102 protein-coding genes, 1 tRNA gene, 2 pseudogenes and 1 riboswitch (1 of these 106 only partly in view) are annotated in these 114533 nt (G+C 58.7%); of the genes and pseudogenes, 51 read left to right on the top strand and 54 right to left on the bottom strand.

Features of this window, described 5'->3' with window-relative positions; translation table 11 throughout:
* The 3 genes from K0F75_RS12735 to K0F75_RS12725 form a co-directional block, all read right to left on the bottom strand.
* Nucleotides 1–921: the 5' end (the start) of a bifunctional diguanylate cyclase/phosphodiesterase gene (locus K0F75_RS12735; RefSeq protein ID WP_219062218.1), read on the bottom strand. 1131 nt of this gene lie to the left of the window's left edge; 921 of the gene's 2052 nt are visible here — the first part of the coding sequence; its start codon is at nucleotides 919–921; its stop codon lies beyond the left edge, outside the window.
* 309 nt (nucleotides 922–1230) lie between these two features.
* The gene (gene sodB, locus K0F75_RS12730) at nucleotides 1231–1827 is read right to left on the bottom strand and encodes a superoxide dismutase [Fe] (RefSeq protein ID WP_219062217.1); all 597 of its coding nucleotides are present in this window, start codon (nucleotides 1825–1827) and stop codon (nucleotides 1231–1233) included.
* Nucleotides 1828–2104: 277 nt separating this feature from the next.
* A complete protein-coding gene (locus tag K0F75_RS12725) occupies nucleotides 2105–2707 on the bottom strand; it encodes a LysE/ArgO family amino acid transporter (protein ID WP_219062216.1) in 603 nt (200 codons plus the stop codon).
* A gap of 156 nt (nucleotides 2708–2863) precedes the next feature.
* Here K0F75_RS12725 and K0F75_RS12720 point away from each other — a divergent pair, with 156 nt between their 5' ends.
* The 4 genes from K0F75_RS12720 (at nucleotide 2864) to K0F75_RS12705 (ending at nucleotide 6810) form a co-directional block, all read left to right on the top strand.
* A complete protein-coding gene (locus K0F75_RS12720; RefSeq protein WP_219062215.1) occupies nucleotides 2864–3763 on the top strand; it encodes a LysR family transcriptional regulator ArgP in 900 nt (299 codons plus the stop codon).
* Nucleotides 3764–3828: 65 nt separating this feature from the next.
* Entirely contained in the window at nucleotides 3829–4821 is a 993-nt protein-coding gene (locus tag K0F75_RS12715) for an NAD(P)-dependent oxidoreductase (RefSeq protein ID WP_219062214.1), read from the top strand.
* 80 nt (nucleotides 4822–4901) lie between these two features.
* Nucleotides 4902–5756 carry an ATPase gene (locus tag K0F75_RS12710; RefSeq protein ID WP_219062213.1) on the top strand — a complete coding sequence of 285 codons (855 nt, stop codon included), beginning with the start codon at nucleotides 4902–4904 and terminating at the stop codon, nucleotides 5754–5756.
* A gap of 325 nt (nucleotides 5757–6081) precedes the next feature.
* On the top strand, nucleotides 6082–6810 hold the full coding sequence (locus K0F75_RS12705) for a hypothetical protein (RefSeq protein ID WP_219062212.1): 729 nt from the start codon (nucleotides 6082–6084) through the stop codon (nucleotides 6808–6810).
* A 127-nt stretch (nucleotides 6811–6937) separates the two neighbouring features.
* Here K0F75_RS12705 and K0F75_RS12700 read toward each other — a convergent pair whose 3' ends face one another.
* Genes K0F75_RS12700 through K0F75_RS12690 form a run of 3 tightly spaced genes read right to left on the bottom strand, consistent with a single transcriptional unit; the run spans nucleotide 6938 to nucleotide 9505 of the window.
* Nucleotides 6938–7987, bottom strand: a complete 1050-nt coding sequence (locus tag K0F75_RS12700) for an alkene reductase (RefSeq protein WP_219062211.1) — start codon at nucleotides 7985–7987, stop codon at nucleotides 6938–6940.
* Nucleotides 7988–8007: 20 nt separating this feature from the next.
* Nucleotides 8008–9174 (bottom strand): MFS transporter, encoded by a 1167-nt coding sequence (locus tag K0F75_RS12695; protein ID WP_219062210.1) that lies wholly within the window; start codon nucleotides 9172–9174, stop codon nucleotides 8008–8010.
* Nucleotides 9175–9202: 28 nt separating this feature from the next.
* Complete coding sequence (locus K0F75_RS12690) at nucleotides 9203–9505, bottom strand: helix-turn-helix transcriptional regulator (protein ID WP_219062209.1); 303 nt, start codon at nucleotides 9503–9505, stop codon at nucleotides 9203–9205.
* Nucleotides 9506–9666: 161 nt separating this feature from the next.
* On the opposite strand from K0F75_RS12690, the gene K0F75_RS12685 reads away from it, so the two are divergent.
* Nucleotides 9667–10260: an ACP phosphodiesterase gene (locus K0F75_RS12685; RefSeq protein ID WP_219062208.1), complete on the top strand. Its 594-nt coding sequence runs from the start codon at nucleotides 9667–9669 to the stop codon at nucleotides 10258–10260.
* Here the strand turns inward: K0F75_RS12685 and K0F75_RS12680 are convergent.
* Together K0F75_RS12680 and olsB are read right to left on the bottom strand one after the other, a co-directional pair.
* Nucleotides 10224–11009, bottom strand: coding sequence for a lysophospholipid acyltransferase family protein (locus K0F75_RS12680; protein WP_219062207.1), 786 nt, complete (start codon nucleotides 11007–11009; stop codon nucleotides 10224–10226). The genes K0F75_RS12685 and K0F75_RS12680 overlap by 37 nt on opposite strands.
* Nucleotides 11009–11764: an L-ornithine N(alpha)-acyltransferase gene (gene olsB / locus K0F75_RS12675; RefSeq protein WP_219062206.1), complete on the bottom strand. Its 756-nt coding sequence runs from the start codon at nucleotides 11762–11764 to the stop codon at nucleotides 11009–11011. The genes K0F75_RS12680 and olsB overlap by 1 nt, the downstream gene beginning before the upstream one ends.
* Nucleotides 11765–11983: 219 nt before the next feature.
* Here olsB and K0F75_RS12670 point away from each other — a divergent pair, with 219 nt between their 5' ends.
* The 6 genes from K0F75_RS12670 to K0F75_RS12645 all read left to right on the top strand — a co-directional run bounded on the left by K0F75_RS12670 (nucleotide 11984) and on the right by K0F75_RS12645 (nucleotide 16288).
* The gene (locus K0F75_RS12670) at nucleotides 11984–13105 is read left to right on the top strand and encodes a serine hydrolase (RefSeq protein WP_219062205.1); all 1122 of its coding nucleotides are present in this window, start codon (nucleotides 11984–11986) and stop codon (nucleotides 13103–13105) included.
* Complete coding sequence (locus tag K0F75_RS12665; RefSeq protein ID WP_219062204.1) at nucleotides 13102–13431, top strand: amidase; 330 nt, start codon at nucleotides 13102–13104, stop codon at nucleotides 13429–13431. The genes K0F75_RS12670 and K0F75_RS12665 overlap by 4 nt, the downstream gene beginning before the upstream one ends.
* A 94-nt stretch (nucleotides 13432–13525) precedes the next feature.
* Complete coding sequence (locus K0F75_RS12660; protein ID WP_219062203.1) at nucleotides 13526–14119, top strand: YceI family protein; 594 nt, start codon at nucleotides 13526–13528, stop codon at nucleotides 14117–14119.
* Between the two features lies 1 nt (nucleotide 14120).
* Nucleotides 14121–15278, top strand: a complete 1158-nt coding sequence (locus K0F75_RS12655; RefSeq protein ID WP_219062202.1) for a phosphatidylserine/phosphatidylglycerophosphate/cardiolipin synthase family protein — start codon at nucleotides 14121–14123, stop codon at nucleotides 15276–15278.
* A gap of 113 nt (nucleotides 15279–15391) precedes the next feature.
* On the top strand, nucleotides 15392–15973 hold the full coding sequence (locus K0F75_RS12650) for a DJ-1/PfpI family protein (protein ID WP_219062201.1): 582 nt from the start codon (nucleotides 15392–15394) through the stop codon (nucleotides 15971–15973).
* Between the two features lie 9 nt (nucleotides 15974–15982).
* Nucleotides 15983–16288, top strand: coding sequence for a ribbon-helix-helix domain-containing protein (locus K0F75_RS12645; RefSeq protein ID WP_219062200.1), 306 nt, complete (start codon nucleotides 15983–15985; stop codon nucleotides 16286–16288).
* A 70-nt stretch (nucleotides 16289–16358) separates the two neighbouring features.
* Here the strand turns inward: K0F75_RS12645 and K0F75_RS12640 are convergent, their stop codons facing one another.
* A complete protein-coding gene (locus K0F75_RS12640) occupies nucleotides 16359–17882 on the bottom strand; it encodes a fumarate hydratase (RefSeq protein WP_219062199.1) in 1524 nt (507 codons plus the stop codon).
* 484 nt (nucleotides 17883–18366) lie between these two features.
* On the opposite strand from K0F75_RS12640, the gene K0F75_RS12635 reads away from it, so the two are divergent.
* Entirely contained in the window at nucleotides 18367–19473 is a 1107-nt protein-coding gene (locus tag K0F75_RS12635; protein ID WP_219062353.1) for a diguanylate cyclase, read from the top strand.
* The gene (locus K0F75_RS12630; RefSeq protein WP_219062198.1) at nucleotides 19466–20404 is read left to right on the top strand and encodes an iron-sulfur-binding ferredoxin reductase; all 939 of its coding nucleotides are present in this window, start codon (nucleotides 19466–19468) and stop codon (nucleotides 20402–20404) included. The genes K0F75_RS12635 and K0F75_RS12630 overlap by 8 nt, the downstream gene beginning before the upstream one ends.
* A 134-nt stretch (nucleotides 20405–20538) precedes the next feature.
* Here the strand turns inward: K0F75_RS12630 and pyk are convergent, their stop codons facing one another.
* Nucleotides 20539–21990 (bottom strand): pyruvate kinase, encoded by a 1452-nt coding sequence (pyk, locus tag K0F75_RS12625; protein WP_219062197.1) that lies wholly within the window; start codon nucleotides 21988–21990, stop codon nucleotides 20539–20541.
* Nucleotides 21991–22147: 157 nt separating this feature from the next.
* Between pyk and K0F75_RS12620 the strand changes: the two genes are divergently transcribed.
* Together K0F75_RS12620 and K0F75_RS12615 are read left to right on the top strand one after the other, a co-directional pair.
* Nucleotides 22148–22522: a tol-pal system YbgF family protein gene (locus tag K0F75_RS12620; protein WP_219062196.1), complete on the top strand. Its 375-nt coding sequence runs from the start codon at nucleotides 22148–22150 to the stop codon at nucleotides 22520–22522.
* Between the two features lie 305 nt (nucleotides 22523–22827).
* On the top strand, nucleotides 22828–23187 hold the full coding sequence (locus tag K0F75_RS12615) for a PilZ domain-containing protein (RefSeq protein WP_219062195.1): 360 nt from the start codon (nucleotides 22828–22830) through the stop codon (nucleotides 23185–23187).
* Nucleotides 23188–23232: 45 nt separating this feature from the next.
* Here K0F75_RS12615 and K0F75_RS12610 read toward each other — a convergent pair whose 3' ends face one another.
* The 6 genes from K0F75_RS12610 to K0F75_RS12585 are packed head-to-tail and all read right to left on the bottom strand — an operon-like array spanning nucleotide 23233 to nucleotide 30063.
* Complete coding sequence (locus K0F75_RS12610) at nucleotides 23233–24576, bottom strand: DUF58 domain-containing protein (protein ID WP_219062194.1); 1344 nt, start codon at nucleotides 24574–24576, stop codon at nucleotides 23233–23235.
* The gene (locus K0F75_RS12605; RefSeq protein WP_219062352.1) at nucleotides 24573–25583 is read right to left on the bottom strand and encodes a MoxR family ATPase; all 1011 of its coding nucleotides are present in this window, start codon (nucleotides 25581–25583) and stop codon (nucleotides 24573–24575) included. The genes K0F75_RS12610 and K0F75_RS12605 overlap by 4 nt, the downstream gene beginning before the upstream one ends.
* A gap of 11 nt (nucleotides 25584–25594) precedes the next feature.
* A complete protein-coding gene (locus K0F75_RS12600) occupies nucleotides 25595–26788 on the bottom strand; it encodes a DUF4350 domain-containing protein (RefSeq protein ID WP_219062193.1) in 1194 nt (397 codons plus the stop codon).
* Complete coding sequence (locus tag K0F75_RS12595) at nucleotides 26785–28374, bottom strand: DUF4129 domain-containing protein (RefSeq protein ID WP_219062192.1); 1590 nt, start codon at nucleotides 28372–28374, stop codon at nucleotides 26785–26787. Before K0F75_RS12595 ends, K0F75_RS12600 begins: the two co-directional genes overlap by 4 nt.
* Complete coding sequence (locus K0F75_RS12590; RefSeq protein ID WP_219062191.1) at nucleotides 28361–29341, bottom strand: stage II sporulation protein M; 981 nt, start codon at nucleotides 29339–29341, stop codon at nucleotides 28361–28363. The genes K0F75_RS12595 and K0F75_RS12590 overlap by 14 nt, the downstream gene beginning before the upstream one ends.
* A complete protein-coding gene (locus K0F75_RS12585; RefSeq protein ID WP_219062190.1) occupies nucleotides 29338–30063 on the bottom strand; it encodes an RDD family protein in 726 nt (241 codons plus the stop codon). Before K0F75_RS12585 ends, K0F75_RS12590 begins: the two co-directional genes overlap by 4 nt.
* Before the next feature lie 191 nt (nucleotides 30064–30254).
* Here K0F75_RS12585 and sbcB point away from each other — a divergent pair, with 191 nt between their 5' ends.
* The gene (sbcB, locus tag K0F75_RS12580; protein WP_219062189.1) at nucleotides 30255–31685 is read left to right on the top strand and encodes an exodeoxyribonuclease I; all 1431 of its coding nucleotides are present in this window, start codon (nucleotides 30255–30257) and stop codon (nucleotides 31683–31685) included.
* A gap of 124 nt (nucleotides 31686–31809) precedes the next feature.
* On the opposite strand, the gene mvaT is transcribed toward sbcB, so the two are convergent.
* Complete coding sequence (gene mvaT / locus K0F75_RS12575; RefSeq protein ID WP_219062188.1) at nucleotides 31810–32187, bottom strand: histone-like nucleoid-structuring protein MvaT; 378 nt, start codon at nucleotides 32185–32187, stop codon at nucleotides 31810–31812.
* A gap of 362 nt (nucleotides 32188–32549) precedes the next feature.
* Here mvaT and purU point away from each other — a divergent pair, with 362 nt between their 5' ends.
* Nucleotides 32550–33401 carry a formyltetrahydrofolate deformylase gene (purU, locus tag K0F75_RS12570; RefSeq protein WP_219062187.1) on the top strand — a complete coding sequence of 284 codons (852 nt, stop codon included), beginning with the start codon at nucleotides 32550–32552 and terminating at the stop codon, nucleotides 33399–33401.
* Between the two features lie 102 nt (nucleotides 33402–33503).
* The gene (locus K0F75_RS12565) at nucleotides 33504–33686 is read left to right on the top strand and encodes a hypothetical protein (protein ID WP_219062186.1); all 183 of its coding nucleotides are present in this window, start codon (nucleotides 33504–33506) and stop codon (nucleotides 33684–33686) included.
* Here K0F75_RS12565 and K0F75_RS12560 read toward each other — a convergent pair whose 3' ends face one another.
* The 3 genes from K0F75_RS12560 to K0F75_RS12550 are packed head-to-tail and all read right to left on the bottom strand — an operon-like array spanning nucleotide 33687 to nucleotide 36554.
* Nucleotides 33687–34682: a lysylphosphatidylglycerol synthase transmembrane domain-containing protein gene (locus tag K0F75_RS12560; protein WP_219062185.1), complete on the bottom strand. Its 996-nt coding sequence runs from the start codon at nucleotides 34680–34682 to the stop codon at nucleotides 33687–33689.
* Entirely contained in the window at nucleotides 34679–35449 is a 771-nt protein-coding gene (locus K0F75_RS12555) for a DUF2334 domain-containing protein (protein ID WP_219062184.1), read from the bottom strand. The genes K0F75_RS12560 and K0F75_RS12555 overlap by 4 nt, the downstream gene beginning before the upstream one ends.
* Nucleotides 35442–36554 (bottom strand): glycosyltransferase family 1 protein, encoded by a 1113-nt coding sequence (locus K0F75_RS12550; RefSeq protein WP_219062183.1) that lies wholly within the window; start codon nucleotides 36552–36554, stop codon nucleotides 35442–35444. Before K0F75_RS12550 ends, K0F75_RS12555 begins: the two co-directional genes overlap by 8 nt.
* Before the next feature lie 161 nt (nucleotides 36555–36715).
* Here K0F75_RS12550 and K0F75_RS12545 point away from each other — a divergent pair, with 161 nt between their 5' ends.
* On the top strand, nucleotides 36716–38206 hold the full coding sequence (locus tag K0F75_RS12545; RefSeq protein ID WP_219062182.1) for a helicase HerA-like domain-containing protein: 1491 nt from the start codon (nucleotides 36716–36718) through the stop codon (nucleotides 38204–38206).
* Between the two features lie 52 nt (nucleotides 38207–38258).
* Here the strand turns inward: K0F75_RS12545 and K0F75_RS12540 are convergent, their stop codons facing one another.
* A complete protein-coding gene (locus tag K0F75_RS12540; protein ID WP_219062181.1) occupies nucleotides 38259–39731 on the bottom strand; it encodes an inorganic phosphate transporter in 1473 nt (490 codons plus the stop codon).
* A gap of 239 nt (nucleotides 39732–39970) precedes the next feature.
* Nucleotides 39971–40168 carry a hypothetical protein gene (locus K0F75_RS12535; protein ID WP_219062180.1) on the bottom strand — a complete coding sequence of 66 codons (198 nt, stop codon included), beginning with the start codon at nucleotides 40166–40168 and terminating at the stop codon, nucleotides 39971–39973.
* Between the two features lie 901 nt (nucleotides 40169–41069).
* On the opposite strand from K0F75_RS12535, the gene pcaR reads away from it, so the two are divergent.
* The 6 genes from pcaR to pcaD all read left to right on the top strand — a co-directional run bounded on the left by pcaR (nucleotide 41070) and on the right by pcaD (nucleotide 47267).
* The gene (pcaR, locus tag K0F75_RS12530) at nucleotides 41070–41912 is read left to right on the top strand and encodes a pca regulon transcriptional regulator PcaR (protein ID WP_219062179.1); all 843 of its coding nucleotides are present in this window, start codon (nucleotides 41070–41072) and stop codon (nucleotides 41910–41912) included.
* Between the two features lie 199 nt (nucleotides 41913–42111).
* Nucleotides 42112–42969, top strand: coding sequence for a CoA transferase subunit A (locus tag K0F75_RS12525; protein WP_219062178.1), 858 nt, complete (start codon nucleotides 42112–42114; stop codon nucleotides 42967–42969).
* Complete coding sequence (locus K0F75_RS12520; protein ID WP_219062177.1) at nucleotides 42970–43749, top strand: CoA-transferase subunit beta; 780 nt, start codon at nucleotides 42970–42972, stop codon at nucleotides 43747–43749.
* Nucleotides 43746–44951: a 3-oxoadipyl-CoA thiolase gene (gene pcaF, locus K0F75_RS12515; RefSeq protein WP_219062176.1), complete on the top strand. Its 1206-nt coding sequence runs from the start codon at nucleotides 43746–43748 to the stop codon at nucleotides 44949–44951. Before K0F75_RS12520 ends, pcaF begins: the two co-directional genes overlap by 4 nt.
* A 138-nt stretch (nucleotides 44952–45089) precedes the next feature.
* Entirely contained in the window at nucleotides 45090–46403 is a 1314-nt protein-coding gene (locus K0F75_RS12510) for an MFS family transporter (protein WP_219062175.1), read from the top strand.
* A 75-nt stretch (nucleotides 46404–46478) separates the two neighbouring features.
* Nucleotides 46479–47267, top strand: a complete 789-nt coding sequence (pcaD, locus tag K0F75_RS12505) for a 3-oxoadipate enol-lactonase (RefSeq protein WP_219062174.1) — start codon at nucleotides 46479–46481, stop codon at nucleotides 47265–47267.
* A 76-nt stretch (nucleotides 47268–47343) separates the two neighbouring features.
* Here the strand turns inward: pcaD and adeC are convergent, their stop codons facing one another.
* Genes adeC through K0F75_RS12490 form a run of 3 tightly spaced genes read right to left on the bottom strand, consistent with a single transcriptional unit; the run spans nucleotide 47344 to nucleotide 53105 of the window.
* Nucleotides 47344–48804, bottom strand: a complete 1461-nt coding sequence (gene adeC / locus K0F75_RS12500) for an AdeC/AdeK/OprM family multidrug efflux complex outer membrane factor (protein WP_219062173.1) — start codon at nucleotides 48802–48804, stop codon at nucleotides 47344–47346.
* A complete protein-coding gene (locus tag K0F75_RS12495; protein WP_219062172.1) occupies nucleotides 48801–51941 on the bottom strand; it encodes an efflux RND transporter permease subunit in 3141 nt (1046 codons plus the stop codon). The genes adeC and K0F75_RS12495 overlap by 4 nt, the downstream gene beginning before the upstream one ends.
* Before the next feature lie 3 nt (nucleotides 51942–51944).
* Nucleotides 51945–53105 carry an efflux RND transporter periplasmic adaptor subunit gene (locus K0F75_RS12490; protein WP_219062171.1) on the bottom strand — a complete coding sequence of 387 codons (1161 nt, stop codon included), beginning with the start codon at nucleotides 53103–53105 and terminating at the stop codon, nucleotides 51945–51947.
* A 250-nt stretch (nucleotides 53106–53355) separates the two neighbouring features.
* Between K0F75_RS12490 and K0F75_RS12485 the strand changes: the two genes are divergently transcribed.
* From K0F75_RS12485 to K0F75_RS12465, 5 genes are all read left to right on the top strand, one after another.
* Nucleotides 53356–53988, top strand: a complete 633-nt coding sequence (locus K0F75_RS12485) for a TetR family transcriptional regulator (RefSeq protein ID WP_219062170.1) — start codon at nucleotides 53356–53358, stop codon at nucleotides 53986–53988.
* Nucleotides 53989–54319: 331 nt separating this feature from the next.
* Nucleotides 54320–55450, top strand: coding sequence for a DUF3396 domain-containing protein (locus K0F75_RS12480; protein ID WP_219062169.1), 1131 nt, complete (start codon nucleotides 54320–54322; stop codon nucleotides 55448–55450).
* Nucleotides 55451–55565: 115 nt separating this feature from the next.
* Nucleotides 55566–56264, top strand: coding sequence for a CoA transferase subunit A (locus tag K0F75_RS12475; protein WP_219062168.1), 699 nt, complete (start codon nucleotides 55566–55568; stop codon nucleotides 56262–56264).
* Nucleotides 56265–56266: 2 nt separating this feature from the next.
* Entirely contained in the window at nucleotides 56267–56899 is a 633-nt protein-coding gene (locus tag K0F75_RS12470; protein ID WP_219062167.1) for a CoA transferase subunit B, read from the top strand.
* A 132-nt stretch (nucleotides 56900–57031) separates the two neighbouring features.
* Nucleotides 57032–57880 (top strand): cache domain-containing protein, encoded by an 849-nt coding sequence (locus K0F75_RS12465; RefSeq protein WP_219062166.1) that lies wholly within the window; start codon nucleotides 57032–57034, stop codon nucleotides 57878–57880.
* A 59-nt stretch (nucleotides 57881–57939) separates the two neighbouring features.
* On the opposite strand, the gene K0F75_RS12460 is transcribed toward K0F75_RS12465, so the two are convergent.
* Both K0F75_RS12460 and K0F75_RS12455 read right to left on the bottom strand, forming a co-directional pair.
* Nucleotides 57940–59448 (bottom strand): MDR family MFS transporter, encoded by a 1509-nt coding sequence (locus tag K0F75_RS12460; RefSeq protein WP_219062165.1) that lies wholly within the window; start codon nucleotides 59446–59448, stop codon nucleotides 57940–57942.
* 129 nt (nucleotides 59449–59577) lie between these two features.
* Nucleotides 59578–60483, bottom strand: coding sequence for a LysR family transcriptional regulator (locus K0F75_RS12455; RefSeq protein WP_219062164.1), 906 nt, complete (start codon nucleotides 60481–60483; stop codon nucleotides 59578–59580).
* Nucleotides 60484–60585: 102 nt separating this feature from the next.
* Between K0F75_RS12455 and K0F75_RS12450 the strand changes: the two genes are divergently transcribed.
* A complete protein-coding gene (locus tag K0F75_RS12450) occupies nucleotides 60586–61200 on the top strand; it encodes an NAD(P)-dependent oxidoreductase (protein ID WP_219062163.1) in 615 nt (204 codons plus the stop codon).
* Between the two features lie 7 nt (nucleotides 61201–61207).
* Here the strand turns inward: K0F75_RS12450 and K0F75_RS12445 are convergent, their stop codons facing one another.
* Entirely contained in the window at nucleotides 61208–62098 is an 891-nt protein-coding gene (locus tag K0F75_RS12445) for a LysR substrate-binding domain-containing protein (RefSeq protein WP_219062162.1), read from the bottom strand.
* Nucleotides 62099–62258: 160 nt separating this feature from the next.
* Between K0F75_RS12445 and K0F75_RS12440 the strand changes: the two genes are divergently transcribed.
* The 6 genes from K0F75_RS12440 (at nucleotide 62259) to K0F75_RS12415 (ending at nucleotide 69618) form a co-directional block, all read left to right on the top strand.
* Nucleotides 62259–63899, top strand: coding sequence for a 5-guanidino-2-oxopentanoate decarboxylase (locus K0F75_RS12440; RefSeq protein WP_219062161.1), 1641 nt, complete (start codon nucleotides 62259–62261; stop codon nucleotides 63897–63899).
* Nucleotides 63893–65362 carry an aldehyde dehydrogenase family protein gene (locus K0F75_RS12435; RefSeq protein ID WP_219062160.1) on the top strand — a complete coding sequence of 490 codons (1470 nt, stop codon included), beginning with the start codon at nucleotides 63893–63895 and terminating at the stop codon, nucleotides 65360–65362. Before K0F75_RS12440 ends, K0F75_RS12435 begins: the two co-directional genes overlap by 7 nt.
* A gap of 223 nt (nucleotides 65363–65585) precedes the next feature.
* Nucleotides 65586–66689, top strand: a complete 1104-nt coding sequence (locus tag K0F75_RS12430; RefSeq protein WP_219062159.1) for an ABC transporter substrate-binding protein — start codon at nucleotides 65586–65588, stop codon at nucleotides 66687–66689.
* A 91-nt stretch (nucleotides 66690–66780) separates the two neighbouring features.
* Nucleotides 66781–67689 (top strand): ABC transporter permease, encoded by a 909-nt coding sequence (locus tag K0F75_RS12425; protein WP_219062158.1) that lies wholly within the window; start codon nucleotides 66781–66783, stop codon nucleotides 67687–67689.
* Nucleotides 67686–68543, top strand: coding sequence for an ABC transporter permease (locus K0F75_RS12420; RefSeq protein ID WP_219062157.1), 858 nt, complete (start codon nucleotides 67686–67688; stop codon nucleotides 68541–68543). The genes K0F75_RS12425 and K0F75_RS12420 overlap by 4 nt, the downstream gene beginning before the upstream one ends.
* Nucleotides 68544–68562: 19 nt before the next feature.
* Nucleotides 68563–69618, top strand: a complete 1056-nt coding sequence (locus tag K0F75_RS12415) for an ABC transporter ATP-binding protein (protein WP_219062156.1) — start codon at nucleotides 68563–68565, stop codon at nucleotides 69616–69618.
* 28 nt (nucleotides 69619–69646) lie between these two features.
* Here K0F75_RS12415 and K0F75_RS12410 read toward each other — a convergent pair whose 3' ends face one another.
* Nucleotides 69647–70576 carry an AraC family transcriptional regulator gene (locus K0F75_RS12410; protein WP_219062155.1) on the bottom strand — a complete coding sequence of 310 codons (930 nt, stop codon included), beginning with the start codon at nucleotides 70574–70576 and terminating at the stop codon, nucleotides 69647–69649.
* A gap of 347 nt (nucleotides 70577–70923) precedes the next feature.
* Here K0F75_RS12410 and K0F75_RS12405 point away from each other — a divergent pair, with 347 nt between their 5' ends.
* Complete coding sequence (locus tag K0F75_RS12405) at nucleotides 70924–71295, top strand: putative quinol monooxygenase (RefSeq protein ID WP_219062154.1); 372 nt, start codon at nucleotides 70924–70926, stop codon at nucleotides 71293–71295.
* Nucleotides 71296–71332: 37 nt separating this feature from the next.
* Nucleotides 71333–71563, top strand: coding sequence for a hypothetical protein (locus K0F75_RS12400; protein ID WP_219062153.1), 231 nt, complete (start codon nucleotides 71333–71335; stop codon nucleotides 71561–71563).
* 6 nt (nucleotides 71564–71569) lie between these two features.
* On the opposite strand, the gene K0F75_RS12395 is transcribed toward K0F75_RS12400, so the two are convergent.
* Both K0F75_RS12395 and K0F75_RS26055 read right to left on the bottom strand, forming a co-directional pair.
* On the bottom strand, nucleotides 71570–72193 hold the full coding sequence (locus K0F75_RS12395) for a flavin reductase family protein (protein WP_219062152.1): 624 nt from the start codon (nucleotides 72191–72193) through the stop codon (nucleotides 71570–71572).
* 144 nt (nucleotides 72194–72337) lie between these two features.
* A pseudogene (locus K0F75_RS26055) lies at nucleotides 72338–72565 on the bottom strand (hypothetical protein); the annotation flags it as partial.
* 368 nt (nucleotides 72566–72933) lie between these two features.
* Between K0F75_RS26055 and K0F75_RS12385 the strand changes: the two are divergent.
* Entirely contained in the window at nucleotides 72934–73689 is a 756-nt protein-coding gene (locus K0F75_RS12385; protein WP_219062150.1) for a hypothetical protein, read from the top strand.
* A gap of 121 nt (nucleotides 73690–73810) precedes the next feature.
* Here K0F75_RS12385 and K0F75_RS12380 read toward each other — a convergent pair whose 3' ends face one another.
* From K0F75_RS12380 to bglX, 4 genes are all read right to left on the bottom strand, one after another.
* Complete coding sequence (locus tag K0F75_RS12380) at nucleotides 73811–75133, bottom strand: MFS transporter (RefSeq protein WP_219062149.1); 1323 nt, start codon at nucleotides 75131–75133, stop codon at nucleotides 73811–73813.
* 178 nt (nucleotides 75134–75311) lie between these two features.
* Nucleotides 75312–76649: a sigma-54 dependent transcriptional regulator gene (locus tag K0F75_RS12375; RefSeq protein WP_219062148.1), complete on the bottom strand. Its 1338-nt coding sequence runs from the start codon at nucleotides 76647–76649 to the stop codon at nucleotides 75312–75314.
* Nucleotides 76650–76654: 5 nt separating this feature from the next.
* On the bottom strand, nucleotides 76655–78433 hold the full coding sequence (locus K0F75_RS12370; RefSeq protein WP_219062147.1) for an ATP-binding protein: 1779 nt from the start codon (nucleotides 78431–78433) through the stop codon (nucleotides 76655–76657).
* Nucleotides 78434–78612: 179 nt separating this feature from the next.
* Nucleotides 78613–80901, bottom strand: coding sequence for a beta-glucosidase BglX (gene bglX / locus K0F75_RS12365; RefSeq protein ID WP_219062146.1), 2289 nt, complete (start codon nucleotides 80899–80901; stop codon nucleotides 78613–78615).
* A gap of 273 nt (nucleotides 80902–81174) precedes the next feature.
* Between bglX and K0F75_RS12360 the strand changes: the two genes are divergently transcribed.
* From K0F75_RS12360 to K0F75_RS12345, 4 genes are all read left to right on the top strand, one after another.
* Complete coding sequence (locus K0F75_RS12360; protein WP_219062145.1) at nucleotides 81175–81783, top strand: LemA family protein; 609 nt, start codon at nucleotides 81175–81177, stop codon at nucleotides 81781–81783.
* Nucleotides 81783–82502, top strand: coding sequence for a YgcG family protein (locus tag K0F75_RS12355; RefSeq protein ID WP_219062144.1), 720 nt, complete (start codon nucleotides 81783–81785; stop codon nucleotides 82500–82502). The genes K0F75_RS12360 and K0F75_RS12355 overlap by 1 nt, the downstream gene beginning before the upstream one ends.
* A gap of 26 nt (nucleotides 82503–82528) precedes the next feature.
* A complete protein-coding gene (locus tag K0F75_RS12350; RefSeq protein ID WP_219062143.1) occupies nucleotides 82529–83146 on the top strand; it encodes a TPM domain-containing protein in 618 nt (205 codons plus the stop codon).
* Nucleotides 83147–83270: 124 nt separating this feature from the next.
* Nucleotides 83271–84488, top strand: coding sequence for an SAM-dependent methyltransferase (locus K0F75_RS12345; RefSeq protein ID WP_219062142.1), 1218 nt, complete (start codon nucleotides 83271–83273; stop codon nucleotides 84486–84488).
* Here the strand turns inward: K0F75_RS12345 and K0F75_RS12340 are convergent, their stop codons facing one another.
* Together K0F75_RS12340 and K0F75_RS12335 are read right to left on the bottom strand one after the other, a co-directional pair.
* Nucleotides 84489–85385 (bottom strand): DMT family transporter, encoded by an 897-nt coding sequence (locus K0F75_RS12340; RefSeq protein WP_219062141.1) that lies wholly within the window; start codon nucleotides 85383–85385, stop codon nucleotides 84489–84491. It abuts the gene before it with no gap.
* A gap of 133 nt (nucleotides 85386–85518) precedes the next feature.
* Complete coding sequence (locus K0F75_RS12335; RefSeq protein ID WP_219062140.1) at nucleotides 85519–86565, bottom strand: DUF4917 family protein; 1047 nt, start codon at nucleotides 86563–86565, stop codon at nucleotides 85519–85521.
* A 182-nt stretch (nucleotides 86566–86747) separates the two neighbouring features.
* Here K0F75_RS12335 and yiaY point away from each other — a divergent pair, with 182 nt between their 5' ends.
* On the top strand, nucleotides 86748–87896 hold the full coding sequence (gene yiaY / locus K0F75_RS12330; protein WP_219062139.1) for an L-threonine dehydrogenase: 1149 nt from the start codon (nucleotides 86748–86750) through the stop codon (nucleotides 87894–87896).
* Nucleotides 87897–87915: 19 nt separating this feature from the next.
* The gene (locus K0F75_RS12325) at nucleotides 87916–88245 is read left to right on the top strand and encodes a DUF2025 family protein (protein WP_219062138.1); all 330 of its coding nucleotides are present in this window, start codon (nucleotides 87916–87918) and stop codon (nucleotides 88243–88245) included.
* Between the two features lie 83 nt (nucleotides 88246–88328).
* Here the strand turns inward: K0F75_RS12325 and K0F75_RS12320 are convergent, their stop codons facing one another.
* The gene (locus K0F75_RS12320) at nucleotides 88329–89003 is read right to left on the bottom strand and encodes a TIGR02466 family protein (RefSeq protein ID WP_219062137.1); all 675 of its coding nucleotides are present in this window, start codon (nucleotides 89001–89003) and stop codon (nucleotides 88329–88331) included.
* Nucleotides 89004–89307: 304 nt separating this feature from the next.
* On the opposite strand from K0F75_RS12320, the pseudogene K0F75_RS26260 reads away from it, so the two are divergent.
* Nucleotides 89308–90651: pseudogene (locus tag K0F75_RS26260) on the top strand (HAMP domain-containing protein); the annotation flags it as partial.
* A gap of 102 nt (nucleotides 90652–90753) precedes the next feature.
* A complete protein-coding gene (locus K0F75_RS26255) occupies nucleotides 90754–91509 on the top strand; it encodes a methyl-accepting chemotaxis protein (RefSeq protein ID WP_374028646.1) in 756 nt (251 codons plus the stop codon).
* 191 nt (nucleotides 91510–91700) lie between these two features.
* Here K0F75_RS26255 and K0F75_RS12310 read toward each other — a convergent pair.
* The 13 genes from K0F75_RS12310 to K0F75_RS12250 form a co-directional block, all read right to left on the bottom strand.
* Nucleotides 91701–91774, bottom strand: a tRNA-Gly gene (locus K0F75_RS12310).
* 198 nt (nucleotides 91775–91972) lie between these two features.
* Complete coding sequence (locus K0F75_RS12305) at nucleotides 91973–92857, bottom strand: alpha/beta fold hydrolase (RefSeq protein ID WP_219062135.1); 885 nt, start codon at nucleotides 92855–92857, stop codon at nucleotides 91973–91975.
* A 308-nt stretch (nucleotides 92858–93165) separates the two neighbouring features.
* Nucleotides 93166–93858, bottom strand: coding sequence for a pseudouridine synthase (locus K0F75_RS12300; RefSeq protein ID WP_219062134.1), 693 nt, complete (start codon nucleotides 93856–93858; stop codon nucleotides 93166–93168).
* A gap of 44 nt (nucleotides 93859–93902) precedes the next feature.
* Entirely contained in the window at nucleotides 93903–94142 is a 240-nt protein-coding gene (locus tag K0F75_RS12295; protein ID WP_374028643.1) for a cysteine-rich CWC family protein, read from the bottom strand.
* Nucleotides 94143–94149: 7 nt separating this feature from the next.
* A complete protein-coding gene (locus K0F75_RS12290) occupies nucleotides 94150–95637 on the bottom strand; it encodes a sensor domain-containing diguanylate cyclase (protein WP_219062133.1) in 1488 nt (495 codons plus the stop codon).
* Between the two features lie 80 nt (nucleotides 95638–95717).
* Nucleotides 95718–99083 carry a dermonecrotic toxin domain-containing protein gene (locus tag K0F75_RS12285; protein ID WP_219062132.1) on the bottom strand — a complete coding sequence of 1122 codons (3366 nt, stop codon included), beginning with the start codon at nucleotides 99081–99083 and terminating at the stop codon, nucleotides 95718–95720.
* Nucleotides 99084–99252: 169 nt separating this feature from the next.
* Nucleotides 99253–101064, bottom strand: coding sequence for an allophanate hydrolase (gene atzF, locus K0F75_RS12280; protein ID WP_219062131.1), 1812 nt, complete (start codon nucleotides 101062–101064; stop codon nucleotides 99253–99255).
* A 30-nt stretch (nucleotides 101065–101094) separates the two neighbouring features.
* A complete protein-coding gene (gene uca, locus K0F75_RS12275; protein ID WP_219062130.1) occupies nucleotides 101095–104712 on the bottom strand; it encodes an urea carboxylase in 3618 nt (1205 codons plus the stop codon).
* 286 nt (nucleotides 104713–104998) lie between these two features.
* A complete protein-coding gene (locus K0F75_RS12270) occupies nucleotides 104999–105628 on the bottom strand; it encodes an urea amidolyase associated protein UAAP2 (RefSeq protein WP_219062129.1) in 630 nt (209 codons plus the stop codon).
* Between the two features lie 11 nt (nucleotides 105629–105639).
* Entirely contained in the window at nucleotides 105640–106365 is a 726-nt protein-coding gene (locus K0F75_RS12265) for an urea amidolyase associated protein UAAP1 (RefSeq protein WP_219062128.1), read from the bottom strand.
* A 24-nt stretch (nucleotides 106366–106389) separates the two neighbouring features.
* Entirely contained in the window at nucleotides 106390–107154 is a 765-nt protein-coding gene (locus K0F75_RS12260) for an ABC transporter ATP-binding protein (RefSeq protein ID WP_219062127.1), read from the bottom strand.
* Nucleotides 107151–107966, bottom strand: coding sequence for an ABC transporter permease (locus K0F75_RS12255; RefSeq protein WP_219062126.1), 816 nt, complete (start codon nucleotides 107964–107966; stop codon nucleotides 107151–107153). The genes K0F75_RS12260 and K0F75_RS12255 overlap by 4 nt, the downstream gene beginning before the upstream one ends.
* A 27-nt stretch (nucleotides 107967–107993) precedes the next feature.
* The gene (locus tag K0F75_RS12250; RefSeq protein ID WP_374028641.1) at nucleotides 107994–109073 is read right to left on the bottom strand and encodes a putative urea ABC transporter substrate-binding protein; all 1080 of its coding nucleotides are present in this window, start codon (nucleotides 109071–109073) and stop codon (nucleotides 107994–107996) included.
* Between the two features lie 62 nt (nucleotides 109074–109135).
* A riboswitch (guanidine-I (ykkC/yxkD leader) is annotated at nucleotides 109136–109237 on the bottom strand.
* Nucleotides 109238–109865: 628 nt separating this feature from the next.
* Here K0F75_RS12250 and K0F75_RS26250 point away from each other — a divergent pair.
* Nucleotides 109866–110039, top strand: coding sequence for a hypothetical protein (locus K0F75_RS26250; RefSeq protein WP_219062125.1), 174 nt, complete (start codon nucleotides 109866–109868; stop codon nucleotides 110037–110039).
* Here the strand turns inward: K0F75_RS26250 and K0F75_RS12240 are convergent.
* The gene (locus K0F75_RS12240) at nucleotides 110028–111140 is read right to left on the bottom strand and encodes an enoyl-CoA hydratase/isomerase family protein (protein ID WP_219062124.1); all 1113 of its coding nucleotides are present in this window, start codon (nucleotides 111138–111140) and stop codon (nucleotides 110028–110030) included. The genes K0F75_RS26250 and K0F75_RS12240 overlap by 12 nt on opposite strands.
* Before the next feature lie 188 nt (nucleotides 111141–111328).
* Between K0F75_RS12240 and ung the strand changes: the two genes are divergently transcribed.
* Nucleotides 111329–112021, top strand: coding sequence for a uracil-DNA glycosylase (ung, locus tag K0F75_RS12235; RefSeq protein ID WP_219062123.1), 693 nt, complete (start codon nucleotides 111329–111331; stop codon nucleotides 112019–112021).
* A 197-nt stretch (nucleotides 112022–112218) separates the two neighbouring features.
* Here ung and K0F75_RS12230 read toward each other — a convergent pair whose 3' ends face one another.
* Together K0F75_RS12230 and K0F75_RS12225 are read right to left on the bottom strand one after the other, a co-directional pair.
* Entirely contained in the window at nucleotides 112219–113112 is an 894-nt protein-coding gene (locus K0F75_RS12230) for a DMT family transporter (protein WP_219062122.1), read from the bottom strand.
* Nucleotides 113113–113124: 12 nt separating this feature from the next.
* On the bottom strand, nucleotides 113125–113997 hold the full coding sequence (locus tag K0F75_RS12225; protein WP_219062121.1) for an aspartyl/asparaginyl beta-hydroxylase domain-containing protein: 873 nt from the start codon (nucleotides 113995–113997) through the stop codon (nucleotides 113125–113127).
* Nucleotides 113998–114099: 102 nt separating this feature from the next.
* Between K0F75_RS12225 and K0F75_RS12220 the strand changes: the two genes are divergently transcribed.
* On the top strand, nucleotides 114100–114533 hold a 434-nt coding region (locus tag K0F75_RS12220; RefSeq protein ID WP_219062120.1), incomplete at its 3' end, for a LysR family transcriptional regulator.

Raw genomic sequence — 114533 nt, 5'->3', positions numbered from 1 at the left:
CAGTTGGTCGCCAGTCTGGTAGCTGAACTGTTCGTTGATGCCTTTAAAGTCATCAAGCCCCACACACAGCACCGCAACCCGGCGTTGCAGGCGGCCGGCATCGACCAGAATCTTGTCCAGTTGTTGTTGAAATTGCTGGCGGTTGGGCAGGCCGGTGAGGAAGTCGTACTGGGACATGCGCAGCAGGCTGTTCTCGGCTTCGTGGCGCAGATGCGTGTTGCGTTCAATCGAGGCCAGCAACTGGTTGGCGGTGGTGACCCAGATGCCCAATTCGTTTTTTTCATGGCCCTTGAGCAGCGGCAGTTGATGCTCGCTGGGGCGGTCGGGGTTGATACTGGTCAGGTGTTCAATGATTTTCGACAGCGGTTTGGTCAGCAGCCAGTGATAGACCAGGTACAGCACCAGGCCCATGGCCAAGGCTCGCAGCACGCCGGAAATGAAGATGATCACTGAGCTGACGATAAAACTTTCGCCATAGGTGGCGGTGTCGAGGGTAATGCGCAGGTCGCCGTAATACTCACTGTACGGGCCGTGACCGACCAGTTGAGTGTTGAAGCTGCGCTCCTGTCCGAGGATCAGGTCGGTCAGCCAGCGGGTGGGCGTCTGTTTCAGTTCACGGGATTTTTCCGCGAGCATGGCTTCGTTCGGATGCCCGATGGACGCCATGCGCACGGCATTGTCCTGAAACAGGCCTTCGATGACCTGCATGCCCATCTCCCGGTCCAGGCTGTAGACCGCCTGGGTCGAAGGGTCGCGGAACATATCGAGGATGCGTCCGGCATCACTGGCGACGGCTTGTCGGGTCTTGTAGGCGTCGAAGACGATCTGCGCACAACTCAAGACCACCCCTACGATCAGCGCCGAGAGCAGCACCACGCGCAGCAGCTTTACCGACAAGCTGTTTTTGAGTTCCAGCTTCAAATGGTTATTCCTTAATCCGTGCTGGGAGCGTGTGACCGTGTGCGAGTATTGGTAAACACAAGCGGCTCGTCAAAGGGGCAATCGCATCTGGAGGTCAGTTGCGTGTACCTGCCGTTAACGCTGTTCTAGAGACCGAGGTAAGGCTCTCTCTATTTATGTCGGTCGAATACACGTGGAACTTGAGCGCTGACCTGTAAAGCTGTCAAGAAACTGATATTAGTCTGCTATTGCACGGTGACAATACAGAAAAGAGCGAAGCACAGACGAAAAAAAACCCGGCAATGCCGGGTTTTTTGTCTGGATCAGCGCTTAGGCTTTGAAGGTTTTGCCTTCAAATTGCTCAGCGACGAACTTCCAGTTAACCAGATTCCAGAACGCTTCTACGTACTTCGGCCGCACGTTGCGGTAGTCGATGTAGTAAGCGTGTTCCCACACATCGCAGGTCAGCAGCGGGGTTTCGCCGCTGGTCAGCGGGTTGCCGGCGCCGATGGTGCTGGCCAGAGCCAGGGAACCGTCAGCCTTTTTCACCAGCCAGCCCCAGCCGGAACCGAAGGTGCCGATGGAGGTTTTGCTGAACTCTTCTTTGAACTTGGCGAAGGAGCCGAACGCAGCGTTGATCGCGTCAGCCAGAGCACCGGTAGGTTCGCCGCCAGCATTTGGCGCCATGCAGTTCCAGTAGAACGTGTGGTTCCAGACCTGAGCGGCGTTGTTGAAGATACCGCCCGAAGAAGTCTTGATGATCTCTTCCAGGGTTTTGCCTTCGAACTCGGTGCCTGGCACCAGGTTGTTCAGGTTCACGACGTAGGTGTTGTGGTGCTTGTCGTGGTGGTATTCCAGGGTTTCACGGGAAATGTGCGGCTGCAGGGCATCGTGTGCGTAGGGCAGCGCTGGCAATTCAAAAGCCATGGTTAATCTCCTAATCAGGTCAGTTGCGGTGAGCGCAAGGCCGATCACGGGCGGCCAGACATAAACATGCGTCGGGGAGTTTGTACTCTTTGCGACGCAGGGGCTGGATCATAGCACCCGGCCTGCGCCATAACCACGCAACAACTGTGTGGAATAGAGGTTCCAGAGCCTTGTCGTAAACCTGATGATAAATATTGATCAGCCAACGAGACCTGATAACAACCGCAGATGGGGGGCTGCCCCACGGGTTTTATGCGTTGCCCCGAACACTCCGGACTCAGCTCGCTCGAATCAATTGCGCCGCCACACTGAACATCATCACCGCCACCAGCAGATCCAGCATGCGCCAGGTCGCTGGCCGCGCCAGCCACGGGGAGAGCCACGCCGCACCCACGGCCAGCGTGGTGAACCACAACAATGAGGCACTGGCGGCACCGACCACATAAGCGCCGGGCACACTTTGCTGCGCGCCAAGCGAACCTATCAACAGCACGGTGTCCAGATACACGTGGGGGTTGAGCAGCGTTACCGCCAAAGCACTGAGCAGCACGGCACGCCGTGAGCGCAGCCCGGGTTTTTCATTGAGTTGCAGGCTTTGCCGGGAGCATGCGCGACGCAGCGCCAGGCTGCCGTACCACAGCAGAAATCCCGCCCCGCCCCAGCGGGCAATCGACAATAACAGTGGGTTTTGAGCCAGCACATTCGCCAGCCCGAAAACCCCGGCGGCCACCAGCAGGGCATCACATACGACGCACAATGCCGCCACGGGCAGGTGATGTTCGCGGCGCAGGCTTTGTGCGAGGACGAATGCGTTTTGCGTGCCGATCGCCATAATCAGTCCTGCGGCCACCAACAGGCCATTGAGATAGCTTTGCCACATATCCGTCATTCCTCTTTAAAGCTACTCATGTTTGCGCGGCCATCAGCGTCAAAAATGGAGGCGTAATTGCTTGATTCATGCAGTTTGTGTGGCGAGTGTGGGGTGCTTGGCTGTATAAGAAAAACCAATAATGCTCATCACTCATTAGAGAAAATGATGTTCGACTACAAATTGCTCTCTGCTTTGGCGGCCGTCGTCGAGCAGGCAGGTTTCGAGCGTGGTGCTCAGGTCTTGGGCCTGTCCCAATCAGCGGTATCGCAGCGGATCAAATTGCTCGAGGCGCGGGTCGGTCAACCCGTGTTGATCCGTGCCACCCCGCCGAGCCCGACAGAGATTGGCCGACGCTTGCTCAACCATGTGCAGCAGGTGCGCCTGCTTGAACGTGATCTGCAAAGCCAGGTGCCGGCGCTGGACGAAGAAGGCATGCCCGAACGCCTGCGTATTGCGCTTAACGCCGACAGCCTGGCGACATGGTGGGCAGCCGCAGTCGGCGATTTTTGCGCCGAGCAGCATCTATTGCTGGACTTGGTGGTCGAAGACCAGGACGTGGGCCTCAAGCGGATGCGTGCCGGTGAAGTGGCCGCCTGTGTGTGCGGCACCGAGCGGCCGGTGGCTGGCGCGCGCAGCGTGCTGCTGGGCGCCATGCGCTATCGTGCAGTGGCGAGTCCCGGCTTTATCGCCCGGCACTTTCCGCAGGGCGTGACCGCCGTGCAACTGGCGCGCTCACCCGCGCTGGTGTTTGGTCCCGATGACTTTCTTCAGCACCGCTACCTGGCATCGCTGGGCGTGGAGGGGGGCTTCGAGCATCATTTGTGTCCGTCGTCCGAAGGGTTTCTGCGCATGGCCGAGGCAGGGCTCGGTTGGGGGCTGGTGCCGCAGGAGCAGATGCGCGATCAGATGCAACGCGGCCTGCTGGTGGAACTGCTGGCTGATCATCCCATCGATGTCCCGTTGTATTGGCATCATTGGCGCAATGGTGGTCAGTTGCTGACGCAGTTGACGGAGCACCTGACCCACCGGGCAGGCCAATGGCTAGTGCCGCTTAACATTCCGTGAGCGTCACCTGCTTCGAGCCATGCAATAAACAACACGTCATGAACACACAGTTAACGGAGCGGTAAATGAAGATTCTGGTCACCGGCGCAAGCGGCTTCATCGGCGGACGCTTTGCGCGTTTCGCGTTAGAGCAGGGCTTTACCGTGCGGGTCAACGGCCGTCGTGCCGAGGGCGTCGAGCATCTGGTGCGCCGTGGTGCGGAATTCATCCAGGGTGATTTGTCCGATCCCGAACTGGTACAGCGGTTATGCCATGACGTCGAAGCAGTGGTGCATTGCGCCGGAACCGTGGGGGTTTGGGGTCGTCGTCAGGACTTTCAGCAAGGCAACGTGCAAGTGACGGAAAACATCGTCGAAGGCTGCCTCAAGCAGCAGGTGCGGCGGTTGGTGCATCTGTCCTCACCGTCGATTTACTTCGACGGTCATTCGCATCTGGGAATCAAGGAAGAACAGGTGCCCAAGCGCTTCATCAATCACTACGCGGCGACCAAATACCTGGCAGAGCAAAAGGTCTTCGGTGCCGAGGAGTTCGGGTTGGAAGTCATCGCCCTGCGCCCGCGCTTTGTCACGGGCGCAGGCGATAACAGCATCTTTCCGCGGCTGTTGAACATGCAGCGCAAAAAGCGCCTGTCGATTGTCGGCAATGGCCTGAACAAAGTCGACTTCACTAGCATCCAGAACCTTAATGACGCACTGCTCAGCAGTCTGCTGGCGGCCGGCTCCGCCTTGGGCAAGGCCTACAACATCAGCAACGGCACGCCGGTTCCACTGTGGGACGTGGTGAACTATGTGATGCGTCAGATGGAACTGCCGCAAGTCACCCGCTACCGTTCCTATGCGCTGGCTTACAGCGCCGCCGCCTTGAACGAAGGCGCTTGCTTGTTGTGGCCCGGGCGCCCTGAGCCGACGTTGTCGCGGTTGGGTGTGCAGATGATGAGCAAGGATTTCACGTTGGACATCAGCCGGGCTCAGCATTATCTGGACTATCAGCCACGGGTCAGCCTGTGGACGGCACTGGACGAGTTTTGTGGCTGGTGGAAAGCGCAACAGTCGATTTGACGCAGGACCTCTTGGCCGGCGAGGCGAGTGGTTATACTGCAATCCTTTTCAGTCTTCAGCAGCTTCCAAAAGGTTTAACCATGCGTAACGACCCGCACGATGACTTCCATGATGTGCCGAACCTCAGTGCCAAAGACGACGATGACGATTTCGCACCGACTGCCGGTGCTCGTGATCGCACGACGGTGTATTCGCGCAGCACGCCAGTGGTGAAGGTCAAACGCGCCAATACCGGGCCTATCTGGGCATTGGTCGGTGCATTGTTCATTGCCTTCGCAGGGCTGGCCTGGTGGAGTTTTCAGCAGGTTTCGTTGATGGAGCAGCAACTGGTTGCGACTCAGGAAAGCTTTGCGCGCATCAGCGAGGAAGCGGCAGGGCGGTTACAGGACATCTCCGGGAAAGTGGTGGCGACCCAGTCGGTCGCCAGCAACGGCAGTGAAGCGTTGAAACTGCAAATTCAGAAGCTGGAAAGCAAACTGAACGATCAGGACAAACAGCAAGAGGGCGTCGTCGGCCAACAAAGTGGCTTGGGCAAGCGCCTGGAACAGATGTCTGCGCAGACTGCCCAGTTGCAGACCGCCAATACTCAGCTACAAGAGCAAGTGAAAAGCCTGGGCACCGAACTGGCGGCATTGAAAGGTGCACAGCCTGACATGAAGGCCACGCAGTCTATTCAAGCTCAGCTTGATGCTCAGATGAAAAGCCTGAACGCTGATGTGGCAGCGCTGAAAAAGCAGGGTAATCCAAGTGTGGCCCTCGACCGTCTCGAGCAAGAGGTATTGGTGCTCAAAAGCGAGCAGGACAATCGTCCGGCTGCAGCGGCTCAAGGTGGCAGTACCGCTGAGTTTGATGCGTTCCGTGGGCAAGTCACGCGCAACATCAGCACCTTGCAGAGCCAGATTCAGAATCTGCAACAGCAGATTAACGCCCGTTAGTCAGCAGTGAACACATAAAGGCGCGCGCACGCATCGGTGTATCGATAAAACCGGTGCGTAGCGTGGCCCGAAGTATTTACAGTGATTGGAATCAGGTCTGTTGCGTGTGGGGCTTTTCTGTTTATTGCGGTTTCTTGATAATGAGGGGCGGAGGGGCTTGTCTTTTGTTAGTTGTTTTGTAAGGTGTCGTTAGCGGCTGAGTTGCTCTTGGTCGGGGCGGGTTATAAAAAAGGTTTTATTCCCGTTAAATAAACACTTTTGCGATAACTAATTAATACCGGGTCATGCACGGTGTGCGTGCTCAGGTATAAGGACGATATTATGAATGGACCTGTTGATTCGAATAGCCCGGCTGTCGAAAACTATTTTAATGACGCCTGAGGCGTTGGTCATGCCCGTTGCAGGGCCGCCAAAAGTCCCGAAGATTAAGCCTCCTGCCAGAAAAGATACTTCCGAGGGCAAAACGTCGACTTCCAAAGATAAGCCGAAGGGCCCGCCAGCCGGGCCATCGGTCTTCCCGGACAAGCCAAAAGGCCCACCCGCCAGGCCACCGATGGTCTCGGACAAGCCAAAAGCCCCGCCGACCAAGCCTCAAGTTGATCAGGCGGGCTTGCCCACCCGAGAGCTTCCGGAAAAGCCGGCGCCTCGCAGCACTCTGGAAAGCGTCAGTACGGCCTTTGATATAGCCGCCAACGCGTTTTCGATCGCGTCCTCCATCAAAGACCTGTCCACCGGCCAACCCGCCCCCATCGCTAAGCTGGCCGACGGAACCGTGGTCAACAACGAAACGTCGACGGTTACACTTACCGATGGGAAAGTCATCGATGACGCTAAAAAGACCGTGACTCATCCAGACGGAAGCAAACAATACGCAGATGGAACGACCGAATATCCGGATGGGTCAATCAAAGACCCCGCCGGTGATATCAAATACCCGGATGGAAGGTGGTATTACTCGGCAGACAAAGTGATGCGTCATGTCGACGGCACTTTTGAATATGATGATGGCACTGTCATAGACGCAGACGGTAAACCCGTCGGCAAGCGTGCGTAGGAAGCGCAGGAATAAAATTTTACTGTGCAGGCACTGTTTGTAACGGGCGCTAGTTGTTTATCTAGTTCGTTAGACAAAAAAGCCCCGGCTCTCAGAGTCGGGGATTTTTTAGTTTAACGTGAACGTCTTACATGCGCGGGTAATCGATATAACCAACCGGACCCTTGCTGTAGAAAGTTTCTGGATGTGCGGGGTTCAGCGGTGCATCGTGTTGCAGGCGCTCCGGCAGATCCGGGTTGGCGATGAAGGGCACGCCGAACGCAATTGCATCGGCTTTGCCACTGGCCAGCCAGGCGTTGGCGCTGTCTTTGGTGAAGCGTTCGTTGGCGATGTACTGGCCGCCGAAGGCTTTTTTCAGTTGTGGGCCAAGGCTGTCGCCGGCTTCTTTTTCACGGGAGCAGATAAACGCAATCCCGCGCTTGCCCAGTTCACGGGCTACGTAGGTGAAGGTTTCGGACAGGTTCTCGTCGCCCATGTCATGGGAGTCGGCGCGTGGCGCCAGGTGCACGCCGACACGGCCCGCGCCCCAGACTTCGATGACCGCATCGGTCACTTCCAGCATCAGGCGTGCACGATTTTCCAGCGAGCCGCCGTATTCGTCGGTGCGGTGGTTGGTGCTGCTTTGCAGGAACTGGTCGAGCAGATAGCCGTTGGCACCGTGGACTTCGACACCGTCGAAACCGGCGGCCTTGGCGTTCTCTGCGCCCATGCGGTAAGCATCGACGATCTCGGCGATTTCAGCGGTTTCCAGGGCGCGTGGCACCGGGTAGTCGGACCGTGGACGAACCAGGCTGACGTGGCCCGCAGGGGCAATCGCGCTCGGAGCGACCGGCGTTTCGCCGTTGAGGTACGACGGATGGGAAATCCGGCCAACGTGCCACAGTTGCAGAACGATACGGCCGCCCGCAGCGTGCACGGCTTTGGTGATGTTGCTCCAGCCCCGTACCTGGTCGTTGGACCAAATGCCGGGCGTGTCAGGGTAGCCGACGCCCATTGGCGTGACCGAGGTCGCTTCGCTGATGATCAGGCCCGCCGAGGCGCGCTGAACGTAGTACTCAGCCATCAGTGCATTGGGGACGCGACCTTCATCGGCGCGGCAGCGGGTCAGCGGCGCCATGATGATGCGGTTCGGCAATTTCAGATCGCCCAGTGTGATCGGGTCAAAAATAGTGGTCATGGTGTAGAACCCTCTAAGGATCAGTTGGTAGCGGGTGCCAGGTCGGGGTTAACGCTCTGACGAAAAGTAATCAGGGTCACCAGCAGTGCGAGCACCGCCAGCGCTGCAGCGGCCACAGGCACGCTGGTCAAGCCGAAGCCGTGTGCGATCACGCTCCCACCCACCCAGGCGCCCAGGGCGTTGCCGACGTTAAAGGCGCCAATGTTCAGGGTCGAAATCAGGTTGGGCGCGGCCTTGCCGAAGGTCATCACGTTCACTTGCAGGGCGGGCACGGCGGCGAAGCTTGCGGTGGCCCAGAGGAACAGGGTTATTTCAGCTGGAATCAACGCGGTGCTGGTCCAGGTCAGTACGGTAGAGACCACCGCCATGACGGTGAACACGCCGATCAGGGTCAGCGACATGTTGCGGTCGGCCAGCTTGCCGCCAATCACATTGCCCAAGGTCAAACCCAGGCCGATCAGCAGCAGGGTCCAGGTCACACCGCTGGGTGATACCCCGGTGACGTCGCCGAGCAACGGAGCGATGTAGGTGAACAGGGTGAACACGGACGCGGCGAACAACACGGTCATGCTCAGTGATAGCCAGATTCCGGCGCCTGTGAGGGCGGCCAGTTCGGCACGCATGTCGAGTTTTTCCTCGTCATGTTTGGCCGGCAGGAAGCGCATCAAACCGATCAACGAGACCACACCGAGCACCGTCACCGCCCAGAAGGTCGAGCGCCAGCCAGCCAACTGACCCAGCGCGGTGCCCAGTGGCACACCCAACACGTTGGCCAGGGTCAAACCGGTGAACATCAAGGCGACGGCCGAAGCGCGGCGATTGGGCGCGACCAGGTTGGCGGCAACGACCGAGCCGATACCAAAAAATGCACCGTGACACAGGGCGGTGACGATCCGGGCGAACATCAGCACGTTGTAGTCGCTGGCGAGGGCGCAGAGCAGGTTGCCAATGATGAAAATCACCATTAGCGAAACCAGCGCGGCCTTACGCGGCAGCTTGGCGGTGACCAGGGCCATGAACGGCGCGCCGATGGCCACGCCCAGGGCGTAACCGGTCACCAGCCAGCCAGCGCCAGGGATCGAGACACCGAGGTCAGCCGCGACATCGGGCAACAGGCCCATGATCACGAATTCCGTGGTGCCAATAGCGAAGGCGCTCAAGGCCAGCATCAGTAGCGAAAGAGGCACGAAGCGTCTCCTGAAAAGTGGGAAGAAATCAGAGCTGCTTGTTCATTTCTTGCAGGAACGCCTGGATGTCGTCTTCGTTGCGTTTGAAAAAGTGCCATTGACCGACCTTCTTGTTGGTGATCAGACCGGCACGTTGCAGGACCGCCAAGTGCGCAGAAACGGTGGACTGGGAGAGGCCGGCACGTTGGTCGATCTGTCCGGCGCAAACGCCGTTGTCCAGCGAGTGATCCTGATTGGGAAAGCAGGCGTGAGGGTCTTTGAGCCACGCGAGTATTTCGCGGCGAACAGGGTGGGCGAGCGCTTTTATTATTTCGTCGAGGTCGATAGGCATGTCGTTCTCAAATCCGTGTATAGCGGTATATCGCGATGTGGCGAACTTTATATCTATATTTCGCGATATACAAATATGAAGGGGTGCTAAGCATCGCATAAAACGCTATATCGGGTTATATCGATATAGGCCTCGGTGCGGAATAGGCGTACGCTGAGCTCATGAATTATCTCGCACACCTCCACTTGGGCGGTCAGCGCTCGGCGCAATTGCTCGGCAGTCTGTACGGCGATTTCGTCAAAGGACCGCTGCCGGGGCGTTTTACCCCCGAACTCGAAGCGGCGATTCAACTGCATCGCCGCATTGACTCGTTCACCGATACGCACCCGCTGATCAAGCAATCCATCGCCCGCTTCCCGCTGGAGCGACGGCGTTTTGCTGGCATTGTGCTGGATGTGTTTTTCGATCATTGCCTGGCGCGGGACTGGGCGGTGTATGCCGAACAACCGCTGGATGCATTCACCTCCAGGGTTTATCGGGTGCTGGCCGCCGAACCGGCGTTACCGGAGCGTCTGGCCTTGATCGCGCCGCGCATGGCGGCTCAGGATTGGCTGGGTTCTTATCGGGAGTTCGAGGTGCTGGAGCAGGTGCTGAGCGGGATTTCCCGACGCTTGTCGCGACCGCAGGGATTGGCCGGCGCCATGCATGAATTGCAGGCGCTGTATCAGCCATTGAGTGCGGATTTCGCGACGTTCTACCCGCTGTTGCAGGATTTTGCTCAGGCGGCTTTGGCCGAGCGCAATTCCCTTGGTTGAGCGACCTCGCCAAACAGGGCCAGGTGCACGGCTTGCTGAGCCTGAAACGCCAGAGATGCGCGTTCCTGATGTTGGCTGGCAATCGGCGGGAGCAACTGGATATGCACATCGCCCTGCTCGTTGGCGAACAAGCGGCGCAGGTGTGAAAGCAGGTCGTCGTCGCCGATGAACGGCGCGATAGGGTCAGGCTTGCCGTCACGCAGATAACGAATGGCAACTGGTTGCAACGGCACGCCGGCATCGATTGCGCTGGACAGCAGGCGACCGTGGAAGGTACGCAGGCTGCGGCCGTCGGTGGTGGTGCCCTCGGGGAAAATCATCAGCGCATCATTTTCTTGCAAGTGCCGGGTCATTTGCCGCTGGATCAATCGGCTATCGCCCGAACCGCGACGAATAAACAAGGTGCCCGCTTTCAACGCCAGCCAACCGGCTACCGGCCAGGTCCGCACTTCAGCTTTGGACAGAAAGGACAGAGGGGCGAGCATTCCCAGTAAAGGGATATCGGTCCACGACACATGATTGCTGACCCACAGCATCGGCTCACGCGGCAGCTCGCCGCTGACGGTCACGCGAAAGGGCAGGGCGCCACTCAGGTGGGTCATGAACCAACTGGCCCAGCGTTGCCGACGCGCCATGGAGTTGCCGATGCGCAAGCGTTCAAGCACACCGAACGCGCCGGCAATCGTCAAGCCCAGCGCAATGACCCACAGCACCCGTGCGACACGGGCATAGCCGCGTACCCGGCTCATCACACGGCCGCCTTGAAGTGGCGGGCGTAACGGGGGCACAGCTCGTCGCGTTTGAGCAGAATGAAAACGTCGGCCACCTGGAAGTCTTCATCCCAGCACGGCTCGCCGCAGATCTTCGCCCCTAGCCGCATGTAGGCCTTGAGCAGTGGCGGCATTTCACAGATGACGTTGTTGGGCAGGTCAAAGACCGGCAGCGGATTTTTCGGCTCGGCGCGCAGGTGTTCGGTACTCAGATAGCGTTCGCGCAAGCGTTGCATGATCGCGTGAGCCTGGATGCCGCCGTCTTGCATCGGAATGCTGGCGCAGCCCATCAGGTAGCTGTAGCCGCCTTCATTGAGGATTTCCGCCAGCTCACTCCACAACACCGCGATGGTGCCGCCGTTGCGGTACGCCGGATCGACGCAGGTACGCCCCAGCTCCAGGATCGGGCCTTGCAGATGGCCGAGGCCGTGCAGGCTGAATTCCTCTTCGCTGTAAAAACGTCCCAGGGTGTTGGCGGCTTTATGGTCGAGCAAACGGGTAGTCGCCACCAGACGGCCCGTGGTGAGGTCGCGTACGCCGATGTGCGAGCAGTGCACATCGTAGTCATCCCTATCCAGGCCAAGTTCGGCGCCTTTGAGCTTGGCGTTGAACTCGCCACTGAACACGCTGAAGCGTAAAGACTGGGCTTCATGCAGTGCCTGTGCGCCAATCAGGCGTTCGGCCTGAAGGCGGCGTTCGGCACCTGTGTCACGACTGCGGGCGATCTGGGTCATGGGTCGTCTCCGTAAGCCAGCCATGGGTTTGCGGCCGGTCGACTGTGTGGTACGGAGTTAGGCTAGGGAGAGCCGATGTCACCACCATTAAGCTTTGGTGATGCTTGTATGACAGGGCTGCCAGAGGGTCATCGCTGCCTGGCAGATTGCCGTCACGGACCTCTCTGGTTTGTGACGAATCGCTGCTAGGGTTATAGAGACTTCGCAAGAGATCACGCCATGAATCTTCGGCTTTTTTCGCGTCTGTGCCAGGCCGTGGTGTTTGGCCTCTGCGCCCATTCGGCGTTGGCGCAAAACTGGCCTGGCGAACAATGGTCAAGCGCACCGGCGGTACAGAGCCCCGCAGTGCGAGCGTTCGAGGATTACGCTTTCCCTGCACGTGATGACACCACCCGCAAAGGCATTCGCACCGATGCGCTGTTGGTGATCCGCGACGGGCAACTGGTTTACGAGCGCTATGCGGCCGCGACCACGGCCAATACGGCGCATTTGACCTGGTCAGTCAGCAAAAGCGTGATGGCCAGCGTACTCGGTGTCGCGTTTGGTGAAGGGCGTTTTCAGCTGGGCGATTCTGTGAGCACATTCTATCCACCGTTCAAGGCCCATCCGGACATCCGTGTGCAGGATTTACTGCATTGGGCTTCGGGTCTGGACTGGCAGGAAGACTACGAGTACGCGCCGCTCAATTCGTCAGTGGTGGCGATGCTTTATACCCGAGGGCACGGCGACATGGCCCGGTTCACCGCCGGGCATGGCGTGGCCAGCGCGCCGGGAGCTGTCTACCGTTATTCCAGCGGTGACAGCAACGTATTGTCTGCAGCCTTGAAAGGCATGGTCGGTGACAAGGCCTACCTAGACTACCCCTGGACCGCGCTGTTCGAGCCGCTGGGCATTCGCAGCGCGGTGTGGGAAACCGATGGCAGCGGTATCTTCGTCGGCTCGTCTTATGTCTACATGAGCGCGCGGGATCTGGCGCGCATCGGCCTGCTGATGCAGCGCGGCGGTCGCTGGCAGGATAAGCAGTTACTGCCCAAGGCCTGGATCGACTTCAGCCTGACGCCATTCGCTCACAATCAGTCTGTGTCAGAAAATGAAGTGCCGGGCGGACAGTGGTGGTTGAATCGCCTGCCCGATGGCGCGTCCAGCACCTCAATAAGGCCTTGGCCCGATGCCCCTCCGGATGCCTTCGCCGCGCTCGGGCATTGGGGGCAGGCCTTGTATGTAGTGCCCAGCGCCAATCTGGTGATCGTGCGTTACGCCGATGACCGTGATGAGCGTTACAACGACGATCAACTGCTCAAGCGGGCACTGGCTGCTTTTGCCGGGGAGGGTGGCCAGTGAACAGTCACCGCTGGTTTATCCTGCGCCGGCCGTTCAGCAGCCTGCTGTTGCTGGTGGCCCTGATGATCACCGTGCTGGCTTGGCAGAACCGCGTTGCATTGTGGGTTTTCCCCAGCATCATCAGCGCCTATACGGCCAAGGAATATTGTTCGTGCCGATACGTGATGGACAACCCGGCTGACTATTGCACGGCCTACGTGAAGCAATACTTGCCCAGCAGCCTGCTCGATGACGTTGCGCATAAGCGCGTGACCGCCGGCGGCATGGGCCGTAGCAGCAGCGCGGCGTGGCAGAGCCCGCGTCAGGGTTGTCAGTTGGACCCATGACTGGCTGAGGCGTTGCCCGCCGTCGCTTTCACAGCATTTGCCAGCTCCCTGACAGCCGGTTAAGGTTGGCGCCAAATGCGCACCTGGAGCTTGCATGCACACGATGACCCGCCTGGCCCTCCTTGGCGTGCAGGCCCTGCTCGGGGTCCTGGCCTTGCCGGCCCACGCCAGTTGGTATCTGGATAACGAGTCATCGCGACTGTCGTTTATTTCCACAAAAAATGCTGACACGTCGGAAGTGCACCGCTTCCTCACCTTGCACGGTAAGGTCGACTTGAAAGGCATGGCCGAACTTCAGGTCGAACTCGACTCCGTCAGCAGTGGTATTCCCCTGCGCGACGAACGCATGCGTGATCAGCTGTTTGAGGTTAAACAGTTTCCTTCGGCGCAGATTGCCGCGCAGCTCGACTTGCAGCCGATCAACGACCTGGCGCCCGGTGCTCAACTGGAACTGCGCCTGCCGCTGACCGTCACCCTGCACGGCGCCTCCCACCGCTACAGTGCCGAACTGCTCGCCACCCGGCTCGATGATCGACGTTTCCAAGTGGTCACCCTGGAGCCGTTAGTGGTGCATGCCGAGGATTTCGATCTGGTGCCTGGCCTGAGCGCGTTGCGTAAGGTCGCCGGGTTGTCTGCAATCAGCTTGTCGGTACCGGTGGGTGCGGTGCTGATTTTCACGGCGCGCTGACATGAGCCGAGCGATCTTTGCCTGGCGCAGCAGCAATAAATTCAGTTTGCTGGTCGACGGTCCGGCGTTTTTCCCGCGCATGATCGAGGCTATCGAACAGGCGCAACATCAGGTTGAACTGGAACTTTATCTGGTCGAAGCCGGGGCCTGTGCCAATGCGGTGGTTCAAGCACTGGTCCATGCGGCGTCACGCGGGGTTGCTGTGCGCTGCCTGTTCGACGACTACGGCGCCCAGGCATTCACCCTGGACCTGCGCAATCGCTTGATCGAAGCCGGTGTTGTGCTGCGCTTTTACAATCCGGTGCATTGGCGCCGTGGTTTTCATAACCTCTACCGCGATCACCGCAAGTTGCTGTTGGTGGACAAGCGTCTGGCGGTGGTGGGGGGGACGGGCGTGACCGATGAATTCTGGTTGCCGGAGCAGAACACCTGCCTATGGCATGAAGTGATGGTGGAAATCACGGGGCCGATGGTTGCTGACTGGCAAGCGCTGTTCGACCGACAATTTCACGCTAATCATCGCCCGTTCGCATGGCGGCCGACGCTTCGCTTCGGGTTGCCGCACTTGCCCACGGTGCCGGCCGCCAGTCAGGGGTTGGGCCGCGTGGCTTACGCCGACGCCCGCCAGCACCGCGACATTCTGCAATCGCTGGTGCGTGCGATAAATAGTGGCAAGCGCCGAATCTGGCTGGCAACCCCGTATTTTCTGCCGACCTGGAAAGTCCGTCGATCCCTGCGTAGAGCAGCTATGCGGGGTGTCGATGTGCGCCTGCTGCTGACCGGTCCGCGTACCGATCATCCGTCGGTGCGTTATGCAGGCCATCGCTATTACCCGCGATTGCTCAAGGCGGGCGTGCAGATATTTGAATACCAGCCGTGCTTCTTGCATTTGAAGATGGTCTTGATCGACGACTGGGTCAGTATCGGTTCGTGCAACTTCGATCACTGGAACCTGCGCTTCAACCTGGAAGCCAATCTCGAAGCCCTCGACCCCGACCTGACACTCGCAGTCGCTGCCAGTTTCGAACACGACTTTGCGCTCAGCTCACAGGTCAGTCTCGAAGCCTGGGAGGCTCGGCCATTCTGGCGGCGGGTCAAGCAGCGTGTCTGGGGCTGGATTGACCGTCTGGTCGTCAATGTCCTCGACCGACGTGACTGAGCCTTCCCGCAGCTTTTCATCGTCGTAGTAGTTGCCTATTACCTGCATCGTCCCTATCGGCCGTAGCTTGACTACGCTTATTGCCCAAGCCCCACATCCAAGGAGAGCTTCAAATGGCCGCTAAAAAAATTCTCATGCTGGTTGGCGATTACGTCGAAGACTACGAAGTGATGGTGCCGTTCCAGGCGCTGCAGATGGTCGGGCATACCGTCCACGCGGTCTGTCCGGGCAAAACCAATGGCCAATCCGTGCGTACGGCGATTCACGATTTTGAAGGCGATCAAACCTACAGCGAAAAACCCGGGCACAACTTTGCCCTCAACTTCGATTTTGACCAGGTCAAGGTTGAGGACTACGACGCGCTGCTGGTGCCAGGTGGTCGTGCGCCGGAGTACCTGCGTTTGAACGAAACCGTGCTGGAGTGGGTACGGGCGTTCGACAAGGCCGATAAACCCATCGCGGCGGTCTGTCATGGCGCGCAACTGCTCGCCGCAGCGGGTATCCTCGAAGGCCGCCAATGCAGTGCGTATCCTGCGTGCGCGCCAGAGGTGCGTCTGGCAGGTGGCGAGTTCATCGACATCGCGGTTACCGCTGCGCACACCGAAGGTAATCTGGTCACCGCGCCAGCCTGGCCTGCGCATCCGAGCTGGTTGAATGGCTTCCTGAAACTGCTCGGAACCGAAATCATTCTGTAAGGAGGGCGTATGTGCGAGCTGTATGTCAAAGCTGATCCGATTCTCTACGAGTCGCGCTCACGGTCGTTGCGCATTTGCGGCGTGGTGACGACGCTACGCCTGGAAAATCAGTTCTGGGACATCCTCGCCGAGATCGCTCAGCTCGATGGCATGACCACCAATCAACTGATTGGCAAGCTGTATGAAGAGGTCATGGACTATCGCGGTGAGGTGGTCAATTTTGCCTCGTTCCTGCGAGTCAGTTGCACGCGGTATTTGAGTCAGCGCCGCGTGGTGGCGCCTGAGTTGAGCGTGGTGCGCTCCGCCGCCAAGTAATGCGCAAGGCATAAAAAAACCCACCATACGGTGGGTTTTTTATGCGATTGGCGTATTTGATGCGCCGCTTTTACTGAACTTCTACCGCCAGACTTTCACTGATTTTCTTCTGCCAGATAGCTGGCCCAGTGATGTGTACCGATTCGCCTTTGCTATCAACTGCAACGGTGACCGGCATGTCTTTGACGTCGAACTCGTAGATCGCTTCCATGCCCATTTCGGGGAAGGCCACGACACGGGATTTCTTGATCGCCTGGGCAACCAGATAAGCCGCGCCGCCGACAGCCATCAAATACACGGCTTTGTAGTCCTTGATCGCTTCGATGGCAGTCGGGCCACGTTCGGATTTACCGATCATGCCCAGCAGGCCGGTCTGGTCGAGGATCTGGCGGGTGAATTTATCCATCCGCGTTGCGGTCGTCGGGCCAGCAGGGCCAACCACTTCGTCGCGCACCGGGTCGACCGGGCCAACGTAGTAGATGAAGCGACCCTTGAGGTCGAAAGGCAGGGTTTCACCTTTGTTCAGCATCTCGACCATGCGTTTGTGCGCGGCGTCGCGACCGGTAAGCATCTTGCCGCTGAGCAGGATGGTTTCGCCGGTTTTCCAGCTCAGCACGTCTTCCGGTTTCAGGGTGTCGAGGTTGACGCGGCGCGCGGACGGGCCAGCTTCCCAGACGATTTCCGGGTAGGCGTCCAGCGGTGGCGCTTCCAGCGAGGCCGGGCCACTGCCATCGAGCACGAAGTGCGCGTGACGGGTTGCCGCACAGTTAGGAATCATGCACACCGGCAACGAAGCCGCGTGGGTCGGGTAGTCCATGATCTTCACGTCGAGCACGGTGGTCAGACCGCCAAGGCCCTGAGCACCGATGCCCAGTTGGTTGACCTTCTCGAACAGCTCCAGACGGATCTCTTCGATACGGTTGGACGGGCCACGCAGTTTCAGCTCGTGAATGTCGATGGACTCCATCAGCACTTGCTTGGCCATCACTGCAGCTTTCTCGGCGGTGCCGCCGATACCAATGCCGAGCATGCCAGGCGGGCACCAGCCAGCGCCCATGGTCGGTACGGTTTTCAGCACCCAGTCGACGATCGAATCGGACGGGTTGAGCATCGCCATCTTCGATTTGTTTTCCGAGCCGCCGCCTTTGGCCGCCACGTCCACTTCCACGGTGTTACCCGGGACGATGGAGTAGTGGATGACTGCCGGGGTGTTGTCCTTGGTGTTTTTACGAGCGCCAGCCGGGTCGGCCAGGATCGAAGCCCGCAGGACGTTTTCCGGCAGGTTGTAAGCGCGACGCACGCCTTCGTTGATCATGTCGTCCAGGCTCATGGTGGCACCGTCCCAGCGCACGTCCATGCCCACACGAACGAATACGGTCACGATGCCGGTGTCCTGGCAGATCGGCCGATGGCCGGTCGCGCACATGCGCGAGTTGATCAGGATCTGGGCGATGGCGTCACGGGCCGCAGGCGACTCTTCGCGAAGGTAGGCCTCATGCATGGCCTGAATAAAGTCTACGGGGTGGTAGTAAGAAATGAACTGTAAGGCGTCGGCGACGCTCTGTATCAGGTCGTCTTGCTTGATCACGGTCATGTGGCACGCTCCTCTGCTAGGACGGGAACATTCGATTAGCTGTTTCCAACAGTACCGCCGTGCTCTGCTGAAAAACATCTTTAAGTAAGCGCGCCGACTCACAACGCCGACGCAAAAAAGGCGCCGCAGTATAGCGTGGGGTTGGCCCGGGCACATCCGCTTGCGTGCAAACGAAGGTCGGGCAAAGGGTGGGCACTGTTTTTGCGTGGTTAGAAAAACGTTGCCGTAATGGGGGACGAGAATTGAATAGTCATTTTTGAGTAGTCGCACTAAAGTAGCAAATGGCCTCTATGCTGGGCCTTGTCCGTTCGACGGTTTTAATAGTCCGAATTCTTGATTCATGCGCTGCAAGGCGTCGCAGGCCGGCAGGGGTAGCGGCAGCGAACACCGGGTGTCCAGGCAGAACGCTGACTAATGGAATTAGCCACATAGGCCGTTTGTGCCAGTTCGGGAAGGAGTCCCTTTGAGCACGGTGAGTCAACGAGTGACCCCTAAAGCCATACAGCATTTGTTGCTGAAACGATTTGCTTTGGCTGCCAGCACGTATGCGCTGGTGCTGGCACTCGTCTGGGTGGCGATTTTTACTGACTATTACCAGGCTCCCCTGCGCACGGCGGTCATTGGCAGCTGTCTGGTGGTGCTTTGCCAGTTGCTGTTGCTGGGGATGTTCCTCGGCGGCTTCAACCTGCGTTTCAAAGACCCGAGCCTGACCGAGCTTCAAGTGTTGTTGGCGCTGGGGTGGCAAACGTACCTGCTGGCCCATCTCGATAGCGCCCGGGGCACGTTCCTGGTCATGTATGTGCTGATCATGCTGTTTGGGCTGTTTCATCTGACGCCCAGGGTGTTTGTGCGCTGCGTGGCGTTCGTGTTCTTGTGCTTCGCCGGATTGAATCTGTGGGAAGCCTTCCAGTTGAAACTGGCAGATCCAGGCTTGGCCGCTTTACAAGTCTTCGCATTGTTCATCGTATTGCTTTGGCTGTGTCTGTACGCTCGCTATGTCCAGGCCTCACGGCAGCGCATGCGTCAACGCCGCTTTGCGCTTCAGGCGCATCAGGACACCTTGCGCGGAATGATGCGTCAGCTTGAAGATCTGGTGGCGACTGACGAACTGACCGGCTTATATAATCGTCGACACTTTCTGCGCATGGCGTCCCGGGAACTGGGAACCATGGACAACAGTTATTCTCACGGTTTGGCGCTGATCGACCTGGATCACTTCAAACGCATCAACGATGTCCACGGCCATGCCGCCGGTGATCAGGTATTGCAGGCTTTCGCCGCTGTTGCCACTGCCTGTCTGCGCGTGGGTGACGTATTGGCTCGCTACGGCGGGGAGGAATTCGTGCTGTTGTTACCGCATTGCACCGCTGCACACCTGACCGGTTGTTGCGAGCGGCTGCGCGAAGCGTTTACCCATGTCGAGCTGGTCGGCCTGGACGTGACTGAATTGAGCCTGTCAGTGGGGATGACCTTGCTGGAAGTGGGCGACGATCTTGACGAAGCCTTGCAGCGTGCCGATCAGGCGCTGTACCGCGCCAAGCGCGGCGGGCGAAATCGTTGCGCCGCAGCGTGGGAAAACGCCGATGCCTGACATCCGTGTCGGTGACCGGCAATGGCCGGTCGCGGCAGCGAGCAATCTGCTCGATGCCCTGAATAATGCCGGGATCGCCGTGCCCTACAGCTGTCGGGCGGGCAGTTGCCATGCCTGTCTGGTTCGTTGCCTGCAAGGCGAACCCGCAGATGCTCAGCCAGAGGCGCTGGACGCCGACAAGCGTCAGCAGGGCTGGCGACTGGCCTGTCAGTGTCGGGTCGTCGAAGACCTGACCGTGGAAATCTTCGACCCCAGCCGCGATGGCTTGCCGGCCAAGGTTGCCAGTTGCGACTGGCTAAGCCCGACGGTATTGCGTTTGCGCCTGACACCCGAGCGTCCATTTCGCTACCGCGCCGGGCAACATCTGGTGTTGTGGACCGCCAACGGCATCGCTCGCCCGTACTCGCTGGCGAGCTTGCCGGAAGAAGATCGCTTCCTTGAATTTCATCTTGATTGCCGTCACCCCGGCGCCTTCAGCGATGCTGCACGACAGTTGAAAGCGGGCGACCCGATGCGCCTGGGCGAACTGCGCGGTGGCGCTCTGCACTATGATCCGGACTGGTCCAGTCGCCCGCTATTGCTCCTGGCGGCTGGCACGGGTCTTGGTCCGCTGTGGGGCGTGTTGCGCGAGGCGCTGCGTCAGGAACATCAGGCGACCATTCGCGTGATCCATGTGGCCCACGACGCCAGCGAGCATTACTTATCCACAGCCCTGGCTGAGCGGGCGGCGGCTTATCCACACCTGCAGATCCAATTACTCACCGCCGCCGAGCTCCCGGCCGCGTTGGCGGAACTGCGGCTTGTTTCCCGACAGACCATCGCCTTGCTTTGCGGGCACCCTGCCAGTGTCGAGATTTTCGCCAAGCGCCTCTATCTTGCGGGCTTGCCGCGCAGTCAACTGTTGGCCGATGTGTTTCTCAGTCGCGGTTGAGCGCTGATCTCCCGATACAACGCGCCAAGCCACTCTCGAAGATGCCCGTTCAGACACCGGATATATTCAAGGCGCAAAAAAGGCCCCGCAGTTCGAAATGAACTGCGGGGCCTTTTGATACTGCCTGAATAGCCTTAAACCATTGGATCGCCGACGTGCAGAATCTTCATGCCGTTGGTACCGCCAATGGTGTGATAGCTATCACCCTTGGTCAGGATCACCCAATCGCCTTGCTTGACGAGGCCACGTTTGACCAACTCATCCACTGCCGCCTGGCTGACCTGACCCGGTGGCAGAACCGACGGGTCGAACGGTACGGTATAGACGCCACGGAACATCGCGGCGCGTGCCTGGGTTTCGCGGTGCGGAGAGAACGCGTAGATCGGCACGGAAGAACGAATCCGCGACATGATCAACGGCGTGTAACCACTTTCGGTCAAGGCGATGATCGCCTTCACACCGGGGAAGTGGTTGGCGGTGTACATGGCCGCCAGCGCAATGCTTTCGTCACAACGCTCGAATTTCTTGCCGATGCGGTGGCTGGAGGTTTTGCTGGTCGGGTGCTTTTCAGCGCCGACGCAAATCCGTGCCATGGCCTGGACTGCTTCGATCGGGTACGCGCCCGCAGCACTTTCTGCCGAGAGCATCACTGCGTCGGTGTAGTCGAGCACGGCGTTGGCGATGTCGGACACTTCAGCGCGAGTCGGCATCGGGTTCTGGATCATCGACTCCATCATCTGCGTAGCCACGATCACTGCCTTGTTGTGGCGGCGTGCGTGCAGGATGATTTTTTTCTGGATGCCGACCAGTTCCGCGTCACCGATTTCCACACCCAGGTCGCCACGGGCAACCATGACGGCGTCACTGGCGCGAATCAGCGCATCAAGGGTTTCGTCGTCTGCGACCGCTTCTGCGCGTTCGATCTTCGCCACCAGCCAGGCAGTGCCGCCAGCTTCGTCGCGCAGTTTGCGAGCGTATTCCATGTCGGCGGCATCGCGTGGGAACGAAACGGCCAGATAATCCAGCTCCATTTCTGCTGCCAGCTTGATGTCGACCTTGTCTTTCTCAGTCAGGGCTGGCGCCGTCAGGCCACCGCCGCGACGGTTGATGCCTTTGTGGTCGGACAGCGGACCACCGATCAACACCGTGCAATGCAAGGCATCGGCGGTGGCGGTATCAACGCGCATGACGACACGTCCGTCGTCGAGCAGCAGCTCGTCGCCTACGCCGCAGTCTTTGACCAAATCCGGGTAGTCGATGCCGACGACGTCCTGGGTGCCTTCAGTCAGTGGATGAACGGTAGAGAAGGTGAATTGATCACCGATCTTGAGGTCGATCCGCTTGTTGGCGAATTTGGCGATACGAATTTTCGGGCCTTGCAGGTCACCGAGCAGTGCGACGAAGCGCCCGTGCTTGGCGGCAATCTCGCGGACCAGGCGGGCGCGAGCTTTGTGCTCGTCCGGCGTGCCGTGGGAGAAGTTCAGACGAGCGACGTCCAGGCCTGCCAGGATCAGTTGTTCGAGAACTTCCGGCGAGTTGCTGGCAGGGCCAAGGGTAGCGACGATTTTGGTACGACGAACGGTCATTTACAGACTCCTTTGCTGAGGCGCAGCGAGAGGCTACTACTGTCCAGTCCTGTAGTCATTGTTCCTTTGCACTACCTCGGCCCGTCTTTTCTGGGCAAAAAACACCCTGAAGAAATCCCTGGTCGGGTCGATACATTGCAAAGCACAGGAGAGACTCATGCGAATTTTGATCGTTTTAGCCTTGATGGCCAGTGTCGGCGGCTGCACGCGTTGGTCGATGGACCAGCATTTGAACAGCGCTTACCGCTCGTATGCCGAGGGTAATTGCGACAGCGTGATGCTCGAACTGTCCCAGGTCGAGCGTGAGAGTCGTTCGCGTCGATACATCCAGCCAGAGGTGTCGATGCTGCGTGGGCAGTGCCTGGAGCGCCAAAGCTTGTTCGTCGATGCGGCGCAGACCTACCAGTACATCATTACTCAGTACCCTTCCAGTGAGTATGCGTTTCGAGCGCACGCACGTCTTGATACCCTGCAGCAACTCGGCCACTACCGTCGCGGTGAGCCGGCACAGCCGAGCCCTGCCTCACTTTAATTACACCCGATTGGATGGGCGGTCATATTTGGGAGTGCTCATACGGCTGTGTTGAGCTAGTCTCTGGGTGCAGGGAGTAAAAATACGTAAAAATAGTCGCACACGTGGCCATGGACCGGCGTACATCACGCAAAAAACGCTCTATTCCGAGGCTCTGCTTAAAGGGCTCAGGTTGTGGAAGTGTTTGATGGCGTGCAGGTATCAAGGGAGAATTTGCCTCGGCAGCGATTATCGCCACGCCCCCGCGAACTCGAAAAGCACTAGCGCAACCATGCTTAATGGTTCATTCATAGCGACCGTCAAACATGCTTATCGAACGACGAATCGAACGTCATCAACTGCCTTATTTTTTGCAGGTTTTTAATCGATATACCGATAAACCGCTGGGGTGTCTCGGCAATGTGTCACAAGATGGTTTGATGTTGATCAGCGATCTGCCGATTCTGGTAGGCGCGGATTTTGAGCTGCGTTTGAAGATACCGGATGAAAATGGCGAACAGAGAACCATCGATATCGATGGTCGTTGCCTCTGGTGTCACGAAGACGAAACGCCAAGGAACTACGATTCAGGGTTCATGCTGCAGGCTTCACCCATCGAGTACGCACAGTTGATTCGTGCGTTGCAGCGTTACTTCAGTTTTCATTCTCTGGAAGCCCCGGTCTGAGCACTGGGTCTGTTTGGCGCGGGCACTGCATTCACCTGCCTTGACTCAAAGCGTGCCGGCCTTTTTCCAGCTCAGATAACGGCTGACCAATTGCGCCCCGAGTTCTCCGGGGCGCGCATCCAGTACTGGCACACCGTGGGCGTTCAAACGTTCGTGCAGAGTTGCGCGTGCGTTGAAAAAATCAATGGTGCCGCAGTAGGCGAGGGCGTCCTGCCAGGTTTGCACGGGTGTCTGACGCAGGCTGTCCAGCACTTCCTCACGTAAACTGGCGACCAATACCCGATGCTGGCGGCTCAGCTGTTTGACCGCGCCGAGCAATTGCTCATCGTCTTCATCCCGCAGGTTGGTGACCAGCACCACCAGTGCGCGGCGTTTCTGCCGGGCGAGCAATTGGCGCACGGCGACGCCGTAGTCGGCGGGACGTTGTGTGCTCTTCAAGTCATAGACGCTATTGAGCAGCACATTCAGCTGTCCCGAGCCTTTGACCGGTGCCAGGTAGTGGTCCTTTTCGCCAGCAAAGGTGGTAATCCCCACCGCATCGCCCTGGCGCAGCGCGACGTAACTGAGCAGGAGGCAGGCATTGAGCGCATGGTCGAAGTGCGCCAGATCTCCATCCTGACTGCGCATGCGTCGGCCGCAATCGAGCATGAATACGATCTGCTGATCACGTTCATCCTGATATTCGCGAGCGATGGGTGTGCGTTGGCGTGCGGTAGCTTTCCAGTCGATCTGGCGCAGGCTGTCGCCTTCGCGAAATTCGCGCAGCTGATGAAACTCCAGTCCCAGGCCGCGACGCTGACGCTGGCGCACGCCCAGTTGGCTGATCCAGTTATCCACCGCGATTAGCTGGCCGCCATACACACGAGCAAAGTCGGGGTAAACGCGGGTGGCATCGACCAGCGGCAGATAGCGGCGCGTGGTCCATAAACGCAAGGTGCTGGGCAGGCTGATTTCGCAGCGTTCGAAGCCGAAATGGCCGCGACTCAGCGGGCGCAGACGGTAGCCAAGCTGGCCATGTTCACCGGGGCGCAGGGTGATGTTTTGCGGCAGGTTTTCAACGGTCAGGCCCTCGGGCGCATGATCGAACACGCTCAGTGTCAGCGGCTGGCTGAAATTGTGCTCGACCGTGATGCGCACTTCGCTCCAGCGTCCCAGCGCCAGACTGCCCGGCAGTTGACGTTGCAGGCGCGGCGAGGGTTGGCGCGTGAGCCGCCAGGCATCAAGCAGGCTGAGCAGTATCAGCGCCATCAACAACCCCCAACCTACCGCCGAAAGTTTCGCCGGAAGGTCGATGCCCAACGCGTCCAAAGTGCCAAGGACCACCGCCAGGCCCATCAGTGCGCCGAGCCAGCCGAGCAATAAGCGAGAGGGCTTGAGCGCCTGCTTCATAGACGTGGCGCCGGAACCTGATCGAGCAGTTGTTTGAGCACTTGATCCACCGACAGCCCTTCGATGTCCAGCTCGGGCGAGAGCCTGACCCGATGGCGCAACACTGCAAGCGCGCAGCCTTTGATGTCGTCCGGGATCACGAACTCGCCACCGCGCAACAGGGCCCGTGCCCGTGCCCCGCGAACCAGTGCTATCGACGCCCGTGGCCCTGCACCCAAGGTCAGGCCTGGCCAGCTACGGGTGGCGCGTGCCAGGCGCACGGCGTAATCGAGTACCTGTTCGTCCAGCGGCAACTCACTGGCAATGCGTTGCAGGGCCAGCACGTCCTTGGCTTGCAGGACGGTGCGCAGCGGCTGTACATCGAGCATGTCGGCTTTGGTCGAGCGCGTGACCTGGCGGACCATGCTCAGTTCTTCGGCGGAGTCCGGGTAGTCCATGCGCAACTTGAGCATGAAGCGGTCGAGTTCAGCTTCGGGCAGAGGATAAGTACCTTCCTGCTCGATAGGGTTTTGCGTGGCCAGCACCATGAACGGTTGTGCGATCGGCAGGGCGCGTCCCTCCAGGGTGACCTGTCGTTCCTGCATGGCTTCGAGCAGCGCGGCCTGGGTCTTCGCCGGAGCACGGTTGATTTCATCGGCCAGCAGCAGGTTGGTGAACAGCGGGCCTTTGCGCAGTTTGAACTGTTCGGTCTGGAGGTCGTACACCGCGTGGCCGGTGACATCGCTGGGCATCAGGTCGGGGGTGAACTGAATCCGGGCGAAGTCCCCGGCGAAGCAGCGGGCGAGGGCGCGGACCAGTAACGTTTTACCCAGCCCCGGAACACCCTCGATCAACACGTGGCCGCCAGCGATCAGCGCAGTCAGCACGTCGTCGATCACCGTATTCTGGCCGATCACGACTTTTTGCAGCTCCTGGCGCAGGGTCTGAGCCAGATGGCTGGCACGTTGGCGTTGCTGGGCCTGATTGGCGGGCGCTGCCGTTGTCTCGGCGCTGCTTTGCGGGTCCATCGGGTAGTCGCTCATAGGGCATTCCTGAGAGTTTGCAGGTGGGCAACCTGGCGGGTGAATTCTGCGCTGGACAGTCGCTGAGCGGGGCGTGGGCGCAGGGCCTGACTGACAGCGCTGGTGGGTTGGCGCGTCAGGCGCCCAAGCACCTGCCATTGGTCGGCGACGCCGAGGTGTTCGAAACCGGGATGACGCTGTCGGGCGCGACGCAAGATGTCTTGCTGCAATGCACGCAACAGGGCCTGTTGACCGCTGCGTCTGAGCAGGAAGTCGGCACTGGCGCGCAGGTGTTCGGTCAATTGCCGGCGCGCACGTGAAGCCGGAGCCTGCAGCGGGCCGTGACGCAGGCCGACGTGCCACAGGAGCAAGCCGGTCAGCAATACCAGTGCGGTCAACGCCTCCGGGAAATACCGCAGCAACAGGCTGAACAGGTCAGCGTGCTCGGTTTGCAGCAGCATCGTTACCGAGCTGTCCTGGGTCAGATACCACAGCAGCCAGGCATTGTCGTAGCGGGCGATGGTCTTGTTTTTCCACAGGTCGCTGTCACTCAAAACGGTGATCAAACCATTGCCATAGGCCAGTTGCATCATGTGCGTGGCCAAGCCGCTGTTGGCCCAGGACTGAGCACGGTCCCTAGGGTCGTCGAGGTGGAACTCGGTATCGAAACTGAAATAGGCCGGTTCGTCTTCGTTTTCCAGATACAGCTTGGTCAGGCCGGGGTAGTCCGTCGGTGCCAAGGGGGTAGGCTGTCTGGGCACGATGACTTTTGCCCGGTCCTGTGTTTGCAGGTCCGCGCTGAGGAATTGGTGAATTTGCACCCGGTCCAGCAGCAGGTCGCCGCTGCGGCCTTTCTGTTCATCCCAGAGTTGCTCGGCGACGAACAGTAGATGACCGCCGGATTTGGCCCAGTCCAGCAGTCGCTCGACTTGCCGGGGCGTCATGTTTTCGCGACTGGCGAGGAGCATCAGGGTCTGCGGCTCCTGACGCGCGTCGGGCAAGTTCTGGAGTGCATCGGTGACCTGAACCGGTACCGAGCGTTGGCGCAGGAAGTTTTCGGCGGCCAGGTAGGGGTTGCCGCGCACTTCAGGTGACGGACCTTGATCGATGACCTCGGTATAGCGCTCCAGGTGCGTGTACAGATAACGGCCGGCCAGCCCGAGCGCGACTATCAATAGCAGGCCGATCAGCAGTGCGTTGCGTCGGGTCATCGGGGAGCCCCCGAACCGAACAGTTGTCGCCAGCCGTCACACAGTTCCTGTTGTAGGTGCGCCGGGGGCAGGTGATGGCCATAGGCGAGGTTCTGCCAGTGTTCAGTCAGGCGTTGGCTGTACGCGTGTAATGCCAGCAGTTTGAGCTGCGCAACCTGCTGCAACACCTCGCCCTCGGTGTCGGCATTCTTCAGCGGCAGTTGGTAGTCGGTCAGCAGGCGGCTGAGCAGTGCTCTATACAACAGGCCCAAGGCCTTGCGGGGTTGAGTGGCCCACAGGCGTTCGGCTGTGCCAGCCACGTCATCGGGCAGGCTTTGGGCGTTGACCTGCAAACCGAACAATTGCCGGGGGACGTTGCGTTGAATTTTTTCCGGGCCTTGGCGACGGCTGACGAAGGTACTGATCCAGGCCCGGTATCGCCAGATCAATACGCTGACCAGGATGATCGCCCCGGCCCACAGCAGGACTTCAAACACATGGGCAAGCATGTTGGCGATACGCGCCAGCCAGTTGATCAAGCGCAGCAGCCACTGTGCTGAATCAGCAGGTTTTTCCGCTTTGGTAGCCACTTTGTCTTCGATCAGGCGCCATCCCGTCACAGTCTTGGGGTTCTTGAACGGCGGGAGTGCCAGTTGCGCCTTGATGCTGTCACGCGCGGCGTTGCTGGTCAGTGCTTGATGAGTCAGGCGTGGGCTGTCTGGCCCGGCTGGAGCATGTTCGGGTGATGCAGGATCAAGCGGTGGCAATGGGCAGCTGTAGCGTTGCTCCGCGGCCCAGGCGGACGGGGTGGCCGTTGAAAACACCAGGCCCAGGCCGATCAACATGACATAGGCGCTGCCGATCAGACGTTGGCGCAAACGGCGCAGCACCAGTTCGATATCCCAGGCTTCCAGCGCGGTGCGCCTGTTCAGGTACAAGGTGAAGCCGCTGGCCACATAAACCGGTTCCCAGAAAATCAGGATTAAGGCATAAAAAGCATTGCTCAGGTGTTCGAGCCAGTGCCAGTTGCCTTCGATGTCGAGCAGGCTGTTCCAACTCCAGTTCAGTTCGACCTGTTGCGGGATCAGCAAATAGAAGACGCTCATCAGCCCGAGCCACAAGGTCATTTCCAGTGCGCTGCCGACCGAGGTCAGCCAGCGTGCGGCGCGCAGGTTGTGTTGGCTGAGAATGCCGATGCGCTGCTGGCGTGCCGGGCCGGATAAGTGTTCAAGTTGTTGCACCGGCAGTTTGAAGCTGCGGCTGAGGCTCAATCGGCGCCAGGTCAGGCTGGCCAGTAACTGCGGCTTGAGTGCTTTTGGCCAGGCCTTCAGGGCTTGCTTGAGGCTGGGCGTCGAGCCAAAAATCGCTTGCGAAAGTATCAGTAGCGGCAGGCGCTCAAAGGCCGGTTTGAGCCACCAGAACACCAGGATCGCAATCGTCGGAGAGTTCCAGAACACCAGGCTGAGCAGGGCGAAGATCGGCAGCGTGACGGCGGCCCAACTGCCCATCAACAAGCCGCGATGTTCGCGAGCCAGCAGCACGCCAAGGTCGATGGCTTCCCATGGATTGCGCGGGCGAATCACGACACTGGCGTCAGTCAGGCGCATGGCCACTCCGTCCAGCGAAGATCAGGTACGCCCCGACGAGCCCCCATAGGCAGGCGCCGACCAGGTATTTGGTCAGCGGTTGAAAAGACGTCATCGATGACCAGTAGGCCTCGATAAAGGCCGCGATCAGCAGAAACAGCATCACCCCGCACATCAACCGCACGCTCACTTTTGCCGCCAGCCGCAACGCCTCACTGCGCGGTAGAGGCCCGGGCGCGAGCAAGGCCCAGCCCAGCTTGAGGCCTGCGGCACCGGCGAGGGCAATGGCGCTGAGCTCAAAAGCACCATGGCCGATGACGAATGACCAGAAGGTCTGCCCATAACCGATTCCGCTGAGATGGCCAGCCACCGCGCCGATCATCAGGCCATTGAAGAACAGAAAAAACAGACTGCCCACGCCGAACAGCAATCCGGTGGCGAAGGTCTGAAAGGCGATCCCGATGTTATGCATGATGTAGTAACCGAACATCATCCAGTCTTCGCTGGAGCCCCGCGTCGCTGCTTCGCCGATGCGCCGCGCAGTCGGGTCATACATGCTTTCCATCTCGGTCACCTGCGCGGGGCTGACGACGCTGTAGACCAGGTCCGGAAAGAAATACACCAACAGGCCGATGCCGATCAGGCTGCCGAAAAACAGTAGGCTGGCGACCAGCACGAAACGCCATTGCGTCCTGACCAGTCTCGGAAAGTCGGCGAGGACGAAACTCAACAGATGCGCACCCAGCTGGCTGCGGTGCCGGTACAACTGTTGATGGCCGCGCATCGCCAAGTGTTGCAGCGGGTCGACCAGATGACTGCTGTAGCCGCGCTCTTGCGCCAAGGCTAATTGCTGGCAGATTCGGCGGTAGTCGCTGGCGAATGCCTCGCAGGCCTTGCTCTCGGCTTTACCGTGTTCCAGCGCGTCCAGCAGTTCGGCGAAGCGCTGCCAGTCGGGTTGATGGCGACTTTCAAACAGGGATTGCTTCATGTCGGCCCCAGCAGGCCGCGAGCGATCCCATTGAGGTGCGCGACGGCTTGATCTGCGGGGACTTGCAAGGGCTGCGCAAGAATCGCGGCCAACTCCTGCGTGCGCTCGGCGGACAGGCTGGCCTGCCGCTCAGCGAAGCCCAGCAGCGCGCGCTGTTCATCCAGGGTCAGGGCGAATGGAGCAATCAGCGGCAATGCGTGGGGCAGCGTCGGGCGCACGCTGGGCGGGTCGCAATAGACCACCAGTGTGCCTGCGGCCAGATCGCCCAGACGTTTGAAGGTGGGATGCTGCAGACAGCTCACGGCACCCAGAAAGTAACCGAAGGGCAGCATGTCGACGAAACGCAGCAGGTTGCGGGTCAATGACGCCGACCAGCCAATCGGCGTGCCGTCGTCGTGAACCACGCGCAGGCCCATGATCTGCTTGCCGACAGTGCGCCCTTGATTCAGCACCTCGAACAGGACCATGTACCCCCACGTCCCCAGAAACAGCACCAGCGCGCTCAGGCCCATGCCGAACTTATCGAACAGGCGGAGGAAGATGAATAACCCGCCCATGACCAGCACACGAACCAACAGGTCGAGGGTAAACGCCAGCGTACGTGGCACCAGGCCTGCAGGGCGCAGGATCAGATCGATGCCTTCCGGGGTTTCGATGCGGGCGCGAGTATCCAGTGGCGTGTGCGGCGCAGCACTCCTGGGCAAAGCGGGGGGGAAGGACATTATCGAGTGGTACACGCCTGAAGACAAAGCCCGATGCTAGCCAGCACGGGCCCTCGAAGCAACCAGACTCTCCAAACGGACAGGCGCGAGACGTGTGAGCACGCGTATCCGCCGCGTAGCCGAATCAGCCGATTGGCCATTTATGCTGCGCACCCCCTACACTTTGCCGGTCTTCTGTTCAGGAATAGCCCGTGACCTCCAGCATCTTTTGGTACGACTATGAAACCACTGGCATCAACCCGCGCAATGATCGTGCGCTTCAGGTTGCCGGTATCCGCACGGACGCTGAGCTCAATGAGATCGCGGCGCCGATTAACCTTTACTGTCAGCCGAGCGAGGACATCCTGCCGCACCCGGCAGCGTGCCTGATCACTGGTATCACCCCCGACCGCCTGGCCGAACAGGGGTTGAGTGAAGCCGACTTCATGACCCGGGTGCATGCTGAATTGTCGGCGCCAGGCACCTGTGGCGCAGGCTACAACACGTTGCGCTTCGATGACGAAGTGACCCGTTACAGCCTGTATCGCAATTTCTTCGATCCCTATGCGCGCGAATGGCAGGGCGGTAACAGCCGTTGGGATTTGATCGATGTCGTGCGAACGGCGTATGCGTTGCGCCCTGAAGGGATCGTCTGGCCCGAGGAAGAGGGGCGAGTGACCTTGAAACTTGAGCGTCTGACCGCGGCCAATGGCATCGATCACGGTCAGGCTCATGATGCCTTGTCCGATGTGCGCGCTACGATCGCCTTGGCGCGTTTGATTCGGGAGAAACAGCCGAAACTGTATGACTACTTGTTTCAGCTGCGCAGCAAACAGCGAGTGCAGGATCAGATCCGTTTGATGCAGCCGCTGGTTCACATCTCCGGACGCTTCTCCGCTGCGCGCAGTTACTTGGGCGTGGTATTGCCGCTGGCGTGGCATCCGCACAATCGCAATGCGCTGATTGTCTGTGATTTACACCAGGACCCTGCGCCATTGCTTGAGCAGGACGCCGATACATTGCGTCAGCGCTTATATACCCGGCGAGATGATCTTGCCGACGGTGAATTGCCGGTGCCGCTCAAGCTCTTGCATATAAACCGCTGCCCGGTGGTCGCGCCGCTCAACGTGCTGCGTGCCGAAGATCAGCAGCGTTTGCAATTGGACATGGCCCACTATCAGGCGCGCGCGCAGCAGTTAACAGACGCGCAGGAACTTTGGCAGGATAAAGTGAAAGCCGTTTATGGCCGTGAAAACTTTACGCCCAGTGAAGACCCGGAGCAGCAGTTATATGACGGGTTCCTCGGTGATCGTGATCGACGGTTGTGTGAGCAAGTACGCACTGCCGAGCCGGAACAGTTGGCCAGAGACGAATGGCCTTTTGATGATGAGCGTCTGCCTGAATTATTATTCAGATACCGCGCGAGGAACTTTGCCGAGACCTTGACTGCCGAGGAGCAACAGCGTTGGCATGCCTTTTGTCAGCAGCGCTTATCGCGGGCTGAGAGCGGAGCGCCTAATACATTACAAAGTTTTACAAAATCCCTGGTTGAGTTATCCCTTAGTGCTACACCGGCTCAGCTTAAGGTATTGAGCCAATGGCAGGATTATGCCCAGCAACTGCGCGCGCGCTTCAGCCTCTGAAGGGCCGCCTGGCTGGAGGGAGACATTTTTTGTAATACACGGCGGGCCCTAAACGACAGGTAATAAAAAACGCCAGCAAGCTGGCGTTTTTTATGAGCCGTCATTGCTGACGACCGGTATTCACTTAGCCCAGCAGAGTTGCCCAGCCTTCAACTACGTCACCGCCCCACTTGGCTTTCCACTCTTTCAGAGTCTTGTGGTTGCCGCCTTTGGTTTCAATGACTTCGCCGTTGTGCGGGTTCTTGTACTGCTTGACCTTGCGTGCACGCTTGGTGCCGGTAGTCTTCACGGCGCCGCGTGGAGTCTTGTTAACTTTGGATTCTGGATCAAGCAACGCGATGATGTCGCGCAGCGATTTTTGATATTCGCCCATCAGGGTGCGCAGTTTGCCTTCGAATTCCAGCTCAGTTTGCAGTTTGTCGTCTTGCGACAGACTTTTCAAACGGGCTTGCAGTTCTTTGATGGCTTCTTCCGTGGCACGGTATTCGTTGATCAGGGACATGAAGGGGTACCTTATGTTCAGAGGGTGGCAGGGACACAGTGACGCAATAATAGTCAGACAGTTTGATCAAGTAAACATTAAAGAAAAGTTTTAGGGCAATTATTTATAAAATCGGCCCTGCGCAACAGCGCGACAACATTAGATATTGCACCGTGGGCGCTAAAGGATATCGCCATAATGGCCCTTTTTAATGCAAGGCCTCTATCGGCACTGACGGGACCGCTATCAGGGGAAACGGTGTTGCCTGGGGACGCGATGCCTCAATAGCCACGGCGGTTTCAGGCTCGGCGAGAGGAGTACTGCAGTTTTCCTGCGTAATCGCTAGAATGGCGGCCTTTGCGAAGTTCTGGAGTTTTTCCCTCATGCGCACTTTTCGGCTGGTGATTGCTTGCCCGGACCGCGTCGGCATCGTTGCTAAAGTCAGTAACTTTTTGGCCGCCTATAATGGCTGGATTACCGAGGCGAGCCATCACTCGGACAATCTCAGTGGTTGGTTCTTTATGCGTCACGAGATTCGTGCCGATACAGTCCCTCTGGAACTTGAAGAATTTCGCAAGGCGTTCGCGCCGATTGCCGAAGAGTTCTCCATGGACTGGCGCGTCACGGACTCGGCGCAGAAGAAGCGCGTGGTGTTGATGGCCAGTCGTGAATCGCACTGCCTGGCGGATCTTCTACACCGCTGGCACACCGATGAGCTGGACTGCGAAATTGCCTGCGTGATTTCCAACCATGAAGACCTGCGCAGCATGGTCGAGTGGCACAACATCCCCTATTACCATGTTCCGGTGGACTCAAAGGACAAGGAGCCGGCGTTCGCTGAAGTCTCGCGTCTGGTCAAGCACCATGAGGCGGACGTAGTCGTGCTGGCGCGTTACATGCAGATTCTGCCGCCGCAATTGTGCCGTGAGTATGCGCATCGGGTGATCAACATCCACCACAGCTTCCTGCCGTCGTTCGTGGGGGCCAAGCCGTACCACCAGGCTTCGCTGCGTGGCGTGAAGCTGATTGGCGCGACCTGTCACTACGTGACTGAGGAACTCGACGCGGGTCCGATCATCGAACAGGACGTGGTGCGCGTCAGCCACCGTGACAGCATCGAAAACATGGTGCGCTTCGGTCGCGACGTGGAAAAGATGGTGTTGGCCCGCGGGCTTCGTTACCACCTGGAAGATCGGGTGCTGGTGCATCAGAACAAGACGGTCGTGTTCGACTAGTCTCAAGGACCTGACTGACCGCCATTCGCGAATAAATCCGCGCCCACACAGGTTTACCGTGGGGGTGAATGTATTCGCGAAGGCGTAGCGATGGAGGCGAAGGTGACCGATCCACTCGACAAAGCCACATCAAGCGCACCACCCACGCTTGGCGAGGGCTGCCTGAATCGTTATGACCCGGACGCCCTGAGGCCAGAGGATGGTGCGGACTTCGACGGCGCCGTCGAGCTTTGGCAGCAATTGCAACAGACACCTGAGGCGCCAACGGACACGCCGAAAAAATAATCAGGCGTGTTTGAGGCGCATCAGCTTATTCAGCAACGGTCGTCCGACCAGCAGCAAAAACACCGGCCCACCGGCGATCAAGTAAAAGTAGTACGTCACCGCCCGCCAGATCAGGATCGCCGCAGCGGCCGTGGACTTACCCACGATGGGGGCCAGCAGTGCCGCCGATGTCAGCTCTGCAGCGCCTGCGCCACCCGGCAACAGGCTCAGCTGTCCCGCGCTCAGCGACAGCATTTGAATCAGAAAACTCCAGGCCCACTGGATGTCCACGCCCAAACCGCGCAAGGCCAGATACAGCACGCTGTAACGCAAACCCCAATGCAGGCAGGTCAGCACGAACACCTGCGCCAGCTTTTGCCGAGGCATCTTCAGCGTGTCGACAAACGCATCACGAAAGTGCAGCAGTTTGCGTGCCCAGTGCCGACGAGTCGTGGCGGTGGTGTTGAGGCGTTTGAGCAGGCCCCCGTTGAGTTTGATGATCTGCCGATGATAGCGGGCGAAGCCAATGCCCAGGCACAATCCGCCAAGCATCAGAATCGCACTCAGGCTGAGCATCCACTCCAGCTTCTGACTGAGTTCGTGAAACAGCGCATACAGCAGAATGCCAAGCAGGGCGCACAGGAAGAACAGCAGATCACTGAGTTGGTCAGTGGCGAAGACCGCGCTGCTTTTAGCCGGGCGTACGCCATTGCGCGACAGCACTGTCATCAATGTCAGTGGCCCGCCACTGCCGCCCGGCGTCGCGCAAATCGCGAACTCGGTGGCCATGACCACCCCAAGGCTTTTCAACGGGCTTAACCCGCCCACGCTGTCCCCCAGCAATAGACGCAAGCGCAGTGCGTTCAAGCCCCAGCACGCCACGATCATGCCGAGCATCCCCAGCAACAGGTCCAGGGGGAAACTGCTCAGGCGCAGGAACATCTCACTGCCGCCCAACACAAGCGGAATCAGGAGGGCGGTGAGCAGCCCTGCCAATAACCAGGCGAGTCGTTTCACGCGGCTGACCTCATGGCTGGATGCTGTGCGGCAAGCCAGTGAGCCTTGGTCATGGGCGTGCGGCCGCTCTCGATCAGTCTTTTCAGGATTTGTAGCCAGTAGTGACGGGCATACTCATGGCGCATATCGACCGGGTGTAAGCCCAGTCGAATGGTCGATGCTGCCTTAAACCTGTGTTCGAGGCGGTCGCTGAGGATTTTCGACACGCCGCGACGCCAAGCGCTGCGCGCACTCCAGACAATGCCCGGCGCTTCAATCCGGGTAAAATCCGGCAGCCGATACAGATGCTGAGCATCGCTGGTGTACTGCAGAGGCAGGCTGCGCAAGGCGTCTCGCGTGCCCTCGCTCATCAGCCAGGCAGGGGCAATGAACCCATGGAGCGGCCAGCCCATACGTTGAAATAATTCGATACCTGCGAGCAGGCGGGTCAACGCCTGCTCGCGGTCGAGGGCATAGAACTCAGCTTCCCACGTGAGAATACGCCGCATGAAATAGTCGTGCGGAGTGCGCGGCGGCGGGCCGTCGTCGCAATGGTAGTAGCCATGCAGTGCCAGCTCATCGCCGCAGGCCAGGCGATTTTCCAGCACTCGCTGAAAGTGAGGGTCGGCACTCACCGGATTGCGTTTATGGAAGTCGGGAACCACCAGCAATGTCATGGGGATATTGCCCAGCGCGTCCACCGCCTGGATAAACGGCTGGTAGTCGGCCCAGGTTTCGGGCGCTACATCATGCAGCACCAGCAATACGCTACGTTCGATGTCAGCCATGAGCGAGCACCGGTAAGCGACTGCCCAGGACGGCTTGATAATGTTCGAGCAGGCCCTCGACCACGGTGTCCCAGGCATATCGCTGTTCGACGTAGTGCCGCGCCTGATCGCCTTTTTGCGCGCTGTCGTGGCTGAACAACTCTCGCACGGCGCTGGCCATGGCCAACGGATTGTTCGGCGCGCAGAGCAAGCCGCATGTTTCAGGCACGATTTCAGTAAATGCGCCGGCTGCCACGGCAATTACCGGAATGCCACTGGCCATGGCTTCGAGAATCACCAGACCGAAGGTTTCCTGATCGCCGGCATGCAGCAAGGCGTCGGCACTGGCCAACAAACGGGCGATTTCGCTGGCCGGGCAGAAGTGACCGATGACCGACACATTGTCCGGAACCGCATCGGGCATGTGCGAGCCGACCAGCAACAGGTGATAGTCGGCGCCCAGCCGTTTCATGCAGTCGAGCAGCACGGGCAGGTTTTTTTCACGCGATCCGCGTCCGGCAAAAATCAGCAGGCGGGTGGCTTCGTTGAGGCCTAGCTCGGCTTTAAGGCCCGGATCGCGAAGGGTGGGTGTAAACGTCACCAGGTCCACGCCCAGCGGTTGCACGTGCACATTCTCGACGCCCAACCGGATCAACTTGTCGGCCATGATGGTGCTGGGGGCCAGGACCCGGTCGAAATTGTTATACAACTTGCTGACGTAGGTTTCGACGTTGGTGCCAAGCCAGTTGCCGATACGGTTGCTCACCAGCAGCGGTAAGTCCGAGTGATAGAAGCCAATGACCGGCACATCCAGTTCGCGGCGTGCATCCAGCGCGGCCCACGCCGTCAGGTAAGGATCGCCGACTTCGATCACGTCGGGATGCAGGTCGTGCAGGACATTGCGCCAGGGTGCGAGGCGCAAGGGGAAGCGATAACCGTTGCTGAAGGGCAGGGCCGGAGCCGGCACCTTATAGATCCCGTCTTTGTGGCTCAGGCTGGCGCCGGGGATCAACAGACTGTGACGAACGCCTGGATAACGCCCCAGGCGACGATGTTTGGCATCTAGATAAGTACGCACGCCACCGCTGGCAGGGGCGTAGAACATGGTCATGTCAGCGATATGCACAGTAATAATCCCTCCAGTGTGGGAGCCTTCCTAAGGTTGACCACTGACAAGAATAGATGTTCGGTGCACAAAAGCAGGGCGCTGGACGGCCGCGCCGAACTTAAACTTTCTGCTCTACTTGTATGACGGTTGCCTATCCGGATTTAACCAGGGGTGAATACATGCCTGACTCTCAGCAATTCTTTCTCGGCAGCGATCTGAACGGGCGGCCGATCACCCAGGCCATGCGCCTGACCAATCGTCATGGCTTGGTGGCGGGCGCTACCGGAACGGGGAAAACTGTCACCTTGCAGCGTCTGGCCGAAGCGTTCAGCGAAGCTGGTGTTGCGGTGTTTGCCGCGGACATCAAAGGTGATCTCTGCGGCTTGGGTGCGGCAGGCAACCCTGAGGGCAAAATCGCGGAACGAATCGCCAGCATGCCGTGGCTCAATCATCGGCCACAGGCTTATCCGGTGACCCTATGGGATATCCATGGCCTGACAGGCCATCCGTTGCGCACCACCCTCACTGAAATGGGGCCATTGCTGCTGGGCAGTTTGCTGGAGTTGACCGACAGTCAGCAGTCAGCGCTTTACGCGGCATTCAAGGTGGCCGACCGCGAAGGTCTGTTGTTACTGGATATCAAGGACCTGAAGGCGCTGCTCAATCATTTGAGGGAGCAGCCTGAGCTGTTGGGCGAGGACAGCGCGCTGCTGACGACCGGCTCCAGCCAAGCGTTACTAAGACGCCTGGCGGTGCTGGAACAGCAAGGTGCAGAGGCGTTGTTCGGTGAACCCGCGCTGCAACTCGAGGACATCCTGCACCCGGCCAGCGATGGTCGTGGGCGCATCCATCTGCTGGACGCCAGCCGCTTGGTGCATGAAGCACCCAAGGTGTATGCGACCTTCCTGCTGTGGTTGTTGGCGGAACTGTTTGAACAGCTGCCAGAGCGTGGGGACAGTGATAAACCGCTGCTGGCGTTGTTTTTCGATGAGGCCCATTTGCTCTTCGCCGACACCCCTAAAGCCTTGCAGGAGCGGCTGGAACAAGTGGTCCGTTTGATCCGCTCGAAAGGGGTTGGGGTGTATTTCGTCACTCAGTCGCCCAGCGATTTGCCCGACGATGTGCTGGCTCAATTGGGTTTGCGCATTCAGCACGGGTTGCGCGCGTTTACCACCAAAGAGCAAAAGTCACTGCGCGCCGTGGCTGACGGCTTCAGGCCTAACCCGGATTTCGACACCTTGGCGGTGCTGACCGAACTGGGTATCGGTGAGGCGCTGGTCGGCACCTTGCAAGACAAAGGCACGCCGGCCATGGTTCAGCGTGTGTTGATCGCCCCGCCACAGTCGCGTATCGGGCCATTGAGTGAGGCTGAGCGCGCCAATTTGATCGCGCAATCGCCGTTGGCCGGGCGCTACGATAAACCGATTGATCGTGAGTCTGCGTACGAGATGCTGATGGCGCGCAGGGTCGCGGAGCCAACTGATTCAGACGTGCCTGTCAAAGGCGCAAAGGAAGAATCCAGCTTTGGCGACCAGGCGGGGGCGTTCCTCGGCGGTCTGGCGGGGCAAGCGATGAAAACGGCAATGCGCCAGGCTGCCAATCAGATCGGCCGGCAATTGGTGCGGGGCTTGATGGGGTCGTTGCTGGGCGGGGCGAAGAAACGCCCGTAATTCCTGGCTCAAAAAAAGCGCCCAACAGGGCGCTTGTTTTGAGACTTACTGTTTAAGCCAGTGCTTTTGACGCCAACCAGAACAAACCAGCCGACAGCGCGATGGTCGCAGGCAGGGTCAAGACCCACGCCAGGATAATCGTGCGCACAGTGCCACTCTGCAAACCGCTTTTGTTTGCGACCATGGTCCCGGCGACGCCAGAGGACAGGATATGGGTGGTCGAAACCGGCAGGCTGAAAACGTTAGCCAGGCCGATGGCGCAGGTGGTGGTGATCTGTGCCGACATGCCTTGGGCATAGGTCATGCCTTGCTTGCCGATTTTTTCGCCGATGGTCAGTACCACGCGCTTCCAGCCAATCATGGTGCCCAGGCCCAACGCCAGGGCGACGGCGAGAATGACCCAGAACGGCGCATATTCAGTGGTGGCCGTCAGGTCTTTGCGCAGCTTCTCAAGGTCGGATTTTTCACGAGGCGCCAAGGTGGAAAGCTTGCCGACTTTTCGGGCGGTGTCATCCATGCAGAGCAGGTAGCGACGCACTTCGATGCGGCTTTCAGTCGACAGGGCGTGGTAATCGACGACACCTTTAAGCGTGTTGAGCAGGGCGTTGATGGTCGGCTCGGTTTGCGTCGGGTTGCAACTGAAGCGCTCCGGCAAGTCGCCATCCTTCGATTTGCCCAAGGCCAGGAACTCACTCAGGGTATCGGTATTGCGCTGATAGAACTGGCTCAGGTGCAGGGTTGCATCCCGGGTACGTTCGATCTGGTAGGTGGTGCTGCTCAGGTCGAGAACGAACTGGCTTGGCACGATACCAATCAACACCAGCATGATCAGGCCGATACCTTTCTGACCGTCGTTGGAGCCGTGCACGAAACTCACGGTCATGGCGGAAACCACCAATACCAGACGGTTCCAGAAAGGCGGGTGTTTCTTGTCATCGATCTTGCGGCGCTGCTCCGGCGTCTTGTGCATCTTGGACAGCGGGCGCCACCATTTCAGAATGAGCAGCAACAGACCTGCAACGATGAAGCCTGCCAGCGGCGAAAAGATCAGCGACGCGCCGATGTCGATCGCTTTTTGCCAGTTGACGCCGTCGGCCAGCGGAATACCGGTAATCAATGCGTTGGCGAGTCCGACACCCAGAATAGAGCCGATCAGGGTGTGCGAGCTGGACGCCGGAATCCCGAAATACCAAGTGCCGAGGTTCCAGGTAATCGCCGCCGCGAGCAGCGAGAACACCATGGCCAGGCCATGGCCGGTGTTCACGTTGATCAGCAGTTCGACGGGCAGCAGGTGGACGATGGCGTAGGCCACGCCTACACCGCCCAGCAATACACCGAGAAAATTGAACAAACCGGAAAAGAATACGGCCAGGTTGGGCGGCATGGCTTTGGTGTAAATGACAGTAGCTACCGCGTTAGCGGTGTCATGAAAGCCGTTGATGAACTCGAACGTGAGAACGAAGGCCAGGGCAAGCAGCAAGCTCACAAGTACCCAAGCATCTAGCCCGCTGAATAAATCGATCATGAAAATCTTCTGACCCGGTCGTAAGGGGGCGCGATTATGCCAGAAAACCCTATAAATCGATGCACTTGCTGCTCATCGGTTACATCATTAAACGAAATGGATGGCCACAGCTACCGCCCTCAAGGCTGTCGGGAAGACAGCTCTGCGTTCATCGTTGCCTCAAACCTCAGTAAAAACGGGCTCTGCGCCCATCAAGAAAGGGGCGCACCGCAAACCGCGACTGATTTTAGCCGCAAAGGCTAAGGTTCTTCCTTGAGGTCTTTTTCCATTTTTTGCAGTTCTTGCTTGAAAGCCTGATCGAGAAGGCTGGCTCTTTTGCGCCAAGGCTTACGTTCGGGCTCTGGTTGTGCGGCGTAGGTGGTGACTTCCCCGCCGTATACATCCTTGTAACGTTGTTCCTGGCGCTCAAGTTCCACGCGCAGTTCATCTTTCGTCACAGTGTTACCTAATAAAGTCGAGATTAATTCCGGTGACAGCGCAGAGCGCTGGAAGTGTTTACACCGTCTATGTCCAGTCTGCCGGGCTGTTTAAACAGTCGGACATTCCTTTACACACTACGTGTAAATACCTTCTTGCTGCTCGCGGCTACGGGCACCAGAAAAAACAGCTGTCGTAGCAACAGATATGGATTACAAGCGCGGTGGCTATCAATGGCTCGGCATCTCATCCGCGGACTGTCTGGATCGTGCACTGGGTCAGTGCAGGGTCCATGTGACTGGATCCACGCTTAGCGCGCTGGAGTTTCAATCACTGCGGGGCATTATAGCCAGTCGACCGAAGAACACTATCTCCAAGATGTTCGGTGCCGTCAACTTTATGTGCGTGTTTGTTACGACACGTCTTCCATCGGTACTCTTTTCTGTACGACAGTTCTGAAGTTTAGACGGCGATTGAATACCACTACAACTTCATGCCCGGGCCGCAGACTGTTTCCAATTGAGGATGATCAGTAGGGGCACGGGTATAAACCACGGTTTTCGCGGCTCAGAGCGCAGGGGCAGATTGGGCTCATCAGAAACAATAGCGCAGCGGTTCTTCCGTGGTGCCGGAAGAGGCTGCGTATCGGGTAGCGTTGCGCTCGTGTACGGCGCTGAAAGAAAACGGCCTCGCTTCGTGGGCAAGGCCGTACCGATGGACTTCTCGTGGGTACCTGACCAGTATTTCCAAGAAGCCACTTAAGCGGCGAGTGAAAGGTATAAGGATAAAGGCGACGGGTCAATTGCGATTATCGGTCATTGGTTCGATAATCGCCCGGGACGGGCCCGATGAATTCCTTAGTGAAGCGTTGTGAAGGGCTTTGTATCCGGCCTGAAAAGGCGTCGATAGGCGGTGTTTGGGATGAACGATCAACTGCGCAACTCATTTGCCTCGCTGGCGCCGCCGATTGTGGCGTCACCGGCCAAGCGGATTCAGGCGCTGACCGGCGACCCGGATTTCATGACGTCCCTGGCCAGAGGCCTGGCGGTGATCCATGCCTTTCAGGAACGTAAGCGTCAATTGACCATTGCCCAGATCAGCCACCGCACGGAAATCCCCCGCGCGGCGGTACGCCGTTGCCTGCATACATTGATCAAGCTGGGCTACGCCACCAGTGATGGCCGGACCTACTCGCTGCTGCCCAAAGTGCTGACGTTGGGGCATGCCTATCTGTCATCGACGCCGCTTGCGATCTCGGCCCAGCCTTATCTGGATCGCATGAGCGATCAATTGCATGAGGCCTGCAACATGGCGACCCTCGAAGGCGACGATATTCTGTATATCGCCCGCTCGGCCACGACCCAGCGATTGATCTCGGTGGACCTGTCGGTGGGCGGACGGTTGCCCGCCTATTGCACGTCCATGGGGCGAATACTGCTGGCCGCGCTGGACGATGTTTCGCTCGGTGAATACCTCGATCACGTCGACCTGCAACCTAAAACCAGTCGCACGTTATCAACACCCGAGGACTTGCTGGAATGCCTGCAACAGGTTCGCCAGCAGGGGTGGTGCATCGTTGACCAGGAACTCGAGCAAGGCCTGCGCTCGATTGCCGTCCCTGTCTATGACGCCTCCGGTCAGGTGTTGGCCGCACTCAACGTCAGCACCAGCGCTGGACGCGTGGCCCGCAGTGAACTGGAACAGCGCTTTCTGCCGATCATGCTCGATGCCAGCCGTGATCTGAGTACGCAGCTGTTTACCTGATGCTTTGAATACAGGGCGTCTGTTTGATCCCTTCGCTAAGGGCGACCACTTTAGTAGCCCCCTTTAATTTGTGCGATTAACGAACAGTTAGTCGATTATCGGATTGTTTGCCCCTCCGCTCAGGCATAACCTGATTCGCATTCCAGCGCAGCTCACTTGCGCTATTTATTGATTGTGATGCGAGATCGGGAGCAACTCCATGGCTGAAATTCTTTCTCTGCACGATGCCGTGAAGCAATTCGTCAACGATGGCGACATCGTTGCACTGGAAGGCTTCACCCATCTGATTCCCACTGCTGCGGGCCACGAAATCATTCGCCAGGGTAAAAAAGACCTGACCCTGGTGCGCATGACCCCCGACTTGATCTATGACCAATTGATCGGTGCCGGCTGTGCGAAAAAACTGATTTTCTCGTGGGGCGGCAACCCTGGTGTTGGCTCCTTGCATCGCCTGCGTGACGCGGTCGAGAAACAGTGGCCGCATGCGATGGAAATCGAAGAACACAGCCACGCGGACCTCGCCAACGCCTATGTTGCAGGTGCGTCCGGGCTGCCTTTCGCGGTGCTGCGTGCTTACGCCGGTTCTGATCTGCCCAAGGTCAACCCGATGATCAAAACGGTCACCTGCCCCTTCACCGGTGAAGTGCTGGCGGCGGTCCCGGCTGTGCGCCCTGACATCACGGTGATCCATGCGCAGAAGGCCGACCGTAAAGGCAACGTGCTGCTGTGGGGCATTCTGGGTGTGCAGAAAGAAGCGGCACTGGCGGCCAAACGCTGCATCGTCACGGTTGAAGAGATCGTTGACGACCTCAAGGCCCCGATGAACGCCTGCGTACTGCCGACCTGGGCCCTGAGCGCCGTCTGCCTGGTACCGGGTGGCGCACATCCATCCTATGCCCATGGTTACTACGAGCGTGATAACCGCTTCTATCAAGCCTGGGACGCTATTGCCCGCGACCGTGACAGCTTCACTGCGTGGATTGCCGAATATATTCACGGCACCGCTGATTTCAATGAATTCAAAGCCCGGTTGGCTAGCGTTTCGGAGGCTCAATAAATGACTTACACCACCAATGAAATGATGACAGTCGCGGCAGCCCGTCGTTTGAAGAACGGTTCGGTATGCTTCGTCGGCATCGGTCTGCCTTCCAAGGCCGCTAACCTGGCCCGCCTGACGTCCTCGCCGGATGTGGTGTTGATTTACGAATCCGGCCCGATCGGCGCCAAGCCGAACGTGCTGCCGCTGTCGATTGGCGACGGCGAACTGGCGGAAACCGCCGACACCGTCGTCTCTACCAGTGAGATTTTTCGCTACTGGCTGCAAGGTGGCCGGGTCGACGTAGGTTTTCTGGGCGCCGCTCAGGTTGACCGCTTCGGCAACATCAACACCACCGTGGTGGGCAGCTATGATAATCCGAAGGTCCGCTTGCCAGGGGCCGGCGGTGCGCCGGAGATTGCCGGTTCCGCGAAGCAAGTGTTGATCATCCTCAAGCAATCGGCGCGGGCGTTCGTCAACAAACTCGACTTCATCACGTCCGTCGGTCACGGCGAAGGCGGGGATTCGCGCAAGAGACTGGGCTTGCCCGGTGCTGGTCCTGTGGGGATCATCACCGACCTGTGCATCATGGAGCCTGAGGCAGGCACCCATGAGTTCGTGGTTACGACCCTGCACCCGGGCGTGACTCGCGAGCAAGTCATTGCCGCCACCGGTTGGGAAGTGCGCTTCGCCGAGAATGTCGTGTATTCGGCTGAACCTACTGAAACCGAATTGACTGCTTTGCGTGATCTGGAAGCGCGTACCGCCATCGCTCATGGTCAGGCACCGGGAGAAGCATGATGCGTGACGTTTATATCTGTGATGCGATTCGTACACCGATTGGCCGTTTTGGCGGTGGTCTGTCGACGGTACGTGCCGATGACCTGGCTGCGCTGCCGATCAAGGCGCTGATGGAGCGTAACCCGTCGGTGAACTGGGACGAGGTCGATGAAGTGTTTTTCGGCTGCGCGAATCAGGCCGGTGAAGACAACCGCAACGTGGCGCGCATGGCCGCTTTGTTGGCGGGCCTGCCGCAGAACATCCCCGGGGTGACCCTCAACCGTCTTTGCGCCTCGGGCATGGACGCGGTCGGTACAGCCTTCCGCGCCATCGCCAGCGGCGAGATGGAACTGGCGATTGCTGGCGGTGTTGAATCAATGTCCCGCGCGCCTTTCGTCATGGGCAAGGCTGATGCCGCGTTCTCGCGCAACATGAAACTGGAAGACACCACCATTGGCTGGCGCTTTATCAACCCGTTGATGAAGGCCCAGTACGGCGTCGATGCCATGCCGCAGACCGGCGACAACGTCGCTGATGACTATAAAATTTCGCGTGCTGATCAGGATGCTTTTGCTCTGCGCAGCCAGCAGCGCACGGCGGTGGCTCAGGCCGCAGGCTATTTCGCTGAAGAAATCGTGCCGGTGCGCGTTACGCACAAAAAAGGCGAAACCATTGTCGCGCACGATGAACACCCTCGTGCCGATACCAGCCTGGAAACCCTGAGCAAGCTCAAACCAGTCAACGGAGCGGACAAGACCGTCACCGCCGGCAATGCTTCAGGCGTCAATGATGGCGCGGCAGCCTTGATTCTGGCCTCTGCCGATGCCGTGAAAAAGCATGGTTTGACCGCACGGGCTCGGGTGCTGGGGATGGCCAGCGCGGCAGTCGCTCCGCGCGTCATGGGCATTGGTCCGGTGCCGGCAGTTCGCAAACTGGTCGAGCGTCTTGGCCTGGCCGTGACTGATTTCGATGTGATCGAACTCAACGAAGCCTTCGCCAGTCAGGGCCTGGCTGTGTTGCGTGAACTGGGTCTCGCCGACGATGCGCCGCAGGTCAATCCCAACGGCGGGGCGATTGCGTTGGGTCATCCTTTGGGCATGAGTGGCGCGCGTCTGATCCTGACAGCCTTGCATCAGCTGGAAAAAACCGGTGGCCGGAAAGGGCTGGCGACCATGTGCGTGGGAGTCGGGCAAGGCTTGGCGTTAGCCATCGAAAGAGTCTGATCACAACGTTTTCAAGCATCCAGGAAAGGACCGCCTCCACGACAGGCGGACCCTCTTCTGGATGATTGCGTTTTGAGAGGTCAGTCGATTACAGAATGTGTCTAGAATGGGGTGGTTACCCCTCAGAGTGAACTCCCAATGACAATAACAAGTACCACCGTCTCCGAGCCCGTGCATTACACCGGGGAGGAGCGTCGCAAGCGGATTTTTGCCATCGTCGGTGCCTCTTCGGGCAACTTGGTGGAGTGGTTCGACTTTTACGTCTATGCCTTCTGTGCCATTTATTTTGCGCCGGCCTTTTTCCCTTCCGACGATCCGACCGTGCAATTGCTTAACACGGCGGGCGTGTTCGCCGCCGGATTTCTGATGCGTCCGATCGGTGGCTGGCTGTTTGGCCGGGTGGCCGACAAGCACGGCCGCAAGAACTCCATGATGATCTCGGTGCTGATGATGTGCGGTGGCTCACTGGTCATCGCCTGCCTGCCGACCTACGGCACGATTGGCGCGTGGGCACCGGCCTTGCTATTGGTCGCCAGGCTGTTCCAGGGTTTGTCCGTGGGTGGCGAATACGGCACCACGGCGACTTACATGAGCGAGGTTGCGCTCAAAGGGCAGCGGGGCTTCTTCGCTTCGTTCCAGTACGTGACCCTGATCGGCGGCCAGTTGCTGGCCGTGTTGACGGTGGTCATCCTGCAGCAGTTCCTCAGCACTGAAGAGCTGCGTGCATATGGCTGGCGCATCCCGTTCGTGGTTGGCGCCATCGCTGCGGTAATTTCCCTGTTCCTGCGTCGCTCGCTCAAAGAAACCACGACGGCAGAAACGCGTAAGGACAAAGACGCCGGGAGCATGAGGGCGTTGTTCAGGGATCACAAAACGGCCTTTATCACCGTGCTTGGTTACACCGCCGGTGGTTCGCTGATTTTCTATACGTTTACCACCTATATGCAGAAATACCTGGTGAACACCGGGGGCATGGAAGCCAAGACCGCCAGTTACATCATGACCGGCGCGCTGTTCCTTTATATGTGCATGCAACCACTGTTTGGCATGTTGGCGGACAAGATCGGTCGCCGTAACTCGATGCTCTGGTTCGGCGCGCTGGGCACCCTGTGCACGGTGCCGATTCTGATGACGCTGAAAACCACGACCAATCCGTTCATGGCGTTTCTCCTGATCACCTTGGCGCTGGCGATTGTCAGCTTCTACACCTCGATCAGCGGTCTGGTAAAAGCCGAGATGTTCCCGCCTCAAGTGCGTGCATTAGGTGTCGGCGTGGCCTATGCCGTGGCCAACGCGATCTTTGGTGGCTCGGCTGAATACGTCGCGCTGAACCTGAAGAACATGGGCATGGAGAGCAACTTCTACTGGTACGTGACCGTCATGATGGCGATCGCTTTCCTGTTCAGCCTGCGCCTGCCGAAACAGCCGGCGTATTTGCACCACGATCACTGATCCATCCGCGCGCGTCCGGAAGGGCGCGCGTCATTCAGATTATGCGTTTATGTAACGCGCCCGAAGGAGGCTGCTGTGGGATTTGTACAACTTGCCGATGGTCAACTGCACTATCAACTTGATGGTCCGAAAGATGCGCCGGTACTGGTTTTGTCCAACTCGTTGGGCACCGACCTGCATATGTGGGACACCCAGCTACCGACCTTCGGCAAATATTTCCGTGTCCTGCGCTATGACACCCGCGGGCACGGTCGCTCGCTGGTGACGCCAGGCCCTTACAGTATTGAGCAGTTGGGTCAGGATGTGCTGGCGTTGCTCGACGGACTGAAGATTGAACAGGCGCATTTCTGCGGGTTGTCCATGGGCGGCCTGATTGGCCAATGGCTGGGCATTCATGCCAATGAGCGGCTGCACAAGCTAGTGCTGTGCAACACCGCGGCTAAAATCGGCGGTCCCGAGTCCTGGGATCCGCGAATTGAAACGGTGCTGCGCGATGGTCCGGCGGCCATGGTCGCGTTGCGTGATGCGTCAATCGCCCGCTGGTTCACGCCTGAGTACGCCGCCTCCCACCCGGATCAGGCCACGCGCATTACCGATATGCTCGCGGCAACCTCGCCCGAAGGTTATGCCGCAAACTGCGCCGCCGTGCGCGATGCGGACTTCCGTGAGGATCTGGGTTCGATCAGCGCACCGACACTGATCATTTCCGGTATCCACGACCCGGTGACGCCGCCTGCGGGTGGGCGTTTTATCCACGACCATATCGATGGCGCCGAGTACGAAGAAGTCCACGCGGCGCACCTGTCCAACGTAGAGGCGGGCGAGGTGTTTACCAGTCGGGTGTTGGCGTTTTTGTTGAGCTGAGGCAGGATCGAGGCAACGGGGTATCACACCCCATAAAAAACCCACCAGACGGTGGGTTTTTTATGCGCTGCTGAAACTAGAACAGTCTGGTTTCAGGCACATCGCCGGTCGCAGGTTTGGCCTGTCCGGTCTGTTCGTACCAACCGCCACCCAAGGCTTTGTACAGATTGACCTCGCTGACCAGTTGCGAGAGGCGGTCAGTGATCAATGACTGTTGCGCACTGAACAGCGAGCGCTGGGCGTCGAGGAATGTCAGGTTGCTGTCGATCCCGATCCGGTAACGACGCTCGGCCAGACGGTAGTAGTCCTGGTTGGCGGCAACCAGATCACGCTGGGCCTTGAGCTGGTCGTTGTAGGTCTGGCGCGAGGCCAGCCCGTCGGAGACTTCCTGGAACGCGGTCTGAATGGTCTTTTCGTAATTGGCGACGCCGATGTCTTTCTGGATTTTCGAGTAATCCAGGCTGGCCCGCAGGCTGCCAGCATTGAAAATCGGCAGATTGATTTTCGGCGAGAACAACCAGGTGCCCGAGCCGCCATTGAACAGCCCGGACAGGTCAGGGCTGGCGGTACCGGCATTGGCTGTCAGGGTGATGCTCGGGAAGAACGCGGCGCGCGCTGCGCCGATGTTGGCGTTGGAGGCCTTGAGCTGGTGCTCGGCTTCAAGGATGTCCGGGCGCCGTTGCAGCAAGTCCGACGGCAAGCCCGCCGGCATTTTGCTGAGCAGGTCGGCACTGAGCGGCTGGCTTGCAGGCAGGTTGGCCGGTAGGCCGGTGCCCAGCAGCAGCGTCAGGTTGTTCTGGTCTTGAGCGACCAGCCGTTGGTACTGCGCCAGTTTGACCCGGGCGCCTTCTACCGATGTCCGCGACTGGCTCACGTCCAGCGCCGAAGCCACGCCGACTTCATTGCTGCGCGCGGTGAGCCGGTAGCTTTCTTCGAACGCTTTAAGCGTGTCCTGGGTCAGCTTGAGCTGTTCCTTGTCTGCTTCCCAGACCAGGTAGGCATTGGCGACGCTGGCCACCAGGCTGATCTGCGTGCTGCGGCGAGCTTCCTCGCTGGAGAAGTAAGTCTCCAGCGCTTGCTCGCTGAGGCTGCGTACGCGGCCGAACAGATCCAGCTCATAGGCGCTGATGCCCAGGGTCGCCGAATATTGACTGGTGATGCCCGCTTTGCCACTGGTGGACAGGTCGGCCGGAACGCGTTGGCGGCTGCCGCTGCCATCGGCCGAAACGGCCGGGAACAGGTCAGCGCGCTGGATGCGATATTGCGCACGGTAGGCGTCGATGTTCAGGGCCGCGACACGCAGGTCACGGTTGTTGACCAGCGCGGTCTCGATCAGCTGTTGCAGGGCCGGGTCTTGAAAAAACTGACGCCAGCCTTGTTCGGCAGCGGCGACCGCGGCCGATTCGGTTGGCGAATACGCCGGGCCTTGCGGCCATTGCGCCGGCACCGGCGCTGCTGGCTGATTGTAATCGGGGATCAACGAGCAGCCGCCAAGAATGAACGCGGTGACTGCCAGAGCGATCAGGGACTTGCTCATTGGCCAGCCTCATCGTGTGGAGTTTCTGTCGGTTTTACCTTGCTTTTGAACAGCGAGGATATCGAAACAAAGAACAATGGCACCCAGAAAATCGCCAGGACCGTGGCCGTAATCATACCGCCGATTACCCCGGTACCGATCGAGTGCTGGCTGCCCGAGCCTGCGCCCGTGGAAATCGCCAGCGGGACCACACCGAGGATGAACGCCATAGACGTCATCACGATTGGCCTCAACCGCATGCGGCAGGCTTCAATCGCCGCTTCGGTATAGCTTTTCCCCTGCTCATGCAGTTCCTTGGCGAACTCGACGATCAGAATGGCGTTCTTCGCCGACAGACCAACGGTCACCAACAGGCCTACCTGGAAGAATACGTCGTTGGACAGGCCGCGCATGCTGGTGGCTATCAACGCACCGATAACCCCCAGTGGCACCACCAGCATGACCGAGATAGGAATCGACCAGCTTTCATACAAGGCTGCCAGACAGAGGAACACCACCAGCAGCGACAGGGCGTACAGCGCTGGCGCCTGAGAGCCGGACAGACGTTCTTCATAGGACAGACCGGTCCATGAGTAACCGATACCGGCCGGGAGTTTTTTGATGATGGACTCGACTTCGTCCATGGCCTGCCCGGTGCTATAACCCGGCGCTGGCACCCCCAGTATCTCTTCAGCCGTTACGCCGTTGTAACGCGACAGTTTCGGCGAGCCATACACCCACTGGCCACTGGCAAAGGAGGCGAAGGGCACCATCTCGCCGGTAGCGTTGCGCACATACCACTTCTTCAAGTCTTCAGGTGACATCCGGCTGCCGGCTTCACCCTGAATGTAGACTTTCTTGACCCGACCGCGGTCGATGAAGTCATTGACGTAATTGCCACCCAGAGCAATCGACAGCGTGGTGTTGATGTCCAGCATCGTCACGCCCAAGGCATTGGCGCGTTCGTCATCGATGACCAGTTGGTACTGCGGCTCATCGTTCAGACCGTTGGGGCGCACGCCTGCAAGAATCTTGCTTTGGGCGGCCAGACCGAGGAACTGGTTACGGGCTTCCATCAGCTTGGCATGACCGAGCCCTGCCTGATCTTGCAAGTAAAGGTCGAAACCTGTGGCGTTACCCAGTTCCAGTACCGAGGGTGGAACGACAGCGAATGTCATCGAGTCGCGGAAGCTGAAGAAGTGTGCCTGGGCACGCTTGGCCAACGCGAACACGCTGTTCTCGGCCGTGCGCTCGCCCCAGGGTTTGAGCATGATAAACGCGAGGCCCGAACTTTGGCCGCGACCGGCGAAGTTGAAACCGTTCACGGTGAACACCGACTTGACCCCTGCGCCTTCCTCATCGAGCAGGTAGCTACGCATGTTGTCGAGTACGGTTTGCGTGCGCTCTGAGGATGAGCCCGCGGGTGTCTGCACCTGGGCGAAGATCACGCCCTGGTCTTCTTCTGGCAGGAACGCGCTCGGGATGCTGTTGAACATCCAGACCATCCCGGCAAAGATCAGCGCGTAGGCCAGATAAGCCGGAGTTTTGTGCTTGATCATGTTGCCGACGCCGCGCTCGTAACTCAGTACGCTGCGGTCGAAGGTGCGGTTGAACCAGCCGAAAAAGCCACGCTTGGGTTGGCCGTGTTTTTCGTGGTCGATCGGTTTGAGCAGGGTTGCACACAACGCTGGCGTGAAGATCAGGGCAACCAGCACCGAGAGCGCCATGGCTGAAACGATGGTGATCGAGAACTGTTTGTAGATCACCCCTGTAGAGCCGCCGAAGAACGCCATTGGCAGCAGAACCGCCGACAGTACCAAGGCAATACCGACCAGAGCCCCTTGAATCTGACCCATGGATTTTCGCGTGGCGTCTCTGGGGGACAGTTTTTCTTCGGCCATTACCCGTTCGACGTTCTCCACCACCACAATCGCATCGTCCACCAGCAAGCCGATGGCCAGCACCATGCCGAACATGGTCAGAGTGTTGATGGTGAAGCCCGCCGCCGCGAGGACACCGAACGTACCGAGCAATACCACGGGCACTGTCATCGTGGTGATGATCGTGGCCCGCAAGTTCTGCAGGAACAGGTACATCACCAGGAACACCAGAACGATGGCTTCGACCAGGGTGTGGATTACACCCGAGATCGATTCAGTGACGACTGGCGTGGTGTCATACGGATACACCGCTTTCATGCCAGGCGGAAAGAAAGGTTCCAGTTGGGCAATCGTGGTGCGGATCGCTTTCGCGGTGTCCAGTGCGTTGGCACCTGTGGCCAGCTTAATGGCAAGGCCGGAAGCCGCTTTGCCGTTGAACTGGGCACTGACGCTGTAGTTCTCGCCCCCCAGACCGACGCTGGCGACATCTTTCAGGCGTACCTGGGAGCCATCAAGATTGACCTTGAGCAGGATTTTTTCGAACTGCTCGGCTGTTTGCAGGCGGGTTTTGCCAATGATGGTGGCGTTCAGTTGTTGGCCGGGAAGTGCTGGTAGACCGCCGATCTGACCCGATGAAACCTGAACGTTCTGTGCCGTGATAGCGGCTTTAACGTCCACCGGTGTCAGTTGGAAGTTGTTCAGCTTGGCCGGATCCAGCCAGATACGCATGGCGTACTGGGCACCGAAGACCTGGAAGTCACCGACACCGGAGGTCCGTGAGATAGGGTCTTGCATGTTCGATACGATGTAGTTGGCCAGGTCGTCCTTGGTCATGCTGCCGTCTTCAGACACCAAACCGACGACCATCAGGAAGTTTTTCACCGCCTTGGTTACACGAATACCTTGCTGCTGAACTTCTTGCGGCAGCAGGGGTGTTGCCAGGTTCAGTTTGTTCTGGACCTGAACCTGCGCGATATCAGGGTTGGTGCCCTGATTGAACGTCGCAGTGATGGTCATGCTGCCATCGGAGTTACTTTCAGAACCGACATACCGCAGGTTGTCGATACCGTTGAGTTGTTGTTCGATGACCTGAACCACGGTGTCCTGCACGGTCTGTGCAGACGCGCCTGGGTAGGTCACCTGGATCGCGATGGCGGGCGGTGCAATGGCCGGGTATTGGTTGATCGGCAGTTTGAGGATCGAGAGTGCCCCGACCAACATGATGATCAGGGCAACTACCCAGGCAAAGATTGGACGGTCGATAAAAAATTTCGACATGAATTACTCCCCTTTACTGCTCGCGGCTTTTTCAGTGGCCGGTGCAGGTGCCGGGTTTGCTGCCTTGACGTTGGTCGCTTCGGCGACCTTCACTTCAGCGCCTGGTTTGACGTACTGCAGACCTTCGGTAATGACACGGTCACCCGGGTTCAGGCCGCTTTCGACCAGCCAGTCGTTGCCAACGGTGCGCGAGGCCACAAGGGTGCGCAGTTCGACCTTGTTGTCCTTGTTCACGATCAGCGAGGTCGGCGTGCCTTTCAGGTCGCGTGTGACGCCCTGTTGCGGAACCAGAATCGCGGCTTTGTTCACGCCAGACTGCAGCTGAGCATGCACGAACATGCCTGGCAGCAAGGTGTGAGCCGGGTTCGGGAACTTGGCGCGCAGGGTGACGGAGCCTGTGGTCTGATCGACCGAGACTTCCGAGAACTCCAGCTTGCCTTCGAGCGGATAGGGGCTGTTGTCTTCCAGGGTCAATTTGACCTTGGCCGCGTTTTCTCCGGCTTTTTGCAGTTGACCGCCTTCAAGTTCATGCCGCAGCTTGAGCATGTCGGTCGAAGACTGGACAACGTCGACGTAGATCGGGTCCAGTTGCTGAATCACTGCCATGGCGTTGGTCTGGGCGTTATTGACCAGTGCGCCTTCGGTGACGGCAGAGCGGCCGATACGCCCGGAGATCGGGGCGAGCACTTTGGTATAGCGCAAGTTGATCTGAGCGGTCTGCAGGGCTGCCTGTGCTTCCAGGGCGGAGGCTTGTGCCGTGTCGTATTCCTGGCGGCTCACCGCCTGCTCGTTAACCAACTGCTTATAACGATCAGCCAGCGATTTTGCCGACTGCAGGGTCGCCTTGGCACTGTTGGCCGTCGCTTCGTAAAGCGCCGGGTCGATCTGGTAAAGCTGCTCGCCAGCCTTGACGTCACCGCCTTCAGTGAACAACCGCTTGAGAATGATGCCGTTGACCTGAGGACGCACTTCAGCAATGCGGTACGCCGTGGTACGGCCCGGCAGCTCAGTGGTCAGGGTATAAGCTTGCGTTTGCAGGGTAACGACACCGACCTGAGGAGGGGGCGGCGCTGGCGCAGCCTCTTGCTTTTTATTGCATCCGCTGAGCAGTGTTGCCAGGGCGACGGCAGTGACCAGAACGGTAACAGCTGGCTTGAATTGCATGAAGATCCTCGGCTCAGGAGCTTGAGTTGCTCAAGAAAGTAAAAAGGTGAAAAAAGGGGTGACTAGATAAGTAGCATGCTAAGGAATATACTTACGTTCATGGTTGTTTGTAAATACCCTGTCCTGCGACACTCCAGCACGGCAAGGCATGAAAGTAGGTCCGGGACAAGGCAATACAAAGGCTGCCCGGTGCAGTCGCAGGCCGATTGACGTCATCAGCTTGCGACATTTTGATTGAGGTTTTACTGCCATGGTTCGTCGCACCAAAGAGGAAGCTCAGGAAACCCGAAGCCAGATTCTGGAAGCTGCCGAGAACGCGTTCTATGAGCGGGGGGTGGCCCGTACCACGCTCGCGGACATCGCCAAGCTTGCGGGTGTGACTCGTGGCGCTATTTATTGGCACTTCAGCAATAAGGCGGATCTGGTTCAGGCGATGCTCGACAGCCTGCATGAGCCGCTCGATGAAATGGCCAAAGCCAGCGAAAGTGAAGACGAAATCGACCCGCTGGGTTGCATGCGAAAATTGCTGATTCATTTGTTTCATCAAGTTGCACTGGACCCTAAAACCCGTCGCATCAATGAAATTCTGTTTCACAAATGCGAATTCACCGATGAAATGTGTGACATGCGGCGACAGCGTCAAGCTGCAGCCCTCGACTGCAATGACCGCATCGGGCTGGCCCTGAACAATGCCGTGCGTAAAGGCCAATTGCCTGCCGATCTGAACACCGCACGCGCCTCGATCTGTCTGCATGCCTATATAGATGGCATTCTTGGCCAGTGGTTGCTGATCCCGGACAGCTTTGCGCTCTGTAAAGAGGCCGAGCAACTGGTGGATGCCGTTCTGGACATGCTTCGCTTGAGCCCCGCGTTACGTCATTGAACGGTGCCAAGGCAGCGCTATCCGAACGAATATAACCGGATGGCGCTTGGCCTGTATTTATATCTTCCTGCACCTTGTCTGGACAGTTAGTTTACTAAGTATTTACCTACCTTTTTGCCCGCGTGCGTGGGCATGCAGAACGTCCTGCTGCCCACGGGTCTGCGCTGCCATGTCTCGGAAATGATGAGAAAGTCGCTGTTCTTGTAGGAAATGAGTAGGACACTTCTTGATATGCGTGGCTGATTTCCCAAAGTAATTTCCGCGTATTGCCCCTCTCCAAAAGACCCTCCACTCTCCGCAGTCAGAAAACTTCAGATTGAGAGGACAGGGCATGTCAGAAATTGTCTCTGATGACGTAAGCCCGTTGGATCGGCTCAGGTATCAGGCTGCGAGTCTGGCGATCAACTCTGCTGAAGGCGATCCAGTCGTTCGCCTAGGGCTGATTACCACGCTCTACTTCAGGCACGGCCACACATTGGAAACCAAGCAGCGGATAGACGAATGTTTCGTCTGGTTTCGTCAGCAATTCAAAGCCAGGCTCAAATGGCAGTTCTACAAGCACCTGCGCAAAATGACGCCCAGCAGCTTTGCCGGTTGTCGACGCAAGATTCTCGACAGTTCGCCTGACGAGCAATTTATCTGGTCGATTGGCAGTGGCACGCTGCAAGACACTGCCGAATATCGACTGTTTGTCATGAACACGCCCCAAAGCCACGCCGACATTGATCGCTCCTGTCTGAAAATGGTCTTGCCGTTGTCAATGCTGCTTGAGCCCGATGGCGCTCAACGCTATGAATGCTGGCTTAAATACCTGTGTGATCAGGTGCATGCAGAGCATGGCTATGGCGGTTTGGCGTGCGTGTTTCCTGATGACGGCCATCACTACTTCCCGTTGGAATACCAACTGGCGCAGAAATACACCGGCCTGATGGTCGATCCCTTGCCGCATATAGACAGCTTGCGCTTGCTCGACCACATCAAAGGGGTGAATTGGTACACGATTATTGGTAACCGCTTTGTCGCGCGGTTGGGCGGCAGCGATGCATTGCGCCGACAGCTCAGCCGTTGCAGTAACGTCGTTTTTCATGCCTATAACGATGGCTTGATCATCCGCGCCGGCGCCTTGCCGGAGCTGGGCGGCCAGGGTGAGGCGTCGCCAGCGGCTTACGTTGATGTGAACACGGCGCTCAAATCGATACGGGTTCAGGACACCGGCTGCCTGCACCCTTATCCCGTGCATGGAGGCTTCAGCGAAGCGTCCACCGCGCGGTGGTATGCGCGCTTCGACGAACAGCCCAAGCCTGCGCTTAATGCGGGTGACTCCTGCACGCACACCGGTTACTGGTTCAGCAACGCCACGGCGCGCTCGCGGCGATTGTTTACCGAAGGTGAAATCATGCCGGCTTTCCCGCACTTGAAAGCCGGGCGGGCTCAATGGTTTTGGGTGGAAGGGGCTGAGTAATAGTGCACTTCCCCATCAGCCGTCTACTCTCAGACGACACGGTAAAGCCCTGACCCGAAACCTGCGCTGCTGCCCCGCGATAATCTTGGGCAGGGTGATCTTCGAGGAATAACAATTGAATAAAATCTACTCGACCGCCGAATCAGCCCTGCGCGGCCTCGTCGAAGATGGCATGACCCTGGCGGTTGGCGGCTTTGGCCTGTGTGGTATTCCGGAAGCCTTGATCGCCGCGCTACGAGACAGCGGCAAGCGTGACTTGACCGTCATCAGCAACAACGCTGGCGTTGACGGCTTTGGCTTGGGTCAACTGCTCACCACCCGGCAGATCCGCAAAATGATCTCGTCCTACGTGGGCGAGAACAAAGAGTTCGAGCGTCAGTATCTGGCAGGCGAGCTGGAGCTTGAATTCACCCCTCAAGGAACACTGGCCGAAAAGCTGCGTGCAGGCGGCGCGGGCATTCCGGCGTTTTTCACCAAAACCGGTTACGGCACCCTGGTCGCCGAGGGCAAGGAAACCCGTGAGTTCGATGGCGAGTGGTTCGTGATGGAGCGCTCCCTGCGCGCCGACGTTGCCTTGGTCAAAGCCTGGAAGGCAGACAAGTCCGGCAATCTGGTGTTCAACAAGACCGCGCGCAACTTCAACCCGCTGGCAGCTATGGCCGCGAAAGTCTGTGTGGTCGAAGTCGAAGAAATCGTCGAGCTCGGCGAGCTGGACCCGGATCAGATTCACTTGCCGGGCATTTACGTGCAGCGTCTGGTGCTCAACGCCACGCCGGAAAAACGTATCGAACAACGCACTGTGCGGAGCGCCTGATCATGGCCTGGACTCGTGAAGAAATGGCGCAACGCGCTGCCCAAGAATTGCAGGACGGCTTCTACGTCAACCTCGGTATCGGCTTGCCGACGTTGGTCGCCAACTACATTCCCGAAGGCATGGACGTTTGGCTGCAAAGTGAAAATGGCCTGCTCGGTATCGGCCCGTTTCCGCGTGACAACGAAGTCGACCCTGACCTGATCAATGCGGGTAAACAGACCATCACTACCTTGCCCGGCAGCAGTTTTTTCAACAGCGCCGATTCGTTTGCGATGATCCGGGGCGGCCATATCAACCTGTCGATTCTTGGTGCCATGCAGGTTTCTGAAAAAGGTGACCTGGCTAACTGGATGATCCCCGGCAAGATGGTCAAGGGCATGGGCGGCGCCATGGACCTGGTGGCCGGGGTCAAACGTGTCGTCGTATTGATGGAACACACGGCCAAGGGCGGCGCCCATAAACTGTTGAAGAGCTGCGACCTGCCGTTGACCGGCGTTGGCGTGGTCGACCGGATCATTACCGACCTGGCCGTGCTGGATGTCACCGAGGCCGGTTTGAAACTGGTGGAAATTGCCCCGGGGGTGAGCCTGCAAGCGCTGCAGGATGCCACGGGGTGTCAGGTGATTTCCGATTGAAACATTCGGCGAGGCCGGTCAAGCACGCTCGGCTTAAAAGGTCGGTCCGGCGAACCTTGTCTTTGTGAATAATTCCCTATCCCCACCAGCCGTCTAAGCTATGACGACACTAATAAGATTGGGGAATGCGCAATGAGGGGTTTGCTGAAACAAGCTGTAATGGGCGGGTTGTTATGCCTGTGCTTCAGCCATGCCTGGGCGGCAGCTGAAACGGCCGATGATGGGCAGGCGGCCAAGGCCTTGCTGGTTAAGGCGCTGGCTCGATACCACGATCAGGGCGATAAGGCATTTGCCGAGTTCAGCCGTCAGGGGGAGTTCGTCAAGGGGGAACTCTATGTCTATGTGGTCGATACCAACGGCGTGATGTTGGCCAGTGGCGGACCTTCCGTGGCACTGATCGGGCGTGACGTGTCCGATTTGCTGGGGCCGGATTTGCAAAAAGCCTTCAAGCAAGGCCTGGCGGCACCGCAAACCGAGGGCATCCAGCAGACCGAATACCGCTGGCAGAACTGGAGCGATGGCAAGGTCGAGCGCAAGCACGTGTACTACCAGCGCGTGGGCGACCGGATTCTCGCAGTCGGTTATTACCTGCCACGCGCATCGTCCGAGCAGGCCAAAGCCCTGCTGGACAAAGCCTCCGCTGAACTGGCCAAGGATGAACAGGGCACCCTCAGCGCTATCAACAGCTTGAAAGGCGGGTTCCTTCACGATGATCTCTATGTGTTCGTGGTCGATCTGAATAACCAGCGCTATGCAGCCCACGGCACCAATCTGCGGCTGATCAATACGGACTTCAGCAAGGTCAAAGACCCTGAAGGCAAGCCTGTGGGTGAGCCGATTCTGGCGTTGATCAAAAAACAGGATGAAGGCGAATACGCCTACCGTTGGCGCAACCCGGTGACCAACAAGGTAGAGAACAAGCACGCGTATGTGCGCAAGGTCGGCCACTATCTGGTCGCGGTGGGTTATTACAGCCTATAACCTCATCGACCCCATCGCTTCGTCAGGCCGCCGCGAGTCAGCGACCTGACGAAGCCGTTTCAGACGTCTTTGTCCCCGCGTCCGCGCAGCAGGTTGTCAGGCATCGCCAGTGCGGCGGCCAGACCTAACAGCGAAATCCCCGCGCTGACCATCAGCAAATGCCGGAATGTCAGGAGCAATTCCCCCCGCAAGTGTTGTTGCGCCGGTCCGCTGGCGGCATTCAGGCCGTCCATCAATACGTTGCCCGAACTGCCTTCGGCCCCCATGGAAGTGCCGCTGAGCTGTGCGAGGCCGGACCGTTGCAGCATTGCCAGGAGCAACGCCGACATCAGCGCCACACCGACTGCGCCACCCAGTGAGCGGAACAGGTTGGTGGTGCTGGTGGCGACGCCCATGTCTTGCTGCGCCACCGAATTTTGAGTGCCGACCAGCGACGTGGGGAACTGCAGGCCGCTGGCAAAACCGGTCAGCAGCATGAATACACTGCTGAGCAGCGCTGCTTGCGGCGGGGTGTAGGCCATGCCCAGGATGGCAAGGGGCATCAACAGTGCTCCGATGAGAATCATCGGTTTGTAGCGCCCGGTCATTGAGGTGCGCCGGCCGGCGAAATACGCGCCGATGGGCATGCCGATGGCCAATGGCATCAGGTGCAGGGCTGCGCTGTCGGCACCGCCGCCGGTCACGGTCTGGAAGCGCAGCGGCAGCAGCACGATCAGGGAGATGGCCTGGAAGCTGGTGAAGAACATCGTGCACCAGCACAGCACCGCGTTGCGATTGGCAAACAGGTGCATCGGCAGCAGGGGTTCCTGGGTGCGATGCTCGTACCCGACAAACGTGATCAGGGCCAAGAGCGCGATCCCCAGCAACATGAGTACCTGGCTGTCGCGCCAGTCATGGCCCTGGCCGATTTCGGTAATGCCCAGCAACAGCGCACTCAGGCCGATGATCATCAGCAGCGTGCCGAGGTAGTCGATGATCGGCTTGCGTTGTGGAATAGGCAGCCCGACCAGCCTGCGGTGGGCGATCCACAAGGCACCGATGCCCAGGGGCAGATTGATCAGGAATACCCAGCGCCACGACAGGTATTGGGTCATGAAACCGCCAAGTACCGGCCCGGCCACGCTCGCCAGCGCGTACATGCCGCTGAAGTAACCTTGATAGCGACCACGTTCGCGAGGCGGGATGATGTCGCCAATGATCGCCTGGCTGACCGAAACCATGCCGCCCGCGCCGATGCCCTGAAGGACCCGCGCCAGCACCAGTTGCTCCATGCTTTGGGCCACGCCGCAGAACAATGAGGCCAGGGTGAACATCCCCAGACCAAACAGCATCAGGCGTCGCCGTCCATACAGATCGCCGAGCTTGCCATAAATCGGTACCGCAACAGTCATCGCCACCATATAGGCGGAGATCACCCACGCGAGCAGGTCGAAATCGTTGAATTGTGCAGAGATCGCCGGCATCGAGACCGCAACAATGGTCTGATCCAGTGCGCTGAGAAAGACCGCCATCATCAGCGCGAATAACACGCCTCGGATTGCAGGTTTAGGTTGGTTGAGACTGGTCAAGTAGGGGCTCAACTAGCAGTGACCTCGCCGTAAAAGTCGGCAGGACAGGGTAGGCTAGTCTAGACCGATAGCAGGCTACTCGATAGGGTCATATGCATGCTGGACTGAATAACAAACTGCAACTCAGGATCAGAGGTTTTCATCCCAATCCGGCTCTGCCTTGAACCGGTCGACGAGGAAATACAACAAGCTGCGCAAGGGGGTGGGCATGTGCTTGCGTGAGGCGTACACCGCATACAGGGTCAGGTCCAGGGGCCGTGCCTCGGGTAATAGCCGGATCAGCTCACCGTTGCGCAGAAACGGGCTGGCCAGGTACGACGGCAGCATTGCCACGCCGGCTCCAGCCATGGTTGCACGCATCAGGGCGGTGGCTTCGTTGCCGCTGATGTTGCCGTGTATAGGCACAGCAACCTGCTCGCCATCCTGCTCGAAATGCCACAGGCTTTTACCGAAATAGGAATGTGTCAGGCAATTATGCTCGCTGAGGTCTTCCACTCGCAGTGGCGAGGGATGTTCGCGCAAGTAGCCCGCTGACGCGCAGATCACTGAGCGACAGACCGTCAGGCGCCGCGCAATCAGATTCGGGTCCAGGTCATTGCTGGCTCGAATGGCCAGATCAATGCGCTCGTCGATCAGATTCACCGTGCGGTCCAGGGCCTGCATGTCGATGCTCACGCTGGGGTGCCGTTTAACGAAGTCGCTGACCGCATCGGCCATTTGTGCGTGACCGAAAGACGTGCTGACGCTGATGCGTAAAGCGCCGCGCAGCGTATCGGCCGGAACGCTGACAGCCGCCTGCATATCGGCCGACAGCTCTAATAACTGTCGGCAGCGAGGCAGGGTTTCGTTGCCTGCGGCGGTGAGGCTCAGTTTGCGTGTGGTCCGGTGCATCAGGCGTGCGCCGATCCAGTCTTCCAGCTCGGCCAGGTAGCGTGAAATCACGGGCCTCGACATGTCCAGATGGTCCGCTGCTGCCGACTGGCTGCCCCTGTCCACCACCGTCACAAACACCCGCATTGCGATTAGCCGGTCCATGATTTGCCCGATTTTAGAAACAAACTATGCTCAAGCATCGCATTTTTTGTACTGAGTCGCGCAACTAAGCTCTGTTCAGTCCCTTACCTTCGGAGAATCACCATGAGCAAAATCGCAATTATCGGTGCCACCGGCCGTGCCGGAAGTCAGTTGTTAGAAGAAGCCCTGCGCCGTGGTCACAGCGTGACGGCTATTGCTCGGGACACTTCCTCTCTTGCCGGACGTGCGGGCGTGGTCTGCAAAAATCTGGATGTCAGCGATGCCAAGGCCTATGCCGATGCAGTCGCCGGGCATGACGTGGTGATCAGTGCGACGCATTTTTCCAGCGTGTCGGCCAGCGCCACCATCGAACCGGTGAAGCAGGCTGGGGTTCCCCGTCTGTTGGTGGTCGGCGGGGCAGGCAGTCTGTTCGTCGCGCCGGGTCTGCGGGTGATCGATACGCCAAACTTCCCTGAAGAGTACAAAGCCGAAGCCGGCGCGGGTGTGGCGTTTCTGGAGACGCTAAGTCAGGAAAAGTCGCTGGACTGGACCTTTCTTTCGCCGTCGGCGGAGTTCTTCGAAGGTGAACGCACCGGTGCATTTCGTCTGGGTAAAGACGATTTGCTGGTCAGTGCCGCCGGTAAAAGTTCGATCAGTTTTGCCGACTACGCCATCGCCATGCTCGATGAAGTCGAGCAGCACGCGCACCCGCGCCAGCGCTTTACAGTCGGCTATTGAGCATCAGTTATTGACTGGCGCGCTCGGCCGCCTGGACGAGCAGCCAGTCGATCAGTTCGCGTAACTCGGGCGATGGGTCGGAGCGTTCGGGATACACCAGGTAATACGCGGCACCGGTGCGCACTTTGAGGTCGAAGGGCGCCACCAGCCGTCCGGCGCTGAGGTCCTCACCGATCAAGGCCCAATCGCCGATGGCCACGCCTGTTCCTTGTGATGCGACCGACATGGCGAGGTCAAGTGTGTCGAAATGCTGGCCCTTGGCGATATTGCTGACGGTTGCTCCGGCGACCTTGAGCCAGCTTTCCCAATCACGCTGGTCGCGAGTCGGGTGCAGCAGCATGTGCTGCTCCAGATCGGCCAGGGTCTTGAGCGGTATCGGCCCGGCCAGCAGTTGCTGAGAACAGACCGGGGTCAATTGCTCATCGAACAGATGATGTGCCGCCACCGAATTGGCCGGCGGCGCCCCGTATACCACGGCTGCATCGAACTCTTCGCGGCGGAAATCCACGGCATGCTGCACGGTGGTGGTCAGCTCGACCGGCACATCCGGGCGCTCTTTCTGCCACTGCAACAAACGCGGCAGCAGCCAACGCATCATGCACGTCGGGGCCTTGAGTCGCAGGGTTTCGCGTTTCGCGCCGACGTGTTCGACCGCTTCGTCGATCAGCGAAAACACTTTCTGAATCCGTGGAAACAGCTCGCGCCCTTGGGCGGTCAGGCTCAGCCCGCGCGCCTGGCGCTGGAACAACGTATAGCCCAGATGACTTTCCAGCCCCGAGATCTGCCGGCTCACCGCGCCTTGGGTGATGTGCAGCAGTTCTGCGGCCCGCGTGAAGTTGCAGCACTGGGCTGTAATCAGAAAAGTATGCAGGGCAGGTAAGGGCGGCAGGCGTTTCATCGGGGCTCAGGCATGAATAGAGGACATGCCTAGCATGACATTTTTTGCGTTGTCACAGCTACGGCATGACGGGTCCAATTGGGCCTCATCTGTAGCGTGTCTGGCAGGCCTGAGCGCCGTGACAACGTGCAGTTCCCGAATAAAAGAAAGGCAGACGAACATGGCAACGTGCGGCGAAGTATTGGTCAAATTGCTCGAGGGCTACGGCGTCGAGCAGGTCTTCGGCATCCCGGGTGTGCACACCGTCGAGCTCTATCGCGGGCTTGCAGGTTCGTTGATCAACCATGTCACGCCGCGTCATGAACAAGGCGCCGGCTTCATGGCCGACGGTTATGCCCGCACCAGCGGCAAGCCGGGTGTGTGTTTCATCATCACCGGTCCTGGCATGACCAACATCACCACGGCCATGGGCCAGGCCTACGCTGACTCGATTCCGATGTTGGTGATTTCCAGTGTGCAGTCGCGCAGCCAGTTGGGCGGTGGGCGCGGCAAGTTGCATGAGCTGCCATCGCAGAGCAATCTGGTCGCGGGCGTTGCTGCGTTCTCCCACACGTTGATGTCGGCGTCGGAGTTGCCGGCGGTGCTGGCTCGCGCGTTTGCGTTGTTTCAGGCCGGTCGTCCACGGCCGGTGCACATCGAAATCCCCCTCGATGTACTGGTAGAAAATGCCGATGCGTTGCTCGCCAGCGAACCTGTGAGTGTCAGCCGTGCCGGTGCGGCGCCCGAGGCCATCGCGCAAATGGTCAGTCTGCTGGCGGCGGCCAAACGGCCACTGATTCTGGCCGGTGGCGGCGCCATCGATGCCGCGCCTGCGCTGGCACGGCTTGCTGAGCAGTTGGAAGCCCCGGTAGCGCTGACCATCAATGCCAAGGGCATGCTGCCATCGCGTCACCCGCTGTTGATCGGCTCAACCCAATCGCTGGTGGCGACGCGCGCGCTGGTGGCTGAGGCCGATGTGGTGTTGGCCATCGGCACTGAACTGGCCGAAACCGATTACGACATCACCTTCGCCGGTGGTTTCGAGATCCCGGGTGCGTTGCTGCGCATTGATATCGACCCTGATCAGACCGTACGCAACTATGCACCGCAGGTGGCGCTGGTCTCCGATGCCTGCACGGCCGTGCAAGCCTTGTTGGCCGGGCTTTGCAACAAAGAACTGGCTCCACGCCGAGCGGACTGGGGCCACACGCGCGCCGCTGCGTTGCGCGAAACCCTGGCGACCACCTGGGACGACGCCACTCGCGGGCAGACTGTCTTTTTGCAGACGGTGCTCGACGTGTTACCCGATGCAGTGCTGGTCGGCGACTCGACTCAACCCGTCTACACCGGCAATTTGACCCTGAACCTGGAGCAGCCGCGTCGCTGGTTCAACTCATCGACCGGTTACGGCACCCTCGGTTACGCCTTGCCTGCCGCGATTGGCGCCTGGCTGGGACGCGCTTCCGAGGACAGCGGCCGTGGCGCCGTGGTGTGCCTGATCGGTGATGGTGGTTTGCAATTCACCCTCTCGGAACTGGCCAGCGCCGTGGAAGCGCGTACGCCGATCATCGTCCTGCTCTGGAATAACCAGGGCTACGAGGAAATCAAAAAATACATGGTCAACCGCTCGATTGAACCCGTGGGCGTCGACATTTATACCCCTGACTTTATCGGTGTTGCCAAAGCCCTGGGCTGTGCGGCGGAGCCCGTGTCGGGTGTCGAGGAGCTGAAAGCGGCATTGCGAAAAGCGGGCGACCGCCAAGGCCCGACCTTGATTGAAATCGACCAGACCCTCTGGATGAACGGAATGAAAGCATGCTGAACGCTCAAGCGAACCTGAATCACACCCCCCTTGCAGGCCTCTACATTGACGGCCAATGGTTGTCTGGCAGTGAGCAACTGACGGTGATCAACCCGGCCACCGAAGCGCCGCTGGCGACGGTGGCTGGTGGCGATGCCAAGGACGTCGAATACGCCGTGCAAGCAGCGCGTCAGGCATTCCCGGCCTGGTCAAAGACCTCCGGAGCGGCCCGTGGTGTGCTGTTGCGCAAAATCGTCAGCGGGGTGCAGGAACGACGCGAGCGACTGATTGAGCTGCAATCGCGCAACAACGGTAAGCCGCTGTTTGAGGCCGCAATCGATGTCGATGATGTCATCGCCACATTCGACTATTACGCCAGCCTGGCCGAAGCGCTGGACGGGCAGCAAGACAGCACCGTGACGCTACCCAGCGAAGACTTCGCGGCGCGTCTACGACGTGAACCCTGTGGCGTCGTCGGGTTGATCGTGCCGTGGAACTTCCCGATGGTCACCACTGCCTGGAAGCTGGCCCCCGCCTTGGCTGCTGGCTGTTGCGTGGTATTGAAACCGTCGGAAGTCACGCCGCTGCCGGAGCTCGAACTGGCGGACATCATTGCTCAAAGCGGTCTGCCCGCCGGGGTGTTCAACCTGGTCTGCGGGACCGGGCTGGCAGTCGGTGCGCCACTGGCGGCGCACCCTGACGTAGCGAAAATCTCGTTCACCGGCAGCACTGCGGTGGGGGTTCAGGTCATGCAGCGCGCCGCTGAAACGATCAAGGGCGTGAGCCTGGAGCTGGGCGGTAAGTCTTCGCTGCTGGTGCTGGCCGATGCCGATCTTGATCTGGCAGTGGAACTGGCCAGCGGTGGTGGATTCTTCAATGCCGGGCAGATGTGTTCAGCCACCAGTCGTGTGCTGGTGGCCGATGAATTGGCCGATGCATTCCTCGAAAGACTCAAGGCACGCGCCGAAGCCATCCGCGTGGCCGATCCCTTCGAGCCTGAAGTCGAGATGGGCGCACTGGTCAATCAGGCGCAATACCAACGGGTGCTCGGGCATATCGCGCGGGGTGTGAACGACGGCGCACGCCTGGTGTGCGGCGGTAAGCGGCCTGCGGATCTGCCTCGCGGATATTTTATACAGCCCACGGTGTTCACCGATGTGCCCCTGGACAGTGCGTTATGGCGCGAAGAGATTTTCGGCCCGGTGCTGTGCGTGCGCCGTTTCGCCACGGAAGACGAGGCCATCGCCTTGGCTAACGACAGCGAATTCGGTCTGGTGGCCAGTGTGGTCAGTCGAGATCCGGGCACGGCTGATCGTGTCGCCAATGCACTGCAAGCAGGCCTGGTATGGATCAACGCGCCCCAGGTGATTTTTCCGCAGGCCGCGTGGGGCGGTTACAAGCAGAGCAGCATCGGTCGCGAGCTGGGGCCGTGGGGGTTGCAGGCTTTTCAGGAAATCAAACACGTCATCCGCGCCGCCTTTTAGCACCAAAGCAGCTCACGCATGCCTCCTGTGGAGGCATGCGTTTGGCACATGGCTTCAATGACAAATTTTCGATTGTTGCGTCTCAAGCCCCGCCTCAGGATGACCGTGTCGAATCAGCCACGGCCCCCGGAGCACGGGAGCTGTAGCGGGATCAACTGGCGCACTCAGCCTGGGGCGAAGCTGCGATCAATCCTCACTTTTAGAAAAACAAAAGGAGTCCGTCATGGGCGAGCATGATCTGAACAGAAGGCAATTCATCAAGACGGTGGGCGTTGCATCGGTCGCCGCGGCTGCGATGTCGATGCCCTTCATCCGGGCCAGTGCCAGTGACACCCGGTTCCAGGGAAAAACCCTGCGCTTGCTCACCTGGTCCGACGACACTGGCCTGGCGGCACTGCGCAATATCGCGGCCACCTTTGAAGCCAAAACCGGGGCCAAGGTTATTGCCGACCGCACTGGCAGCACCTCGGAAATGGTCGCTAAACTCAAGGCCGGTGGTGATCGTCCGCAATACGACATCATCACCCTCGCCGGTGTCGGTGCTGAAGGCTTGGCCGCTGCAGGCCTGCTGGAAAAACCCGACCTCAATCGCATCCCCAACATTGCCGACGTGCCTGAAAAGTACCGCACAGGCGCCAACGGTCACGGCATCGGCTATCTACTGTGGTGCAACAGCCTGGTCTATAGCACCCGCACCGTAAAAGAAGCGCCGGACAGCTACGCCGCACTGTGGGATCGGGATCTGGCACCGAATATTTTCCTGCCGCCGCCGAACTGGACCGAGGCCATGGACCTGATCATCATCGCCGCCAAACTGGCCGGTGGCGATGAGCACAACATCGAACCCGGCTTCAAGAAACTGGCAGAACTCAAGGACCGCGTAGTGACCCTGGGCGAGAACCCGAACCAGATTGCAGAGCTATTCCGCACGGGTTCGCTGGACATGGGTGGCCTGTATGCCCCGGCGTTCTTTCCGAAACAGATTCGCGATCCGGCCTACGGTCTGGGCGCTACCTTCGGTATGAAAGAAGGCTTCTACACCGACTTGATGCAGTCGGTCATGCCGAAAAATCGTCCGGGCGACACTGATCTGGCCTACGCCTTCATCAACCACTCTCTCGACCCGCTGGTCCAGGGCAAGATGGCTGAAGACATCTTCAACGGCCCGGTCAACGCCAAGGCAATCATCTCGGCAGAAGCGCGCAAGAGCCCGTACATCCTCACGCCAGAGCAGATTGCCGACAAAGCGATCATGCACGACAACGCTTTCCTGGCCACCGTTCACGATCAGTGGATTCGTCGTTACACGGAAATCTTCTCTTCCTGAGTTGCGAATCGCGGGCAAGCAAGCGCCGACATGCTCCTGTAGGAGCGGGCTTGCCCGCGATGCTGAATCCATCTCCAACGAGATCATCGCCATGGAACACCCTCCTTTGATCAGCTCGGCCGCCGCGCCCCCGGTACGCCGGGCTAAAACGTTTTCCCCCACGGCACGCGCCTGGCTTTTCCTCTCGCCGTCGATGCTGTTTCTCGCCGTGCTGATTGCCGCCAGCCTCCTGGTGTTGCGCATGAGCGTCGGCACCAAGGGCGCCGAATGGACCGGCTTCAGCCTTGCCAGCTACGCACAACTGGCTGAGCCGTATTACCTGAAGTCATTACTGCTGACCTTGCGCCTGGCGTTGTTCAGTGCAGTGATCGCGGTGGTGCTGGCGATTCCGGTGGCGTACACCATGTCGCGCTTGCAGTCGCCGTTGTTGCGTCGGGTGTTTCTCGCTGCCGTCCTCTTGCCGCTGCTGGTCAACCTGTTGCTGCAAAGCTACGGCTGGCTGGTGATTCTCGGCCCGGGCGGCATGCTCAATCAGGCATTGATGGGGCTGGGCATCATCACCCGTCCGGTGATGATGCTCTACAACCAGAATGGCGTGCTGATGGGCCTGGTGCAAACCGCTTTCCCATTGGCGGTATTGCCGATTGCCAGCGCCATGCGTGGTGTTTCGCGCAGCTATGAGGAAGCCGCCGCCACCTTGGGCGCCAGCCGTTTTCAAGTGTTTCGCCAAGTGGTGTTGCCGATGAGCCTGCCCGGCATCATCACCGGCGCCACACTGGTGTTCGCCTACAACGCCAGCAGTTTCGTCGTGCCGTTACTGCTCGGCGGTCGGCGGGTGCCCATGCTGGCGGTGATGGTCCACGACCAGATCGCGCCCCTGATGAACTGGCCAGCAGCCTCGGCGGCCGGTGTGGTGTTGATTGTCACCACCCTGGCGATCATGACCCTCTCTGAATACATCACCGGCCGTCGTCGCCGTCTGCTGGAGGCTTCGCAATGAGCAGCCCCTCGAAAAGCCGCTTGCGCTTTCAACCGATCCTGCCCGGAGACACCGGCCGCTTGGCGGGTGTTCTATCAGGCTTCATTCTGTTGCTGGCCGTGCTGCCGATTCTGACCATGATCGTCATGTCGTTCAGTGGTGCCTCGAACCTGGACTTTCCGCCCAGCAGCTACAGCCTGCAGTGGTACAAGGCCGCCTGGAATACCTTTGTTTCCCCCGATGCCAGTGATGTGTTGAGCCTTGGCAAAGCCATGACCACCAGCCTGTGGGTCGCGTGCCTGACCATGGTTCTGGCAACCCTGGTCGCGGTGCCTGCGTCCTACGCACTGACACGCTGCGAATTTCGCGGCAAGGGTGTGGCGCTGCAACTGATGTCGCTGCCGCTGGTGTTCCCCATGGTGGTGCTCGGCCTGGCGTTGCTGCTGATATTCGACAGCCTGCCGTTTCAGATGAACACCTCGCGGCTGGTTATTGCGCACGTGATTCTGGCGCTGCCGTTCGTGGTGAAAAACTGCACGGCGGCGATGATGTCAATCGGCAGCGAAGTCGAGGAGGCTGCGCAAATGCTCGGTGCCTCACCGTTGCGGGCCATTGTCGACGTGGTCGTCCCGTTGATGAAATCAGGGATTCTCGCCGGGATGCTGCTGGCGTTTATCGTCTCGTTCAACGAATTCACCGTGACCTACTTCCTCTACAACATTGACGTGATGACCGTGCCGATCTGGATGTACAGCCGCACCGTGTCATCGCTGGACCCGACCGTCTTTTCGTTTGCCGTGTTGATCGTGCTGATCGACTTCGTCCTGATTTGGGCGTTGGAGAAGCTGGTCGGTGAAGGTGGCGTTTCGTTCTAAATTTTTGAGGTTTAGGTAAATGACCGGATTAATCCTGGAAAACGTCGAGAAATTCTACGGCTCGGCCTGCGCGGTAACGGACGTCAATCTGCACCTGCCCGAAGGCAAACTGGTGTGCTTTCTCGGCCCCTCCGGCTGCGGCAAGACCACCTTGTTGCGCATGATCGCGGGCCTGGAAACCTTGAGCAGCGGCGAGATTCGTCTTGATGGCGAGGACGTGAGCCATACCCCGGCGCACCAGCGCAATTTCGGCATGGTGTTCCAGTCGCTGGCGCTGTTTCCGCACATGACGGTGGGGGAAAACATCGCGTACCCGTTGAAGCTGCGTGACGTGAGCAAGGCCGATCAGCAAGCGCGGGTCAAAGAATTGCTCGAGTTGATCCAGTTGCAGCAAATGGTTGATCGGCCAGTGGCCAAGCTCTCGGGCGGTCAGCGTCAGCGCGTGGCCATTGCGCGGGCGATTGCATCGCACCCCAAGCTTTTGCTGCTGGATGAGCCCTTGTCGGCACTCGATGCCAAGCTACGCGAGTCGATGCAGGTGGAGATCCGCCAGCTACAACAACGGCTGAATATCACCACTATCCTGGTGACTCATGATCAGCGCGAAGCCATGACCATGGCCGACATCGTGGTGGTACTGGGGCAGAATCGTGTGCAGCAGGTCGGCACGCCAATTGAGATCTATCGCAACCCGGCCAACGAGTTCGTCGCCGACTTTATCGGCTCGGGCAATATCTTTCCTGCGACCGCACTCGGCAACGGGCGCGTCGGCTTGCCCGGCGGTGAAGCGCTGGACGTGCCGATTTGCGCGAGCATTGAGGCGGGTGCCAAGATCAAAATGTTGGTGCGCCCGGAGGATCTGCAACTGTCGTTGCCGCTGCCGACCGCCGGCAATCGTCTGTTGGGCACCGTGACCTTCGTTCGCGATATAGGCGCGACCATCGAAACCACTATCGACTGCGCCGGTGTTTCGCTGACCGCACTGAGTACCCCGTGCCAGGGCTTCGGTCTGAGCATTGGCAATCCGGTGTCGATCACTATTCCTGCCGAGGCCTGCCGGGTACTGACGGCCTGAACGTGTATGACTGACCGCTGGCGGCCGGTTAAACGCGCTTGCGCAGCCGAGCCAGGTCGCGCAAGGGCGGCGCGCCGAACAGGCGGCTGTATTCGCGACTGAACTGCGAAGGGCTTTCATAGCCGACCCGATAACCGGCTGCCGAGGCGTCCAGCCCGTCGGCCAGCATCAACCGTCGGGCCTCCTGCAACCGCAGCTGCTTTTGGTACTGCAAGGGGCTCATGGCCGTCACCGACTTGAAGCGATGGTGCAGCGTTGACACGCTGAGGTTCACTTCACGCGCCAGATCTTCGATCCGCAAGGGTTGCTCGTAGTTGCTGTTGAGCCATTTTATCGCCTGCGTGACGCGATGCGTCTGGCTGTTGGAAATCGCGATTTCATACAGCTGATAGCCCTGCTGACTCCGTAACAGGCGGTAAAGGATCTCGCGCTGAATCAGCGGCGCGAGCATGGCAATGTCTTTTGGGGTGGACAGCAAGCGTGTCAGACGCAGCACTGCGTCGAGCAGTTGTGAATCAATGCGCTCGATATACAGCCCGCGTCCGGTCGGACGGGTCGGGACACTCATGGGGCCGGCTTCGGCGATCAGGGCATTGATGTGAGCGGGGTCGATGTCCAGACGCAGCGCCAGGTTCGGGTGCTCCTGCGTGGCATGCTGAATACGGCCACTGAGGGGCATCGCCACCGAGAGCACCAGATAATTCAGCGGGTCATAGGTGTAGCTTTCGTCACCCAGACGCACGTCCTTGCTGCCTTGGGCAAGGATGCACAGCGCCGGTTGCGCCAGCGTCGGAAACGATTGGACCGGATGATCGTAGCGAACCATGTACAGCGGCGCGATGGCAGTGGTGAAAATGCCATCTTCAGGCGCAAAGCGTCGAATGATATCGGCCAGCTCGGCACGCTGCTTTTCCATATCATCGTCCACCTGAACGCTGGGGGGCTCACTCTGTAACATGCCTCGAATCCTCTGATGGTCCACCGATGAGCACAGCCTATTTTTGTGCAAACAAAAGCGCTACCTGGATTCTGCTCGATGCTTGCCTGATTCTGTCGGCATGTACGCAGAGAGGTAGCAACTCCCGCCTATCAAGGCCTGAACTTGCTTGATGCTCCGTTGCTCGACAGGCGCGAAATTGTCGCGCTCAGGGTCAGGTGCAACAGGCAGCAAACACCCTGATGCAGTAATAGGCAATAACCGGGCAGAAACCGGCTAACGGCAAATTCCCCTATGGGCCTAATCTCGGGTGCTGTAGCGAGTTGCGCCGTGCCCCATAAAAGCTGTCCACCTCAGGAGTGCAGATCATGCCCAATCCAGGCCCCGTGAGCCACCTTGCCTTTGCCCGTGCCCGAACCGGATGCAGTGCACACCTGGGCGTGCGATTGAGTAGCCTGATCGACCCGACGTTGAAGGCTCCGGGTTGCCTGCACTTTGCGTTGCAGCAATCAATGTGCGACCCGGATTTGTGGTTGGTGTCCGGCCTATGGTCCAGCGAGCAGGCGATGAACGCTTACTTCTCGACACCTGAATTAAGCGTTTTCGCTGACGTGGTGCAGGAACTGGTGGTCAGCAGTCTGGATTTTCATACCTTTGCCACTGTGAGCGCGGCGCAGGCTAGCCAGATGCACGGTGTGGACACGACCATCGCCCTTCGGCCCGGCCTGCAAACGGTTTAGAATTGCCGCGTTTCCATCAACAGGCAGGATTAGCGGCATGGCACGTAAAGAACTCAAAGACGTCGAAGCGGTTTCCGCAGTCATGCCCGGTGAGGGCGGTTACGATGCGGCGATTGCCGTCAAAGCCCATGGTGCGGGTGGCGCGCCACGTTTTCATCGTGTGCTGAACGGGCAAAAATTCAAAACTGCGCATGAAGCCGACCAGGCCGCGACCGAGGTATTGGCCCGTCTGGTCGATGTCGATGTGGACGGCGAGTTGGTGTTTTAACCCGGTTTAAACGGTAGGCCGGTACATCTTGAACAGTGACTCCGGGCCCAGCTGGAAGTAATCGGCAGGGCCTCCTCCGCGCAAAATGGGCTCTGCGGCCGCAGTGTCGTAGATGCCGTCTTTCAACAGCGACTTGGCAATATGCACCGCCACCACTTCGCCAAGAATCAGCCAGCTCGGCACCAACTCTCTGTTTGCGCGTTGCAACTGCACGATCTGCGTGACCTTGCATTCGAACGACACCGGCGTCTCCAGCACGCGTGGCACCTTGATGATGCGCGATGCCACGGGGGTCAGGTTCGCCAACTCAAATTCATCAGTCCCCGGCGGCACGGCTGCGCAACTCTTGTTCATTGCTTCGGCCAATGGTCGGGTCGCCAGATTCCAGGCGAACTCACCCGTCTGCTCGATGTTATTCAGGCTGTCCTTACGACCGACACTGCAAAAGCCAATGATTGGCGGAATGTAGTTAAAAGCGTTGAAGAAACTGTAAGGCGCCAAGTTCAGATTGCCCTGAGCATCCTGGGATGAAATCCAGCCGATAGGACGCGGGCCGACGATGGCATTGAACGGGTCGTGGGGCAGGCGATGCCCTTGGGAAGGTTCGTAGAAATGGATATCGTCTGGCATGGCGGGATTCCTGATGACAACAGTTGCTTCGGGGAAGACTGCCATAGTGCAAGGCATCGACCCGCGTTTCCAGACTTTCATGCCGCGCAAAATTAAGCCCGGCATAAGCCGGGCTGGAAGGAGCAGTGTGAGCTGTTAGCTCACACGGTTTGCACCGACGTGATCAGCACCATCAGCAGCGACACGGTTTGCACCGACGTGGTCAGCGCCATCAGCGGCGACACGGTTTGCACCGACGTGGTCAGCACCGTCAGCAGCAACATGAGTAGCGCTAGTGTGAGCCGAACCATTTTCTGCAAAAGCGGGAAGAGCGAAAGCACTGCTGGCCAATACCGAGAACGCCAGGCCAACGATAAATTTTGAAGTTTTCATGATGTTTGCTCTGCGATGTTCGTGGGTTGTAAGTTGCTATGGCGTGAATGTTACGCCGCTCGGTTTCATTAAGAAGTCATTAAGGATGCTAGAGACTATCGTTGAAATTGATAGTACAAAAAAACTCAATAAAATCATTGTATTAAGATGATAGTTGGTGTTTTTTTAGGCTGCTTTCAGTGCACTTCAGGCGCGATTTTTTGGCGACATCAGGCGGAAAGCAGGCAGCGTTAGACTGCGCGTGGAATTATTATTCTGGCGGGGCGAAGTACGCATTTTTCATACCGTGATCACTTATTTTTCACCCGTGCAACAGTACAATTGGTGCCTTGTTTGGATGTCACTCCCTATAAAGGCTACTCAACTCCATGAATAAACTTCCTCAAATCACGCTCGCGTTTTGGGTCATGAAAATATGTGCAACCACCCTGGGAGAAACCGCTGGCGACCTGTTGTCGATGACGCTCAATGTCGGTTACGCCGTCAGTTCAATGATTTTGATCAGCGTTTTTTTGCTGACGTTGATCACGCAGTTGCGATCGAAAACCTATAACCCGGCGCTGTATTGGATCGTTATTCTGTCCACCAGTACTGCCGGCACAACCATGTCCGATTTCATGGACCGGACATTGGGGCTGGGGTATGCCTCCGGCTCGATGATCCTGATCGCCATATTGATAGCGATCTTTGCCGCCTGGCGTTTGAGCGGCGACTCGTTGAACGTCAACAAGATCCGGACATTTCGGGGCGAGATGTTCTATTGGATGGCCATCCTGTTCTCCAACACCCTGGGCACGGCGCTGGGTGATTTTCTGGCAGACGACTCAGGGTTGGGCTTTGCCGGGGGAGCTTTGTTGATTGGTTCGACCATCGCGTTGGTGGTGTTGCTCAAGTTCTACACAAAGCTCTCGTCCGTCCTGCTGTTCTGGGTCGCGTTTGTATTGACTCGTCCTTTTGGTGCAACGGTGGGGGACTTCCTCACCAAATCTCACGAAAAGGGTGGCCTGGATTTCGGCACCGTGGGCTCATCATTGGTATTGGCAGGCATTCTGCTGGCGATGATCGTGGCGGCGTCCGTCTATAAGAACCGGGATATGCGTCAGGTCTCTGCCGAGCCTTCATAACCTCCATAAAAAATCAGGCCGGTATACGCGCGCAGAAACGCGCGCAGTAAAAAGGGGCGACCACTTCAAGTGGTCGCCCCTTTTTTTACTTCGTGTCCCGATCAAATATCGGCATTCACCCTCAGTCGGCATCAATCCGTGAGTGCTTGCGGGTGTCCTTCATGAACACGTAGACCAACAGTGAAACGGCAATGCAGGCGGTGACGTACCAGTAGTAGCCCGTCTCCATACCGATGCTTTTGAACCACAGCGCGATGTATTCAGCGGTGCCGCCGAAGACCGAAACGGTCAAGGCGTAAGGCAGGCCCACGCCCAGGGCGCGAATCTCGGTAGGAAACAGCTCGGCCTTCACCACGGCATTGATCGAGGTGTAGCCGCTGACAATAATCAGCGCCGCCATGATCAGGAAGAACGCGCCCCACCAGCTCTGGACGGTGTGCAGGGTGGTCAGGATTGGCACCGTGAACAGCGTACCCAGCACGCCGAACGCAATCAGGATCGGACGCCGACCGATTTTGTCCGACAGTGCGCCGACCAGGGGCTGGATGCACATGAACAGAAACAGGGTCGCCGCAGAAACGGTGGTGGAGTCGGAGATGCTCATGCCGACGGTGTTCACCAGATACTTCTGCATGTAGGTGGTGTAGGTGTAGAAGGCCAAGGTGCCGCCCATGGTCAGGCCGACCACCGTCATCAGTTCTTTCGGATGACGCATCAAGGTGCGCATCAGGCTTTCTTTTGGCTTCTCTTTTTTCTTGGTGAACGACTCGGTCTCTTCCATCCCGCGCCGCAGGTACAGCGCGACCACGGCACACAGCGCGCCGATCACGAATGGAATACGCCAGCCCCATGCGTACAGCTGCTCAGTGGTCAGGGTTTGCTGAAGGATGATCAGTACCGCCAGCGCGATGAGCTGACCGGAGATCAGCGTGACGTACTGGAAGCTGGAGAAGAAGCCGCGACGCTCTTTAGTGGCCATCTCGCTCAGGTACGTCGCCGAAGTGCCGTACTCGCCACCCACTGACAAGCCCTGCAGCAGGCGGGCGAATATCAGCAGAATCGGTGCGCCGACGCCGATGATCTCGTAACTCGGGGTCAAGGCAATGATCAGCGAGCCGAAGCACATCAACAGCACGGATATCATCAGTGCGGCTTTGCGTCCCTTGCGGTCGGCGTAAATGCCCATCAGCCAGCCGCCGATCGGGCGCATCAAAAAGCCCACGGCGAAGATCGCAGCGGTGTTGAGCAGTTGTGCAGTGGTGTCGCCCTGAGGGAAGAACGATTTGGCGAAGTACAGCGAGAACGCGGCGTAGACGTACCAGTCGTACCACTCGACCAGGTTGCCGACCGAGCCGCTGAAAATCGATTTCAGGCGACTGCCTGTGGTTTTTTCTTTGGTCGACGCGTCAGCCGACCCTTTAGACAGGGAGTTGGGGATGTCCATCACGGATCCTTTAAGTCATTGTTTTTAGTGGAGCACGCGCACGCGCAGCCTGGCAGTCCTATAGCAGGAGCTGTGCCAGGCCTGTGATGGCCGTTCTAGAGGGGTTTTGGTGATTTTTTAGGCGGGAATCCGCTCATTGGCGTGATTCCCATGAGCGGAAAATTGCCGATAGAGCGGCTTATTCAGCGCCCTGCAGAAACATTTCCCGTTGCAGGCCGTGGCGCTGCATTTTCTCGTTGAGGGTACGGCGTGGCAGTTGCAGTTCGTGGAGGACGGCCTTGATGTCACCTTTGTGCCGGGTCAGGGCTGCGCGCAGGCAATGGGCTTCAAATGCTTCTTGCTGTGCGGCCAGTGACTGTCCCGATCCGATGACCGCAGGCTCGATCTGGCCCAGCCCGAGGACCTGACGCTCCGCCGCGTTGGCCAGTTCGCGGACATTGCCCGGCCAGTCATGGCTGAGCAGATGGCTCAATTGCGCGCCGCTCAATACCGGCGCCTTGCGGCCCAGGCGTTCGGCGGCGGTGCGGGCGAAATGGCCGAACAGCAGTGGAATGTCTTCGCGGCGCTCGCGCAACGGCGGCAAACGCAGTTCGGCGACGTTCAGGCGGTACGCCAGGTCTTCGCGAAAACGCCCGGCCCGTGCCTCTTCCAGCAGATCCGGTTTGGTCGCGGCGATAATCCGGATGTCGACGGAGATGCTCCGGTTAGAGCCCAGCCGTTCAAGGCGCTGCTCCTGAAGGACGCGCAGCAATTTGACCTGCTGGGCCAGCGGCATGCTTTCAATTTCATCGAGAAACAACGTACCGCCGTCGGCGTACTCCAGCTTGCCAATGCGCTTGCCTTGCGCCCCCGTGAAAGCGCCGCTTTCGTGGCCGAACAATTCGGCTTCGAACAACTGCTCGGGGATCGCCGCGCAATTGAGCGCGACAAAGGGTTTGCCCGCCCGAGGGCCGAAGTCATGCAGGCAGCGCGCGACCAGTTCCTTGCCGCTGCCGGTTTCGCCGCGAATGACCACGTTGACGGGCAGTTGCGACAGCTCCAGCACTTGCCGGCGCAGGGTGTGCAGACTGGGCGCAATGCCCAGCAGGGTTTCGTCCAGTTTGGCCTTGGCATCGGCCTGTTCATGCAGGCGTCGGTTTTCCAGGACCAACTGCCGCTTCTCCAGCGCCCGACGCAGGCTACTCATCAGCGTTTCCGGGCTGAAGGGTTTCTCCAGAAAGTCATAGGCGCCGTCGCGCATGGCATCCACCGCCATGGGCACATCGCCATGGCCGGTCAGCAGGATCACCGGCAAGTCCGGGTCGAAGCGTTGCAGGCGGGCCAGAAACTCCAGGCCGCTCATCCCTGGCATGCGTACATCGCTGAGGATCACGCCGGGGAAATGATCGGGGAGGGCGGCCAGGCAATCTTCAGCTCGGCTGTGCACCTGCACATTGAACCCGGACAGCGACAGCCATTGTTGTACCGCATCGCGGATGCTGGCTTCGTCATCGACCACAATTACAGAATTCAGCATGCAGATCAGGCCTCCGGGTCAGTGGGTAGAGTCAGTGTGAATCGCGCGCCGTCGTCATGATTGTCCACGCACAGCGTGCCGCCGGACTCATGGACGATGGCATAAGACACCGCCAGGCCCAGCCCCAACCCATCGCCCACTGGTTTGGTAGTGAAAAACGGATCGAAGACATTGGCCAGATGATCCTGGGCAATACCCCCTCCGCTGTCGGCCACGGTCAGGCGCCACTGCCTGGGCTTAGTGGAATCGTGTGGCGGCTGCTCAGCCTCAATCCGCACCTCCAGACGTTTGAGCGGTTTATCGCGCATGGCATCCAGCGCATTGCGCAGCAGGTTGATCAGCACCTGCTCCAGGCGAATCGCATCACCGCGCACGTACGCGGGCCGGGTCAGGTGCAAGACGCAACTGACGCGCTCATCGCGCAGCCGGGGTTCGAGCAACAGCAACGCCTGATCGACCACCGCCGCCAGATCCAGCTGTTCACGCAAGCCACTGGGGCTTTTGCGGGCAAAGGTTTTCAAATGCCCGGTCAGCGCCGCCATCCGCGTCAGTTGTTGATCCAGCGGGGTCAGGGCCTGATAGGCGTCGTCGATGCGACCGTGATCGAGCAGCAGACGCAGGCTGGCCAGTTGCATGCGTTGTGCGGTGAGCGGCTGATTGATCTCGTGGGCCAGCGCTGCGGACATCTGCCCCAACGCCGCGAGCTTGGCTGACTGCACCAGCCCGTCCTGAGCGGTGCGCAGGTCGCGGGTGCGTTCTTCGACCAGTTGCTCCAGCTCTTCACGGTTGCGCTGATGCAAGCGCGCCAAACGCCAGCGCTGATAAAGAAACAGGCTCAGAAACACCAGCGTCAACCAGGTGCCCGCCGCTGCCAGAGCTGCGTTGCGCATGTCTTCGGCCGCCACCTGCGGCTTGCGCAAAAGATGCAAGGTCCAGCCTTCGGCGGTGAGTGGCAAAGATTCCCACAGATAATCCACCGCACCGTCGGGGCCTTCGATCCGGGCGAGTTGGCCGCTGTCGTCGAACGTGTGGATCACTTGGCGATGCAGGGCCGACAGCGGTTGTTTGTCGTATTGGCGGGTGGCGGCCAGTTCCGCGCGGTCACTGGCGGAAATCGGCTGCAACTCGTGATAACGCCAGCCGGGCTGATTGGCGATGAACACAATGCCCTTGGCGTCGCTGACCAGCAGCAGGTCGCTGCCTTGGCTCCATTCGTGTTCCAGCTCGGGGAACTCCAGTTTTACCACCATGGCCCCGAGAAATTCGCCCGCGTCGCTGGTGACGGCGTTCGATAAAAAATAACCGGGAATACCGCTGGTCACGCCAACCGCATAAAAGCGGCCCACGCCTTGGGCTCTGGTCTGCAAAAAGTAAGGGCGGAACGCGTAGTTATGGCCAACATAGCTGCTCGGCAACCGCCAGTTACTGGCGCCGACCGCTAAACCGTTGCGGTCGAGCAGCTCCAGGGTGGATGACTGCGCCGCGCTGTTGATCTGCTCCAGCTTGCGGTTCAACGTGTCCTGAGTCGTTGCGCTGACCGGTCCGCTTAAGGCCGAACGCAGTTCAGGGTCCAGCGCCAGCACAGCGGGCAGGGCGCGATAGCGTTCGATCAGGGTGTGCAGCGTATTGCCATACAACGCCAGTTGCCCATGGGCTCGCTCGGCATCGTCGGCCAGGGCGTGACGTTCGGTCTGCCGCATCGCCAGTCCGGCAGCCAACACCGCGCCCGCCAGGATCAGCAGCACATAAAGAGGCAGGCGAAAGGTACGGGAGGTGAAAGGCATGGTGGCGGAGACGGAAGTGAGTCGGCAGGCACCTTAGCATGCGGCAGGACCGAGAACGCTGGGCGAAAGTCGAGATTTTATGTCGCCTGATGTTCAGACTTCACGAATCGAGTGAGCGAATTTATTGGCGAAGGACGCAGCGCGGTCCTGGGGCTGGACCGCGCCTGATGCAGGACCGCTTATAACAACTCAAAGCTCTCTGTTTTCACGTCTTCAGAGTCGAGACCAATCATCACGTTGAACTCGCCCGGCTCAGCCGCGTATTTCAGCGCAGGGTTGTAGAACTTCAGGTCGTCTTCAGTGATGACGAAGTTGATGACTTTCTCTTCTTTCGGCTGGAGCATGACTTTCTGAAAGTTCTTCAGCTCTTTGACCGGGCGACTGATGGAGGCAGCAACATCGTGCAGATAAAGCTGCACCACCGTTTCGCCAGCAACCTTGCCGGTGTTTTTTACCGCGATGCTGGCGGTCAACTGGCTGCCGCGCTTCATGTGTTTATTGGACAGCGTGACGTCCGACAGGCTGAACTGGGTGTAGCTCAAGCCATAACCGAATGGAAAGAGCGGGCCAGTGACGTCTTCTTCGAAGTAGTTTGACGTGTAGTTAGGCGGCGAACCGAGCGTGAAAGGACGGCCGGTGCGGAGGTGGTTGTAGTAAACCGGAATCTGCCCCACCGAACGAGGGAAGGACATCGGCAATTTGCCTGACGGGTTGTAGTCACCAAAGAGCACGTCAGCCACTGCGTTACCGCCTTCGGTGCCGGTGAACCAGGTTTCCAGCATCGCGTCAGCCTGTTTCTGCTCCTCGACCAAGGTCAACGGACGGCCGTTCATCAGCACCAGTACCAGGGGTTTGCCGGTGGCTTTGAGTGCCTTGATCAGGTCGCGCTGTCTGCCGGGGATATTAAGGTCAGTGCGGCTCGCCGATTCGTGGGACATGCCCCGCGACTCGCCAACCACCGCCACCACCACATCAGTCTGCTGGGCGACCTTGACCGCCTCGGCAATCATTTCTTCGGCCGGGCGCGGGTCGATCTCGACTTCGGTGACCATGAAGTTCAGGTAGTTGATGACTTTCGGGTTGTCAGAGACATTGGCGCCGCGGGCATAGACCAGCTTGGCCTTGTCGCCGACTGCGTTGGCCAGGCCGTCAAAAATAGTGACCGATTGTTTCGGCACGCCTGCAGCGGACCAACTGCCCAGCATGTCCATCTGGCTTGTCGCCAGAGAGCCGATCACCGCGATGGTGCCTTGCTTCTTCAGCGGCAACGTCTGGTTATCGTTTTTCAGCAACACCATGGTCTTGCGTGCCACCTCACGCGCTTCTTTGCGGTGCAGGCGGCTTTCGGCGTTGGTGTCGACCGGGTCATGAGCGGCATTACCGATACGACGGTACGGGTCGGCGAACAGGCCCATGTCGTACTTGGCGCCCAACACTTCGCGAACGGCGTTATCAATATCCTTCTGGGAAATCTCGCCGTCCTTGAGCAGGCCAGGCAAGTGTTTGCCATAGGCCGAGTCATTCATGCTCAGGTCAATGCCGTTCTTGATCGCCAGTTTGGCGGCTTCACGTTCGTCGCTGGCCACACCGTGGCGGATCAGTTCCTTGATGGCGCCGTGGTCGCTGACGGTCACGCCCTTGAAGCCCCACTCCTTGCGCAACAGGTCCTGCATCAACCAGGTATTGGACGTGGCCGGTACGCCGTTGACCGAGTTGAGGGCGACCATTACCCCGCCAGCACCGGCATCGATGGCGGCGCGGTAAGGCGGCAGATAGTCCTGGTACATGCGTACCGGACTCATGTCGACGGTGTTGTAGTCACGACCGCCTTCGACAGCGCCATACAGCGCAAAGTGTTTGACGCTGGGCATCAGGCTGTCAGCGCCGCCGGGATGCTCGCCGCGATAAGCGTTGACCATCACCTTGGCAATGCGCGACACCAGATAGGTGTCCTCGCCAAACCCTTCCGAGCTGCGGCCCCAACGGGGATCGCGGGAGATATCAACCATCGGTGCGAAGGTCATGTCCAGGCCATCGGCGCTGGCTTCGATGGCCGACATGCGACCACTCAAGGCTATCGCGTCCATGTCCCAGCTGGCCGCAAGACCCAAGCTGATCGGAAAGGTCGTACGGTGGCCGTGGACCACGTCGTAGGCGAAAAACATGGGAATCTTCAGTCGACTCTTCGCAACAGCCGCTTCCTGCAAAGGACGGTTTTCGGAACGAGTGATCGAGTTGAACGTGCCGCCGATTCTGCCAGCGGCAATTTCCTTGAGAATATTCGGCTGCGGCATTTCAGGGCCGATACTGATGAGGCGCAACTGCCCGATTTTTTCATCGAGGGTCATTTGTTTCATCAGGTCGGAAATGAAGAGGTTTTTAGTCTGCAAGGTGGTGTCATTGGTCTCGGCCATTACCGAGTGACTGGCCAGGCCGACGACAAGGCCCAGCAAACACAGCTTATTCATGAATATTTTCTCAAGGCGTTCTTCAGCAACTTACGTTAAGTACTGGTCAGCCAAATGTTGGGTATTGAGCCTGTTGCGCTTATTGTCGATCAGGGCGAAGGGGCCGCCACTGAACTCTTTGTCGCGCAGAGCATCTTTAGCGCAGCGAGTTTTAGCGTATTGCGCGTTAGCAATCCAGTCCTGGCCGCGGATTATGCAGCGGATCGTCTGGTTTGGCTAAAGTCAGTCTGTCGGGTCAGAATGAAAAAGCATTTCAAACAGGGAGAAAAAAACATGCAAACACAACGGGGCTTTCGTTTCAGTTGGTCCATGACGGCGCTGATGCTGCTGAGCACGTTATTGGCCGGTTGTGGCATCAACAACATTCCGACCTATGACGAACAGGTGAAGGCTGCCTGGGCGCAGGTGCAGAACCAGTATCAGCGTCGGGCCGACCTGATCCCCAACCTGGTCGAGACTGTGCGCGGCTACGCCAAACAGGAACAGACCACCCTGACTGCTGTCATTGAAGCACGGGCCAAGGCCACGTCGATTCAGGTTGACGCCAGCACTTTGAACGATCCGGAAAAGCTCAAGCAATTCCAGCAAGCCCAGAGTCAGCTCACTGGCGCGCTGAGTCGCCTGATGGTGGTCTCCGAACGTTACCCGGATCTGAAATCCAACCAGAACTTCCTTGCCCTGCAATCGCAGCTCGAGGGTACGGAAAACCGCATTGCCGTGGCACGTAAGGATTTCATCGCCTCGGTCGAGCGCTACAACACCGAAATTCGTACCTTTCCCGGTCGCCTATGGCACACCGTGATGTACAGCGATCTGCCGATCCGGCCAAACTTTGAAGCCACGTCGCCGGATTCCGAGAAAGCCCCGGAAGTGAAATTCTGATGCGCGCCCTGCGGCTTGTGATGGTGGGCTTACTGTTGGCTGGCGCCACGGTAGCGCTGGCCGCGCTTGTATTTCCAACCATGACCGGACGCGTGGTCGACACCGCGCAACTGATCGATGCGCAAACCGCAGCGCAACTGTCGCAGATGCTTGAGGCTCATGAGCAGGCGACCGGCGAGCAGGTTGTGGTGGTCACGCTGCCCAACCTGCAAGGCACCAGCATTGAGGATTACGGTTATCAACTGGGCCGTTTCTGGGGTGTCGGGCAAAAGGGCAAAGACAACGGCGCGTTGCTGATTGTCGCTCGCGATGATCATAAAGTGCGGATTGAGGTGGGCTACGGTCTTGAAGAGCGCCTGACCGATGCTCAGTCTTCCGTGATCATCAACCAGATACTCACCCCGGCGTTCAAGGCCGGTAATTTCGCCGGCGGCATCAGCCAGGCCGTGCAGGCCATGATTCAGGTGCTCGGGGGCAATCCGCTGGCTGAGCCCGCCGCCGATAATGGCTCCGGTGACGCTGTGCAGAACATGGTGTACCTGGCGCTGTTCTTGATCTTTATCTTTATGAACATGCTCTGGGGCAGAGGACGAGGCGGTGGCGGTGGCTTCATCGGCGGCATGGGCGGTTTTGGCTCTGGAGGCTCACGCTCCGGTGGCGGCGGCTTCAGTGGCGGCGGTGGCAGCTTCGGCGGCGGCGGCGCGTCCGGCAGTTGGTAAACGATGGATCAATGGGTAATGCAAACATGGCTTTACTGAATAAACACGAGCAACTTCAGGTCGCCGAGGCCATCGCCCGGGTCGAACGGCGAACCGATGCCGAACTGGTCACGGTGTTGACCGCGCGGTCGGATGATTATGCGTACGTGCCCCTGGTCTGGGCCGGGCTGGTGGCGCTGTTGCTGCCGGGGTTGATCAACTATTACCCAGGCTGGCTGGGCGCCAATGGATTGTTGCTGAGCCAGATCGGGACCTTTATCGTTGCCGCGCTGATCATGCGTATTCCGGCGGTGACAACCCGCTTGATCCCAAAATCCGTACGCCATTGGCGCGCTGGCAACCTGGCTCGCCGCCAATTCCTCGAACAAAATCTGCACCGCACTCTCGGCGGCACCGGCGTCCTGATCTTTGTCTCGGAAGCTGAGCGTTACGTAGAAATTCTCGTAGACCGAGGCATCAGCAGTCGTGTGGACGACACTGTCTGGAAAGCGCTGATCGAGGTGTTCACTCAACAGGTCAGCGACGGTAAGACCTTGCAAGGGTTCCTGGGTTGCATCGAAGCCTGCGGCGAATTGCTGGCGACCCATGTGCCCGTGACGCAAACGCGCAATGAGTTGCCGAATCGGTTGGTGGTGTTGGGGTGACGGCGCATTTCAGTGGTCTGAGCTGACGCCGCCAATCGCCAACCCGTAATTAAATTAACCCTAACCCCTCAACCCACCTAAAATGGCCGCCTCGTTATTTTTAGCCCGTCCGAGGCGCTTTCCAATGTCAGCCACTGCAACGCCCACCCAGTCTGTGCCGGATCATCGTGCGCAGTTTTTGAGTCTGCTGGACACCAGTCTGTCGCAGAACTCCTTTATCAAGCTGGTGCTGGCCAAGTACGTCGGCGCTGAGGTGGAGTTGCAGCGCATCATTATCAAGCTGACGACGATCAAGGAACTGCCGCACCTGTCGTTCGTGTATCGCTATAAAACCCGCGACATCACCAAGAATTTCCCGCTGGCCGAAGGCGTTGAGGTGATCGCGGGTTTATTGCCCGAATCGTTCAAGAACGCTCACTTGTTATCGCTGACTGACGAAGTGCAGCTGGAGTACAGCAAAAAAGGTAAGAGCACACTGTTTACCAGCAAGGCCCAGCAGCAACGTGAAGCGCCCTCGGTCGAACATGATCGTGAGAAAAAGCGCTTTCTGGAACTGAATCGACCGTTCTTGACCGACCTGGGCGTGACCAATAAGCAGCACGAACTGATCCCGTCCATGTCGCGTAAATGGAAGCAGATCAACAAGTTCATCGAGGTGTTTTCCCACGCCTTGAGCACCTCGCCGCTGGCGCTGGATCAGCCGATCAAGGTCGCGGACTTTGGCTCGGGCAAGGGCTACCTGACCTTCGCTATTCACGATTACTTGCGCAACACCTTGCACGCGGAAGGCCACGTGACCGGGGTCGAGTTACGTGAGGACATGGTCACGCTGTGCAACAACGCCGCTGCGCGTCTGGAGCACCCGGGCCTGGTGTTCCAGCATGGCGATGTGCGCACTGTGGCGCCGAGTGCCATTGATGTGATGATTGCCTTGCACGCCTGCGACATCGCCACCGATTACGCGATCCACATGGGTATTCGTTCCGGGGCGTCGATCATTATGTGTTCGCCGTGCTGCCATAAACAGATCCGCTTGCAGATTCAAAGCCCGACGCTGCTGCGGCCGATGCTGCAATACGGTTTGCACATGGGCCAGCAGGCAGAAATGGTCACCGACAGCTTGCGTGCCCTGTTCCTTGAAGCCTGCGGTTACGAGACCAAGGTGTTCGAGTTCATCTCGCTGGAGCACACCAACAAGAACAAGATGATTCTGGCGGTCAAACGCGCCGAGCCGCTCAAGCAGCCGGAGTTGTTGGTCAAAATCCAGGAATTGAAAGCGTTCTACGGTATTCAGGAGCACTGCCTGGAAACCTTGCTCCAGGCAGACGGCTACATCAGCTGATTAGACTCGGGTGGTGATCGGCTTGGGCGCAATGACTGTGGTCTTGCGTCCCAGCATCACAGTCGCGATCACGCCCGCGGCGAACACCCAGGTAATCGGCTCGATGCGCTCACCGAAAAACAGCGCTGAAAAGGCGATGGTGAAGAAAATCTGCAGCAGTTGTACCTGACTGACTCGCGAGATGCCGCCCATGGCCAGGCCGGCATACCAGGCGAAGAAACCAATGAACTGCGAGAAAATCGACACATAACCAAATGCCCACCACGTGCCTGTGGAGATCGGTCCTTGATGCTGCATTGCCAGATAAATCACTGGGCCGAGTAGCAGCGGGCTGGACAGGACCAAGGCCCAACAGATCACCTGCCAGCCCCCCATCTCTTTGGCCAGACGGCCGCCTTCGGCATAACCCAGGCCCCCGATGGCCACGGCCGCCAGCATCCACAGGTCTCCCGCCTGAATATTCCCGGCGCCGCTGATCAAGGCATAGCCGAGCACCAGCGCACTGCCCAACGCCGCGCAGGCCCAGAAAGCTTTCGATGGGCGCTCATGCGAGAGCCACGCCGCATAGATCGCCACGCACAAGGGTTGCAGGCCATTGACCAGCGCGCCGTGGGACGCAGGCAGGGTTTTCATCGCCCAGGCGGACAGCACCGGAAAGCCTATGATCACCCCCAGCGCTACCAGACTCAGGCCTTTGACCTGCGCCCAGGTCGGCCATTTTTCGCGCTGCCACAGCAACAGCGCCGCAGCCGGAATCGCCGCCAGTAATGCGCGGCCCAAGCCATTGAGGAGTGGGTGGATTTCCTGGACCACGATGCGGGTCATGGGCAGCGTCAGACTGAAGATAATCACTCCGATCAGGCCCAAGGCCATACCGGTGTTTTCGCGAGAGGACATGATCGAAACGTGGCCTTGTTGTTATGGGATACAAGAGCATCTCATCTAGCCACAAACCGACCCGCGCGCGCCCTCACAGCTACCGAGAGATTTATCCGTACAGTTCGGGTGCTGCTTCAGGCGTGAATCGCTTTCAGGGTTTTGCGCCCGCAGGCTTCGGTGCGCTCGCAGCCGTATTCAGACGTTCGACCGGCACCGACAATTCAGGGCTGCCCAGCGGGTGGGTCTTGGCATCGAAGAACTTCAACGCCACATCCTGCCCGGCGAAGACGCTGCTGTAGTGCCGCTTCTGGTGCTGGATAAAGGCAGCGCTACGCGGGTAAATGGAGAGGGCGATGGTCTTGACCCCGGCGTGCCTGATCGCGTCGACGATGTGTTTGTCCTGGGTGCCAAGGGCGTGGCCGAAGATGCACAGGGCATCGTCATGAGTCGCGAGTTGCGAGTAGCAGAAAGAGAGGTAATCCGAGTGGCGGATCATCTTCAGCTTGTTCGCGCTGTTGTCTTCGCTGATGAAAATCGGCACGTCGTCCAGGGCATTGATGGCGAAGCTGCCCAGCAGGGTGCTTTCCGATGACAGCAGCTTGCGAACGCTGCCGTCGAGGTTTTTTACCAAGTGCAAGCCGCCGTGCAGATACAGCATGCGCGTGGCGTGGGTCGGCGTATTGCCGAGGTCGAAAGTGGCGTCATCGTTGAACAGGTCGTTGAAGGCCTGCGGCGACTGCATCACGGCCCAATAGCAGAGCAAATCGTAGTTGGTCGAATAAACAGTACGGTACTGGCTGAGCTCTTGATTGATACGGGCCAGGGTGCCTTCTTCTACCAGACGCCATGGAATGTGGACTGAACGCACGGCGTGGATCAGCGCTTCTTTAATCGCGAAGTAACGATTACGTGGCGATGAAGAACTGATGGTCAGTGCGGCATTGACCCTCATGGCGGTTTTCAGCGCACTCAGGATCGGTTCGAAATTGCTGGTGTTCATGGCCTTGAACACGGCGAGTTCGGTATGGCTTAACGGTTTGTTGCGGGTGGTCTCGGCTTTTTCGAAGAGCGAGTCGTAAGAAAAGTTCTTCCACACCGCCATGCTCGCGCCGTTGCCGACCAGCAAACCGGAAAATGGGGTGGTCGCCCGCAGCTCATTCCAGTCTGCAAGCTCAGCGTCAAAATCCGTGAAGTCCATAGTCTCTGTTCGTCGTCTCAGGTCGGGAAAGGCAGCGCCGGGACTTTATCACGCCTGTCGGCTGATCCCGATGTTGATGCCGGTATTGAGCCAGATCAATGCGAAATGTTTGCAATCAGAAGATGCTGCACGCATTCGCCAAACCGGATCGACTGGCTTGGCTTGGTTACAGGAGACTTGCCATGAGCAGCACTTTCTTCATCCCCGCGGTGAACATCATGGGCATCGGCTGCATGGCCGAAGCGATGACCGCCATCCGCAACTTCGGATTTCGCAAAGCGTTGATCGTAACCGACGTCGGGCTGGCCAAGGCCGGTGTCGCGGCGAAAATCGTCGCGTTGTTGGCCGAACAGGACATTGATGCCTTGGTGTTCGATGGCGCGCAACCCAACCCTACCGTGGGTAATGTCGAGAAGGGCCTGGCGCTGCTCAAGAACAGCGGCTGCGATTTCGTGATCTCCCTCGGCGGCGGCTCGCCCCACGATTGCGCAAAAGGTATCGCACTGTGCGCAACCAACGGCGGGCACATCAGTGACTACGAAGGTGTCGATCAGTCGGCCAAGCCGCAACTGCCTGTGGTTGCGATCAACACCACGGCAGGCACCGCCAGCGAGATGACGCGGTTTTGCATCATCACTGACGAAGTCCGCCACATCAAAATGGCCATCGTCGACCGCAACGTCACCCCCGTGCTCTCCGTCAACGATCCCGGATTGATGGTCGCGATGCCTAAAGGGCTCACGGCGGCCACGGGTATGGACGCACTGACCCACGCCATTGAAGCCTATGTCTCAACGGCCGCTACCCCCATCACCGATGCCTGCGCCCTGAAAGCCATGGCGCTGATCGCCGATAACCTGCGCCAGGCCGTGGCCAATGGCAGCGACATGGTCGCGCGGGAAAACATGGCGTATGCGCAGTTTCTCGCGGGCATGGCGTTCAACAACGCCTCCTTGGGTTACGTGCACGCGATGGCTCACCAATTGGGCGGCTTCTATAACTTACCCCACGGCGTGTGCAATGCAATTTTGCTGCCCCATGTCGAAAGCTTCAACGCCAGCGTCTGCCCGTCACGGCTGACCGACATTGCCCACGCCATGGGCGAAGACACGCGCGGCCTCTCCCCTGAAGACGGCAGCCGGGCGGCCATCGCCGCAATTCGCAACCTGTCTCATGCCGTCGACATCCCTGCGGGCCTCAGAGAACTGGGCGTCAAGGAGGAAGACATTCCGACCCTGGCTGCCAACGCCTTGAAAGACGCCTGCGGCCTGACCAACCCGCGCCCGGCTGAGCAGCACCAGATCGAAGCGATTTTCCGCAGCGCACTTTAATACGTCCCAGAGGTTAACCATGAGCATTACCTCGAGCGTCATTTGTGACGCTTCCGACCTGCTTAAAGGCTTTGTCGGCTACCACCACAAAGCGGACCGGTACATTGTCCGCTTCAGCGAAGACGCCTTCGGCATGGACGTCCCCGACCACACCATCACCCCCACTCACGAGTTTGTCTGGAAAGCCGGCGACAATCAGGTCATGACACTCAAGCGCGATCTGTTGGCATTGTTGCTGGAACAGAATATCGATGATCGGCTGAACATCACCGAGCCATTGCGGATTTATGTGAGGCGCGTGGATTTGCCGGAGATCACGGCGGTGCGGAGGTTGAAGGGAGGGGCGTGAAGAGGTAGGAGCGTCAGGACAGACCCGTGTTTCCAGAACAGGAAACCGGTGTCTGTCCTTGATGGCACTGCAATAACGTCGGCTCAAATAGCAAAGTTGAACGCCACGGAAATCCTCGGCCTATTACCTTCGTAGCGACGCACAGCGTGCATTAGCCAAGAGGGGAACATCAGCAGCGTACCGCTTGAGGGCGTGACCGTGCTCGCGTAACCCGCCGCCAGACACCCCGCAATGCGCATGCGCAAGGCCGGATTGAGCAGCGCCGGTGTGATCCCGCGCGGGTCGATGAATTCCAGTTCACCGCCGAGCTCAGGATTGTGCTCGCGACCGCCATCGTCTACCCAATACACGCCGGACCAGAATGCCCCCGGGTGCGCATGTAATGAGTTGGAGTGGCCCTTGCGGTTGATATTTGCCCATGCGCTGTAGCGCCACTGCAAATGAGCTTCTATGAGACCGTGCTCCGGCGAGCTGATGGCTGACAGCTGATTGGCCAGCCCCTGTGCGAAGGCGACCAGTTTTGCGCCCGGCTCACCCGCCCACGTGGCGAAGTCGTCCTGAGATTGCCAGCCGCCATCGTTACTGTGCAATGTGCCAAGGTCGTGCTCTGAACGCTCCAGGATGATCGACCGCAGTTGTTCGTTCAGAAGCTCATGTTCCGGGTGGATCACACTGGCGATAGGCGTGGCGAATAGGCGAGTGATCTTGATCAGGTCAGCATCGACCAGATCAGAGCATGCGCGACTGTTGGCAGGCATGATGCGGATATCCGGGTTGAAGTGGATATTTTATACACGCCGCAGCGCTGCTATCTCCAGTCTCATCGGGTAACGGCTCTGGTACGTATTGGGTACATGGGGCTAACCGGTCCCGATCATCTGTGATCCATGCGGGCCCGACCCAAAAAGGGCACGATCTCTGCTACGTGGCAGCGCTGGAAAAAAAAGGTGTGGATGTTCGAAAGGTGTGACTAAACGGGTATCAGGACTTTTGCGACGTTAAGTTTTTTTCGATCTCAAGTTACGAGACCCAAGGCCGTTACAAATATATAACTACAAGAATATGGCGGGTAACACCGTATGCGGCTCTCGCCATCCTCCCGGCCGGTCCACTATGAGAACACCTATGTTCGATAACTTTTCTATCCGCCTGAAGATTGTATTGCTCTCAGGACTTTGCCTGCTGGGCGTGGTTGGATTGATCGTCGGGATGAACCTTTACCAGACTAACCAGAATGACCAACTGGTCGGCGCCTCAAGCAAGAAAATGCTCACCGACAGTGTGCAGAACCTGTTGCAGGCAAAGGCGACGGAAAAAGCGTTGCTGGTACAAAAGACATTCGGTGAAAGCCTGCTGATCGTCAATGCAATGGCCGACCAGGTCATCGACATGCGCACCATGGCCAACCACCGCTCACTGGACGCCGCCGCGCTGCGCGAAGAACTCAACCACAGCCTGGGCACCGTCTTCGAACGCAACACCGGCGTGCTGGGTGTCTGGCTATCCTTCGAACCCAACGCACTGGATGGTCGAGACGCTGAGTTTGCCAATGACGCCAAGCACGGCGCCAATGAAGTGGGACGGTTTTCCTCTTACTGGAGCCGTGCAGATGGCACTGGCTTGAACACCGTCATTCTCGAAAGCGACATGAACAAGACTGAACTCAACCTCAGCGGCACGCCCTACAACACCTGGTACACCTGCCCGCTCCGTAGTGGCAAGACCTGCCTGCTTGAGCCTTACGCTGACACGGTCGGCGGCAAACTGGTGTTGATGACAACCATCGCCGTGCCCGTTCGTGTCGATGGCAATGTCATCGGTGTAGTAGGTGTGGACCTGGCCCTGAGTTCGCTACAGGCAGAAGCGGTCAGCTCCCAGAAAGAACTGTTCGACGGCGCCGGGCACATGCTGATTGTCTCCAGCAGCGGCTTGTTGACAGCCAACAGCGTTGACGCCGGCACATTGGGCAAGGGCATCGAGCAGGTCTTGGGCGGCGACGGTAAGGAAATCCTCCAGGCGATCAGTACCAACAAGGTCAGCGTGGTCAAACAGGGTGACGTGATCCGGGCGATTCTTCCGGTGACACCGATCGCTGATGCCAAGCCTTGGGGTGTGGTTATCGACTTGCCAGAACAGGTGCTCCTGGCCGACGCGGTCAAATTGCAGGCCGTGCTCGATGCCGCGCAAACCAGTGGCACAGTCAAGGCCCTGCTGGTCGCAGCCCTCGCAGGTCTACTTGGCCTGCTGCTGATCTGGCTGACGGCCTCGGGCGTGACCCGGCCGATCAACAGTGTGGCAAGCATGCTCAAGGCCATCGCCAGCGGTGACGGCGACCTGACCCAACGCCTGAAATACGCCAAGCGCGATGAACTCGGCGAACTGGTCATCTGGTTCAACCGTTTCCTCGACAAACTGCAACCGACCATCGCCCAGATCAAGCAAAGCGTCACCGAAGCCCGTGCAACCGCCGATCAGTCTTCAGGCATCGCCCGCCGTACCAGTGATGGCATGCAGGTGCAGTTTCGCGAAATCGATCAGGTGGCAACCGCTTCCAACGAGATGAGCGCCACCGCCCAGGACGTTGCCAGCAATGCCTCAAGTGCGGCCAATGCTGCTCGTGGTGCCGACCAGTCGGTCAAGGACGGTTTGACGATCATCGAGCGCAGCACCCGCGATATCACCTTGCTGGCCGAAGAAGTCAGCAATGCCGTGACCGAAGTCGAAGCGTTGGCGGTCAATAGTGAGCAGGTGGGCTCGGTGCTGGAAGTGATCCGCAGCATTGCCGGGCAAACCAACCTGTTGGCCCTCAATGCCGCCATCGAGGCTGCGCGCGCCGGCGAAAGCGGGCGCGGTTTTGCGGTGGTCGCCGACGAGGTACGCAATCTCGCCAAGCGTACCCAGGATTCCGTGGAAGAGATTCGCCACGTGATCGAACGCATCCAAAGCGGCACCCGCGGTGTCGTGCAGACCATGCATTCAAGCCACACCAAGGCCCAGGAGAACGCTGAACACATTCATCAAGCGGTTCAGGCACTGGGCAAAATCAGTGACGCCGTCACTGTGATCAGCGACATGAACCTGCAGATCGCCAGCGCCGCCGAACAGCAAAGCGCCGTCGCCGAAGAGGTCAACCGCAACGTCTCGGCCATTCGCACCGTCACCGAGACCCTTGCCGGTCAGGCCACCGAGTCGGCGCAGGTCAGCCACCAACTCAACGCCTTGGCGACTCACCAGATGAAATTGATGGATCAATTTCGCGTTTGAAGGTCCTGTGCGGTGAGTCAAATGCCTATAGGCGATTTGACTCACCGCAGCGGCTTGCGCGTTAAGCCGTTATTTCCCCATCGCCGTCCGCTACACGAAAATAGACAGGCACAAAAAAACCGGCTACGAGGGCCGGTTTTTTGGTTTTCACTGCTCTCCGGTATACGCGGGAACATGTGAAGTCAGGAAAGTGGAGCGGGTGGCGGGAATCGAACCCGCGTGATCAGCTTGGGAAGCTGGAGTAATACCATTATACGACACCCGCTTTGAGCGGCTGACTTTGTACCAGATGTCGGCGCTGAACTGAAGCGCTATTTTTTCCAGGTGGGTTTTTCTGGCGTTTTTTTCAGGTAAACCTGCTATGTGACGTGACAGATTGCGTCGTCACGCGAAACACGCATTCCCTGTAGGCGCTGCCGAATACTGCGTTCGATAGCGACCTACAGGGGCGAGTGATTTCAGTTCACAGTGCAAATGCATGGTGGCTCTGTACCTGGGTGTAGCGTGGTCGTTTTGCAACGGGGGCGGGCTTGAGGAAACTCAACAAGGCCTCTTGCGAGTCGCGGCAGGCGGCTTTGTGTTCCATGTCCAGAAAGTGCCCGGTGGCCCGAAGGGTGCAGAACTCGCTATGGCGCACGTGGTCGCCGAAGAGCTGGGCGTCGTCTGCTGCGGTGTATTCGTCCCACTCGCCGTTGAGGAACAATACGGGCACGTCGATGCTTTTCGCGGCGTCGAGGTAGCACAGTTGGTCGATGGTCAGTACTTGGCTGATATGAAAGTGCATTTGCACGTATTCATGGATATCCAGGCTGCTGACATGCCGGTAGTTGAAGCGCTTGAACAACGACGGCAAGTGTTTACCGATGGTGTTGTTCACCAGATGGCCGACCTCGTGGCGATCAAACGCACCGAGGTGCCTGACGCCGCGTTCGAGGTAGTCGCGCATGTGTTCGTTGACCACCGGGGAGAACGAGCTGATGACGGCTTTTTCAATGCGTCGTGGTTTCTGCGCGAGGGCGATCAAGGCTGCCGCGCCGCCCCAGGAAAAGGACAGCACATGCTCGGCGGCGAAGTGGTCGATCAGCTCAAGCAGGATCTGACCTTCGAGCTCTTTGGTCAGCGGCTGCCGATGCAGGTTGTGGGCTTTGGATTTGCCCGCGTAGGGTTGGTCATACAGCACCACGTTGAATTGCGGGTGCAGGTTGCGAACGGTCTGAGCAAAGGACGCAGTAGTGGCCATCGAGCCGTTGACCAAAATAATGGTCTTTTCTGCGGCATCTGCGCGGTAGAACTCCGTGTAAACCCGGAACTGACCTTGTATATCAAGCACAGCGATTTCTGGCCTCATAACATAGACTCCTGGCGAAAACAGGTATGCGCGCAAAAGAGGTTGCACGAGTTTCGTGACAGGTAGGCATGCGCCTTGAAAGGGGGGCCCATGTCGATCCGAAACGATCTGTTCGACAGGTATTGTTATTGGCGGGCGGTTTGTCGGCACGGAACCTGAGGTTCTCGAGACGGCAAAAAGTTTCTTAGAATGAGTTAGTGACCAATCAGTCACATGGAGACTGACGATTGGATTCAAGCAGGCTCGGGGACAACCCGCAAGTGCCGTTGGTAAATTGTTCGACAACTTCTGCTGAGTGGTCGGTTTGATCAGACCGCGAGGATTTCTTCGGTGCTCAAGGCGCGGTATTGCCCAGGCGCCAAACCGGCGTCCAGTTGCAGGGGGCCCATGCGCTCGCGATGCAGGCGCAGGACTTTATTGTTGAAGTGGCCGAACATGCGTTTGACCTGATGGTAGCGGCCCTCGACGATGCTCAGCCGCGCGCAGTGAGGCCCCAGCACGGTCAGTTCGGCGGGCTGAGTGGTGAGGTCTTCAAACGCGAAATAAAACCCTTCAGCGAATTTTTGTACGTAGTCGTCGCTGATCGCTTGCTCGGTTTCTACGTAGTAAATCTTTGCCAGCTTGGTCTGCGGCTGGGTCAATCGTCGCGACCATACACCGTCATTGGTGATCAGCATCAGGCCCGTGGTGTTGAAATCAAGTCGACCGGCGATGTGCAGGTCTTCTTTGTCCGGCTCATCCAGCAAGTCGAGCACCGTCGGATGCTGTGGGTCGAGCGTCGCGCTGACGCAGCCCGGTGGTTTGTGCAGCATGAAATAGCGTGCTGGTTTGCCGGCTTGCAATACGTCGTCGTCGCATTCCACGCGGGTGAACTCACGCACCTCATGAAGGGGATCGCTGACGGTCTGACCGTCGACCTTGATGCGCTTGGCCACCAACGCAAATCGCACGTCTTTGCGGCTGAAACGCGGCAGGTTGCTGAGGAATCGATCAAGACGCATGGCAGTGACAGACGACCGGGAAAGGGGCAGGCATGGTACGCGATCTAGTCGTTGGGCTTCGACTGAACGTCGGTTTCGATCTGAGCGCAACGCGGGCACAGGCAGGCGGCATTGCGCACCTCCGGCGGCAGCGCTTCGAGTACCGTCGGGTCGATACTGACTGAAAAACACCAGCAGGGTTGCGCCGCCGTACGTGGGTCGGCGAGGGAGCAGCGGTTGCTGGCGCCGCAGACCGGGCAGCGGTCAGGATCGATTGCGCTTTTTTCCATCGTGTGGCTGTTCATGACGCGCCTATTCAAACTGAGACCGGGCCATCTCCATGCACACCCGATTGCGCCCGGTGTGTTTGGCGCGATACAACGCGTGGTCGGCGCGGGCAATCAGGCTGTGCAGGGTGTCGTCAGGCTGCAGTTCAGTCAGGCCAACGCTGACGGTGATCTGCAACGACGTGCCGGAAAAGGTGTAGGGGTGCTGCTCTGCCAGCAGACGGATTTTTTCCGCGACTTGCTGAGCACTGGCGCTGTTGGTGTCCTTGAGCAGGATGATGAACTCTTCGCCGCCCCAGCGACAAATGATATCCGACTGACGCAGGCAGCTTTGCAGGTCCTGGGCGAAGCCTACAAGCACTTCATCGCCCGCCAGATGACCATGGTCGTCATTGAGACGTTTGAAGTGGTCGATGTCGATCAGTAGCGTCGCCAAGGGTTTGGGCTCGCGTTGCGCTTCCTGCAGCGCCTTGAGCGCCATCAAATCGAAGCCGCGGCGATTGGGCAGGCCCGTCAGGCTGTCGAGGGTGGCCAGGGTTTCGATCTTGCGCTGATAGCGGCCGATGACCCGGTGCAGCAGGAACAGGACCACCAGCGTCACTACCAGGCAGATGAACAGGTTCAGGTACAGCGACTGGCGGATATCGGTGAGGGCACCGTCTTCCTGCTTGTCGACGAACAGGTACCAGTTCAGTTCTGGAATGAAACGCACGTTGAGGAAGTGGCTCTGGCCTTGCGTCTGGTATTCGAAACTGCCGGTCTGTGGCTTGGGCAGTTTTTCGTGCAAGTCGCTCAGGCCCGGCTGGTCCTTGAGGGACTGGCCGATGACGGCTCCCAGTGGTCCACCTTGAGCGCCGGTGAGCACAATCCGGCCGAAAGCGTCGACGAAGTACACGCTTCGCTGATACCGCTGCTGATAACGATCGATCAGCTTGATCACCGCATCCACGGTCAGGCCCACACCCGTGGCGCCAATGAAGTTGTCTTTGTAATCGAACACCTTGTAGTTGATGAAGAAGGTCAGGTTGTCCTTGTTGGCCATGTCTGGATCGACGTTGATTTCGTAGGGCGCCGCCATGTCGCGTACCCGGTAGTACCAGGTGTCGCGTGGCTCGTTGGCGTCGATTTTCTTCAAGACGCCTTTGGCCTGGTAATACTTGAGGCTGGTGTTGGAGACAAAAAAGGCCGTATAGGCGCTGTAGTGACTCATGACCTCGTTGAGGTAACGGGTCATTTGCTCAGGGTCGTGCTCGCCAGCCACCACCCAGTCACGCATGAAGGTGTCGCGGGCCATCATTGAGGAAATCAGGATCGGCCGGACCAGGTCTTTCTGGATCTCCGAATACACCGTGTCCGAGGTCAATGGCAGCTCGGTGTTGACGATGCTGTCGCGAATCGACGCCCGCGAGGCGTAGTAACTGAGCAGAGATGTCGCCAGAAAACCGCTCCCCAACAGGACCACCAACGTCAGGATCAACGAACGTTGGGAATTGAGAGGAGAGCGAAGTGGCATGACGAGTCCGGTGAGGAGAAGATCAAGAGTGGCCGCATGCTAGCGTGTTGCTACTGTCCTGCGCTATGGCCGATTCAAGTTCACGGTGTAATCGGCAGGCTCGCGGTCGGTGCTATATAAGCGGGTGAGCGGCCCATCAAGGAGTTGATGGCAGAACAACGGCAGTGCACCAATAAAATGGTGTCGTAGTGAATACCCTGTTCATACAATGACTTGAAAAGATCCTGCAGGTTCGGATAAGTCATGCCGAAGCGATTTCTGACAGTCAGTACATCCATGGGCGTAGCGGGCAGTCCGTTTAAAGGCGATAGATTCGAATGACGCACCACATGACTGATCTCTTGATACGTTTCGCCGTGAATACTCTGGAATTTCATCAGCGAATAATTCTTGATACTGCCCGGAAGGGATGTTCCGGCCAGTACTTTATCAGTGATGGCATACGGCGGCAGCGGGCCTGGAGGAAGCGCGAGGCTGTTGTTTGCGTTATTTAAAATAGAAAACGGTTTGACCCTCTGGCTCACGACTCGGTGAAGCGTTGGGTCGACCAGCTCATAACCATGGGGTGCGTAGGTTCTAAGTTCGGTGCCATTGGGTATCCGTGCAGTTTTAGTCCATGGCAAGTAATGCCCGTGTGTACTCACAACCAGGATTCTGGCTTGCGCCGTGTCCGAGGTCCAGAGCATGAATTTGCGATCAAGCTTCCAGGCTTTGGCGGGCAAGGTGCCGAAGGCGCGATGACCGGGAATGTTCCAGGTCTTGAGCAGGCTGTTGGTATTGAAAAATGTTTCCAGGCGGGTTTTACGGGCATTCATTGATCGGCCAAGCCAGGAACCGAAGCTTTTTGTGGCGGTGGGTGTCGCGCCGGTCACCGCAATGGCTGTTTTCCCCAGAACGTTGAATGTGCTGAACAAACGCAGCAATCGGGGGGTGTAGGGCGCGAGTTGCAACAGCCCTAGAGACAGCACGTTGAGCGCTGTCTGGGTTTTTTCGGTGTCCCGGTTTCCCGGTAATGCTGCTGTCGCGATGCCCAGGTAGATGGCGCCGGCGTGAGTCGCCAGAGAGGCCAGCGCCACGGGCGTCAACAGCAGCGACATGGGCGCCAGCAACAGCTGTAGATGGTTGAGCTGACGCGTCCAATAGCGCAGCGAAACTTCTTTCGAGGTCACGATGTGTTCATTTGCATCATCTTGATAGTTGCGCTCAAGCGTCTCGCGCATAAAGACGAACGGCGACGAAGTAATGGGCTGTTCGCAGAGGGCGCGGGCTTTGGCTTTATGCAGGTCGTTGGCGTAAACCACGTCTGTCCAGGGCCGAAGCAGGGAGGAAGCTGGGTCGGGGATTTTATTGCCGCTCCAGACATCAAGAAGATACATAAACTTCTCGTGGAGTCTGACCGGTATATAGCTCAACAGCATGCGTTGCCATTGCTTATCCTTGGCGGCGGTTTGTATATACCGCGCAAGTTCAATGTCGCTACTGAATTCGACAAATGCCACGGACTGACCGGCCTGGTAGAGCACCGTCAAGGGTGTGTCGGCGTGAGTGAATACCAGCAGACCGGCGCAGGGTTGGCACTGCGTGCCTTCTATCAGCGAGGGTTTCAGGTAAAAACCCAACGCTTTGCAGCGGATGCTGATAGACGTCGTGGCGAGTGACGTCGTGTCCAGCATCTCGACCAGAAGATCGAATCCAGCGCGTGTTAACTGCTTCTGTTTGAGGCTGATCACTGCCTGCGCCATAAAAGTTGTCTTGAACGATTGCTCGATAGCGGTTCCCTGCTCCTCCCAAAACCGGTTGAGTTGTGCCGACATCAGGTCAAGAAAGGTAATGCTCCTGATGTGGCTTTCGATGACCTCCGGGGAGATATCAAGTGCAGCGCCTTCGGACCATTGCCCCTTACCTGTGGGGTCGGTGTAAACCGTTGTACGAGCGTCGTTATCGATATAACCCACCGGCCGCTCGATCCGGTAGTTACTCAACAGGGCGTTGCTCAGGCTGATCGGGGTTTCGTCGGGGGGTTGAACATACGTGATGGGCGAGTGTGCGCTGCCCAAGGGGCTGGTCGATGTGCCTCGAACATAGCGAATGAAGACATGATCCGGATTCATATCCAGTTGATGTTTGTTTTTCAGGTAGCCGCGCATCAATTGGTTGGCGGCCTTCAATGGGTTGGGTATCCGTTTCACGATATCCGGCTGAAGTTCCCAGCGATCAAGGGCGCTTACCAGGGTCAGGCCGCGTTCGACCAACATGAACAAGGCGTCCGCGTGGGTGTGTTGTGAGTGCAACTCGAATGAAAAGGCTTTTTGGGCGCGGGTGAGCGCGGAAAAAATATCCTCATCGAGAACTTTTATATCGAGAGTGAAGGGCGCACTTCCTTGTTTATCGGCAACGTCCAGATACGACGCGAGCCAGGGCGACGTGTTCAAGGCGTTGAGGAGTTTTTGTCTCATCAACTCAGGGTTATCGCTGATGTATTCGAAAACGGCGGGTCTCTGACCGGTGATGTGAATAAAACTGTGCGATGTATTTTTTGAGGTCAGCTGAAAAATGCCCGGCAGGATTTGCTCATTCAGCAGCACCACACGGACGACCGTGTGCTCGCCTTTGGCTGATGTTTCCAGGGCTTCAACGGTGGTGGGGAACCGGTCGAGACCCATGGCTTCAAGCGTCAGGTTATAGCCGTCCAGGCTGATCATTTTACGTGTGTGGTACCGGCCCAGCGTGTCGAGAAATGAGAGTTTGGCGAGGGTGCGATACGTCAACTCATGCCTGGCCCAGAAGGCGGTAAGCAGGGTCTCGTAGTATCGAGGCCAGTCCGCCTTGTCGATCAGCGTGAGGACCAGGGTCGTGGTCAGAGAAGGTGTTCCCTCATCAAGCGGGCGCTCAGGTTCAGCGCTCTGCATCAGGGCATAAAAACTGGCAGCATCGAAAGAGGTAACCGCCACGTCGGTGAGGGACAGACGCCGCGTGTAAAGCTCTTGCCCATCGACAAAGACGGCCGGACGCGTATCGGTCGTGAAGTCCACGTACATCTGATCCGGCAGGAAGGGCTTGCCGGTCTGCTCAAATAGAAGTCGGGTCAGTTGTTCGTTGACATAGGCGTGCACGCCCGGCGGGCAGTCCATGTCCATCTGCCAGGCCTTCAAACTCAAGGTCGACATGGCGAGCAGTCTGGCGGCGCGACTCTTTCTGAGCGTGGCGAGTTGTTTGTGGTTTAGCGCTGTGGCGGGTAGAGGTTCCTGCGACAGTCCCTCCAGATGATCGTCGGGCGTTGCGTAATAAAACGGCGACAGCGCGAAGGCTCCAGAAGAGGGAAGGGTATCGCTCTGTTCGCTGTGCTTGCCGGTCAGGTGCGTAAGCGCGGGGTGTTCGAGGTTGTGCGTTGAAGCGGATGCCGTGCGTGCTGGAGCAGGGGGGACTGAATTTTCGTTGTCATTCATGTGGATGGCTGAGCGTGAGGAGGGGCGCGTCACTGTGTCATCAGGGACCTCTTCACGTCGTACATCTATGTAACGACGGGGCGCGGGTAAACAGGGGTATGCAGGACGCTATGGCTGCGCACTAAAACGTGCGCAGCCATGTTCGCCGTCGTGCTATGTAACGGTTGGGTCAGGCACTCAAATAGGCGCGCCATCCGCCCAAGTGGCTGATATCTGTCGCGCCCTCCAGGCCATAAGGTTCGCAGATGAAACCGCTTTCCCAGCGTCCGTCGGCCAACTGAACCTTGCCCAGACCCAAGGGCGCTGGAATGCCGGTGAGGAATGAGCCCAGTTCGCGGCTGGGCAGTTCCCAGACTTCCACGGCAATCGCTACGCCGCCTTGCGCGACCCGCAGCATGCCGGGCCGAAACGGTGGTCCACCGGCCAATGCGTAGAGCTGGTAATCCGCCGAGCTTTGGGTGACCTCCAGCAAGCGGCCACCGCGCTGCTTGAGTTGCCCGTTCAGCGCCAGGCCATCCAGGTGCGCGCCGCACACCACCAAGCGTGCCATGTCGCTGCGGGCGACAGCGGCCGGTACTGACAGGTTGGGTGCGTGGCCGCCGATCACCGGCAGGCCGGTATGGCGTTGCAGAGCGTCGGCCAGGCTGAGCAGGTAGTGATCGGTGAAGACCCGACCGAACAGGGTCACGCCCCACGGCAGGCCGTTGTCCATGAAGGCACTCGGCACGGCGACGGCGGCGTAGTCCAGCAGGTTCATGAAATTGGTGTAGTAACCCAGTTCCGAGTTGCGCAGCACCGGTTCAGCCTCCAGTTCGGCGAGGGTCACCGGGCGACCGATGGAGGGCGTCACTACGCAGTCGAGGCCTTCAAGGGCTTTGTCGCACAAGGCTTTGAGCACTTGCAGACGGTATTGCGCGCGGAACGTTTGCACGCCGGTGACGGCCGGTGCTTTCGACAGTACTGCGCGGATCACCGGCAATACCGCTTCCGGGTTCTGCTCCATCAGTTCGCCCGCAACGCTGTAGCGTTCGGCAACCCATGGGCCGTCGTACAGCAGGCGCGCAGCTTCGAGGAAGGGCGACAGGTCCAGCGTCACGGCTTCGCCGCCCATCGCGGTCAGACGGTCGATGGCATCGCCGAACAGCAGGGGCCCTTGCTCGCAGCCGAAGAACGCCAGGTCTTGCGCACGGGGCACGCCGAAACGAAACGGGCGGGGCGCGCCGAACGCAGAGGCGTCGTTCCACAGCGGGTTGCTGCGGCTGTATTCGTCATGCGGATCGAGTCGGGCTACCAGGCCGAGCAACTGGCTGGCTTCGCGCGCGGTGGCGGTGAAGGTGGTCACGCAATCAAGGGTGCGGCAGGCCGGCACCACTCCTGCAGTGGAGATCAGGCCCTTGCTGGCTTTGAGTCCGACCAGATTGTTCAGTGCGGCGGGCACCCGTCCAGAGCCAGCGGTGTCGGTGCCGAGGGCGAAGCTGGCGACGCCGAGCGCCACGGCCAAGGATGATCCTGCACTGGAACCGCCTGATGGGTACTCGGCCAGCACGCTGTTTGGGCAGGCCCCATAGGGTGAGCGGCTGCCATTCAGCCCGGTGGCAAACTGGTCGAGGTTGGTCTTGCCCAACGGAATTGCGCCGAGGCCGATCAACTGCTCGACGATGGTCGCCGAGCGCTCAGGGGTATAGGCGAATGCCGGGCAGGCGGCGGTCGTGGGGATGCCGGCCAGGTCGATGTTGTCCTTGATCGCGAACGGCACGCCATACAGCGGCAACTCGTTGAGGTCGCGGTGTTCCAGTGCGGCCAGATAGGGTTCCAGCTCGGCAGCACTCAGCAGATGGATGAACAGGTGATAGTCCGGGTTCAACGCAGCGGCTTTTTCGCGCAGGGCGAGGATCAGTTGTCGAGGTGTCTGGCGCCCGTATTGATACGCGGCGCGAACGCTGTCGAGGCGCAGGTCGCTTGAATGCAGGTCATGGCTCATGGCGTAGTTCCGTCAAAAAAATAAGTAGGTTCAGTCAGCTTCAAGCACCACGACCCGCTGCCCGGCGCGCACTGCCGAGCCGGGTTGCACCCGCACTTCAAGCACGGTGCCGGCCAGGGTTGCCAGTAGCGGAATCTCCATCTTCATCGACTCCAGAATCACCAGCACATCGCCCACTTCAACCCGATGGCCGACCTCGACCTGCACCTGCCACAGGTTGCCGGCGATATGGCTATCGACGCCATGCTGACCTGCGTCAAGGGGCGTATCGTCGGTGGCTGGCATAGCGGCTTCGTCGCTTTCAAAATGTGCCTGGCCGCTGGCGATCCAGCGTTCGCGTTCGGCGTTGAAGGCCCCTTGCTGCTGCGCCCGAAATGCGGCGATGCCCTCGGCTTCACGGGCGAGAAAGGCCTGATAGTCAGCCAGGTTCAAGGTGCTGTGCTCGATGCTCAGCGGGTACCGGCCCAAGGGGAAATCGCGGCGGATGCGCAGCAGTTCTTCAGCGCTGACCGGGTAAAAACGAATCTGATCGAAGAAGCGCAACAGCCACGGTTTGCCATCGAACGCCGCGACTTCGCGGTAGCGGTTCCACATCTGCAATGTGCGCCCGACAAACTGGTAACCACCGGGGCCTTCCATGCCGTACACGCACATGTAGGCGCCACCAATGCCGACCGAGTTCTCTGCCGTCCACGTTCGTGCCGGGTTGTACTTGGTGGTCACCAGCCGGTGCCGTGGGTCGAGCGGGGTGGCGACAGGCGCGCCGAGGTACACGTCGCCCAGGCCCATCACCAGATAGCTGGCGTCGAACACCGTGCGCTGCACTTGGTCGAGGTTGGGCAGGTCGTTGATGCGGCGGATGAACTCCAGATTGCTTGGGCACCACGGGGCGTCCTTGCGCACGGTGGTCATGTATTTCTCGATGGCCAACTGGCACGCCGGGTCATCCCAGGACAGCGGCAAGTGCACGATTCGCGACGGCACTTGCAGGTCTTTGGCTGCGCACACGGCGTCCCATTCGCCGACGACGATATCCAGTAAATCCGCAAGCGGCAGTTGCTCGGGCTGGTAGTGCACTTGCAGGGAACGAATGCCCGGTGTCAGGTCGATCACTCCCTGTAACGCTTTGGTTTCCAGGGCCTGCATCAGCGCATGGCCGCGAAAGCGCAGTACCAGGTCCAGCTCGGGTGCGCCGATTTCCAGGAGCAAATGAGTGTCGCCAGACAGGCGCGCCACCAGCCGTGTGTCGTCCTGGCCGATGTCCAATACAACGGGTGAAACTAACCCTTGTGCGAGCGAATTCATTCGCGATGAGGCCAGATCAGACACCGCGTCGTCTGCTTCGCGAATGAATTCGCTCCCACAGAAGATCGCGCGTGCAGCTTTGATACTTACCGCATGGAACTGCACTTTGTCCCCGGCCTTGAGTTGCCCCAGTTGCCAGAGGTCGGCTTCGATGATGGTCACCGGGCAGACGAAACCTCCCAGGCTAGGGCCGTCCGGGCCAAGGATGACCGGCATGTCGCCAGTGAAATCCACGGCACCGATGGCGTACGGGTTGTCGTGGATGTTTGACGGGTGCAAGCCCGCTTCGCCACCGTCGGCGCGGACCCATTCCGGCTTTGGACCGATCAGGCGGACGCCGGTACGGCTGGAGTTGAAATGCACTTCCCATTGGGTGGCGAAGAAGGTCTCGATGTAGCGCTCGGTGAAATATTCCGGCGCGCCATGCGGGCCGTAAATGACCCGGATCTGGCGCACTGCCGGCAGAATTTGAAGCTGATTGTCCGGTACGCGCTGACCGGCGCTGCGATCACCCAGGGCTGGAATGTGCAGCACGTCGCCAGCACGCAAAGCGCGGCCGCCATGCCCGCCAAACTGACCCAGGGTAAACGTGCTTTTGCTGCCCAGATAGTCCGGCAGCTCCAACCCGCCGCGCACACAGAGGTAGCTTCGTGCACCGGCGCCAGCGATGGTGCCCAGCGCCAGGGTTGAGCCAGCGGGTACCAGCAACGCGGTATTCAGCGCCTGGGGCTGACCATCCAGGGTCAGCGGAATCGGCGCGCCGGTGATGGCGACCACGGCGTCGGTGTTGAAGCGCAGCAGCGGGCCGCTCATGGTGATTTCCAGCGCGGCACAGCCTTCGGCGTTGCCCAGCAGGCGGTTGCCCAGACGCAACGCGCGACTGTCCATTGGCCCGGACGGCGGCACACCGACCGCCCAATAACCGAGACGCCCTGGATAGTCCTGCACGCTGGTCTGGGTGCCACCGCTCAGTACTTCAAAGGTGTTGGCGTGATACACCAGACCTTCCAGGCATCGCGTCCATGGCTGGCCGCTGGCGAAGGGTACGTCGAGCAGAATCTGCCGCAGGTAATCGCGGTTGGTTTCTACGCCATACAAGTGGCTGTCGCTCAGCGCTTGAGCAAGTCCGGCGCTGGCCTGCTCACGGGTTGGCGCCCAACTGATCAGCTTGGCAATCATGGGATCGAAGAACGGCGGAATCTCGCAACCGGCTTCGACCCAGGTGTCGATGCGCAAGGTCTTGCCATCGGCGTTCGGGAAATTCACCGCAGTCAGCAAACCGGGGCAGGGCTGGAAATCCCGGCCCGGGTCTTCGGCATACAACCGGGCCTGAATCGCATGACCGTTCGCCTGCAAGCCCTCGCTTAACTGGCTGAGTGGCGCCAAATCACCCGCTGCCAGCTGGACCATCCAACTGACCAGATCGACGCCCCACACTTGTTCGGTGACCCCGTGCTCGACCTGCAAGCGGGTGTTCACTTCGAGGAAATAGAAACGCTGGTCCTCGCTGTCGAACACGAACTCCACGGTCCCGGCGCTGCGGTAATTGACCGCTTTGGCCAGCTTGATTGCTGCCGCACACAGTTCGTCGGCCATGCCGTCTGGCAGGTTCGGTGCGGGGGTTTCTTCGAGGACTTTCTGGTTACGCCGTTGTACCGAGCAATCACGCACGCCGAGGGCGATAACGTCGCCCTGGCCGTCGCCGAACACCTGCACTTCCAGGTGCCGGGCGCGCTGGATGTACTTCTCGATAAAGACCCCCGCGTCGCTGAAGTTGTTCTGCCCCAGACGTTTCACCGCGTCGAACGATTCGCTCAGCTCGACCGCGCTGCGGCACACGCGCATGCCGATCCCGCCGCCGCCGGCCGTGCTTTTCAGCATCACTGGGTAGCCGATCAGCTCGCCAGCGTTGAGGGCGTCGTCGAGGCTGTCGAGCAGTTCGGTGCCCTCAAGCATCGGCACGCCGTGTTGCTTGGCCAGAGCGCGCGCCGTGTGCTTGAGGCCGAACACCCGAAGTTGTTCGGGTGTCGGGCCGACGAAGGCGATGCCAGCGTCTTCGCAGGCTTGGGCGAACGCGGCGTTTTCGGAGAGGAAGCCGTAACCGGGATGGATCGCCGTGGCGCCGCTGGCCTTGGCGATGGCGAGTATTTTATCCACCGCCAAATAGGTTCCGGCTGCGCCACCTTCACCCAGGCTGTGGGCTTCATCGGCTTGAAGAATATGCAGGCTGGCGGCATCGGCTTCGGAATAGACCGCCACGCCCTTGACCTGCAAGGCGCGCAGGGTACGCAGGATGCGGCAGGCAATGGCGCCACGGTTGGCGATCAGCAGTGTCTTGAACATGGCATAAACCCCAGAAACCGATGGCTGATCGGTTTCGTGCTGGGAAGCGGGCCGTCCCGCTGTTTTCGTAGTGCCTCGAGGCCGTCCTCGATGGCTAAACCCGGTGCTCTTGTAGAAGCTGCCGCAGGCTGCGATAAGGCCCGAAGCTCTGCTGGAGCGCTGCCGCCAAGGCGACAGATCGCAGCCTGCGGCAGCTCCTACAGAAAGGGGTGGTGTTCTGGCGGCATGCACTGTCCAGAGCGGCTTTGGCACAGGCTGAATAACCAGCGGCGCAGTTTCAAAAGATTCAGTTCCATATCAGCAGCTGCGCAGGTGTCGGGTTGTAGGCGTTGCAGGGGTTGTTCAGTTGCGGGCAGTTGGAAATGAGCACGATCACGTCCATTTCCGCGCGCAGCTCGACGTATTTGCCGGGCGCCGAGATGCCATCTTCGAAGGTCAGGCCGCCGTCTGCGGTGACCGGCACGTTCATGAAGAAATTGATGTTCGGCCCGATGTCACCTTTGCTCAGGCGACCGTCATGGGCACAGGCGCGCAGGTAGTTGTCGCGGCAACTGTGCATGTGGCGCTTTTCCAGGGCGTAGCGCACGGTGTTGCTCTCCTGCGCGCAAGCACCGCCGAGGGTGTCATGGCGTCCGCAAGTGTCTTCGACGATGGTCAGCATCGGTTTGCCGAGGTTGGAATACAGCACGCTGCCGGTGGTCAGGTACACGCTGTTCTGCCGCCGCAAGGTGCGCTGCACGTCATACCGTTCGCGGGGGTTGGCCAGGCTGTAGAACAGCGTATCGACCGCTTGATTGCCTTCCAGGTCGAGGATGCGCAGGGTTTGTCCGGCCTTGACTTCGGTCAGCCAGGGCTCGCCTGCGGGGATGGTCGCGTTGTAGATCGCCGCTTCCGGCTGTTTGGAGAGTGTGGTCATGGCAGCGATCCTCAGGCGAACAGGCGATCAGTGTTGATAAAGCCGCGCTCGTTTTCCGGGCGCGAGGTGCGGCAGTGCTCGGCGACGCTGGGGTCGGCGTTCATCCAGCTGAGCTTGAGGGGTTTGGGCGCGTACTGTGGATCAGGGTCCATCGGGTGCTGCAGGGCCGTCAGCACCACAAGGGTGTCCATCGGCGCATACAGCTCGATGTAGTCACCGGCTTTGGAGTTGTGCGCAACGAAGTGAAAGTGTCCGTCTTCGTCGACGCTGACTTTGCTGAACAGGTTCAGGGTCATCAGCAGGTCGGACAGGCCCAGGCCCCATTTGCCCAGTTCCACCAACAGGTTATCGGTGCCGTTGCGAAAGAAGCCGTTGCGCAGCTCCTGATAGCGGCCTTGACCATACTTTTCCGCGACCTCTTCAGCGCACAGCACTCCACCGAAGCTGTCGCTCCAGCCGCAGGTGTCCGCCGTGATCGCTGCCAGCACCCGGCCCATGTCCGAGTACAGGCAATGGCCGCGGGTGAGCTTGGCGGTGTGTTGGCATTTGAGGCTGTCCGGCAGGTTCAGTCGTTCGGTTTTCTCGTTGGCGTTAAGCAGGGTCAGGCTGACGTTGGCACCGCCACGGATGTCGGTCAGGCGCAGCAGTTGGCCGCGCTTGAGCACGAACGAACGGTGGCCGCCGCCGGGCAAGATTTCTTCAGCAAAGACGGGGAACAGGGAGGTTGAATCGGTCATGTGCGCGTTCATAAAAATGATCCTCTAAACCGTTTGCAGCGAATCAATAGCGGCGCGTGCGGCGCGGCGATCGCTGTTCAAGGGAATGTCGTAGGTGATGCGGGCGCCATAAGCGCCGGGCGCGTGGGGGTCATGGCGAACCTTGTCGAACACCAGCAGACGGGTGCCGAGGTTGAAGCCCTCGGACAGGTCGTGGGTGACCATGAACACAGTCAGGCGGGTCTCGCGCCACAGCTCCAGCAACAGGACATGCATGTCCTTGCGGATACCCGGATCGAGCGCGCCGAAGGGTTCGTCCAGCAGCAACACACGCGGTTTCATGATCAGCGCTTGAGCGATGGCCAGCCGTTGCTGCATGCCGCCCGACAGTTGCGTCGGGTACTTGTCCTGCGCATGGGCCAGGCCCACTTTGCTCAGCAGTGCCGCGGCCTGTTCCCGAGCCTCGCGTTTGGCCGTGCCGAACAGGCGTCCAAGCAGGGGCGAGCGAGGCAGCTCCAGACCCAGAGCAACGTTGTCCAGAACTGACAGATGCGGAAACACCGAGTAGCGCTGAAACACCACGCCTCGGCTGGCGTCCGGTTCGCCGGCAAGCGGCTTGCCGTCGAGATGGATCTGGCCGCGACTGGGCACTTCCTGGCCGAGCAACAAGCGCAAGAAAGTGGATTTGCCGCAGCCCGAGGCGCCGACCAAGGTGCAGAACTCACCTTCGTTGACGCTCAGGTTCAGGCCTTCGAGCACCACTTGATCGTCGTACTGTTGCCAGACGTTTTTCACCGAAATAAAGCTCATCCGCGTGCCCCTTCATACCAGGGGAATGCACGCCGGGTCAGGGCCTTGAGTCCCCAATCCATTAGCCAGGCGAGCAGGGTGATCCAGACCACGTAGGGCAGGATCACGTCCATGGCCAGGTAGCGCCGTACCAGAAAAATCCGATACCCCAACCCGTCGGTAGACGCGATGGCTTCGGCCGCGATCAGGAACAACCAGGCCGAACCCAGCACTAGACGCAAGGCAATCAGCAGGCGCGGCAGCAGTTGCGGCAGGACCACCCGCAGGATCAAGGTCCAGGTCGAGGCGCCGAGGGTTTGCGCCTTGATCAGCAGCTCGACCGGAATCTCCCGGGCGCGCTGCTCCAGATCCCGCGCCAGGATCGGCGTGATACCGATCACGATCAGCATGACTTTCGACAGCTCACCCAAGCCAAACACGATGAACAGGATCGGCAGAATCGCCAGCGGCGGGACCATCGACAACACCGTCAGCAGCGGTGACAACGGTGCGCCGAACAGCGGCAGAATCCCCGACGCTATACCCAGACACAAGCCGAGCAGGGCGCTGATGCCAAGACCAATCGCCAGGCGTTGCAGGCTGGAGGCGGTGTCTTGCCACAGCAGATAACCGCCGCTGCGTTGGTCTTCGGTAAAGGCCATGCGCTTGACCGCATCGGTCATCTGCACCGCGCTGGGCAGCAATTTGTCGTTGGGGTTTTCCGTCAGCCGGGTGGCCGAGCCCATGAAATAGGCGAACAGCAACAAGGCGAACGGCAGGATCACCAAAATCAGACGGCTGGCGCGATCCGGGCGGCGGTTTATCAAGCGCATGGCAATAACCTTTGGGCTGGGACGCGATTACAATTTGCCTTCGGCAGCCATCTGTACGTAGCTCGGGTCGAAGCGCAGCTTGAGGTTGTTCTTGTCGCCGCTGGTCACGCCGTTGGCGAAAGACATGCCGATTGCACTGGTGTCCTTGGCGCCTTCACCGAGCAGCCCATGTTGAAAGGAGAACTCGGCGACCTTGCGCATGGTCTGTGGCAGTTGAGCGCTGGTGGCGAAGTCGAGCGCTTCCTTGGGGGTCGCGAACAGCTTGGTGGTGTCCAGTTGCGACTGGAAGCCCGCCAGGTCGGTGCCCGAGGCTTTGGCCATGTGCTCCAGCGCGGCGGTGCTGGCGGCGGACTTGCTGTTCATCAGCGCGACCACTTCGAACCAGGCGCCGGTCAGGGCCTTGCCCAGTGCCGGGTTGTCTTTCAGGGTCTGGGTGTTGACCACCATCATGTCCATGATTTCGCCAGGGATCTTGCTCGAATCGAACACCTCGGTCACACCGGGCTTGGCCTTGATGTCCGAAAGCATCGGGTTCCAGGTGGTCACGGCTTTGGAGTCATCGGTGTTGAACGCCGCAGAAATGTCCGCGTCGGAGGTGTTGACGACCTTGAGGTCTTTCTCGGTAAGGTCAACGCTGTCCAGGGCACGGGCCAGCAAGTAGTGAGACACCGACAGCTCGACCAGATTGACCTTCATGCCTTTGAGGTCGGCGACTTTCTTGCCTTCACCCTTGATCACGACGCCGTCGTTGCCGTTGGAGAAATCGCTGACGATCAGCGCGGTGCTGTCGACGCCACCTGCGGCCGGGATGGTCAGGGCATCCATGTTGGTCATGGAGCAGCCATCGAATTGGCCAGCGGTGTATTGGTTGATCGATTCGACGTAGTCGTTGATCTGGGTGACATCGATGGTGATGCCGTATTTCTTCGCCCACTTGTCGACGATGCCTTGGGTGCCTGCGTATTCCCAGGGCATCCAGCCGGCGTAGATGGTCCAGCAAACGTTGAAGTGCTCTTTCGGGGCGGCGTGTGCCGAGAGGCTCAATGCCGCGACGAGGCCAGCAGCGAGCATGGCGAACAGACGGGGTTTTTTAATGTTGTTCTGCATATAAGAACCTCCAGTAGGAAAAAAACGAGCGGTCAGGAGTCACGCGACACCACTGGTGTCCTGTCTCCCGGGCTTTTATCCCGCCGTGTAACCTCTACTGGAGGTCGCTAACTCTCGGACCAGCCACTCGCGTCAAGCGAATCGGAACCCTAGTCAGCTATTGCAAATTGTGGTGCCGCGAACCTGTTTTGACTCCTGCACATCAAGTCATAAGCGAGAGGCGTGCCAAGTCGCACCAAGCCTTGCGGCAGGTGGGTTGCGCCGTTGAGGGCGGAGTGAATGCAGGGGGTAGCGCTTTATCGTGGTGCGGGTGCGCACCGGTTCGGGGCGCGGCTCAAGCAGGATATAGTTTTTGCGGCAGGGCACTCGGTGGATTATTTGCGGTCTGATTTTTCGTCAGTCAGCGGTTTTGACCGATGCCGACCAGCGTCGCTGGTTTGTGCTCTCTAGCGGTCCAGGAGGCCGCCATGTATCGACGACCCTTGCTTATAGTTGTGCTGGGTTTAGCCCTCTCTGGTTGTTATGCAGGTCCCGGTTATTACGAATCCGATGTCTATACACAGCCCGTTTACGGTGGCGCTTACTACGGCAGTTACGATCGATCCTACCGTCCGAGCTATTACGTAGCGCCTCCCCGCTATTACGGGCCACGTCCGGCGCCTTACTACGCCCCTCGGCCTGATTATGGTCCTAGACCTATGCCCTACGCCGGGCGGGGTTACTACCGCGGTGGTCAGGGTGACCACGACGGTCGTGGCGGACACGCCAACCCTTCATGGAATGAAGGCCGGAATGACGGTGACCGTGGCCACGGTGGTGGCGGTCGCGGTCACGATAATGGTTCAGGCGGCCGGGGTGATCACGGTAATCGCGGAGGCGACGGCCGTGGCGGCGATGGTCGGGGTGGAAACAGGTGAAGCGTCGTTTCGGCGGCGCTTTACCTGCTTCAAGGGCTTAGTAGTCTGAAAGGTCCGCCAAGGGGTGCCGTCCCTCCCAGACCTTGGCGAAGTGCGCATCGATCACGGCGTCCGGGATGTTGGCGACGTCTTGCCAATGCCAATGAGGCTTTTGATCCTTATCGATCAGTCGCGCCCGGACGCCTTCGCTGAACTCGGGATGACGACAGCAATTCAGGCTCAGGGTGTATTCCATCTGGAATACCTGAGCCAGCGACATGTGTCGGGCACGGACGATCTGCTCCCACACCAGATGGGCAGTCAGCGGGCAACCTTCAGTCAGATTTTTCGCCGCACGGCTGAGCAGGGCATCGCCGTGCGTGTTCCATTGACTGATAGCGCGCCAGGCGCACGGCAGAGTCGCGACGTCCAGTAACTCATCGATCTGCGCTCGACGCGGCAGCCATTGCGCATCGGGCAATTGCCCAATGGCCTCCTGTTGCAGCGCCTTTAGCAGGCTGTTGAGTTGCACCGAGCTTTGTTCCTGCCAGTTCAGTTGCAGCAGCCCCTCGACCAATTCTTCTTGCTGTTCATCCAGCAGAAAGCGGTCGGCCAAGTCCAGATCCAGCGCGTCGCGTCCGTTGATGTGTGCGCCGGTCAATCCGAGGAACAACCCCAGTTTGCCGGGCAGTCGGGAAAGGAACCAACTGGCGCCAACATCGGGGTACAAGCCAATGCTGACTTCCGGCATTGCCAGGCGACTGGTCGGGGTGACGATGCGAATGCCTGCGCCCTGCAGCAAGCCCATGCCACCGCCCAGCACGTAACCATGGCCCCAGCAGATCAAGGGCTTGGGGTACGTGTGCAGACGGTAATCGAGCCGGTATTCCGCCGCGAAAAAATGTGCGGCCAGTGGTGGGACTTCGCCGGGATGAGCACGGCAAGCGTCGACCAATGTTCGTACATCGCCGCCCGCGCAAAAAGATTTCGAGCCATTGCCGCGCAGCAGTACACAAACGATTTGCGGGTCATCGGCCCATTTCTCAAGACGGTCCATCAGCGCCTGGATCATCGGCAGCGACAACGCATTCAGAGACTTTTCCGCATCCAGGCTGGCAACACCAATGCGCGCGCCGTCTTGGGCGTGGAGTTCTTCAAATTGCAGATTCATCATGACCTCTCGGGGGGCGGGGCAACTGTCCATTGAGTCTGTGATACCCCTATGCGGGGGTAAGTTGCAAACGGTGATTGCAGGAAGTGTAGGAAAGAGGCGAGGGCGGCGTGGTGCAATGACATTGGTCGATTGACATCGGCGGCCAGCTTTCCTAGTGTCCGCGCATTGATTTTTGCAGGTGTGCCATGACAAACGACGACCGTATCAAACTCGAATCCGGCTGGAAGCACGCGTTGCGTGAGGAATTCGAAAAACCGTATATGAACGAACTGCGTGAGTTCCTGCGCCAAGAGCACACCGCAGGCAAGGAAATCTATCCACCGGGCCCGATGATCTTCAATGCCTTGAATTCGACGCCGCTGGACAAGGTCAAGGTGGTGATTCTGGGCCAGGACCCGTACCACGGCCCCGGTCAGGCCCATGGCTTGTGCTTCTCGGTGCAGCCAGGCGTGCCGACGCCGCCGTCGCTGGTCAATATCTATAAAGAACTCAAGCGCGACCTGAACATCGACATCGCCAATCACGGCTGCTTGCAGTCCTGGGCTGATCAGGGCGTGCTGCTGCTCAACACCACCATGACGGTCGAGCGCGCTAACGCTGCTTCACACGCAAAAAAAGGCTGGCAGATCTTCACCGATAAGGTGATCGAGGTCGTCAGCGAACACCAGCCGCATCTGGTGTTTATGCTGTGGGGGGCTCATGCCCAAAGCAAACAGAAACTGATCGACGCCAGCAAACACTTGGTACTGACCTCAGTACACCCCTCGCCGCTGTCCGCCTACAAAGGCTTTCTCGGCAACGGGCACTTCGGCCGGGCCAACAAGTTCTTGCAACAGAATGGATTGACGCCGATTGACTGGAGATTGCCGCCGGTTTAAAGCGGTATGGCTGATGGCCTGCGGGACATAGAGTGGATTTTAGTTGATTGATGAGGCATGCGTGTGGACGCGCTTTATGGTCTTTGTGGGCGGTCGGCGATGTAGAAAATGCACCCTGGCATATCGGCAGGAGGGAACTAGAGAAACGCCTGCGATAGCGCTCAAACTGTTGAGCAGGCGGGTTCAATCAGTGAATTTCAAGAGGGTACTTTTTTTGGACATGCTCTTTTCTCGGAAAGGCTTCGATAGAAGAGGATGGCCATAATAACTAAAATGGCGCCCGCCACCGTTAAAGGGGTGACGGTGTTGTCAAAGACCCAATAATCCAATGCTATTGTTATAATCGGGACCATGTAGAAAAGCACACTGACATTGCTGGCTGCGTTTTTTGATAGCATGTAAAATAGCAACAATACTGCGCCTGTTGAAACGACAAGAATCATCCATGCCGAGGCTATAATGAATTTCGCGTTTATCGTGGCCTGCCAGTCTGTGCACAAGGCTACAATAAAAAATATGATAGAAGCCGCCAAGTTTTGATAAAAAGCTGAGGCAAGAGGGTGAGCGGCGACCTTTTTTTGACAAACGGTGCCGACACTCATCGCACATACAGACGCGATGCCAAATGTAATACCCGCGTATGTTAATTCGCTGATTTCACGAGCGCCTGAGACTGCGATTCCCAGTCCTAAAAATCCCAACAGTAATATCAGATAGCCTTTTGCTCCAACCTCTTCTCTCGCAATTATTGGGGTGAGAATCGGCTGTAGGCCGAGGATGATTGAAAGTACACCAGGTGATAATTTATTATCGATGGCTAGAAAAAAGAAACTTTGGTACGCCACTTGTAGAAGGATGCCTGTAAACAGCATTTTCATTATCAATAAAGCTGGCAGCTTGATAAGTTCAGAAAATACTGCTCGCTTAAATATGAGTGCGCATATGAAAGACAAAACCAAAAGCGTGCCGATGGCCCGGACTGCAAGAAACGACCATACGGATGCCTCTTGAAGTCCAAGTTTTACAAAAATTGCTCCACTGCTCCACATCAACAGGAATACAAGTGGTACGCCTCTCATGAGGAGCGTCATTGAAGTTACTCCTCAGTTTTCCCAGCGTTCAATAGTGAATCGCTCACCTATCTCTCGGTGCTCAGTGAGATACTTTTTGAGTGCTTTGGACTTTTCCACTACCGCCTGGTTTTTAGCGACGGTAGCGCCTTGGATCAACCAGTCATAGCATGCTGTGACCGATATGTTGTGTTTGAAATGATATTTTGAATACTCAAAAAGATAATTTTTGAAGTTCTCTTTTGAGATTGTTTCCCCTATGGCTGCAATGATTTCATTGCTTTTTTCTTTCGGCATGTCCGGGCGATCAATGTGTATGTGGCGGCTTCCTTTGGATATATTTGCTGCGGGATGGAAAATATCTGTGTCTTTAAAGGCTTTGTCAAAAACGAAGTCCAAACAAATGAACATTCTGCTTTTGTTGGAGAGATTTATAGCGGCATGGTTTATGGCTGCGTCCAAAAACCATACCTCTCCAGGCCGCATTTGGAATACAGCGTGCTCATCCGAATGAAATGAGTCTGCGTTGTAATCTATGGGCACAAAGACCCGAAAGTAAGTAACGTTTGAATCAAGCTCTACGAAGTCACGATGAGGAATGACCATGCCCTCAATAAGATTTCTTGCGCGAACCATCTTTGCGTTCGCGAAGTTAAAGTTATCGTTGAGCATCCTCATGATGTTAGGGCAGTGTGCCATGTATTCAGTAGGCAAAGAGGTTGCGCAGTTTTTGTATTGTGAATCATCTTTGTTGCCAGAACTGTTGAATAGAGATAAATTCTTCCAGTAACCTTGTGCGAACTCGTCGTATTCTTCGGATAACTTTGTAATTGAATTTAAATAAGCGAGGTCAGAAGTGACATTGTATCCATCCATGTTGATGGCACCAATGATGTGTGACGGCATGTGCTTCTCCTTTGAATGATGGAGAAAGTGTACAGACATGCTTTACATCACTAAAGATCATAAATATGATGCTTTGCATCATATTTTGTGATCGAGAAAGACATGAATCTTGACACCGCGCAACTCAGGATCTTTGCCACCGTGGCGGAGCTTAGAAGCTTCACAAAGGCGTCAGAGCGTCTTTTTCGGGTTCAGTCTGCAATAAGTCAGCAGATTCAGAGGCTAGAGAATCAGGTCGGTTTTGAGCTTTTCATCCGAGACCGAAAGGGACTGCGGATCACCGTAAAAGGTGAGGCTTTGCTTGCGTTCGCTTTGAAAATGCTTGCTATAAATGACCAGGCGGTACTCTCTCTACTTCGTGAGGTACCAGTCGGACGTCTTAGGATCGGTACCTCCGATACTTACGCGACATGTTTTCTTTCTGGCATTTTGCGCGAATGTTCTCGAGTTTATCCTGGTTTAGAAGTCGAGGTTCATTGTGGTTACAGTCGGGATATATGGACTCAATACGAGCAGCATCAGTTAGATCTGGCTCT

This window comes from Pseudomonas sp. UMAB-08 (assembly GCF_900095225.1).
Lineage (GTDB): Bacteria > Pseudomonadota > Gammaproteobacteria > Pseudomonadales > Pseudomonadaceae > Aquipseudomonas.
This window is presented reverse-complemented; position numbering and strand designations above follow the sequence as displayed.

Excerpts from the sequence above, each read along its gene's own strand:
- K0F75_RS12700 (WP_219062211.1), bottom strand. The coding sequence starts at position 7,987 with ATGACCACTATTTTTGACCCGATCACACTGGGCGATCTGAAATTGCCG.
- K0F75_RS12430 (WP_219062159.1), top strand. The coding sequence starts at position 65,586 with ATGGGCGAGCATGATCTGAACAGAAGGCAATTCATCAAGACGGTGGGC.
- adeC (WP_219062173.1), bottom strand. The coding sequence starts at position 48,804 with ATGAGCAAGTCCCTGATCGCTCTGGCAGTCACCGCGTTCATTCTTGGC.
- pcaF (WP_219062176.1), top strand. The coding sequence starts at position 43,746 with ATGATGCGTGACGTTTATATCTGTGATGCGATTCGTACACCGATTGGC.
- bglX (WP_219062146.1), bottom strand. The coding sequence starts at position 80,901 with ATGAATAAGCTGTGTTTGCTGGGCCTTGTCGTCGGCCTGGCCAGTCAC.
- K0F75_RS12590 (WP_219062191.1), bottom strand. The coding sequence starts at position 29,341 with ATGAAGCAATCCCTGTTTGAAAGTCGCCATCAACCCGACTGGCAGCGC.
- ung (WP_219062123.1), top strand. The coding sequence starts at position 111,329 with ATGACAAACGACGACCGTATCAAACTCGAATCCGGCTGGAAGCACGCG.
- K0F75_RS12265 (WP_219062128.1), bottom strand. The coding sequence starts at position 106,365 with ATGACCGATTCAACCTCCCTGTTCCCCGTCTTTGCTGAAGAAATCTTG.
- K0F75_RS12335 (WP_219062140.1), bottom strand. The coding sequence starts at position 86,565 with ATGGACTTCACGGATTTTGACGCTGAGCTTGCAGACTGGAATGAGCTG.
- K0F75_RS12490 (WP_219062171.1), bottom strand. The coding sequence starts at position 53,105 with ATGCAATTCAAGCCAGCTGTTACCGTTCTGGTCACTGCCGTCGCCCTG.
- K0F75_RS12380 (WP_219062149.1), bottom strand. The coding sequence starts at position 75,133 with ATGGACATCCCCAACTCCCTGTCTAAAGGGTCGGCTGACGCGTCGACC.
- K0F75_RS12605 (WP_219062352.1), bottom strand. The coding sequence starts at position 25,583 with ATGGACCCGCAAAGCAGCGCCGAGACAACGGCAGCGCCCGCCAATCAG.
- pcaR (WP_219062179.1), top strand. The coding sequence starts at position 41,070 with ATGAACGATCAACTGCGCAACTCATTTGCCTCGCTGGCGCCGCCGATT.
- K0F75_RS12350 (WP_219062143.1), top strand. The coding sequence starts at position 82,529 with ATGGCTTTACTGAATAAACACGAGCAACTTCAGGTCGCCGAGGCCATC.
- K0F75_RS12470 (WP_219062167.1), top strand. The coding sequence starts at position 56,267 with ATGGCCTGGACTCGTGAAGAAATGGCGCAACGCGCTGCCCAAGAATTG.
- K0F75_RS12440 (WP_219062161.1), top strand. The coding sequence starts at position 62,259 with ATGGCAACGTGCGGCGAAGTATTGGTCAAATTGCTCGAGGGCTACGGC.
- K0F75_RS12510 (WP_219062175.1), top strand. The coding sequence starts at position 45,090 with ATGACAATAACAAGTACCACCGTCTCCGAGCCCGTGCATTACACCGGG.
- K0F75_RS12710 (WP_219062213.1), top strand. The coding sequence starts at position 4,902 with ATGCGTAACGACCCGCACGATGACTTCCATGATGTGCCGAACCTCAGT.
- K0F75_RS12250 (WP_374028641.1), bottom strand. The coding sequence starts at position 109,073 with ATGCAGAACAACATTAAAAAACCCCGTCTGTTCGCCATGCTCGCTGCT.
- K0F75_RS12370 (WP_219062147.1), bottom strand. The coding sequence starts at position 78,433 with ATGCCTTTCACCTCCCGTACCTTTCGCCTGCCTCTTTATGTGCTGCTG.
- K0F75_RS12705 (WP_219062212.1), top strand. The coding sequence starts at position 6,082 with ATGGACCTGTTGATTCGAATAGCCCGGCTGTCGAAAACTATTTTAATG.
- K0F75_RS12420 (WP_219062157.1), top strand. The coding sequence starts at position 67,686 with ATGAGCAGCCCCTCGAAAAGCCGCTTGCGCTTTCAACCGATCCTGCCC.
- K0F75_RS26250 (WP_219062125.1), top strand. The coding sequence starts at position 109,866 with ATGACGGTGACCGTGGCCACGGTGGTGGCGGTCGCGGTCACGATAATG.
- K0F75_RS12255 (WP_219062126.1), bottom strand. The coding sequence starts at position 107,966 with ATGCGCTTGATAAACCGCCGCCCGGATCGCGCCAGCCGTCTGATTTTG.
- K0F75_RS12585 (WP_219062190.1), bottom strand. The coding sequence starts at position 30,063 with ATGTCCTTCCCCCCCGCTTTGCCCAGGAGTGCTGCGCCGCACACGCCA.
- K0F75_RS12395 (WP_219062152.1), bottom strand. The coding sequence starts at position 72,193 with ATGCCAGACGATATCCATTTCTACGAACCTTCCCAAGGGCATCGCCTG.
- K0F75_RS12405 (WP_219062154.1), top strand. The coding sequence starts at position 70,924 with ATGCCCAATCCAGGCCCCGTGAGCCACCTTGCCTTTGCCCGTGCCCGA.
- K0F75_RS12410 (WP_219062155.1), bottom strand. The coding sequence starts at position 70,576 with ATGTTACAGAGTGAGCCCCCCAGCGTTCAGGTGGACGATGATATGGAA.
- K0F75_RS12225 (WP_219062121.1), bottom strand. The coding sequence starts at position 113,997 with ATGCCGTCACACATCATTGGTGCCATCAACATGGATGGATACAATGTC.
- K0F75_RS12480 (WP_219062169.1), top strand. The coding sequence starts at position 54,320 with ATGTCAGAAATTGTCTCTGATGACGTAAGCCCGTTGGATCGGCTCAGG.
- K0F75_RS12555 (WP_219062184.1), bottom strand. The coding sequence starts at position 35,449 with ATGGCTGACATCGAACGTAGCGTATTGCTGGTGCTGCATGATGTAGCG.
- K0F75_RS12715 (WP_219062214.1), top strand. The coding sequence starts at position 3,829 with ATGAAGATTCTGGTCACCGGCGCAAGCGGCTTCATCGGCGGACGCTTT.
- K0F75_RS12290 (WP_219062133.1), bottom strand. The coding sequence starts at position 95,637 with ATGCCACTTCGCTCTCCTCTCAATTCCCAACGTTCGTTGATCCTGACG.
- K0F75_RS12645 (WP_219062200.1), top strand. The coding sequence starts at position 15,983 with ATGTGCGAGCTGTATGTCAAAGCTGATCCGATTCTCTACGAGTCGCGC.
- K0F75_RS12615 (WP_219062195.1), top strand. The coding sequence starts at position 22,828 with ATGCTTATCGAACGACGAATCGAACGTCATCAACTGCCTTATTTTTTG.
- K0F75_RS12660 (WP_219062203.1), top strand. The coding sequence starts at position 13,526 with ATGCACACGATGACCCGCCTGGCCCTCCTTGGCGTGCAGGCCCTGCTC.
- atzF (WP_219062131.1), bottom strand. The coding sequence starts at position 101,064 with ATGAGCCATGACCTGCATTCAAGCGACCTGCGCCTCGACAGCGTTCGC.
- K0F75_RS12525 (WP_219062178.1), top strand. The coding sequence starts at position 42,112 with ATGGCTGAAATTCTTTCTCTGCACGATGCCGTGAAGCAATTCGTCAAC.
- K0F75_RS12620 (WP_219062196.1), top strand. The coding sequence starts at position 22,148 with ATGCGAATTTTGATCGTTTTAGCCTTGATGGCCAGTGTCGGCGGCTGC.
- K0F75_RS12260 (WP_219062127.1), bottom strand. The coding sequence starts at position 107,154 with ATGAGCTTTATTTCGGTGAAAAACGTCTGGCAACAGTACGACGATCAA.
- K0F75_RS12415 (WP_219062156.1), top strand. The coding sequence starts at position 68,563 with ATGACCGGATTAATCCTGGAAAACGTCGAGAAATTCTACGGCTCGGCC.
- K0F75_RS12445 (WP_219062162.1), bottom strand. The coding sequence starts at position 62,098 with ATGAAACGCCTGCCGCCCTTACCTGCCCTGCATACTTTTCTGATTACA.
- K0F75_RS12720 (WP_219062215.1), top strand. The coding sequence starts at position 2,864 with ATGTTCGACTACAAATTGCTCTCTGCTTTGGCGGCCGTCGTCGAGCAG.
- K0F75_RS12450 (WP_219062163.1), top strand. The coding sequence starts at position 60,586 with ATGAGCAAAATCGCAATTATCGGTGCCACCGGCCGTGCCGGAAGTCAG.
- K0F75_RS12670 (WP_219062205.1), top strand. The coding sequence starts at position 11,984 with ATGAATCTTCGGCTTTTTTCGCGTCTGTGCCAGGCCGTGGTGTTTGGC.
- K0F75_RS12680 (WP_219062207.1), bottom strand. The coding sequence starts at position 11,009 with ATGAGCCGGGTACGCGGCTATGCCCGTGTCGCACGGGTGCTGTGGGTC.
- K0F75_RS12455 (WP_219062164.1), bottom strand. The coding sequence starts at position 60,483 with ATGGACCGGCTAATCGCAATGCGGGTGTTTGTGACGGTGGTGGACAGG.
- K0F75_RS12610 (WP_219062194.1), bottom strand. The coding sequence starts at position 24,576 with ATGAAGCAGGCGCTCAAGCCCTCTCGCTTATTGCTCGGCTGGCTCGGC.
- K0F75_RS12520 (WP_219062177.1), top strand. The coding sequence starts at position 42,970 with ATGACTTACACCACCAATGAAATGATGACAGTCGCGGCAGCCCGTCGT.
- K0F75_RS12400 (WP_219062153.1), top strand. The coding sequence starts at position 71,333 with ATGGCACGTAAAGAACTCAAAGACGTCGAAGCGGTTTCCGCAGTCATG.
- pyk (WP_219062197.1), bottom strand. The coding sequence starts at position 21,990 with ATGACCGTTCGTCGTACCAAAATCGTCGCTACCCTTGGCCCTGCCAGC.
- sodB (WP_219062217.1), bottom strand. The coding sequence starts at position 1,827 with ATGGCTTTTGAATTGCCAGCGCTGCCCTACGCACACGATGCCCTGCAG.
- K0F75_RS12650 (WP_219062201.1), top strand. The coding sequence starts at position 15,392 with ATGGCCGCTAAAAAAATTCTCATGCTGGTTGGCGATTACGTCGAAGAC.
- K0F75_RS12595 (WP_219062192.1), bottom strand. The coding sequence starts at position 28,374 with ATGCGCCTGACTGACGCCAGTGTCGTGATTCGCCCGCGCAATCCATGG.
- K0F75_RS12300 (WP_219062134.1), bottom strand. The coding sequence starts at position 93,858 with ATGCGTCTTGATCGATTCCTCAGCAACCTGCCGCGTTTCAGCCGCAAA.
- K0F75_RS12725 (WP_219062216.1), bottom strand. The coding sequence starts at position 2,707 with ATGTGGCAAAGCTATCTCAATGGCCTGTTGGTGGCCGCAGGACTGATT.
- K0F75_RS12240 (WP_219062124.1), bottom strand. The coding sequence starts at position 111,140 with ATGAATCTGCAATTTGAAGAACTCCACGCCCAAGACGGCGCGCGCATT.
- purU (WP_219062187.1), top strand. The coding sequence starts at position 32,550 with ATGCGCACTTTTCGGCTGGTGATTGCTTGCCCGGACCGCGTCGGCATC.
- K0F75_RS12385 (WP_219062150.1), top strand. The coding sequence starts at position 72,934 with ATGAATAAACTTCCTCAAATCACGCTCGCGTTTTGGGTCATGAAAATA.
- K0F75_RS12640 (WP_219062199.1), bottom strand. The coding sequence starts at position 17,882 with ATGACCGTGATCAAGCAAGACGACCTGATACAGAGCGTCGCCGACGCC.
- K0F75_RS12655 (WP_219062202.1), top strand. The coding sequence starts at position 14,121 with ATGAGCCGAGCGATCTTTGCCTGGCGCAGCAGCAATAAATTCAGTTTG.
- K0F75_RS12540 (WP_219062181.1), bottom strand. The coding sequence starts at position 39,731 with ATGATCGATTTATTCAGCGGGCTAGATGCTTGGGTACTTGTGAGCTTG.
- K0F75_RS12340 (WP_219062141.1), bottom strand. The coding sequence starts at position 85,385 with ATGTCCTCTCGCGAAAACACCGGTATGGCCTTGGGCCTGATCGGAGTG.
- K0F75_RS26255 (WP_374028646.1), top strand. The coding sequence starts at position 90,754 with ATGCAGGTGCAGTTTCGCGAAATCGATCAGGTGGCAACCGCTTCCAAC.
- K0F75_RS12495 (WP_219062172.1), bottom strand. The coding sequence starts at position 51,941 with ATGTCGAAATTTTTTATCGACCGTCCAATCTTTGCCTGGGTAGTTGCC.
- olsB (WP_219062206.1), bottom strand. The coding sequence starts at position 11,764 with ATGACCCAGATCGCCCGCAGTCGTGACACAGGTGCCGAACGCCGCCTT.
- K0F75_RS12600 (WP_219062193.1), bottom strand. The coding sequence starts at position 26,788 with ATGACCCGACGCAACGCACTGCTGATCGGCCTGCTATTGATAGTCGCG.
- K0F75_RS12345 (WP_219062142.1), top strand. The coding sequence starts at position 83,271 with ATGTCAGCCACTGCAACGCCCACCCAGTCTGTGCCGGATCATCGTGCG.
- uca (WP_219062130.1), bottom strand. The coding sequence starts at position 104,712 with ATGTTCAAGACACTGCTGATCGCCAACCGTGGCGCCATTGCCTGCCGC.
- K0F75_RS12375 (WP_219062148.1), bottom strand. The coding sequence starts at position 76,649 with ATGCTGAATTCTGTAATTGTGGTCGATGACGAAGCCAGCATCCGCGAT.
- K0F75_RS12545 (WP_219062182.1), top strand. The coding sequence starts at position 36,716 with ATGCCTGACTCTCAGCAATTCTTTCTCGGCAGCGATCTGAACGGGCGG.
- mvaT (WP_219062188.1), bottom strand. The coding sequence starts at position 32,187 with ATGTCCCTGATCAACGAATACCGTGCCACGGAAGAAGCCATCAAAGAA.
- K0F75_RS12435 (WP_219062160.1), top strand. The coding sequence starts at position 63,893 with ATGCTGAACGCTCAAGCGAACCTGAATCACACCCCCCTTGCAGGCCTC.
- K0F75_RS12465 (WP_219062166.1), top strand. The coding sequence starts at position 57,032 with ATGAGGGGTTTGCTGAAACAAGCTGTAATGGGCGGGTTGTTATGCCTG.
- K0F75_RS12685 (WP_219062208.1), top strand. The coding sequence starts at position 9,667 with ATGAATTATCTCGCACACCTCCACTTGGGCGGTCAGCGCTCGGCGCAA.
- K0F75_RS12355 (WP_219062144.1), top strand. The coding sequence starts at position 81,783 with ATGCGCGCCCTGCGGCTTGTGATGGTGGGCTTACTGTTGGCTGGCGCC.
- K0F75_RS12690 (WP_219062209.1), bottom strand. The coding sequence starts at position 9,505 with ATGCCTATCGACCTCGACGAAATAATAAAAGCGCTCGCCCACCCTGTT.
- K0F75_RS12320 (WP_219062137.1), bottom strand. The coding sequence starts at position 89,003 with ATGCCTGCCAACAGTCGCGCATGCTCTGATCTGGTCGATGCTGACCTG.
- K0F75_RS12360 (WP_219062145.1), top strand. The coding sequence starts at position 81,175 with ATGCAAACACAACGGGGCTTTCGTTTCAGTTGGTCCATGACGGCGCTG.
- K0F75_RS12325 (WP_219062138.1), top strand. The coding sequence starts at position 87,916 with ATGAGCATTACCTCGAGCGTCATTTGTGACGCTTCCGACCTGCTTAAA.
- K0F75_RS12305 (WP_219062135.1), bottom strand. The coding sequence starts at position 92,857 with ATGAGGCCAGAAATCGCTGTGCTTGATATACAAGGTCAGTTCCGGGTT.
- K0F75_RS12295 (WP_374028643.1), bottom strand. The coding sequence starts at position 94,142 with ATGAACAGCCACACGATGGAAAAAAGCGCAATCGATCCTGACCGCTGC.
- K0F75_RS12285 (WP_219062132.1), bottom strand. The coding sequence starts at position 99,083 with ATGAATGACAACGAAAATTCAGTCCCCCCTGCTCCAGCACGCACGGCA.
- K0F75_RS12425 (WP_219062158.1), top strand. The coding sequence starts at position 66,781 with ATGGAACACCCTCCTTTGATCAGCTCGGCCGCCGCGCCCCCGGTACGC.
- K0F75_RS12485 (WP_219062170.1), top strand. The coding sequence starts at position 53,356 with ATGGTTCGTCGCACCAAAGAGGAAGCTCAGGAAACCCGAAGCCAGATT.
- yiaY (WP_219062139.1), top strand. The coding sequence starts at position 86,748 with ATGAGCAGCACTTTCTTCATCCCCGCGGTGAACATCATGGGCATCGGC.
- K0F75_RS12270 (WP_219062129.1), bottom strand. The coding sequence starts at position 105,628 with ATGACCACACTCTCCAAACAGCCGGAAGCGGCGATCTACAACGCGACC.
- K0F75_RS12630 (WP_219062198.1), top strand. The coding sequence starts at position 19,466 with ATGCCTGACATCCGTGTCGGTGACCGGCAATGGCCGGTCGCGGCAGCG.
- K0F75_RS12230 (WP_219062122.1), bottom strand. The coding sequence starts at position 113,112 with ATGACGCTCCTCATGAGAGGCGTACCACTTGTATTCCTGTTGATGTGG.